Source organism: Pseudomonas synxantha (genome assembly GCF_900105675.1).
Taxonomy (GTDB): Bacteria; Pseudomonadota; Gammaproteobacteria; order Pseudomonadales; family Pseudomonadaceae; genus Aquipseudomonas; species Aquipseudomonas synxantha.
Genome location: NZ_LT629786.1, coordinates 3,530,826 through 3,643,697 on the forward strand (window position 1 = coordinate 3,530,826; position 112,872 = coordinate 3,643,697).

Genomic DNA, 112,872 nt, shown 5'->3' on the forward strand with positions numbered 1-112,872 from the left:
AGCATGTCGAGCACACGCTTGGTCAGCGCCGACTTCATGGAATCGATGATCGGGTCTTTCTGCAGGATTTCCCGCGACACGTTCAACGACAAGTCGTTGGAGTCGACCACACCTTTGATAAAGCGCAGGTACAGCGGCAGGAAGGATTCGGCCTGGTCCATCACGAACACGCGCTGCACATACAGCTTCAAGCCTTTAGGTGCTTCACGCTGGTACAGGTCGAACGGAGCACGAGCCGGCACGTAGAGCAACGAGCTGTATTCCAGCTTGCCTTCGACCTTGTTGTGGCTCCAGCTCAGCGGGTTTTCGTAGTCGTGACCAATGTGCTTGTAGAACTCCTGGTATTCCTCGTCCTTGATTTCGGTACGCGGACGGGTCCACAGGGCGCTGGCACGGTTAACGGTTTCCCATTCCTCGGCCGGCTTCTCTTCGCCTTCGGCAGCGGTTTGCTCCTTGGGCAATTCGATCGGCAATGCGATATGGTCGGAGTATTTCTTGATGATGTTGCGCAGGCGCCAGCCATCGGCGAATTCGTCTTCGCCGGATTTCAGGTGCAGCACGATGCGGGTACCGCGGTCTGCCTTATCAATGGTGGCGATTTCGAACTCACCCTCACCCTTGGAAGCCCAGTGCACGCCTTCGCTGGCGTCGAGCCCGGCACGGCGGCTGAACACTTCGACCTTGTCGGCAACGATGAAGGCCGAGTAGAAGCCCACGCCGAACTGGCCGATCAGATGCGAATCTTTTTTCTGGTCTCCCGAGAGGTTCTTCATGAAATCCGCAGTGCCGGATTTGGCGATAGTACCCAGATGGGTAACCGCCTCTTCACGGCTCATGCCGATACCGTTGTCTTCGAGGGTGACGGTCTTGGCGTCTTTGTCGTAGCTCACGCGAATTTTCAGTTCCGCGCCACCTTCCAGCAACTCCGGCTTGGACAGAGCTTCGAAACGTAATTTGTCGACAGCGTCAGAGGCGTTCGAGATCAATTCGCGAAGGAAGATTTCCTTGTTGGAATACAGCGAATGGATCATGAGGTGCAGCAGCTGCTTCACCTCGGTCTGGAAGCCCAGGGTTTCCTTTTGAGTTTCCACACTCATGGTCATCAAACTCCAATTGGATGGCAATGGCCGCGCCCTTGAGGGTTGGCGGCGGGTTGTCATCAAAGTTGGGGGCTAAGACCAGGATTTCAAGGGCGGGCCAGATCCTCAATCTTGAAATGTGCACGGGCGGTGGCTATCGGTTCGGCCGGGGTGCTCTGCCAGGCGGTGATCGCCACATTCGCCACACGGCGGCCCTGGCGCCATACCTGGCATTTGGCATAAGTGTCGCGAAACTGGCCGGCGCGCAGGTAATCCAGGGAGAAGTCGATAATCTTCGGCAGGCTCGGAGCGCCGGTAGACACCAGCAGATGCATCGCCGCCGACAGCTCCATAAAGCCGGCGATCACCCCGCCATGCAACGCCGGCAATATCGGGTTACCAATATTGTCTTTGTTGGCCGGCAGGCGAAACAACAGCTCATCCCCCAACCAAGTGCATTCGACACCGATAAGCTTGGCATAGGGCACCAAGTCCAGAAGTGCGTCGTAATTGCCGCGAGCGAGGGCCTGCTCCAGGCGGGTCTTGAACCGATGGGTCATGCCTGCTCTCCCCTGACCGTGCTGCCTAGCCCCTGCGTGCCTTTGAGACGCTTGCCCATGCGCATGAACGTGCCCACGACGTGGGCGATGGGCTGTTGCGGGTCGTCCTGGTAGGCCACCCCCCGGGTAAAGATCACATCAGTGGTGACCCGGTAGCATTGGGCAAAGCCATAGACCGGTTTATGGGGCTGGGCCGGGTGCATGTAGTCGATGCGCAGGTCCAGCGTAGGGCACACTTCGAATTCGGCTAATACGCACAGGGTGGCCATGCCACAGGCCGTATCCATTAAAGAAGTCAGCGCGCCACCATGGATCACCCCGGTCAGGGGATCACCGACGATATGCGGGCCGTAAGGCAGCACGAGGGTCATGCCCTCCTCACTGGCCGCATGCACGGCAACACCCAGCACCTGGCAGTGACGCAGCGCCGAAACAAAGCGAGCGGCACGCTCTAACAAGGGGTTTTCGGTCATTGGTTTTAGACTCTTATTAGTGTGAATCCGGCGGACTAAAAACGCCGAAAAAAGTTTCTGTGCGAAAAGGTATATATATCTGTGGGATAAAAGGAACTAATGCTGGCCCATTAGGCTCGAAAGGCCAGTAGATATCTTCAATAAGGAGAAACACCCCATGCGCAAGACATTAGCTATTTCCATGATGCTGGCCGCTGCCCTCGGCCTGGCTGCCTGCGACAAGAAATCCGAAGACAAAGCCCAAGACGCTGCTGCTCATAAAGAGCAAGCTCAGCAAGACATGACTAAAGCACAGGATAAAGTGAACGACGCTGCGAAAGAAAACGCCGATGCTGCCAAAGCTCAGGCTGAAGCTAACGAAGCTGCCGCAAAAGAAGCTGCACCTGCCGCACCAGCAGAGCCTGCCAAGCCTTAATAGGCTGGTCTGATTCCGCAAAAAAAAGCCCGCTTAGATAGCGTAATGCTGTTCACTTAAGCATTTGAGCTCACGCTGGGCTTCCTAGAAAATCCGATGCCAGACTCCTGGCATCGGATTTTTTATGTCTGTTCAACAAGAACTGCTCGACCTTGGCGATCTTTTTAACTTCTCAGACCTGAGCACCTTCACCCAGAACATCCCCGTCGAGTGGGTCGCATCGGCACTCGGGCTCTCCTCCCAAGCCACCATCCGTAGGCGCCGCTTGCCAGCCGATCAGGTGCTTTGGCTCGTTCTGGGCATGGCGTTGTTTCGTGACGAACCCGTTCATGAAGTGGCTAGACGTTTGAATATTTGTGCTCAGGGGCTTGCTAGCGATCATTTGCTGGCCAGAAGCGGCGTGACTGAAGCTCGCAAACGATTAGGCTCTGATCCAGTCGAATGGCTGTTCCGCAAGACCGGTAGTCAATGGGGCGGCGAGCGTTACAACGGAGATACCTGGCAGGATTTACAAGTGTTTGCAGTAGACGGAGCGCTTCTGCGAACTCCCGATAATCAGGAGCTACGAGATCATTTTGGCTCAGGAAACACCGGCACTGATCGTCAGACACCGTTTCCAATGCTGCGTCTTGTCGCCTTGATGAATGTGCGTTCGCACCTGCTTCTGGATGCTCAGCTGAGTCCCTATCGGCGCAGTGAAATGCGCTTGGCTGACGAGTTTCTTCAACAAATCCCTGACCACTCAGTGACGCTGTTCGACAAGGGTTTCTGGAGCGCGAATTTGTTACTGAGCTTGAGCGGTGCCGGCATCAATCGCCACTGGCTGATCCCGGAGCGCAAAGGGGTGGTAAGCGAAGAGGTTGCTCGTTACGGCAAGCACGACCGATTGTTACGCATGAAAGTGTCCCAACAAGCTAGAAAGCAAAACCCCAATTTACCCCGTCACTGGGAGGTGCGCGCGGTCAGCTATGAAGTCCAAGGGAAGCTCAAAACGGTGATGACTTCACTGCCCGTCGAAACTTATAGCGCCAAGATGATTGCCAAGTTGTATCAGGAGCGATGGGAGATAGAGCTGGGCTTCAGAGACATCAAAAGCTCAATGCAGCAGAACGCAGTGACTCTGCGTAGCAAGAAGATCGACCTGATATACCAAGAAGTATGGGGGCTTTTACTGGCTTACAACGTGATCCGGCGGGAGGCCAGTCTAGCTGCCGTAGCGTTCGGTCGCACACCATCAGATATTCGTTTCAAGCCGGCGTGCCAATACATTGCGGTGCAATTGATTGTGATGGCTGCGGCTAATCCTATTTCGGCGACAGGAAGGCGCTTGTCAGAACTGAGGGCGGGAGTCGGAGGGCTGTTTTTGGATCACCGCCCAAGGCCATCAAGACCAAGGACGGTGAAGATCTCAAAAACCAGGTTTCCAGTAAACCGTAAGGCTGCTCCGCTTAAGTGAACAGCATTACGCTTAGATAGCGGGCTTTTTTTGTCTGCTTATTTTGCGCCGGGCATAGGCGTGATCAGAGCGCGGCCTCTTTGACCGACTCCGGCGCAGACATATCGGTCGGGGTATAGACCATCACTTGCAGCACCGCGGAATGAAACTCTCGGTGATAGAGCACCAGGACCACCCCGCTGCTCATCAACATGAACAGCCAAGGGCTGACAAACCAGGCCAGCATGGTCATGCCGAAATAATAAGAACGCAGCCCAAGGTTGAATTGGTTGGCCGCCATGGAAATCACCCGTGCCGCCCGGGACGCGAACGCCTTGCGCTCCTGTTCCGAGACTTGTCGCTCACCGATCATCGGCGCCGAACCCACCAGCACCGCCGCAAAGTTGTACTGGCGCATACACCAGCTGAAGGTAAAAAACGCATAGACAAATACCAATGCCAGGCAAAGCAATTTGATCTCCGACATCCCGCGGGACGCCTGCTGCACCATGGGAATGTCCGCCAGCAACGACACCGCCCGTTCGGAAGCGCCGAGCACAGTGAGAATACCGGCGAGGATGATCAAGGTGCTGGAGGCAAAGAACGAGGCATTGCGTTCCAGGTTGCCGATCACGCTGGCGTCGGCGATGCGGTTATCGCGCAATAGCATGCGGCGCATCCAGTCTTCGCGGTACAGATGCAGCACGCTGGCCAGACACGCGGTGTCACGGGCTTTCCAGGTGGCGTAACGGGTATAGCCGCCCCAGCAGAGAACAAACCAGAGGGCGGCGAGAAGGTGAGCTTGGTTGGTTTCAACGAACGACATGCAGGTCCTATTACATGAGAGGGTGTGGCGAACGCGGTCAAATGCGAGAGGTGGGGTAAGCCCTCTTTCACTCTTACCGGGTTACAACTTTAGAAATATGTAACCTCATACTCATAAAAAATGCCCCGTATCGATTGATACGGGGCATTTCAATACAGCCTCAAACAACTGTTATGCGATGGCTTCGCTACGCTTGCCGAGCAGGCGGTCAACCAACACTGCCACGACCAGGGTCATCACCGAGGGCACCAGCCAGGCCAGGCCTTGCTCGCTCAGCGGTAAGTGTGTCAGTTGCGCTGGCATCCAATCCGCCAGGCCCGCCCCCTTGAGTGCGTCGATGCAGCCAAAGATAAATGACACCAGCATCACCGGCCCGACGATACGCCCCTGCTCCTGCCAGAAATCCTTACAGAAGCTCAGCGCCACTAGCACGATGCACGGTGGATAAATAGCGGTGAGTACCGGAATCGAGAAGGCGATCAGCTTGGTCAGGCCCAGGTTGGACACGAACAGCGAGAACAACGCCAGGATCACCACCAGGGTCTTATAGGACAGCGGCAGGATCTTGCTGAAGTACTCGGCGCAGGCGCAGGTCAGGCCCACGGCGGTGACCAGGCACGCCAGGGAGATCAATACGGCGAGGAAGCCGCTGCCCAGGGAGCCGAACGTATGTTGCACATAGGCGTGCAGTACCGCTGCGCCGTTGCTGGCGCCAGCTGCCACGGCATGACTGCCCGAGCCCAGGCGGAACAGGCTGACGTACACCAGCGCCAGGCCCACGCCGGCAATCAGCCCGGCAATGATCGCGTAGCGGGTGATCAGCTTGGGCGACTCGACACCCCGGGAGCGGATCGCGTTGACGATCACGATGCCGAACACCAGGGCGCCCAGGGTATCCATGGTCAGGTAGCCATTGATAAACCCTTGGGAGAACGGCGCGGCGACGTATTCCGTAGTGGCAACCCCTACTTCACCGGCCGGCAAGGCAAACGCGGCGATACCGAGGATGGCCAGGGCAACGATCTTCAGCGGTGCGAGGAAACGACCTACGGTGTCCAGCAACCGGCCTGGATACAGCGAGACGAAGAACACCACCAGGAAATACAGCGAGCTGTAGAGAAACAGCGCCAACGGACTTTCACCGGTCAACGGCGCAAGACCCACTTCAAAGGATACCGTCGCCGTACGCGGGGTCGCGAACAGCGGCCCTACCGCCAGGTACGCCGCTGCCGCCAGCAGGCCACCGGCGATCTTGCCGATCGGGCTGCTCAGCGCATCCATGCCACCACCGACCTTGGCCAGGGCAATCACGGTGACCACCGGCAAACCGACCGCAGTGATCAAAAAGCCCAGCGCCGCCATCCAGACATGGGGCCCGGACTGCAAGCCAACGATAGGCGGGAAGATGATGTTGCCGGCGCCCACGAACAGGGCAAAGGTCATAAAGCCCAACGCCAGGATATCCTGGCTTTTCAACACTTTCATTTGAGGAAATACCACACTACTGAATCGGAATTTAGAGAGGGCTTCCCTATGGATGAGGGAAATGCTGCCGGCCCTGATGGGGGCTGACCGTAACCAGCGCGCAGCTTCCTTTTGGGATGCGGACGCATAAAGAGGCGGCTAGGGTACAGAATTAGGCTGACAAACGCACTGTTGCGGGGCGCTCTGTCCGATAAGCGACATTCAAATGTCGCGTTTTCATACTTAACTTGGCAATACAAACAAAAAATGTGGGAGGGGCGGTGCGCCCCTCCCACATTTAATTTTCACCAACCTCCAGAATGCACAAAGGCCACCCGAAGGTGGCCTTTGTGTGGTGAAGCGTCAGCGAAGCGCGAGGCTTACTTGACAGCCCAACCAGTCAGCTCGGCCAGGGCCTTGCCGATGTCTGCCAGCGAACGCACGGTTTTAACACCTGCGTCTTGCAGAGCAGCGAATTTCTCGTCTGCAGTGCCTTTGCCGCCAGAGATGATTGCGCCAGCATGGCCCATGCGCTTGCCCGCAGGGGCAGTCACACCAGCGATGTAGGAAACAACCGGCTTGGTCACGTGTGCCTTGATGTAGGCAGCCGCTTCTTCTTCAGCCGAACCGCCGATCTCACCGATCATCACGATCGCTTCGGTCTTCGGGTCTTCCTGGAACAGCTTCAGGATGTCGATGAAGTTCGAGCCTGGGATCGGGTCACCGCCGATGCCGACGCAAGTCGACTGACCGAAACCGGCGTCAGTGGTCTGCTTCACAGCTTCGTAGGTCAGGGTGCCGGAACGGGAAACGATACCGACTTTACCTGGCAAGTGAATGTGACCGGGCATGATGCCGATCTTGCATTCGCCTGGGGTGATCACACCTGGGCAGTTAGGGCCGATCAGGACTACGCCCAGCTCGTCGCACTTAACTTTAGCGTCCAGCATGTCCAGGGTAGGAATGCCTTCGGTGATGCACACGATCAGCTTGATGCCGCCGAATGCCGCTTCCAGGATCGAGTCTTTGCAGAAAGGAGCTGGAACGTAGATTACGCTGGCGGTGGCGCCAGTGGCTTCTACCGCTTCTTTCACGGTGTTGAACACTGGCAGGCCCAGGTGCTCGGTGCCGCCTTTGCCCGGTGTTACGCCGCCAACCATCTGGGTGGCGTACTCGATGGCTTGCTGGGTGTGGAAACTACCTTGCGAACCGGTAATACCCTGGCAGATAACTTTGGTGTCTTTATTGATCAGGACGCTCATTACTTGCCCTCCGCAGCTTTGACAACTTGTTGAGCAGCGTCGGTCAGGCTGGTAGCCGCGATGATGTTCAAACCGCTTTCTGCCAGTACTTTAGCGCCCAGTTCAGCGTTGTTACCTTCAAGGCGCACAACAACCGGGATTTTGACGCCGACTTCTTTCACTGCACCGATGATGCCTTCAGCAATCATGTCGCAACGAACGATGCCGCCGAAGATGTTGACCAGTACTGCAGCGACGTTGGAGTCGGACAGGATGATCTTGAACGCTTCGGTAACGCGTTCTTTGGTAGCGCCACCACCTACGTCGAGGAAGTTGGCTGGCTTGCCGCCATGCAGGTTGACGATGTCCATGGTACCCATGGCCAGGCCAGCACCGTTGACCATGCAACCGATGTTACCTTCCAGGGCTACGTAGTTCAGTTCGAACTTGGCAGCGTGCGCTTCGCGCGGATCGTCCTGGGACGGATCGTGGAAAGTCTTCAGCTTAGGCTGACGGTACATGGCGTTGGCGTCGATGTTGATCTTGGCGTCGAGGCAGTGCAGATCGCCGTCAGCCTTGATCACCAGCGGGTTCACTTCCAGCAGGGCCAGATCGTGATCCTGGAACAGCTTGGCCAGACCTACGAAGATCTTGGCGAACTGGGCAACTTGCTTTCCTTCCAGACCCAGTTGGAACGCCAGTTCACGACCCTGGAATGGCTGGGCGCCAACCAGTGGATCGATAGTGGCCTTCAGAATTTTTTCTGGGGTTTCGTGAGCGATCTTCTCGATGTCCACGCCACCTTCGGTGGAAGCCATGAATACGATGCGACGGCTCGAACGGTCAACGACAGCGCCCAGGTACAGCTCTTTAGCGATATCAGTGCACGATTCAACCAGGATCTTGGTGACTGGCTGGCCATTGGCATCAGTCTGGTAAGTCACCAGACGCTTGCCCAGCCACTGCTGTGCGAAGGCCTTGGCGTCTTCTTTGCTGCGAACCAGCTTGACGCCGCCCGCTTTACCGCGACCACCGGCGTGGACCTGGGCTTTGACCACCCACTCACTGCCGCCGATTTTGTCGCAAGCTTCTGCTGCTGCTTCCGGGGTGTCTACTGCGTAGCCCTTGGAAACTGGCAGGCCGTATTCAGCGAACAGCTGCTTACCCTGATACTCGTGAAGATTCATGCTTTTTACCGTCTTCGTTAGGTACTGCGCATTCGGCGCTGCGCTCATTATGAGTGCCGCGCCACCTGTGACTGCTGCTTGCGCAACTTGCTGGGCTCAAGGCCCGTAAAGCTGCGCAAGGCTGCGTCCAGCGGATATTCCGCGGTGAGTCTTGCGCGCAAGGCTCACGACGGGCAACTCCGCCGTGGTTTCTTATTATCTCGCTTAGCGCTTCTTCTTGTTGGCGATGTGGATGGCGCCGCCATTCACTGCCAACGCGGCTTCATGCAGCGCTTCGGACAGGGTCGGATGGGAGAAGACCATCATGCCGATGTCCTCGGCACTGGTGCCGAATTCCATGCCGATCGCGCCCTGCTGAACCAGTTCTGCAGCGCTTGGGCCAATCACGTGAACGCCCAATACGCGGTCAGTCTTGGCATCAGCGATGACCTTGACAAAACCACCGGTGTCGTTGGCTGCCATGGCACGGCCAGAAGCAGCGAACGGGAAGGTGCCGACGTTAACTTCAACACCTTCGTTTTTCAACTGCTGTTCGTTCTTGCCGACCCATGCAATTTCCGGGTGGGTGTAGATAACCGATGGGATCAGGTCGTAGTTCATCTGGGTCTTGTGGCCCTTGATGCGCTCGACAACCATGATGCCTTCTTCGGAAGCCTTGTGCGCCAGCATCATGCCGCGAACCACGTCACCGATGGCGTAAACACCTGGAACAGCGGTAGAGCAATGATCATCGACATGGATGAAGCCACGTTCGTCGATCTCTACACCGCTGTCGGAAGCCAGCAGGTCGTTGGTCACCGGACGGCGGCCAACAGCCACGATCAGCTTGTCGAAGGTGATGGTCTGCTCGCCATCCTTGTCGGTGTAGGTCACCACGACTTCTTCGCCGTTGACCTTGGAGCCAGTCACGCGAGCGCCGAGCTTGATGTCCAGACCTTGCTTGGTCAGGGTTTTCAGCGCTTCTTTGGACACGGCGGTGTCGGCAGCCAGCAGGAACGTGTCCAGGGCTTCCAGCACGGTGACCTTGGAACCCAGGCGGGACCAGACCGAACCCAGCTCCAGGCCGATCACGCCGGCGCCGATCACGCCCAGGCGCGCAGGCACGGCTTGGAATTCCAGGGCGCCGGTCGAATCAACGATTACGTTTTGGTCAACCGGAGCCGGTGGAATGTCGATTGGGCGCGAGCCTGGGGCCAGGATCACGTTTTCGGCTTCGATGACTTCAACCGAACCGTCCGGCTTGGTGACTTCGACTTTCTTGCCGGCCAGCAGCTTGCCGTGGCCTTGGATGGACGTCACGCCGTTGGCCTTGAACAAGGTGGCAACGCCGGAAGTCAGGCCCTTGACGATGTTGGCTTTGCGACCAACCATGGCAGGAACGTCCATGCGCAGGGTCTCACGGCTGATCCCTTGGATACCGTGAATGGCCAGGCCGTCTTGGGCTTCGTGGAATTTCCAGGAGCTGTCCAGCAGCGCCTTGGAAGGAATGCAGCCAACGTTCAGGCAGGTACCGCCCAGCGCCAGCTTACCTTCCTTGTCGGTGTATTTTTCGATGCAGGCAGTCGAGAGGCCCAGTTGCGCGGCCTTGATGGCGGCAACATAGCCGCCAGGGCCTGCACCAATCACTACAACGTCAAATTTCTGTGTCATGAGAATAGATCCTCTATTTGCGACAAGCTTTTAGCCACAAGCCGCAAGCCAAGCTGCTTTTTCCTACAGCTTGTAGCTCGCAACTTGCGGCTGCTTCTATCAGATGTCCAGGAGCAGGCGAGCCGGGTCTTCCAGCAGGTTCTTGATGGTCACCAGGAACGTCACGGCTTCTTTACCGTCGATCAGGCGGTGATCGTAAGACAGTGCCAGGTACATCATTGGGCGGATCACGACCTGGCCATTGATGGCCATCGGACGCTGGATAATGTTGTGCATGCCCAGGATCGCGGCTTGCGGTGGGTTGACGATCGGCGTCGACATCATCGAACCGAAGGTACCACCGTTGGTGATGGTGAAGGTACCACCGGTCATCTCGTCGATGGTCAGCTTGCCGTCACGGGCTTTCTTGCCGAAGCCGGCGATGCCGCCTTCGATTTCAGCCAGGCTCATCAGCTCGGCGTTACGCAGTACCGGAACCACCAGGCCACGGTCGCTGGACACGGCAACGCCGATGTCTGCATAGCCGTGGTAGACGATGTCGCTGCCGTCGATGGAGGCGTTGACTGCCGGGAAGCGCTTCAGCGCTTCGGTGGCCGCTTTGACGAAGAACGACATGAAGCCCAGGCGCACGCCGTTGTGAGACTTCTCGAACAGATCCTTGTACTTCGAACGCAGGGCCATGACTTCGGTCATGTCGACTTCGTTGAAAGTGGTCAGCATCGCCATGTTCGACTGGGCTTCAACCAGACGCTTGGCGACGGTGGCACGTACACGGGTCATCGGTACACGCTTCTCGGTGCGGTCGCCGGCAGCGAACACAGGAGCAGCGGCAGCCGGAGCAGCAGCCTTGGCAGGTGCGGCAGCCGGGGCGTTTTTCTTGGCTTCAACGGCAGCAACCACATCTTCCTTGGTCACGCGGCCGTCTTTGCCGGTGCCCTTGATGGAAGCCAGGTTGATGCCGTTTTCATCAGCCAGTTGACGTGCAGCCGGTGCAGCGATTGGATCTTCGCCACCGGTAGCCGGTGCGGCGGCAGGCGCCGAAGCGGCAGGCGCAGCAGCCGGAGCAGCAGCGGCCGGCGCGGCGGCAGCGCCGCCCTCTTCGATCGAGCCCAGCAGTTGGTTGGACAGTACGGTGTCGCCCTCATTGGCACCATCAGCGATTGCGCCCAGCACGCCGTCAGCTTCAGCCAACACTTCGAGTACGACTTTGTCAGTCTCGATGTCAACGATCAGCTCGTCACGCTTGACGGCGTCGCCTGGTTTCTTGTGCCAGGTGGCAACGGTGCCATCGGCAACCGATTCCGGGAATGACGGGGCTTTGATTTCGATAGCCATTATCTGTAGGTCCTTAAAATTCGGTTTCAGTCAGCGCGAAGGCGTTAAACAGTGAAAGCATCTTGCAGCAGTTTTTCCTGCTGCTCGGCGTGCATCGACGCATAACCACAGGCAGGTGCAGCAGACGCATCACGACCGGCGTACTCCAGGCCCAAGGCCTTGTTGTGGTTGCCGATGCTGCGACGCAGATGATGCTGGCTGCTGTACCAGGCGCCCTGGTTCATCGGTTCTTCCTGACACCACACTACGTTCGTGAGGTTGGTGTAAGGCGCGATGATCTCCATGAGGTCATCTTCCGGGAACGGATAAAGCTGCTCGATACGCACGATAGCAATGTCTTCGCGGCCTTCGGCACGGCGTTTTTCCAGCAGATCGTAGTAGACCTTGCCGCTGCACAGGATCAGGCGAGTGACCTTGGCGGCGTCCAGTGTGTCGATCTCTGGAATCACGGTCTGGAACGAACCTTCGGCCAGGTCTTCCAGGGTCGAGACGGCCAGTTTGTGGCGCAACAGCGATTTCGGCGTGAGTACGACCAGCGGCTTGCGCAGCGGGCGGATCACCTGGCGACGCAGCAAATGGTAGATCTGCGCCGGGGTGGTCGGCACACACACCTGGATGTTGTGCTCGGCACACAGCTGCAGGTAACGCTCCAGACGTGCCGAAGAGTGCTCCGGCCCCTGACCTTCATAACCGTGTGGCAGCAGCATGGTCAGACCGCACAGGCGGCCCCACTTGTGCTCGCCGCTGGTGATGAACTGGTCGATCACCACCTGGGCACCGTTGGCGAAGTCGCCGAACTGGGCTTCCCAGATCACCAACGCGTTCGGCGTGGTGGTCGAGTAGCCGTATTCGAACGCCAGTACGGCTTCTTCGGACAGGAACGAATCGTACAGGTCGAAACGTGGCTGGCCTTCGTACAGGTGTTGCAACGGAATGTAGGTGGAAGCGTCTTTCTGGTTGTGCAGAACGGCGTGACGGTGCGAGAACGTACCACGGCCGATGTCCTGGCCGGTCATGCGGATCGGGTGACCTTCGAACGCCAGGGTCGCGTACGCCATGGTTTCAGCGTAACCCCAGTTGATCGGCAGGCCGCCGGCTTGCATCTTCTGACGATCTTCGTAGATCTTCGCCACCTGGCGCTGAACGACGAAACCTTCGGGAATTTCCAGCAGCTTGGCAGACAGCTCCTGCAAGGTCTTCAGGTCGAAGGACGTATCGTGACGCGCAGTCCAGGTGTGGCCCAGGTACGGACGCCAGTCAACGAACAGCTCTTTGTTTGGCTCCTTGACCAGGCTTTTTACTACATGCAGGCCATTGTCCAGGGCGTTGCGGTATTCGTCGACTTTCGCCTGGACACGCTCATCATCTACCACGCCGGCCTTGGTCAGGCTTTCGGCGTACAGCTCACGAGTGGTGCGCTGCTTGGTGATCTGCTGATACATCAATGGCTGAGTGCCGCTTGGCTCGTCCGCTTCGTTGTGACCGCGGCGGCGGTAGCAAACCAGGTCGATCACCACATCACGCTTGAACTGCATGCGGTAGTCGACAGCCAGTTGGGTCACGAACAGCACGGCTTCCGGGTCATCCCCATTCACGTGCAGGATCGGCGCCTGGATCATCTTGGCAACGTCGGTGGCGTACTCAGTGGAGCGCGCATCCAGCGGGTTGCTGATGGTAAAGCCGACCTGGTTGTTAATGACGATGTGAACGGTACCACCGGTCTTGAAGCCGCGAGTCTGCGACATCTGGAACGTTTCCAGGACCACGCCTTGACCGGCGAATGCCGCGTCACCGTGGATGGAAATCGGCAGGACCTTCTCACCGGTGGCGTCGTTACGACGATCCTGGCGAGCACGTACCGAACCCTCGACCACTGGCGAAACGATTTCCAGGTGGGATGGGTTGAACGCCATGGCCAGGTGAACTTCACCGCCGGTGGTCATCACGTTGGACGAGAAGCCCTGGTGGTACTTAACGTCACCGGAACCCAGCTCGACCTTCTTCTTGCCTTCGAACTCGTCGAACAGCTCACGCGGGTTCTTGCCGAAGGTGTTGACCAACACGTTCAGGCGACCACGGTGAGCCATGCCGATCACGACTTCCTTGGTGCCGTAGGAACCGGAACGCTGGATCAGTTCGTCGAGCATCGGAATCAGGCTCTCGCCGCCTTCCAGGCCGAAACGCTTGGTGCCTGGGTATTTGGTGCCCAGGTATTTCTCCAGGCCTTCGGCTGCGGTCACGCGCTCCAGCAAGTGGCTGCGCACATCGGCGGACAATACCGGACGGCCACGCACGCCTTCCAGGCGGTGCTGGAACCAGTGGCGCTGCTCGGAATCGGTGATGTGCGTAAATTCAGCGCCAATGGTGCGGCAATATGTCTGCTGCAACGCTTCGTGAATTTCGCGTAGGCTCGCTTCCTCTTTGCCGATGAACAGGTCGCCGGCACGGAAGGTCGTATCAAGATCGGCATTGGTCAAGCCGTAATGATTGATCGACAGGTCTGCAGGTGCAGGACGCTGCCACAGCCCCAGCGGGTCAAGCTGGGCTGCCTGGTGGCCACGCATACGGTAGGCCTGGATCAGTCGCAGTACTTCAACTTGCTTCTTCTCATGCTCGCTGCTCACGCTGCCGGCGGAAACCGGCTGGGCGCGGCGCTGGTTCTTTGCCAGCAGCACGAACTGATCGCGAATTGTTGCGTGCGATACATCGGTGGCAGCGTTGCCGTCTGAAGACAACGTCTGAAATTTGGTGCGCCATTCTTCTGGCACAGCGTTAGGGTCGTGCAGGTAGAGCTCATAAAGCTCTTCCACATAGGCAGCGTTACCACCTGAAAGATAGCCGCTGTTCCACATGCGCTGCATCACGCTTTCTTGCATGCTTGGTCACCCTCGATTTGGGGACACCACCGGCGAAAACACCGAGTCTGCTTGCAAAAGGCCAAGTGCAGCGACCAAAACAAGCCACCTAGGATCACGCTGATAGTTCGGGTACCAACCCGAATGCCCCTGCTTGTCTCATTTCTTCAAAATAAGAGCCGCGGCTTTGTAAGTCGCTGCTCAAGTTAAAACTACGGCGCCGGTTGAAGCCTGCGCCGCAGCATTTACGGGCACAACGGTCCTGCTATTACTACAACGTCAGTTACACACCGCTCTGCAGCAGCATGTTACGGATGTGACCAATAGCCTTAGTCGGGTTCAGGCCCTTGGGACATACGTTGACGCAGTTCATGATCCCGCGGCAGCGGAATACGCTGAACGGGTCATCCAGCGAAGCCAGGCGCTCGGACGTCTTGGTATCACGGCTGTCTGCCAGGAAGCGGTACGCTTGCAGCAGGGCAGCAGGGCCCAGGAACTTGTCCGGGTTCCACCAGAAGGATGGGCACGAAGTCGAGCAGCAAGCGCACAGGATGCACTCGTACAGGCCATCGAGCTTTTCACGCTCTTCCGGGGACTGCAGACGCTCGATGGCCGGAGCCGGCGTGTCGTTCTGCAGGAACGGCTTAACTTTCTCGTATTGCTTGTAGAAGATGCTCATATCGACGACCAGGTCACGGATAACCGGCAAACCTGGCAGAGGACGAACGATCAGCTTGTTACCTTTGACAACAGCGGACAGCGGCGTGATGCACGCCAGACCGTTCTTGCCATTGATGTTCATGCCGTCGGAGCCGCAGACACCTTCACGGCAAGAGCGACGATAGGAGAAACCCTCGTCCTGCTCCTTGATCAGGGCCAGCACGTCCAGCACCATCAGGTCTTTACCACCGGTATCGACCGAGAATTCCTGCATGAACGGCGCGGCGTCCTGATCAGGGTTGTAGCGATAAACACTGACTTTCAACATGGCAGCCACCCTTAGTAAGTCCGAATCTTCGGTTCAAACGTCGGAACCGTCTTCGGCGAGAAGTTCACGGCACGCTTGGTCACGCGCTTGTCACCCGGGAAGTACAGGGTGTGGCACAACCAGTTTTCGTCATCGCGATCTTCAAAGTCTTCACGGGCGTGAGCACCACGGGATTCTTTACGAACCTCGGCGGCGATCGCCGTCGCTTCAGCCACTTCCAGCAGGTTTTGCAGCTCAAGGGCTTCGATACGAGCGGTATTGAACGCCTGGCTCTTATCGTTGATCTTGACGTTGGCGATACGCTTGCGCAGATCGGCCAGCTGGGCAATGCCCTTCTGCATGTATTCGCCGGTACGGAACACACCGAAGTAGTTCTGCATGCAGTTTTGCAGTTCGCGACGCAGGGTTGCCACGTCTTCGCCATCAGTGCGCTCGTTCAGAGCGTTCAGGCGCGCCAGGGCAGCTTCGATGTTGGCGTCGGTGGCGTCATCGTATTCGATGCCGTCGGTCAGCGCTTTTTCCAGGTGCAGGCCGGCAGCGCGGCCGAATACCACCAGGTCGAGCAGCGAGTTGCCGCCCAGGCGGTTGGCACCGTGAACCGATACGCAGGCCACTTCGCCTACCGCGAACAGACCATGAATGATCTCGTCCTGGCCATCGGCGTTTTGGGTGATCGCCTGGCCATGAATGTTGGTCGGCACGCCGCCCATCATGTAGTGGCAAGTCGGAACAACCGGCACCGGAGCAACCACAGGGTCAACGTGGGCAAAGGTCTTGGACAGCTCGCAGATACCTGGCAGGCGGCTGTGCAGCACTTCCTCACCGAGATGGTCGAGTTTGAGCAGTACGTGGTCGCCATTCGGGCCACAGCCGTTGCCGGCGATGATTTCCTTGACCATCGAACGCGCTACTACGTCACGACCAGCAAGGTCTTTGGCGTTCGGGGCATAACGCTCCATGAAACGCTCGCCATGCTTGTTGATCAGGTAGCCACCTTCACCACGGCAACCTTCGGTCACCAGTACACCGGCGCCGGCGATGCCGGTCGGGTGGAACTGCCACATTTCGATGTCTTGTACCGGTACACCGGCACGCAGTGCCATGCCGACGCCGTCACCGGTGTTGATCAGGGCATTGGTGGTCGAAGCGTAGATACGACCTGCACCGCCGGTCGCCAGAACGGTAGCCTTGGCGCGGATGTAGGTGGTTTCACCGGTTTCGATGCAGATTGCGATCACACCGACGAACTCGCCTTGTGCGTTCTTGACCAGGTCAACCGCGTAGTACTCGTTCAGGAACGTGGTACCGGCTTTCAGGTTGCCCTGGTAAAGCGTGTGCAGCAGCGCGTGACCGGTACGGTCGGACGCGGCGCAGGTACGGGCAGCCTGGCCACCTTTACCGTAGTCCTTCGACTGACCGCCGAATGGACGCTGGTAGATACGACCTTGCTCGGTACGGGAGAACGGCAGGCCCATATGGTCCAGCTCGAACACCGCGGCCGGGCCTTCCTGACACATGTATTCGATAGCGTCCTGGTCACCGATGTAGTCGGAACCCTTGACGGTATCGTACATGTGCCAGCGCCAGTCATCGTTCGGGTCGGCGGACGCGATGGCGCAGGTGATGCCGCCCTGGGCCGATACGGTGTGGGAGCGCGTCGGGAACACCTTGGTGATCACGGCAGTCTTGTGACCACCCTGGGCCAGCTGCAGCGCAGCGCGCATGCCAGCACCGCCGCCACCAATGATGATGGCGTCGAATGAAATAGTTGGAATGTTAGCCATGAATCAGATACCCCAAAGAATCTGCACACCCCAGACGAAGTAAGCGAACATCGCGACGCCGCATACTGCCTGGAAGAGGAAACGTACTGCAGTCGCGGACTTGCCCAGCGCCATCGGCGTCAGGTAGTCAGTCGCGATGGTCCACATGCCAACCCAGGCGTGAGCGCCCAGGGCTACAAGTGCCAGCAGACTGAAGATTCGCATCGCATTATGGGAGAACAGGCCATGCCATTGCTCATAGCCAATGCCCGGGTTTGCGACGAGGTATCCGATCAGGAAAATGAAATAAGCCGCGAGAACGACCGCAGACACACGCTGTGCCATCCAGTCATAGAGGCCCGAACGCGACAGATTCGTAACGCTGGTTACCATATCCAAACTCCTGCCAGAACGATCAGCACCACGGAAATGGCGATGATGATTTTCGAGCCCAGGCGGCCGCCTTCCAGCGTCTCACCGATGCCCATGTCCATGATCAAGTGGCGCACACCGGCTACCAGGTGATAAAGGAGAGAGGACAAGAGGCCCCATGCTACGAACTTGGCCAGCGGGCTGGTCAAGCATGCCTTCACCTCGGCGTATCCTTCCTCGGAACCCAGGGATTTGCTCAATGCATAAAGCATGATGCCCAAGCCCAGGAACAGGATGATGCCGGAAACACGGTGCAGGAACGACGTAACGCCGGTGATGGGGAGTTTGATGGTCCTTAGGTCTAGGTTTACAGGTCGTTGGCTATTCACGGCTTTTTTTCACACTGAAGAGCCCCTAACAATCAGGGCAAAGTTGTTGGGGAGTGCGACTGGTCAGGTAAGCACCACCCAGGGAGTGCGACCCCCAATGAAAGCAAGCCCAAAAGCCCTTGGCGGTCGGTGGCCGAGTATAGACAGTTAGGTTACTAATGACAACGCGCACACCTCACCCTAATAGCTGATTGCGCTGACGGGATAAAAGGCGTAAATGGCAGTCATTTTCGACGAAAAAGTACGGTTAAAGCCTTCTGGCGCAAGACTTTAGGCAAATTGACATCTGGATTTATATCAATATAGTGGTGCGGGCCCTGCGTGGGGGGTCTGTCTGATGATTTGAAGCATAAATAGGAGGCCACATGGCTGACAAAAAAGCGCAGTTGATCATCGAGGGCGCAGCCCCCGTCGAGCTGCCCATTTTAACCGGCACCGTTGGTCCCGATGTTATCGACGTACGGGGCTTGACGGCCACGGGCCGTTTTACTTTCGACCCAGGCTTCATGTCGACCGCGTCCTGCGAGTCGAAGATCACCTATATCGATGGTGACAATGGCATTCTGCTTCATCGCGGTTACCCGATCGAGCAACTGGCTGAACAATCGGACTACCTGGAAACCTGCTACCTGCTGCTAAATGGTGAATTGCCAACAGCCGAGCAGAAAGCCCAGTTCGTCAGCACTGTGAAGAACCACACCATGGTTCACGAGCAGTTGAAGACCTTCTTCAATGGCTTTCGTCGCGACGCCCACCCGATGGCCGTCATGTGCGGTGTGGTCGGCGCCCTGTCGGCCTTCTATCACGACTCCCTGGACATCAATAACCCGCAGCATCGCGAAATTTCCGCGATCCGCCTGGTTGCCAAGATGCCGACCCTGGCCGCCATGGTCTACAAGTACTCCATGGGCCAGCCTATGATGTACCCGCGCAACGACCTGACGTACGCGGAAAACTTCCTGCACATGATGTTCAACACCCCGTGCGAGATCAAACCGATCAGCCCTGTGCTGGCCAAGGCCATGGACCGGATCTTCATCCTCCATGCCGACCACGAGCAAAACGCCTCCACCTCCACCGTACGCCTGGCCGGCTCTTCGGGTGCCAACCCGTTCGCCTGTATCGCCGCCGGCATCGCCGCACTGTGGGGCCCTGCCCACGGCGGTGCGAACGAAGCCGTATTGACCATGCTCGATGAAATCGGCGATGTGTCGAACATCGACAAGTTCATCGCCAAGGCCAAGGACAAGAACGATCCGTTCAAGCTGATGGGCTTCGGTCACCGGGTCTACAAGAACCGCGACCCACGTGCCACCGTGATGAAGCAGACCTGCGACGAAGTGTTGAAGGAACTGGGCATCAAGAACGATCCGCAACTCGAACTGGCCATGCGCCTGGAAGAGATCGCCCTGACCGACCCGTACTTCATCGAACGCTCGCTGTACCCGAACGTCGACTTCTACTCGGGGATCATCCTCAAGGCGATCGGCATTCCAACCAGCATGTTCACCGTGATCTTCGCCCTGGCGCGGACCGTGGGCTGGATCTCCCACTGGAAGGAAATGCTCTCCAGTCCGTACAAGATTGGCCGCCCGCGCCAGTTGTACACCGGCTACGAGTCGCGTGACATTACCAAGCTGGAAGATCGCAAGTAAGCATTCAAACGCTTAGCTGCACTGAAAACGGCCTCCCTTGTGGAGGCCGTTTTTGTTTGTGTTGCCTGACCTGCCGCCATCGGGAGCAAGCCCCCTCTTATCAAACTTCAAGTGAGCTACTGATTTTAAATAGTTAAAATTTAGTCTTAACGCCGGATATTTCGGAGGCGACCCAGGTTGCTGCGCGACGGCGCCACGTCGACGATGTGACCGGGTTGTTGGATTGTTGGGGCGAGTACATATCCGTTGCTTAGGTAACGGCTACTATAGGTTCCGCCCTTATGTATGGACTCGCCTCCACTGTCTACCCGCTTTTCAACACTGCTACCCGGTTGCATCTATGTATAAGGCCTATTCGAGGAAGCCCATCTTTGGCTTCTGGCCAACATTGGTTGAGCTCGCGGTATGCCGATTACGTTCAGGCCTCGAAGGCCGGTAAGGGCGCAGGCATCGATCCGCGACGGTCTGACCTGGGGTCAATGTTTTCTAGCAGGGGCTGGAGCGCTTTACGCCCCGGTGGCAGAACTCTGGTGATCTGTAACTTGTCGCAGCCGGCCGGCCTTAGGCTGGTTGGCTGTGATAAGTCTGGTCATTCTGTAGCAGCACCCAGATGATTCGTAGGTTGCGATTCGCCAGTCGTACCGCCGCTTCCTTACGTCCTAGCCGACTCAGCCAACGTTGCAAGCGACGATCGTCGGGCTGCTCAGAATCAGGACGTAGGTGCCTCAATACGGCGTGAGCACCCTGAACCATCAGGCTGCGTATGTAACCATCGCCTCGTTTGCTCATCTTGCCCAGGCGAACCTTCTGCCCACTGCTGTTCTGATCGGGCACCATGCCAAAGTAGGCGGCGAACTGGCGTGCATCGGCGAAACGTTCGGGTTCGGTCTGCTTGGCTAGCATCGCTGTGGCGATGATCGGACCGACACCGCGTACCGTCATTAACCGTCTGGCGGTTTGATCCTGGTTCGCAGCGATCTCCAGGCGACCGGTCAATACGTTGATCCGCTCGCCTAACTGGCGCCATTCGCCCAGCAACTCGTCGATGAGTTCGCGCAATATGTCTGGCAGTGGTTGGGTGGCATCCTCCAGTATGCGAGGTAGGGTTTGACTGATAGCAACATCGCCTTGTGCCAAGGCAACACCGTGTTCCATCAATAGACCGCGCATCTGGTTACTCGTAGCTGTACGCCGACGCACATAACCCTGCCGGGCACGGTGCAATGCCTGCATGGCCAGTGCTGCAGCACTTTTGATGGGCACCGCTGTGATTTTGGTGTCCCGTCCCGCCCGTAAAATGGCCAGCGCATCGTTACGATCATTTTTTGCGCCGCTGCGGTGGTCGGCCACCAGCTGCGCGGGAAGAACTCGCGCCAGATTACCCTGCGCCTGCAGCTGTCGTGCCCATGCTTGAGCGCCGGGGCCAGTTTCCATCAGTACAACGATGTTTGCCGGTAGCTTGCGCAAGAATGCGTGGAAGGACTCACGCGACTTGATGCGTTCTTCATAAAGCACCTGGCCAAGAGCATCTTCGCCTACGACCTGAAATACCTGCTTGGCTAGATCGACTGCCACTGTCGTACAGGTCGACAGATCGGTTGAAGACAGGGACTGTTTAAGCGTCGTATTCTTTTTCATGGACTCGCCCTCGCTGTCGTTGGCTTCTTAGACTGCCACCGCGGCGCATTGACGCCTCGGCGTGGGCGAGTCCATCTAATTACGGCGGCTCACTTTGCAAAAGCGGCAAAGTAAGCAAAACGCTCTTGCCCCACCACTCGGCACCTCGCCCAGGCTCGGTGTGCCCTCTCTCCGGCTTGAAACCGTGGGCCGCCGTCATGGGCCATCCTTGGCCCAGGACGGCTAACCCGGCGTCCTGCCGGGTTGCCCACGGCTTCAAGCCTGCGTTCGGCCAGCGTGGTTTAACGGGGCGCCTAAAATCAAAAGCAAGATCAAGAGCGACTCGCTGCGCATCGCAGATACGCTGGCGGCGCGTCTGCTTTACTGTAGGAGCGAGCTTGCTCGCGAAAAACCTGAGAACGCCGCGTTCTGTCTGGTTTCCCGCGTCATCGTTAACGACCTTCGCGGGCAAGCCCGCTCCCACAGGGGTACGCGCACGCTTCAACGATCAGGTCGGCTATAAGGCCGCCTCGCTGTGTTTTTGATCTCAGGCGCCCCGTTAAACCACGCTGGCCGGAATTCGACAGGGATTTGGGGGGTAAACCGAGCCTGGGCGAGGTGCCGAGTGGTGGGGAACGGATATGTACCCACGACGAAAACTAACATCCTGCTCGGCTGTCAGGCCGCCACGGGAGCAAGCTCCCTGGTTTGCTGCGCGACAGCGTCACATCGAAGATGTGGTGGGGACTCCCACATTTGACTGTGTTCACAAGTTGAAATCTGCGAACCCAATCCAGTGTGGGAGGGGGCTTGCTCCCGATGAGGCCAACCCACCCAACACAAATCTTCAGGCAAAAAAATACCCCAGCCTTTCGACCGGGGCATTTTTCTATCCAGCTATAACCTTAGTGGTTAACCGCCCCGCTCGCCCCCAGGCCAGTCTGCGAACGCACAAACTGCGGGAAGTACAGCGCACGCTCTTTCTCTGCCGCCGCCGACTTGTCGGTGATGGAGAAGAACCAGATGCCGATGAACGCAATGATCATCGAGAACAGCGCCGGGTACTCGTACGGGAAGATGGCTTTTTCATGGTGCAGGATCGAGACCCAGATGGTCGGGCCGAGGATCATCAGGCCCACAGCACTGATCAAGCCCAGCCAGCCGCCGATCATGGCGCCACGGGTGGTGAGATTTTTCCAGTACATGGAAAGCAGCAGCACCGGGAAGTTACAGCTGGCGGCAATCGAGAACGCCAGGCCGACCATGAACGCAATGTTCTGGCTTTCGAACAGGATACCCAGGCCGATAGCCAGCACCGCCAGGGCGATGGTGGTGATCTTCGACACGCGAATCTCATCCTTCTCGTTAGCCTTGCCCTTCTTGATCACGCTGGCGTACAGGTCATGGGATACCGCCGAGGCACCGGCCAGGGTCAAGCCGGCGACCACCGCGAGGATGGTGGCGAAGGCCACGGCCGAGATAAAGCCCAGGAAGATGCTGCCACCCACCGCGTTGGCCAGGTGCACCGCCGCCATGTTGTTACCGCCGAGCAAGGCGCCTGCCGCATCCTTGAACGCCGGATTGGTGCTGACCAGCAGGATAGCGCCGAAGCCGATGATAAAGGTCAGGATATAGAAGTAGCCGATGAAGCCCGTAGCGTACAGCACGCTCTTACGCGCTTCCTTGGCGTCGCTCACAGTAAAGAAACGCATCAGGATGTGCGGCAGGCCGGCAGTACCGAACATCAGGGCCAGGCCCAGGGAGAATGCCGAGATCGGGTCTTTCACCAGGCCGCCCGGGCTCATGATCGCTTCACCTTTAGGGTGAACCTTGATCGCCTCGGAGAAAAGCATGTTGAAGTCGAAGTTGACATGCTTCATTACCATCAGTGCCATGAACGAGGCACCGGACAGCAACAGCACCGCCTTGATGATCTGCACCCAGGTGGTCGCCAGCATGCCGCCGAACAACACGTACAAGCACATCAGGATGCCGACCAGGATCACCGCCACGTGGTAGTCCAGGCCGAACAGCAGCTGGATCAGCTTGCCCGCGCCGACCATCTGCGCGATCAGGTAGAACGCCACCACCACCAACGAGCCACAGGCCGAGAGGCTGCGGATCTGGGTTTGCCCGAGGCGATAGGACGCCACGTCGGCAAAGGTGTACTTGCCCAGGTTACGCAGACGCTCGGCGATTAGGAACAGAATGATCGGCCAGCCCACCAGGAAGCCGATCGAGTAGATCAGGCCGTCGTAGCCAGAGGTAAATACCAGCGCGGAAATACCCAAAAAGGACGCCGCCGACATGTAGTCGCCGGCAATCGCCAGGCCGTTCTGGAAGCCGGTGATCTTGACGCCTGCCGCATAGTAGTCGGCCGCCGACTTGTTGCGCTTGGACGCCCAGTAGGTGATGCACAACGTCGCGCCGACAAAGGCCACGAACATCAGGATCGCTGCGATATTCAGCGGTTGCTTATGCACTTCACCGGTCAACGCATCTGCCGCCCAAACGGCGGGCGCAAAGACGCAAGCGCCGAATACAGCCAATAGACGACGGATCATTGCGCAGCCTCCTTGAGAATCGCATTGTTCAGGTCGTCGAATTCGCCGTTGGCGCGTCGCACATAGATAGCGGTGAGGATGAAGGCCGAAACAATCAGCCCGACCCCGATAGGGATGCCCCAGGTGATGGATGAACCGGGGCTGAGCTTGGCCCCCAGTACTTGCGGCCCGTAGGCGATCAACAGGATGAAACCGGAGTAAAGCCCTAGCATGATCGCCGAGAGAATCCAGGCGAACCTTTCCCTTTTCCTGACCAGCTCCTTGAAACGCGGGCTGTTTTGAATCGAGAGGTAAATGCTGTCGTTCATTGTTTTTATCCTCGCAGCACAGCTTTTTTATTATTGGAACGTATCCACTGTATGCGGCTGTGGAAAGGGTTCCAGACGACCTTAGTAGTAGATCGAGTGTAGCGAGAGTTTGCGGGGACACAGAAACATTTGAGGGAGGATGAAATCAATGTGGGAGGGGGCTTGCTCCCGATGGCGGCGGGTCAGTCAACAGTGCTCTGACTGAACAATCGCAATCGGGAGCAAGCCCCCTCCCACAGGGTATTGCATCAAAAGTGAGGGTTATTTAGCGGTCCACTCAGCGACGCGCTCAGGGTGCTTGGCCACCCAATCCTTGGCCGCCGCATCAGGCTTGGCGCCTTCCTGGATCGCGAGCATGACTTCGCCAATCTCATCCTTGGAGGCCCACTGGAATTTCTTCAGGAAAGCCGCCACTTCCGGTGCTTTTTTCTCCAGGCCCTTGCTGCCGATGCTGTTGACGGTTTCAGCAGCACCATAAATCCCTTTAGGGTCGTCCAGGAAACGCAGTTTCCACTTGGCAAACATCCAGTGCGGCACCCAACCGGTCACGGCAATGGAGTCCTGCTTGTCTTCGGCACGGGTCAGTTCGGCGATCATCGCCGCGCCCGAGCTGGCTTGCAGCTTGTAGTCCAGGCCATATTGCTTGATAGCTTCGTCGGTCTTGAGCATTACGCCTGAACCGGCGTCGATGCCGACGATCTTGTTCTTGAAGGTGGTATCGGTCTTGAGGTCTTCAATGGATTTGGCCTTGACGTACTCCGGTACGATCAGGCCGATCTTCGCATCCTTGAAGTTGGGGCCGTAGTCGACCACCTTGTCTTTGTTCTTGGCCCAGTATTCGCCGTGGGTCACGGGTAGCCAGGCGGAGAGCATGGCATCGAGTTTGCCGGTGGCGACGCCCTGCCACATGATCCCGGTGGCGACGGCTTGCAGCTTCACGTCGTAGCCAAGTTTTTCCCTGATAACTTCTGCCGCCACATGGGTGGTAGCCACGCTGTCGGACCAACCGTCCACGTAGCCGAGGCTCAGGGTCTTGCTGTCGGCGCTGGCCAGTGTGGAGCCCATCGCAACTACCAACGTGGCAGCTGCGCCCAAGAGTCGTCGCATCTTCATAGTACTTCCCCGAAAGTGCTGCGCCCGACGGATGCCGAGCGACGTCAAACTGTTGTTATAGGGTGCACCGCGCCTCCTTCACGCGCATCGATCCGGTTGCCCAAGACATCAGTGGAGTTCTGACCCTTCGATAATCAACCTGCCGGGTCCATGGACCTGCTCTGCCAGCGACCTCGGCTGAGCAAGAAACGACATCACATAGCCAGCAGGAGACTTCCTACAAATTGACGCCAGAATCCCGCCCGAACTTTGCATGTCAAAATCATGCAGCTCCACTGAAAGGAGTCAATTGCGGGTAAGATGCGCGCCTTTGCTCCCCCAGATAAGCTGACCATGCCCGCGACTGCCCGCTTCCCTGCCCTGCCCTATTTCCTTGCCTTGACCCTCGGCCTGCTTGCTCTTGTCGGCTATTGGTACGGCCTCGGCCGGCCGGTGGTGTTGCCGGACGTCGCCAGCGCCAGCCACAAGATGCAATGTGCCTCCTATACGCCGTTCGACAAGGACCAATCGCCCTTCGACCAGCCGTTCAAGCTGCGCCCCGAGCGTATGGACGCCGACCTGGCGCTGCTTGCCACACGCTTTGAATGCATTCGCACCTACTCAATGACGGGCCTGGAGTCCTTGCCGGACCTGGCGCGCAAGCATGGGTTGAAGGTGATGGCCGGGGCCTGGGTCAGCAGCGATCCAGTGGCGACCGAGAAAGAAATCAACGAGCTGATCGCTGCTGCCAACGCCAATCCTGACATCGTCACCTCAGTGATCGTCGGCAACGAAGCCCTGTTGCGCAAGGAAGTGACCGCCAAGCAATTGGTGGCGCTGATTCAAACAGTCAAAAGCCAGATCAAACAGCCGGTCACCTATGCCGATGTCTGGGAGTTCTGGCTGCAACACCCGGAAATCGCCCCGGCGGTGGATTTCCTCACCATTCACCTGCTGCCGTACTGGGAAGATGACCCGTCCGGCATCGACCAGGCGCTCAAGCACGTGGGCGATGTGCGCCAGACCTTCGGCCACCAGTTCGCGCCCAAGGACATCGTGATCGGCGAAACCGGCTGGCCCAGCGAAGGCCGCCAGCGCGAAACCGCCGTGCCAAGCCGGGTCAATGAGGCCAAGTTCATGCGTGGCTTCGTGGCCATGGCCGAAGCCAATGGCTGGCGCTACAACCTGATCGAAGCCTTTGACCAACCGTGGAAACGTGCGAGTGAAGGTGCCGTCGGCGGTTACTGGGGACTGTTCGATGCAGACCGGCAGGACAAAGCCATCCTCGCCGGCCCCGTGACCAATGTGCCGTACTGGCCGCTGTGGCTGGGCGTCGGCGGGCTCATCCTGCTCGGCACCCTGGTGCTCGGTGGCCGTGTGCGCAGCCCGCGCTCGGCGCTGATGCTGCCCTTGCTGGGCGCCGTTGCAGCCTGCTCCATTGGCACCTGGGCCGAACTGACCCGTGTCACCGCACGCTTCAACGATGAGTGGGTATGGGCCGGTTTGCTGGTGGTATTGAACCTGCTGGTGCTGGCCCACACCGCCCTGGCCCTCAGCGCCCGCGACGGCTGGCGCGCGCGAGCGTTCGACTGGCTGGAGCAACGCGCCGGTTGGCTGGTGGCGATTGCCGGGTTTGCGGGGGCGGTAATGATGCTGGCGCTGGTGTTTGACCCGCGTTACCGCAGCTTCCCGAGCGCGGCGCTGGTGCTGCCGGCCCTGGTGTACCTGGTGCGCCCGGTAACCGGGCCGCGTCGGGAGATTGCGTTGCTGGCCTTCATTATCGGTACCGGCGTTGCGCCGCAGTTGTACCGCGAAGGGCTATTGAATCAGCAGGCCTGGGGTTGGGCAGTGGTCAGCGTGCTGATGGTTGCAGCTTTGTGGCGTTGCTTGCGGGTGCGCAAGGCTTAACACTGGCATCGGGAGCAAGCCCCCTCCCACACTTGACCGTATTCACAAATAGAAATATGTGAACCCAATCAATTGTGGGAGGGGGCCTGCTCCCGATTGGCCACATCAGGCGCCCCGAGGCTTCCTGACCAACCGCAACCCCGCAATCACCACCGCGAACACCGCAAACGTGGTGTTGTACAACGCCAGCGCCGGTAACCCGAACACCATCCCCAGCACCGCCAAAGCCCACCCCGCACGCCCCGGCACGAAAAACGCCAGCACCGACGTGATCAACGCCGCCCAGCCCAGCACCTTGAAGTGAATCATCAACCCCAGGTTGGCACGCACCTGGCACTCCCAGCGGCTGGCCTCATCAGCGCAGATGCCGACCCACTGCCCATCTTCCATAAACCCGTAACGTGCGGCATAACTGGCGCCCAGCCACAACGGCAGGGCAATAAGCAGCAAAATCAACGGCAAGCGGCGGGACATGGGGCACTCCGATAGGCAAAAACGGCGCTCAGCTTAATCCCACCGCGGCCGTTAGCAAGGTGTTCGCGCAGATATCTGTTCAACATAGCCTGGCAAAGTGTATCGTCTGCCAACTATTACCCCCGATTCCGACGCTTTTTCCGACTTTTCGTGCCGCAGGCTGGCACTTCGGTGGCAACGCGGTGGTCATAGCCTGCGAACTTCATTCAGCACGTTTCCTCTTAGGGATTAAGTCATGCTCCGTTCCTTGCGCTGCGCTGCCTTGCTGGGCAGCCTATTTTTGAGTGCGTCAGCACTGGCCGTCGATATCGACCAGGCCAGCTATGGCTACCCTTTGACCAACCCGTTCGAAGCGACCATCGCCACCACGCCTCCCGATCTTCGGCCAACCTTGCCGACCGATGACGAGATCAATCAATCCGACTACACCCTGAATATGCGCCCCGAGCGCGAGTTCAGCCTGCCCGACAACTTCTGGGCGGTGAAGAAACTCACCTACCGCATCGCCAAGCAGGACCGCGCCGCACCGCTGATCTTCCTGATCGCCGGCACCGGTGCGCGGTTTGACAGCAGCATCAACGAATACCTGAAGAAGCTGTATTACCAGGCCGGCTACCATGTGGTGCAGTTGTCATCGCCCACCAGCTTCGACTTCATCAGCGCCGCCTCGCGCTTCGCCACCCCGGGTATCACCCAGGAAGACGCCGAAGACATGTACCGCGTGATGCAAGCCGTGCGCGCGCAGAACGCCTCGCTGCCGGTCACCGACTTCTACCTCACCGGCTATAGCCTGGGCGCGCTGGATGCAGCGTTCGTCAGCAAGCTCGACGAGACACGCCGCACCTTCAACTTCAAGAAAGTGCTGCTGCTCAACCCGCCGGTCAATCTCTACACCTCGATCACCAACCTCGACAAGCTGGTACAGACCGAGGTCAAGGGCATCAACAACACCACCACCTTCTATGAACTGGTGTTAAGCAAGCTGACCCGCTACTTCCAGCAAAAAGGCTACATCGACCTCAACGACGCGCTGCTGTATGACTTCCAACAGTCCAAACAGCACCTGAGCAACGAACAGATGGCCATGTTGATCGGCACCTCGTTCCGCTTCTCGGCGGCCGACATCGCCTTTACCTCGGACCTGATCAACCGCCGCGGCCTGATCATCCCGCCTAAATACCCGATCACCGAAGGCACCAGCCTCACGCCGTTCCTCAAGCGTGCCCTGCAATGCGACTTCGACTGCTACCTCACCGAACAAGTGATCCCGATGTGGCGCGCCCGTTCCGACGGCGGCAGCCTGCTGCAGCTGGTTGACCAAGTCAGCCTGTACGCTCTCAAGGACTACCTGCGCGACAGCCCGAAAATCGCCGTGATGCACAACGCCGACGACGTGATCCTCGGCCCGGGCGACCTGGGTTTCCTGCGTAAAACCTTCGGCGATCGCTTGACCGTCTACCCGCTGGGCGGCCACTGCGGCAACCTCAATTACCGCGTCAACGCCGACGCCATGCTGGAGTTCTTCCGTGGCTAAATATCTTCTGCTGCTTGCCGCACTGATGTGCGCAGGCGTGGCCAATGCCGACAACAGCAAGGCCCATGAACCGGTCAAGGTCGGTGCCGACGGTTTCAAGGAGCCGCTGACCAAACTCAAGTTCAACCCCGGCCTGGACCAGCGCGAGTTCGAACGCTCCTCGCTGACCGCCCTCAACGTGTATGACCCGCTGGAGTCGTGGAACCGCCGCGTGTACCACTTCAACTACCGCTTCGATCAGTGGGTGTTCCTGCCGGTAGTCGACGGTTACCGCTATGTCACGCCAAGCTTCCTGCGCACCGGCGTGAGCAATTTCTTCAACAATCTGGGCGACGTGCCCAACCTGTTGAACAGCCTGCTGCAACTCAAGGGCCACCGCTCCCTGGAAACCACCGGGCGCCTGCTGGTCAACACCACCATCGGCATCGCCGGCCTGTGGGACCCGGCCACCGCCATGGGCCTGCCGCGCCAGAGTGAAGACTTCGGCCAGACCCTGGGCTTCTACGGCGTACCCGGCGGCGCCTACGTGGTCCTGCCGATCTTTGGCCCGTCGAACCTGCGCGACACCACCGGCCTGCTGGTGGATTACAGCGCAGAGTCGCAGATCAACTTCCTCAACGTCTCCGAAGTCAGCTCCAACCACCCGGAAATCTGGGCCCTGCGCGCGGTAGACAAGCGCTACCAGACCAGCTTCCGCTATGGTCAGATGAACTCGCCGTTCGAGTATGAGAAGGTGCGGTATATCTATACGGAGTCGCGTAAGTTGCAGATTGCCGAGTAAACCAAGCGTCATAAAAAAGGCCATTCGATTGAATGGCCTTTTTTGTGTCCGCAAGGTCAAGCCCTGATTGCTTTCCAGCTTTTGCCAACCACACTGACCAACGCCAACACAGCGGCCCCGGCAATAATCCCCGCCACCGCATTCAGCAACGTCGGCATCAACCACGCCAGCGCCCCCGTACTCTGGCTTACCGATTCAATCCAGTGATGCACCGCCGGCACGCCATGGGTCAGGATGCCGCCACCGACCATGAACATCGCCGCCGTGCCGATCACCGACAGGCTTTTCATCATGTACGGCGCGGCGCGCAAAATGGCACCGCCGATACGGCGTGCCACCTGGCCCGGCTTCTGGGTCAACCACAGCCCCAGGTCGTCAAGCTTGACGATACCCGCCACCAGCCCATACACACCCACGGTCATGACGATCGCAATGCCCGACAGCACCACCACCTGCTGCATCAACGGTGCGTCGGCCACGGCGCCCAGGGTGATGGCGATGATTTCTGCAGAGAGGATAAAGTCGGTGCGGATCGCGCCTTTGATCTTGTCCTTTTCAAAGGCCACCAGGTCGGTGGCCGGGTCGGCCACGGCTTCGACCAATTGCGCGTGCTCGGCCTGGTCCTCGGCCTTGCTGTGCAGGAATTTATGCGCCAGTTTCTCGAAGCCTTCGAAACACAGGTAGGCACCACCGAGCATCAACAATGGCGTCACCGCCCAGGGCGCGAAGGCGCTGATCAACAGCGCGGTAGGCACCAGGATCAACTTGTTGATAAACGAGCCCTTGGCCACCGCCCACACCACCGGGATTTCCCGCTCGGCGCGCACCCCGGAGACCTGCTGGGCATTGAGCGCCAGGTCGTCACCCAGCACACCGGCGGTCTTCTTCGCCGCCATTTTTGTCATCAGGGCGACGTCATCGAGTACCGCGGCGATATCGTCGATCAACACCAATAAGCTGCTTCCTGCCATGAATCAAGTATCCGTAAGGGGGAGATCGGGCGAGCATAGCGCGGCGCAAGGCGTTATGGGCAGATTGTTGAGGCCCGCGGATGGCCGGTGCTACCATGCGCAACCGCCTGTCATGGCAAGGAAACCTCTGGTTTATGAGCAGCATTCGCGAGCGCAACAAAGAAAAAATCCTGCGGGCGGCAAGCGAGGAGTTTGCCGACAAGGGCTTCGCCGCGACCAAGACCAGCGACATCGCCGCCAAGGCCGGGCTGCCCAAGCCCAACGTCTATTACTACTTCAAGTCCAAGGACAACCTCTACCGCGAGGTGCTCGAAAGCATTATCGAGCCGATCCTGGCCGCCTCCACGCCGTTCAACCCCGACGGCGAGCCCAAGGAAGTGCTGAGCAACTACATCCGCTCGAAAATCCGCATTTCCCGTGACCTGCCATTTGCCTCCAAGGTGTTTGCCAGCGAAATCATGCACGGCGCCCCGCACTTGAGCACCGAGCAGGTTGAACAGCTCAACGCCCAGGCCAAGCACAATATCGATTGCATTCAGAACTGGGTGGATCGTGGGTTGATTGCGGCTATCGACCCTAATCACCTGATGTTCAGCATCTGGGCGGCGACCCAGACCTATGCGGACTTTGACTGGCAGATCTCGGCCGTGACCGGCAAAGCCAAGTTGGATGAAGCCGATTATGAGGCGGCGGCGCAGACGATTATCCGGTTGGTGCTCAAGGGGTGTGAACCGGACTGATAGACCGCAGTGTCTGTACCAATCGGGGGCAAGCCCCCTTCCACATTTTTTGATGTGAACGCTGTCAAATTGTGGGAGGGGGTTTGCCCCCGATTGGCCCTAACAGTCACACAGGATCAGGCAGACACCCCCGCATCCGCCATTAACCCCAATCCCTCAATCGCCGTGATCGCACACTGCTCATCAATATCCGACGTATCCCCGGTGATTCCAATCGCTCCCAACACCAATCCCGACTGATCCCGTATCAACACCCCACCCGGCGCCGGCACCACGCTGCCCTGCCCCAGGCTGTTCAACGCCGCGATAAATGCCGGGCGCTGCTGCGCGTCCAGCGCCAGCAAACGTGAACCCTTACCCAGAGCTATGGCCCCCCAGGCCTTGCCGATGGCGATTTGCGGGCGCAGCAGGCTAGCGCCGTCTTCGCGTTGCAAGGTGATCAAGTGCCCTCCGCTGTCGAGTACTGCAATGGTCAGCGGCGCTGCAGAAATCGTGCGGCCTGCGGCGATGGCCTGGCCGGCCAATTGGGTGGCGAGTTTCAAGGTTAAAGCGCTCATGGTGCCGTCCTTCTTTTGTTATTGGAAAGCGGTGGAGTTCTGTTTGATCAGATGCTCGATTAAACAAATAGAACACAATGATGTTTATTTTTGTATACAATATTTTCAAACAAAGTCTCCGTACGTCGAAAAAAGCCATTCCGATAGACGCATAGGCCCGTTCATAAAATGCATTGACCTGCGCAGCCCGCCGTGAATACACTTTGTACCGACACCAATTGTATACAATTACAAAACGCAAGAGGCACCAAAATCATGAGCAAAATGAGAGCAATCGAAGCCGCCGTCCTGGTGATGCGCCGTGAAGGTGTGGATACCGCCTTCGGTATCCCAGGCGCTGCGATCAACCCGCTGTATTCGGCCTTGCAGAAGGTGGGCGGCATCGATCACGTCCTTGCTCGCCATGTTGAAGGCGCCTCGCACATGGCCGAGGGCTACACCCGCACCAAGGCCGGTAATATCGGCGTGTGCATCGGCACCTCTGGGCCAGCGGGCACCGACATGGTCACCGGCTTGTACAGCGCCTCGGCCGATTCGATCCCGATCCTGTGCATCACCGGGCAAGCCCCCCGCGCTCGCATGCACAAGGAAGACTTCCAGGCCGTGGACATCACCAGCATCGTCAAGCCGGTGACCAAGTGGGCGACCACCGTGCTGGAACCAGGCCAAGTGCCCTACGCGTTCCAGAAAGCCTTTTATGAAATGCGCTCCGGCCGTCCAGGTCCGGTGCTGATCGACTTGCCATTCGACGTGCAAATGGCCGAGATCGAGTTCGATATCGATGCCTACCAACCGCTGCCCCTGGCCAAGCCGTTGGCCACGCGTATCCAGGTCGAAAAAGCCCTGGCCCTGCTCGACCAGGCTGAGCGCCCATTGCTGGTCAGTGGCGGTGGCGTGATCAACGCCGACGCCAGTGAGTTGCTGGTGGAGTTCGCTGAATTGACTGGCATCCCAGTGATCCCGACCCTGATGGGCTGGGGTACCATTCCCGACGATCACCCGCTGATGGTGGGTATGGTCGGCCTGCAAACTTCCCACCGTTATGGCAACGCGACGATGCTCAAGTCGGACGTGGTGCTGGGTATCGGCAACCGCTGGGCCAACCGCCACACCGGTTCGGTGGAGGTCTACACCGAAGGGCGCAAATTCATCCACGTCGACATCGAGCCGACGCAGATTGGCCGCGTGTTCACCCCGGACCTGGGCATCGTTTCCGATGCCGGCAGCGCACTGACGATGTTTATCGAAGTGGCCCGCGAATGGAAAGCCGCCGGCAAGCTCAAGGACCGCAGCGCCTGGTTGCATGACTGCCAGCAGCGCAAAGCCACCCTGCACCGCAAGACCCACTTCGACAACGTGCCGGTCAAGCCGCAACGGGTGTACGAAGAGATGAACCAGGTGTTCGGCAAAGACACCTGCTACGTCAGCACCATCGGCCTGTCGCAGATTGCCGGCGCGCAATTCCTGCATGTCTACAAGCCACGCCACTGGATCAACTGCGGCCAGGCCGGCCCGTTGGGCTGGACCATTCCCGCGGCGCTGGGCGTGGTCAAGGCCGACCCGAGCCGCAAGGTAGTGGCGTTGTCGGGCGACTATGACTTCCAGTTCATGATCGAAGAACTGGCGGTGGGCGCGCAATTCAAGCTGCCGTACATCCACGTAGTGGTAAACAACTCGTACCTGGGGCTGATCCGCCAGGCCCAGCGCGGATTTGAAATGGACTATTGCGTGCAGCTGTCCTTCGACAACCTCAATGCCCCGGAGCTCAACGGCTATGGCGTCGACCATGTGGCCGTCGCCGAGGGCCTGGGTTGCAAGGCCCTGCGCGTGTTCGAGCCAGGGCAGATCCAGCCGGCCCTGCGCCGCGCCCAGGAAATGATCGAAGAATTCAAGGTGCCGGTGATCGTTGAGATTATTCTGGAACGGGTGACCAATATTTCCATGGGCACCGAAATCAACGCCGTCAATGAATTCGAAGACCTGGCCCTGGTCGGCAACGATGCGCCGACCGCCATTTCCCTGCTCGATTAAGGAGAACCCTATGCCGCGCTTTGCCGCCAACCTGTCCATGCTGTTCACCGAACAGGACTTCCTTGCTCGCTTCAAGGCAGCCGCCGACGCCGGCTTCGAAGGTGTGGAATACCTGTTCCCGTATGAGTTCAGCTCCGCCGAGATCAAGGCGCAGCTCGATGCCAACGGCCTGAGCCAAGTGCTGTTCAACTTGCCGGCCGGCGACTGGGCCAAGGGCGAGCGTGGCCTGGCCTGTCACCCGGACCGGGTCGAGGAGTTCCGTGCCGGGGTCAAGCTGGCTATCGCCTACGCCCAGGTACTGGGTAACACCCAGATCAACTGCCTGGCGGGTATCCGTCCACAGGGCGTGGACGACGAAACCCTGGAAAAGACCTTTGTCGCCAATCTCAAGTACGCCGCCGACAAGCTGCAAGCAGCGGGCATCAAGCTGGTGATGGAGATGATCAACACCCGTGACATCCCGGGCTTCTACCTGAATAACACGGCCCAGGCCCTGTCGATTCGCGAGCAGGTGGGCAGTGACAACCTGTTCCTGCAATACGACATCTATCACATGCAAATCATGGAAGGCGACCTGGCACGGACCATGGCGGCGCACCTGGGGCAGATCAACCATATCCAGCTGGCGGACAACCCGGGGCGCAATGAGCCGGGGACTGGGGAGATCAACTATCGCTTCCTGTTCGAGCATCTGGACCGCATTGGCTACACGGGTTGGGTTGGCTGTGAGTACAAGCCCTTGACCACCACCGAAGCAGGTTTGGGCTGGCTCAAGACCCATAACGCGCTCTAACACACACCGCCTAACCCCTGTGGGAGGGGGCTTGCTCCCGATAGCAATCTTTCATTCAACAGGTGTGTCGACTGATGCACCGCTATCGGGAGCAAGCCCCCTCCCACATTGGACCTGATGTGTCTGGCAGACCTCAACAAGTCTGCCTACCGAATAAAAAAGAGGATTTTGATCATGGCTAAAATCGGATTTATCGGCACCGGCATCATGGGCCAGCCTATGGCCGCCAACCTGCAGAAAGCAGGGCACCAACTGTTTCTCTCCGAGCATCACGGCAAGGCCCCGCAAGCGCTGATCGACGCTGGCGCCATCGCCCTGGCCAACCCGCAGCAAGTCGCGCAAGAAGCCGAATTCATCATCGTCATGGTGCCGGACACCCCACAGGTCGAAGACGTGCTGTTGCGCGCCGACGGCGTGGCCGCCGGCCTGTCGCCGAACAAAGTGGTGATCGACATGAGTTCGATCTCCCCCACCGCCACCAAGGCGTTCGCGGCGAAGATCAACGAGACCGGCGCGCAGTATCTGGACGCACCGGTGTCCGGCGGTGAAGTCGGCGCCAAGGCCGGCACCTTGAGCATCATGATCGGTGGCGAACCGCAGACCTTCGAACGTGCATTGCCGCTGTTCCAGGCCATGGGCAAGAACATCACCCTCGTGGGCGGTAACGGCGATGGCCAGACCGCCAAGGTCGCCAACCAGATCATCGTTGCACTGAACATCCAGGCGGTGGCCGAAGCGCTGCTTTTCGCCTCCAAGAACGGCGCCGACCCGGCCAAGGTGCGGGAAGCGCTGATGGGCGGCTTTGCGTCGTCGAAGATCCTGGAAGTGCATGGCGAACGCATGATCAAGGGGACTTTCGACCCGGGCTTTCGCATCAACCTGCACCAGAAGGACCTGAACCTGGCCTTGGCCGGCGCCAAGGAACTGGGGATCAACCTGCCGAATACCGCCGGCACCCAGCAAGTGTTCAGCACCTGCACGGCCATTGGCGGCGGTAACTGGGACCACTCGGCGCTGATCAAGGGTCTGGAGCATATGGCCAATTTCTCGATTCGCGATAAATAACCCATCTTGGAATGTAATCCAGTGTGGGAGGGGGCTTGCTCCCGATAGCAATCTGTCATTCAACCACTATGTCGACTGATGCACCGCTATCGGGAGCAAGCCCCCTCCCACATTTTGATTGCGTTCCAAGTCCCAATGCTAATAACAAGAATCCGGGAGCCCGCTTATGTCGGTCGATCCGCAACACCTGCTTCGCGAGCTGTTTGCCACAGCCATCGACGCCGCCCATCCCCGGCAAGCCCTTGAACCTTACCTCCCCGCCGACCGCAGTGGCCGGGTAATCGTGATCGGCGCCGGCAAGGCCGCGGCCGCCATGGCCCTGGTCGTGGAAAATTGCTGGCAGGGCGAAGTGTCGGGCCTGGTGGTCACCCGCTACGGCCACGGCGCGCCGTGCCAGAAAATCGAGGTGGTCGAAGCGGCCCACCCGGTCCCCGACGCTGCCGGCCTGGCCGTGGCCCAGCGCGTGCTGGAGTTGATCAGCCACCTGACCGAAGACGACCGCGTGATCTTCCTGCTTTCCGGCGGTGGCTCCGCATTGCTGGCCCTGCCGGCCGAAGGCATCAGCCTGGCCGACAAGCAAGCCATCAATAAAGCCCTGCTCAAATCCGGCGCCACCATCGGCGAGATGAATTGCGTGCGCAAACACCTCTCGGCGATCAAGGGCGGGCGCTTGGCCAAGGCGGCCTGGCCGGCCACCGTATACACCTACGCGATTTCCGATGTGCCGGGCGATCAGGCAACGGTGATCGCCTCCGGCCCTACCGTCGGCGACCCCAGCACCTCGCAGCAGGCCCTGGGGATTCTCAAGCGCTACGGCATCGACGCCCCCGCCTCGGTGCGCATCTGGCTGCAAAACCCCGACTCGGAAACGGTCAAGCCCGGCGACCCGGTACTTGCCCGCAGCCACTTCCAATTGATCGCCCGCCCCCAGCAATCCCTGGAAGCGGTAGCCGTGAAAGTACGTCAGGCCGGGTTCAGCCCGCTGATCCTCGGCGACCTGGAAGGTGAAGCGCGGGAGGTGGCCAAGGTACATGCCGGTATCGCCCGGCAGATCGTCCAGCACGGCCAGCCATTGGCGGCGCCCTGTGTGATCCTGTCCGGCGGCGAGACCACCGTCACCGTGCGCGGCGATGGCCGAGGCGGGCGCAATGCGGAATTCCTGCTCAGCCTCACCGACAGCCTCAAGGGCCTGCCCGGCGTGTACGCCCTGGCCGGCGACACCGATGGCATCGACGGCTCGGAAGACAACGCGGGCGCCATCATGACCCCCAGCAGCTACGCCCGCGCAGAGGCCTTGGGCCTGTCGGCCAGCGACGAGTTGGACAACAACAACGGCTACGGCTATTTCGCCGCCCTGGGCGACTTGATCGTCACCGAGCCGACCCGTACCAACGTCAACGACTTCCGTGCCATCCTGATCCTTGAGACTGCCAAACATGACGCCTGATAAGAAGGTCAAGATCCTCGCCACCCTGGGCCCGGCCACCGACAGTATCGATGACATCCTTGAGCTGGTGCAGGCCGGGGTGAATATCTTCCGTCTCAACTTCAGTCACGGCGAACACGCCGACCATGCCCAGCGCTACCAGTGGATTCGCCAGGTAGAGCGCCAGTTGAACTACCCACTGGGCATCCTCATGGACCTGCAAGGACCAAAGCTGCGGGTCGGGCGTTTTGCCGAGGGCAAGGTGCAGTTGATTCGCGGCCAGGCCCTGCGCCTGGACCTGGACCCGACGCCCGGCGACCAGCGCCGCGTCAACTTGCCCCATCCGGAAATCATCGCAGCCCTTGAACCGGGCATGGACTTGCTGCTCGATGACGGCAAGCTGCGCCTGCGCGTGATTACCAAGCATGCCGACGCCATCGACACCACGGTGCTCAATGGCGGCGAGCTGTCCGACCGCAAAGGCGTAAACGTCCCACAAGCTTTGTTGGAACTCAGCCCGCTCACCGCCAAAGATCGCCGCGACTTGAGCTTCGGCCTGGAACTGGGCGTGGACTGGGTGGCACTGTCGTTTGTACAGCGCCCGGAAGACATCCGCGAGGCCCGCGAGCTGATTGGCGACAAGGCGTTCCTGATGGCCAAGATCGAGAAGCCCTCGGCCGTGCAGCGCCTGCAGGAAATTGCCGAGCTGAGCGATGCGATCATGGTAGCCAGAGGCGACCTGGGCGTGGAAGTACCGGCCGAAAGCGTGCCGCAGATCCAGAAAGACATCATCAGCACGTGTCGTCAATTGGGCAAGCCGGTGGTGGTGGCCACGCAGATGCTTGAGTCCATGCGTTTCTCCCCGGCGCCGACCCGTGCCGAAGTCACCGATGTCGCCAACGCCGTGGCCGAGGGTGCGGACGCGGTGATGCTGTCGGCGGAAACCGCGTCGGGCGATTATCCGCTGGAAGCCGTGCAGATGATGAGCAAGATCATCCGCCAGGTGGAAAACGGCCCGGACTACCAGGCGCAACTGGACGTCAGCCGGCCCAAGGCGGATGCCACGGTGTCGGACGCCATCAGCTGTGCGATCCGGCGCATCAGCAGCATCCTGCCGGTGGCGGTGCTGGTGAACTACAGCGAGTCGGGCAGTTCCAGCTTGCGCGCCGCACGGGAACGGCCGGTGGCACCGATCCTCAACCTCACGCCGAACCTGTCCACGGCGCGGCGCTTGAGCGTGGCGTGGGGCGTGCACTCGGTGGTCAATGACCGTCTGCGCCAGGTGGATGAGGTGTGTTCCACCGCGTTGGAAATCGCCCAGGCTCAGGGTATGGCGCAACGCGGGGATACCTTGGTGATTACCGCGGGGGTGCCGTTTGGGCAGCCGGGGTCGACCAATTCGTTGCGCATCGAGACATTGATTTAGCGTCTGTAAGGGCCCCATCGGGGGCAAGCCCTCTCCCACATTGGACTGCATTTCAACCTGTGGGAGGGGCTTGCCCCCGATGGGCACAACTGAAGTCCCACTGACTCACCGAAAATGCACAACCACACCTGCCCTGACTGGGCCGAAGCTCTGCTCAATGGCTTCAGCCAGATTTTCCTGCAACGCCACCCGCTGTGTGGCCTGCTGTGCCTGCTGGCGATCCTGATCGGCGCCCCGGCCTTGCTCGGCGGTGCGCTGCTGGGCGGGGTCGCGGGGTTGCTTACGGCCCAGCGCCGTGGCTATCCCAAGGCTGAGCGCCAGGCTGGACTGTACAGCTACAACGGCGTACTGCTGGGCTTGTTGATCAGCCAGCACTTTGCCTGGTCGGCGCTGGTGCCACCGTTGATCCTGGCATGCGGGGGCTTGAGCGCGATCCTTACCCGGCAATGGTTGACACACGCGAACCAGCCCCAGGACTTGCCCGCCTATACCGCGCCCTTTGTTGGCCTCGGCTGGTTGCTGCTCGGGTGCGTACCTGGAAGCGCCCTTGCGCTGACCGAGCACGGCACCTTCTCTATTCTCGCCGCTCCATTTATCGGTCTTGGACAAATCATGCTGTTGGAGCAACCCATGGCAGGCATATTGATCGCCGCGGGCTTGCTGCTGGCCGACCGCCGCGCCGCGTTGTGGGCACTGAGCGGTGCCAGCCTCGGCGTGCTGGCCGGCCTTTGGCTGAACGACCCCACTGGCGCCCTGCTCGGCCTGCACAGCTATAACCCAGCGTTGGTCGCCCTGGTCCTGGGCTTGTCATGTCGCCAGCCGTGGTTGCCGCTGCTGGGCATCCTGCTGGCAATCATCCTCACCCCAGGTTTCGCCGCCCTGCACCTGCCTGCGCTGACCGCACCGTTTATCCTCGCCTGCTGGCTGGTGCGCGCCGGCCAGCGAATGCTGCGCAAACCCCACATGGACAGTCCGTTCGAATCCCCCTAGGCTTGCTCGATATTCGCTTCAGGCAGGACTTATGGACAGTAACAACGACTGGCGCCAGCGGCTCTACATCATGGTTTTCCAAAGCGACACCGTCGCCGGGCGGCGCTTTGACGGCATCCTGCTGCTGATCATCCTCGCCAGCCTGGTGATCGTGATGCTCGACAGCATCGATGAAATCCACCAGAACTACGCGGATGTGCTGGCCTATATCGAGTGGGGCTTCACGCTGATCTTCGCCATCGAATACGGCCTGCGCCTGTATTGCTCGCCCAAGCCGCTGCGCTATGCCTTCAGCTTTTACGGCCTGGTGGACTTGCTGGCCATCGTCCCCGGCATCCTCGCCCTGTACTACAGCGATGCGCAGTACCTGCTGATCATCCGCATCATTCGCATGCTGCGCATCTTCCGCGTACTCAAGCTCAGCCCGTACCTCAAGCAGGCCAACTACCTGATGGCGGCGCTGCGCGGCAGCAAGCAGAAGATCGTGGTGTTCCTGGTCAGCGTGTGCACGCTGGTGACGGTGTTCGGCACCCTGATGTACGTGATCGAAGGCCCGGAACATGGGTTCACCAGTATTCCCAAGGGCATCTATTGGGCCATCGTCACCCTGACCACCGTGGGCTTCGGCGATATCGTGCCCAAGACGCCGCTGGGCCAGGTAATTTCGTCGCTGGTGATGATCACCGGTTATTCGATCATCGCGGTGCCGACGGGCATTTTTACTGCAGAGCTGGCCAGTGCCATGCGCGGTGAACAGTTGCAAACCGACTGCCCGGCGTGCAAGAAGAACAGCCATGAGCCCAATGCGGCTTTTTGCTCGCGATGTGGCAGTAACCTTTTTCATAAACTGGAATAACCAAAGGTCGTTTTAATCTTTATAGGTCTATGCAGGCCCGGCTATAGTCGCTGGCAAATTGCCTCCCCTCTTCTCCAACAACAAGGAATGAGCAGTGAAAAAGATCCTCAGCGCCTCTCTTCTGGCCGCCAGCCTGGCCTTGGCGGGCTCCGCCCAGGCCGCGACCACCCTGCTCAACGTCTCCTACGACGTGATGCGCGATTTCTACAAGGACTACAACGCTGCCTTCCAGAAGCATTGGGAAGCCGAGCACCCTGACGACAAGCTGACGTTGCAGATGTCCTTCGGCGGTTCCAGCAAACAGGCACGCTCGGTGATCGACGGCCTGCCGGCTGACGTGATTACCATGAACATGGCCACCGACATCAATGCTCTGGTCGACAATGGCAAATTGGTGCCGGACAACTGGGTGACGCGCCTGCCGAACAACAGTGCACCCTTCACCTCCGCCACCGTGTTCATCGTGCGCAAGGACAACCCCAAGGCGTTGAAAGACTGGCCGGATTTGCTCAAGGACGGCGTGCAGGTGATCGTTCCCAACCCGAAGACCTCGGGTAACGGCCGCTACACCTACCTGTCGGCCTGGGGCTATGTGCTCAAGAACGGCGGCGACGAAGAGAAAGCCAAGACCTTCGTCGGCAAGCTGTTCAAACAAGCGCCGGTGCTGGACACCGGTGGCCGTGCCGCCACCACCACGTTCATGACAAACCAGATCGGCGACGTGCTGGTGACCTTCGAAAACGAAGCAGAAATGATCGCCCGTGAGTTTGGACGGGATCAGTTCGAAGTGGTCTACCCAAGTGTGTCCGCCGAAGCCGAGCCGCCTGTGTCGGTGGTGGATAAAGTGGTCGAGAAGAAAGGCACCCGTACCGCGGCGGAAGACTACCTGAAGTACCTGTGGTCGCCGGAAGGCCAGGAAATTGCGGCCAACAATTACCTGCGCCCACGGGACCCGAAGGTGTTGGCCAAGTACACCGACCGCTTCCCGAAGGTGGACTTCCTGTCGGTGGAGAAGACCTTTGGCGACTGGCGCACGGTGCAGAAGACCCACTTCAATGATGGCGGGGTGTTTGACCAGATCTACAGTGGTCAATAACTGAAGAAATGCGGTAACAAATGTGGGAGGGGGCTTGCTCCCGATGGCGGTGTGTCAGCCAAGACATAGGCTGACTGACACACCGCCATCGGGAGCAAGCCCCCTCCCACATTGGGTTTTGCATTGAGTCATTATTTCGCGGCATGACAGTTATCACGCCAAGCGGCCTACTCACTGCCGGCCCATGTCTTTATTCTCTCACCCCATCGTCCTTCGCCTTATGAGAACACCATGAACCCAACCTCTCACGCTACAGGCACCATGACCCGGGGCATGGTCATGCTGTTTGCGTTTTGCTGCGGTGCCATCGTTGCCAACATCTACTACGCGCAACCAATCATTGAACTGATCGCCCCGGATATCGGCCTGACACCGGCAATGGCCAGCCTGATCGTGTCCCTGACGCAAATCGGCTACGCCCTCGGCCTCTTCTTCCTGGTGCCTTTGGGCGACTTGTTGGAAAACCGCAAGCTGATGATCTTCACCACGGTGGTGGCCATCGCCAGCCTGCTGGGTGCTGCGTTTACCGAGCAACCCAATCTGTTCCTGCTGGTGTCGCTGCTGATCGGTTTCAGCTCGGTGTCCGTGCAAATCCTGATCCCGCTGGCCGCGCACCTGGCCCCGGCCGAATCTCGCGGTCGGGTGGTAGGCAGCATCATGGGTGGCCTGCTGCTGGGCATTCTGCTGGCGCGACCGGTGTCCAGCGTCGTCGCCGACCACTTCGGCTGGCGTGCGATGTTCATGGCTGCCGCTGCGTTGATGGCGCTTATCAGCGTGGTCCTGCTGCTGACCATTCCCAAGCGCCAACCCGATCACCGCGCCAGCTACGGCCAATTGCTGCGCTCCCTGGCTACCTTGCTGCGTGGGCAGCCGCTGCTGCGCCAACGGGCGTTCTACCAGGGCTGCATGTTTGCTGCCTTCAGCCTGTTCTGGACCGCCGCGCCGCTGGAACTGGCGCGTAACCATGGCCTTAGCCAAAGCGAAATCGCGCTGTTCGCCCTGGTCGGCGCACTGGGCGCCATTGCCGCGCCCATCGCCGGTCGCCTGGCCGATGCCGGCCACACCCATCGCGCCTCGTTGCTGGCAATGCTGTTCGGGGCATTGAGCTTCCTGCCGGCGTTTGTGCACCCGCTGTACAGCGTGATCGGCCTTGCGGTCACCGGCGTGGTCCTGGACTTCTGCGTGCAGATGAACATGGTGCTTGGCCAGCGTGCCATCTATGCCCTTGACGCCAATAGCCGCAGCCGTCTCAACGCGTTGTACATGACCAGCATCTTCATTGGCGGCGCGTTCGGCTCGGCGATTGCCAGCAGTGTGTATGAACATGGCGGTTGGCTGGGCGTGATGCTGGTGGGCAGCGCCTTTCCATTGATCGCATTGCTGCGATTCCTGGGGGCGTCCCGTGGGGTCGTGGCGGCCACCGCCTGAGAGCGGTGTGACCAAGATCAGGAAATGTTGGGCACACGTAATCACGTATTCACAGGCACAAAAAAGCAGGACTTGATCATATGAAAAAGTCCTGCCCTGTCTTACTCCAAAGGCGATAGTTGCTAGCTCGCCATTACAGCGTTACAGATAACCAGCATCCCTTATGTTCAACCCGATGACATCTTCCGGGCTGATCATGCGGGTGCTCTTGATCAGGAAGTCCGTCTTGCCGTCACCATCCAAGTCTATCGCCAACAAGTAACGCCCTGTTTGCGGGTTAAACTTGATAATGGTATCGCCGGTCTTCCCGGTGTATTCCTCAACGAAGTTAAATGCAACCTTGCCATCAATGGCCATTTGCGACAGATCAATCTTGTCCTGACCCGTGTTGAAGTCCAACAGCAAATCGGCTTGCGTGCGGGTAGAGTCGGCAAAAGCGTTGAACTTGAACGTGTTCCAACCACCGCCCCCAACCAGATTATCGGCGCCTGCACCACCAATCAGCACGTTATCGGCACTGTTGCCAATGATTCGGTCGTTGCCACTACCACCCACTGCGTTTTCGATCACAGTCGAGGTACCGATCCTGACGTTCTCCCTCAAGCCGCCCACACTGGAAAGCGCACCACTGCGCAGGTCGATGATCTGGTCTTGCTTGAAGCCGGAAAAATCAAAGGTATCGACCCCTTCCTTATCCCAGATATTGAACTGTGGTTTATCCGTAGCAGATGTCAGGGTCGTTTCCGGCCTGCCGGTGTTGGAGTTAAACCCATAGATAGTGTCAACCGGTGCTTCGGGAGCTTTTGGCTTGACATAGGTCGTGTCAACAGACAAATCCGGACCTTTGGGCTTGGCATTGGTTTTGTCGACCGGCAAATCCGGACCTATGGGCCTGAACCCCACTGAGGGACGGGGCTGATCGCCCTGCGGCTTAGCAGGATCACCTTTGGGATTGGTCTCTCCACCAGCGACCTTGGGCTTACCGCCTGTTGGGCTGGTGTCCACTCCGGTTGGCTTGGTCTTGTCCCCTTGTGGTCGGGTTTCCTCACCAGCGGCCTTGGGCTTAGCACCCGTTGGACTGGTGTCCACTCCGGTCGGCTTGGCCTTGTCCCCTTGTGGTCGGGTTTCCTCACCAGCGGCCTTGGGCTTAGCACCCGTTGGACTGGTGTCCACTCCGGTCGGCTTGGTCTTGTCCCCTTGTGGTCGGGTTTCCTCACCAGCGACCTTGGGCTTACCGCCCGTTGGGCTGGTGTCCACTCCGGTCGGCTTGGTCTTGTCCCCTTGTGGTCGGGTTTCCTCACCAGCGACCTTGGGCTTAGCACCCGTTGGGCTGGTGTCCACTCCGGTTGGCTTGGTCTTGTCCTCTTTTGTTTTGGCGTCAAAGCCGACAGGTTTGGGCTTACCACCGGCTGGCTCGCACTGATCGCTTTTTGGCACTGTCTCCTCACAGAATGGCTGAGGCCGATCGCCGGTTGGCCTGGTCTGCTCACTAGCCGGCTTGGGCTGCTCCCCTTTCGGTTTGGTCTCCTCCCCCTTTGGTATAGACAGGCAATTAGCAGTCAGAACGTTGCCATCCACGCCCCCCATATTCAGGAAAAGCCTATTGCTGATTTTTGTTTCACCGGGCTGCAGCAAACCAGATGTGTTCGAATTCATATTCGATCCATATAGCCGTTGCAGACTGGAAAGCCCACCTGCCGAGTGCGCAGAAAGACTCAGCAATCTGGACCCTTTCGAAAGCAGTTGATCATTTCCTTGATGGGTGTTGTTGGAAGTACCCACTGGCTCATTATCGCCATACCCCCCGACGGTGCCGTGGGTGATGGCTTAGGGGCCGTATCCATTGTAGGTACATAGGAGTTCAAACCAGGTAGATTTACATTAACCATACATCACACCTTCTTAGTTAGTTATACAAAACAACAACCCAACGCTCCGCAAGCGCAACACTTACGAACTATTAAATCGCCAACTATCGAGCGAGCGACCGCCTTTCAGCCAGCAACTAAATCAAGACTGATTCAAATAAATCGACAGTACTACCTACACTCACCCAACTAACGAATGCACAAGAATAATAAACTGCCTATAGCCAATGGTGACCGACACATTCCAGCGCTACATTTCAGAATGTACAGAACAACAAACACCTGCCAGAGAGGGCGCCTCATTTAGATATATTCCGCTCTCTGTTACCCGTGAACTGACCCGCCCCATGCACGCGCTGTAAAAGCCCCTTGATCAGACGCGGACACCAATGTTCCTCGACGCTGATCAGCATCGGCCTTGAAGCCATATGCCGGCCTCATGGAAAATGTATTAGCTTGCGACCCCGGTGCGCTGGTAGTACCTATCGAGCATGAGGCTGGCGTCGGCGCACATGAAATAGGTTTCGGATCACACGAGACTGGGCGTGGCTCAGGCTTTGGCTTACATGAGTCTGGACGTGAATTAGGTTTTGGCTTTGGCTTTGGCTTTTCCGGTTCAGGCCGCATATCCGGCTGCGGCTTTTCCGGTTCAGGATCTACCGAGGGGCTGACGCCGTGGTACACATCACCTGCATTCATCCGGCCAATACTCTTTATCAATACATCAGCTTTACCATTTCCGGTCAGGTCCAAAGCCAAACTACCTTCTCCACTGCCCTCGTTGTAGCTCAGCACGGCTTGGCCAGGTTGGCCGCTTAGACGCTCACCGAATAACAGCGCCTTGATATTCGCAGTTTTCAAAAGCGCAGAGACATCCAAGCGGTCCACGCCGCTCTCGAAGTCCAGGATAACGTCAGGGTTATCCGGGGTGGAATCGCTGGTATGGTCATATACAAACGTGTCTGCCCCCCCGCCGCCTTGCAACCTGTCGGCTCCGCCTCCACCGGTCAAGCGATTGGCAACGTGGTTGCCTATCAAGGCGTCGTTCCCGGCGCCCCCCACGGCGTTCTCCAGGGTAACGCCCTTGGCAATGGAGACATTGCCTTTCAATGCCCCCACATCAGAAAACGACTCGGCATTGAGGTTGATCTTCTGATTCTGCGAATACCCGGAGAAATCCAGCGTGTCGTTACCGCCACCGTCCCACACACAAAAGACAGGATTGTCATTGGCCGTTTTCAAGCTCAGGGCGTCACGGTTCGTATTGGAGTTGAACCCATAGGTCGTATCGGTATTACGGGTGTTGGTATTTGCTCCGTACAGTCGCTGGGCCGCAGCAATGTCATCCATCATCGGTGCAGAGGGATGCAACGAATTAAAATCATGACCTGGCTGATTCCTTTCCGAGAAATAGCTCATCACACTGCGGGCTCGAGTGTCCCCGGCGTATTCTGCGTGCGTTGCATAGGTGCCAGACCCATCGTATTTACCCGGATGCTCCAACCCGATCGCATGACCTGTTTCATGAATCAGTACTTGGCGAAAATAACCACCCTGCTTAGGGTGTGTGCCCGCATCTGCCGTGCCGATGTTAGCGAATGTATTTCTCAAGTACTTGTTAGGCAGTGATGCCACGCCGTTATTGGTTCCTGGCATATCACCAATATCAACGTGACCGTCGAGATTCTTGGCATTTTCGGTGAACGTCACGTTGGCGACATCCTGCCAGGATTTCAATGCTTGCCTGGCCAGTTCTGCCTGCTGCGATGTGAACCCCTTGGAAATCCGGAATGACAGGTCAATTTTCTGATCGCCATTACGGTCATGAAATCGGAAGTCACGGCGAGTGATATGTTTACCTGCCTGCTCAGTCGTGAATACCGTTTTCTTATTATTAAGGGTGTAGGGCGGCCTCAACTGCTCAGAACTCATGCCCCCCCGAGCAGAAAACTCCTTTTCTTGCGAGATATTAGTAGCGGGTGGTCCTGATAATTTCATACAACCTAAGTCCTCATGCAATAACCCGAGACATCGCACTCCCACTCCATACGAGCAACAGCACTTATCGGCACCTCCTTAAGTTCGCACAGAGACACGCTGTCCGCCAGACACTAATTAATGCACTCCGACACACTCTAAAATCTCAAAATACTTTGGTGACAAAGGCGCAACGTTCCGAAACAACACTTGCAGCCCATACGCCACTGCAACCACTCCAACCTACTGATTTACATTGAAAAAACAAGATCTCATACACTAGCAATCAAATTCGATTGCAACCCATTACTCACAAACAGATAACACTCCAAAATACTGCTTCGAGTCGGCACTCCAGTCCAAGCTGCCTACCTACACCCCACTGCGACTAATCAAGAGAATACAGAGTAAGAACCGAACGAAAACAGCTACCTCCTCGAACTGATTAAATCCACGCCTTCGCAACACCGTAAATTAATACACTGCTACAACCGATCATTCTGACAAGGCCGACTCCGGGCATATGAACAACTGGCGTAAAGACCTAATCACCAGGCTTGCACGGTTCTGATTCAGGAAATGCAGACCTATATGAAACAGGCGTGCAAGCGCCTGCCGTAGCGCAACAGGGCGACAGAACAGTACTGGGTTTGGGTTGGAGTCAACGCAGAAGACATGACCAAGCCATGGGGACTCGATCGAGGTCAACGATAGAAGCGCATGCACGATGCCGCCAAAGCAGCAGCACACATCAGGTTGACAGGCTTGTACGCGGTATCAAGCGAGTAACCAGCCTGTCATCAAGGTAACGAGACAGTGATTTTATCGGCGTAGCAAGATAGGCCGTGGCATTGCCTGAACCGAACGTTTACAGGCATGAAGTTGACGCAAAGCGTCAACTCACGCTTTTCATCCTGCGAGCGTCCTATTCAAGCCAGGCCCAGGACATCATCAGGGCTGATCGGTCGCGTACTTTTTATAAGAAAGTCACTTCTGCCGTTGCCCGACAGGTCGATCGCCAAAAAATAACGTCCGCTGTACATGTTGTATTTAATGACCGTATCACCGGGTTTGCCCGTAAAGTCGGGAACTAAGTTCAGACTGACCCCCGCAGCGTTAGCCATGGTACATAAATCAATCTTGTCCCAGCCGGTCTTGAAGTCAGTGAGCAGATCAGCTGCTGCGTAGGCAGAGTCCGCTACCGAATTGTATTTGAAAACATTGCGCCCCCCTGCGCCTCTCAGCGTATCCGCGCCTTCGCCCCCAACCAGTACGTTATCGGCTTCGTTGCCAATCATCCGGTCATTGCCGGAACCGCCGATAGCGTTTTCGATAACCGACGCCGGGCTGACGTAAACATTATTGTATTTTCCGCCGACACTTGAGTAAGTACCCGCCCCCAGGTTAATGACTTGGTTATGCCTGAACCCGGAAAAATCTAATGTGTCATTACCTTGCCTGTCGTCAACTTCGAATTGCGGTAGGTCATGGGTGGCTACCAAGGACGTACGGACATTTCCGGTGTTTGAACTAAAGCCGTAAACGGTGTCCATCGGTAAACATTGCGTTGGCTCGGGTTCGGGACAAGGCTCAGGTATCGGGCAGGGTTCCGGACACGGCGCTGGCCTCGGTTGCGGCTGCGGGCAGGGCTCAGGTGTCGGGCACGGTTCCGGGCACGGCGCTGGCCTCGGTTGCGGCTGCGGGCAGGGCTCAGGTGTCGGGCACGGTTCCGGGCACGGCGTTGGCGCTGGCCTTGGCTGGGGCTGTGGCTCTGGCCGTGGCTGCGGCCTTGGCTGGGGCTGCGACTCTGGACGCGGCTCGGGCCTTGGCCGGGGTTGCGGCTCTGGACGCGGCTCGGGCCTTGGCCGGGGTTGCGGCTCTGGTCGCGGCTCGGGCCTTGGCTGTGGATGCGGCTCAGGCCGCGGTTGCGGCGCCGGACGCGGCTCGGGCCTTGGCTCAGGATGCGGCTCAGGCCGCGGTTGCGGCGCCGGCCGCGGCTCGGGCCTTGGCTCAGGATGCGGCTCAGGCCGCGGTTGCGGTGCCGGACGCGGCTCGGGCCTTGGCTCAGGATGCGGCTCAGGCCGCGGTTGCGGTACCGGACGCGGCTCGGGCCTTGGCTCAGGATACGGCTCAGGCCGCGGTTGCGGTGCCGGACGCGGCTCGGGCCTTGGCTCAGGATACGGCTCAGGCCTCGGTTGCGGCGCCGGACGCGGCTCGGGCCTTGGCTCAGGATACGGCTCAGGCCGCGGTTGCGGCGCCGGACGCGGCTCAGGCCTTGGCTGTGGGTACGGCTCAGGCCGCGGTTGCGGTGCCGGACGCGGCTCGGGCCTTGGCTCAGGATACGGCTCAGGCCGCGGTTGCGGCGCCGGACGCGGCTCGGGCCTTGGCTGTGGGTACGGCTCAGGCCTCGGCCACGGCGCCGGACGCGGCTCGGGCCTTGGCTGTGGATAGCGCTCAGGCCTCGGCCACGGCGCCGGACGCGGCTCGGGCCTTGGCTGTGGATAGCGCTCAGGTCTCGGCCACGGCGGTGGACATGGAACGGGGCGCGGCTGCGGACAAGGTTCAGGCCTTGGCGGTGGGCACGGATGAGGTCTGGGCTGTGGTTCCGGACACGGTTCAGGCCACGGCCTCGGAGGTGGACACGGATTGGGGGTGATCCCCCCCCACAACGACTCATTACCTGCCTGGATCCGTTGAAACTTTCCGCCAGCCTGTTGAAGACGCTACTTCGCAATTGAAAGCCGTTGAAAACACTCTTATTAATACTTCTAAAGGGCTGCCTACCTACACGATAGTCCTCATTCTCCAACGGGCTGTAGTACCGATTGTATGCAGGGGTATTACGAAGGACTGGAATATAGGCACTGTGACGGCCACTGTGCATATTAGATTTATTCGTTTCACCCGGTCTGTTCAGAGCCGTGAATTGTTTTGGAACACTGGAAAAGCCATCACTTCGAGACCCCACACTGGAAACATTTACCTGCATTTTTTAACCCGCCTATCCAAGTTGAAATAAATAAAATCAATGTAGTTTGCCGAGGGCGAAATCCGCTGTGGAAATATACGAGCACGCGATCAAAGCGGCGTTAAATTCCCACAACCAAAAACACCAGACAACACCTCATCTATTTCAACTTAAAACGTCACATCATGTACGCCAGGCCGACTTCACGACACCACCAAAATATATTTACGCACAACTAACAAACCTCATGTAACGCGCACAATCCTTAAACTTTGCAACACATAACCTTGAAATGTTCAGAATGACGCAATACGGGTAAACACCCACACGACTCATTGCCCAAAAAAAGTAAAATCGAACACGACTGACTTTTTACTGCACTTGGCGATTACCATTGAATACGGCGAGCTCCGAGGTCACGACCCAGTACCGCAAGCTCCTCATATTGAGTGCCCGTGATCCAGGCAGCACAGCAGGCGGGCGACGGTATGTTCCAATGGGCCGGAGTTATCCAGTACAAACAAGCCCGCGCCATTACCAGCGATCAGCTCGGCAGTGAACCGCGCATTGCGCGCCAGGCGTTCTTCGATGTCCTCCAGGGACTCTCTCCCCCGTGCGATCAAGCGCTGGCGCAATACGGCCTGATCAACCGTCAGCAGCAGCACCAGCAACGTCGGATAACGCTCGCGGGTTTGCGCCAGGTGGGCGCGGGAACCATTGACCAGCACATCGTCGCCGGCTGCCAGCCAGTCGTCGATCTCACGAGGAATTCCATAGGACAAGCCATTGGCCTGCCAGCTCAAGGCAAACGCGCCCTGGGCATCCATCGCCGCAAACTGCTCCGGGCTCACCCCTTGCGCCGCTTCGCCCACTGCCTCCGCCGAGCGCGTGATCACTCGGCGTACCAGGCGGCAGCCGCGTTCGACCAAGCGCGGGCGCGCGGCATCCAGCAGGCTGTCCTTGCCCGAACCCGATGGCCCGATGAGATAGATCAACCTGCCTGCCATCAACACACCCTCTTCGTTAGTCACAGGAAAGTATATCCAGCAATCGTGCAACGGCCAGGCCGGCGGCGGCCACCTTACCCGAGTGCGACCCAACGCGCACCACGTATACGTTACGCAATAAAGGACTTTACCTACGGCCAACCATCCGGAATGCCGCCATTATGCCGAGCGAGCTGTACGCAGGAGGCCGTGCCCCAACCAGGTTTCCATCCCTGGTCGACCGCCTGCGCACAGCTCGCCCTGTTTGACCCACCCCATCAGTGACTGAACCACTGCAATCGGGGCTGGCAGACCGTTTTTTTCAGCCCACGACGATGTAATCCCCTGCGCTTTCAGGATGGCCCCACCCAATCCCGACTTCGCCGCCCGGCTGCTTTATGGCGCACAGATCTACTGTGGGAGGGGGCTTGCTCCCGATGGCGGTGTAATATTCAGCTGATCATTGACTGACCTACGCTATCGGGAGCAAGCCCCCTCCCACATTTGCCCGGCGGTGATTGCCAGAGTGCATTTCAAGGCCATGAAAAAGGCGACCCGAGAGTCGCCTTTTGTCATTGTGCGTACTGCTTGCTCAACCCCGGCGGCACGCCTTGTACGTTGGTTTCTTCCCAGGGCCCGTTGGGGCTGATGGAGCGGCTCCAGCCGTTGCTCCAGCGATAGTAGGTGCGCTGGCGGTAGAAGGTGTCGGTCTGGTCGTCGAGTACGTACACCTGCATCTTGCCGTCCCAGTGGCTGGCGGCGCCCGGTGGTGGAGCGAAGGTGGGCGATTTGGTTGGCAATGGCTTCGGCGGCGGGGTCACCGGGCCAGACGGCTTGGTGCTCGGCTGGGTCGACGGACCCGACGGCGGGATGGTCGGGCCAGTGGGGGACGGCGGTGGGCGGTGGACCGCACAAGCGCTCAAGCCAAGTACCAGGCTAAGCAGGGTGATGCGTGCAAATGCGGTCATGGGCGTTTCCTCGAGTTATTTATCCGGACTGTCGATGGTCAGCTGCTGCGGCGCAGTGGTGCTGCTGGCCAGGGGTTGGCTGCGGCCGATCCATTCGCCAGTGGTCGGAACACCTGCCCGGGATATGCGCGCAACCAGTTGGACTTCGGGGAAGTTGGACAGTTTCAACTGCGGCATCATTGCATCGGCATCGCCCAGTTCAACGGTGATGGGCAGTTCGGCGACGGTGATGCGCTTGGCCGCCAACGGTGCCGGTGGGCCGGAGACGGCGCGGGCGAAGATGAACACGCTGTCGGTCGGCAAGGTTTTGGCTTTCGCCTCGGCGGACAGGTCCACACGCACTGTCATGACCGCCTTGTGCGCGACCGTACCGCCGCTTTCCTTGAGCTTCTCGGCAGCGCGATCGATACCGCCTTGCAGCGCCACACGAGAATTGTCTTGCGCCGGCAGTTGCGCCAGCAGGCGGTTCCAGTAGTCGATCGCCTCCTGGTAACGCTGGCCTTCAAAGGCGGCGATACCCAACAGGCCAAGGCTGGTGACTTCCTTGGGGTCGAGCTTCAACGCCTCGTCGGTCAGCGCCTGCACCTTGGGCGACCACTGTTTGTTGTCGGCGAAGTATTGCGCCTGGGCCCACTGGCCGAGCAATTCCGGCTGGCGCCCGGCCAATGCCACGGTACGCTCGAAGACTTTGGCGGCATCGGCGGAACGGTCCTGGGCCATGTAGGCGCGGCCCAGGAAGTACAGGCCCTCGGCCGAGTCCGGCTGGGCTGCCGCGGCACGCTCCAGGCGCTGGGTCATGTCGGCCATGGATACCGGCGGCTGGGAGAACTCACGGGTCAGTTCAACCTTATCGCTCGCCCCATAATGCAGGTACAGCACAACGCCGAGGACGGGCACCAGAAACGCCGCCAAAAACGGCAAGGGTTTACCCAAGCGCGATTCACGGGGCTTTTCCACGCCTTCGGTATCGGCCAGCAGCTCACGGGCGGCTTCGGCGCGGCCGGTGTCCAGTTGCGCGGCGTTCAATACACCTTCGTCCTGCTGCACTTGCAGCTCGGCGACGCGCTCCTGATACAGCGCAACGTTCAGCGCGGTGCGATCCTCCTCACGCTGGGCACGGCGGCCGCGCAGTACCGGGATGAGCAGAAAACTCAGGGCAATCAGAAGCAGCAAGCCGGCTGCGAGCCAGAAATCAATCATCAGTCTTGGTGTCCAGCAATTGGTCGAGACGTTTGCGCTCTTCAGGGGAAAGCGCATCGGAACCATCGGTCGGCGCGGCGCGGCGACGACGCACGATCACCGCCATCACCACGACGCCGGCCAGCAGCAGGCCGGCAGGGCCGAACCAGAGCAGCGCGGTCTTGCCGGTGAGGGCCGGTTTGTAGCGCACGAAATCACCGTAGCGGTCGACCATGAAATCGATGATCTGCTGGTCGTCCTTGCCCTCACCCAGCATGCGGAAGATCTCTCTGCGCAGGTCGGTGGCGATGGGTGCGTTGGAGTCGGCGATGTCCTGGTTCTGGCACTTGGGGCAGCGCAGTTCCTTGGTCAGGTCGCGGAAACGCTCGCGCTCGGCGTCGTTGGCGAATTCGTAGGTGTCGATGGCAGCGTGGGCCACACCGGCCAGGCCCAAGGCCAAAACAGCGGCGGCTAACAGACGCTTCATGGCTTGGCCTCATCGACCAGGGCCTGGTACTTGGCGGCCAGTTGCTCGCGCCACACTACCTCGTCGATCACGCCGACATACTTGTCGCGGATCACGCCCTTGGCGTCGATAAAGAAGGTCTCCGGCGCGCCGTACACGCCAAGGTTCAAACCGAGGTTGCCGTCTTCATCGCGGATATCCAGCTGGTAGGGGTTATGGAACTCGGCCAGCCATTTAAGGGCCGCCGCATTGTCGTCCTTGTAGTTGATGCCGTAGATCACCACGCCCTTCTCGGCCAGCTTGTTCAGCACCGGATGCTCGACGCGGCAGGAAATGCACCATGTCGCCCACACATTGACCAGCGCCGGCTTGCCCTGCAAGTCGGCCTGGGTCAGGATCTTGTCGCCCTGCACTGTCGGCAGGTTGAATGCCGGGAACGGCTTGCCGATCATCGCCGAAGGCAGCTCGGCCGGGTCCAGGTACAAACCGCGATACAGGAACACCGCCACCAGCAGGAACAACGCCAGTGGCACCACCATCAACCAACGCTTCATACCGCAGCTCCCATACCCAGTGCTTCACGCACCCGGCTCTTGACCTTGACCCGATAACGCCGGTCCAGCGCTGCGAGCAAACCGCCAAAACCGGTGAGCAGACCGCCGAACCAGATCCAGCGCACGAAGGGTTTGACATGCACCCGCACGGCCCAGGCGCCGTCGCCCAGAGGTTCTCCGAGGGCCACATACAGGTCACGGGTGAAACCGGCGTCGATGCCCGCTTCGGTCATCATCGAGCTCTGCACGGTGTACAGGCGTTTTTCCGGGTGCAGCACGGTGATTTCCTTGCCATTGCGCACCACGCGCACCGTGCCTTTGTCTGAGGTGAAGTTCGGCCCTTCGAAGTGCTTGGCACCTTCGAAGATGAATTGGTAACCGGCCAGGTCCATGGATTCGCCCGGCGCCAGGCGCAGGTCGCGCTCGGCGCTGTTCTGGCTGGACAGCACCACACCGAGGGCGCACACCGCGATGCCGATGTGAGCGATCTGCATGCCCCAGTAGCTGCGGGTCAGGGTCGGCAGACCTTTGAGCAAACCTTTGTGACGGGTCTTGTCGACGATGTCACGCACACCGGCCAGTAATACCCAGGCGGCGAGCAGGAAGGTGGCGAGCACTGCCCAGTTGAAGTCGCCGTAGGCAATACCGGCGACCACGGCCAGCGCAACGCTGCCGAGTAGCACCGGAGCGAGCATGCCCACCAGCCATTTCACCGGAGTGTCTTTCCAGCGCACCAGCACGCCCACCGCCATCACCACCATCAACAAGCCCATCAGCGGGATGAACAAGGCATTGAAGTACGGCGGGCCCACGGACAGCTTGGCGCCGCTGAGGGCATCCAGCACCAACGGGTACAGGGTGCCGAGCAGGATCATCGACGCGGCCACCACCAGCACCAGGTTATTGCCCAGCAGCAGGGTTTCCCGCGACCACAGGTTAAAGCCGACCTGGCTCTTGACCACCGGTGCGCGCAGGGCGAACAGGGTCAGCGAGCCGCCGACCACAAACAGCAGGAAGATCAGGATGAACACGCCGCGCTCCGGGTCGGAGGCGAACGCATGCACAGAGGTCAGCACGCCCGAACGCACCAGGAAGGTGCCGAGCAGGCTGAGGGAAAACGCAGCGATGGCGAGCAGCACGGTCCAGCTCTTGAACACGCCGCGTTTTTCGGTGACCGCCAGGGAATGAATCAGCGCCGTGCCCACCAGCCAGGGCATGAACGAGGCGTTTTCCACCGGATCCCAGAACCACCAACCGCCCCAGCCGAGTTCGTAGTAGGCCCACCATGAGCCCAAGGTGATACCAATACCGAGGAAGGCCCAGGCAACGATGGTCCATGGCCGCGACCAACGCGCCCACGCCGCATCCAGGCGCCCGCCGAGCAAGGCGGCGATGGCGAAGGCAAAGGCCACGGAGAAGCCGACGTAGCCCATGTAGAGCATTGGCGGATGCACGATCAGGCCGATGTCCTGCAACAGCGGGTTGAGGTCATGCCCGTCCGCCGGGATCTGCGGCAGCATGCGGCTGAACGGGTTGGAGGTCATGATCAGGAACAGCAAAAAGCCAATGCTGATCATGCCCATCACCGCCAGCACCCGTGCCAGCATGACTTGCGGCAGTTGGCGCGAAAACACCGATACGGCGAAGGTCCAGCCACCGAGGATCAATGCCCACAGCAGCAACGAACCTTCGTGGGCGCCCCACACGGCGCTGAACTTGTAATACCAGGGCAAGGCGCTGTTGGAGTTGTTTGCGACATAGGCGACGGAAAAGTCGTCGGTCATGAAGGCGTAGGTCAGGCAACCGAAGGCGAACAACAGGAAGGCAAACTGGCCCCAGGCGGCCGGCTGCGCCAGGCTCATCCACAGGCGGTCACCGCGCCAGGCGCCGAGCAATGGCACCACGGCCTGGACCACGGCAAAGCACAGGGCGAGAATCATCGCCAACTGGCCCAGCTCCGGAATAAACAGTGCGGACGTCATCGGTTAGCCCTCCTTGGCAGGCTGCGGTTCTGCGCCAGGCGCGGACTGGCCGCTGTCTTTCAAGGCCTTTGTGACCTCCGGCGGCATGTACTTTTCATCGTGCTTGGCCAAAACTTCGTCAGCCACTACCACTCCATCGGCATTGAGCTTGCCCAGGGCAACGATGCCCTGGCCTTCGCGGAACAAGTCGGGGAGGATGCCGCGGTAAGTGATGGTCACGGCCTTGTTGAAATCGGTGACCACGAAGGTCACGTCAAGGGAATCGCCGGAACGCTTCAACGAGCCCTGCTCCACCATGCCACCGGCGCGGATGCGCGTGTCCAGCGGGGCTTCGCCATTGGCGATCTGGGTCGGGGTGTAGAACAGGTTGATGTTCTCCCGCAGGGCGCTCATCGCCAGGCCCACGGCAATACCCACCCCGGCCAGGATGGCAAGGATGATCAACAGACGCTTTCTACGCAGCGGATTCACTTTTCGGTCTCCCGGCGCAGACGTCGCGCCTCTTGTTGCAGGTAACGCTTGCGGGCCAGGATCGGCGCGGCGACGTTGAGGGCCAGCACCGCCAGGCAAATGCCATAGGCCGTCCAGACATACAGGCCATGGTGGCCCATGGCGAGAAAATCACTGAAAGAAGCAAAACTCATCCACGCGCTCCCAGGCTGGTTTGCACTTCGGCTTTTACCCAACTGGTGCGGGCTTCACGCTTGAGCACTTCAAGGCGCATGCGCAGCAGTAATACGGCACCGAAGAAGCAGTAGAACCCCAGCACCATCAGCAGCAGTGGCGCCCACATTTGCACGGGCATCGCCGGTTTTTCGGTGAGGGTGAAGGTGGCGCCCTGGTGCAGGGTGTTCCACCACTCCACCGAGTATTTGATGATCGGGATGTTGATCACGCCGACAATCGCCAGCACCGCGCAGGCCTTGGCGGCGCTGTCGCGGTTGCTGATGGCGTTGCCCAGGGCAATCAGGCCGAAGTACAGGAACAGCAGGATCAGCATCGAGGTCAGGCGTGCGTCCCACACCCACCATGAACCCCAGGTCGGCTTGCCCCAGATTGCACCGGTGACCAGCGCCATGGCGGTCATCCACGCGCCAATCGGCGCGGCGCATTGCAGGGCCACGTCGGCCAGCTTCATCTTCCACACCAGGCCGACGATGCCGCACACCGCCAGCATCACGTAGCAGGACTGGGCCAGCATCGCGGCAGGAACATGGATATAGATGATGCGAAAGCTGTTGCCTTGCTGGTAGTCGGGCGGCGCGAAGGCCAGGCCCCAGACCAGGCCGATGCCGATCAACAACACGGCGGCGACGCTCAACCACGGCAGCAGCTTGCCACTGATGCCATAAAACCATTTGGGCGAGCCGAGCTTGTGAAACCAGGTCCAGTTCATTGCAGTTTCCATCACGGATGCTTTTCGTCGTGGCGAGAAGCTCAGGGTCTTTACTGACTCAACGTCATCAACGCCGGGTCAGACCTCATTATTCACCGACGCTGATTTTCAGGCCGGCAGCTATAGCAAAGGGTGTCAGGGTTACCGCCAGGGCAGTCAGGCTACCGAGCCATAAGAGGTAACCGGTCGCCGGCATGCCCATCAGCGCGGCTTGCAAAGCGCCGCTGCCGAGGATCAATACCGGGATGTACAAAGGCAGAATCAGCAGGGCCAGCAACAGACCACCGCGCTTCAAGCCAACGGTCAGCGCTGCCCCTACGGCTCCCAACAGGCTCAGGGCCGGCGTGCCAAGCAACAAGGATAGAAGCAACACTGGCAGGCACTCGCTGGGCAACCCTAGCATCATCGCCAGCAAGGGTGAGAGCAGCACCAGCGCCAGGCCGGAAAAAGCCCAGTGTGCCAGTACCTTGGCCAGTACCAGAAGTGGCAAGGGGTGCGACGAAAGGACCCACTGCTCCAGGGAACCATCTTCGAAATCACTGCGAAACAGCCCGTCCAGCGAGAGCAGGACCGATAAAAGCGCCGCTACCCACACCAGTCCTGGGGACAAGGTTTGCAACAGTTTAGTCTCCGGGCCGACCGCCAGCGGGAACAGCGCGATCACAATCGCAAAGAACACCAACGGGTTGGCCAGCTCGGCCGGGCGACGACACAGCAGCCGCGCTTCACGCGCGACCAACAGGGCAAACACACTCATGCCGACCACCGCCCGAGGTCCAACTCGCGAAAACCCGCGGGCAGGCGCGTCAGGGTGTGGTGGGTGGTCAGTACCACCAGGCCGCCTTTCTCGCAGTGCTGGGCCAGGTGCTCTTCGAGTTGGGCCACGCCCTGTTTGTCGAGGGCGGTAAAGGGTTCATCGAGAATCCACAGCGGCGGACCGGGCAGGTACAAACGCGCCAGGGCCACGCGGCGCTGCTGGCCGGCGGAGAGGGTGTGGCAGGGAACGTCTTCGAAACCCTTGAGGCCCACCGAGGCCAGGGCCTGCCAGATCGCGTCGCGGGAAGCGGGGTGATGCAGGGCGCTGAGCCAACTGAGATTTTCTTCAGCGGTGAGCACGTCCTTGATACCGGCGGCGTGGCCGATCCAGATCAGGTTGCGCGCCAGTTCGGTACGTTGTTCGTGCAAGGGCTTGCCGTTGAGTCGTATATCACCTGCCGTGGGCTGCATCAAACCGGCCAGCAGGCGCAGCAGGCTGGTCTTGCCGCTGCCATTAGGCCCACTGATTTGCACCATGTCGCCCCCCGCCAGCCGCAGCTCGAGTTGCTCGAACAACAGGCGCAGGTCGCGTTCACAGGCAAGCGCTACGGCTTCAAGAAGAGGGCTGGTCAAGAGATCGCGGGCCTTTACGGTTCAAGTCGGCGGTGCAGCGGCCGTTATAGAGAAATGCACAATAACGGCTTTGGCGACCGATTTTAGAGAGCTGGATCAAATAGTTGTGAGGTTTTACCGCTCTCTATTGCAGACGGGCGGCATTATACATGCGATGCCCTACTCTAAAGAGGGCAATTTCCCCAGAGACGACGTGCACGATGACCGGCGAGATCAACCTACCTCCACTGCCTCCAGCCCCAGCGCCCAAGCCTGCCCCCCTGCCTGCGGCTGGCGAGCTGCTCAGGCTGCTGGAGCCACAGTCCGGCTTGATCGGCCCAGGGAAAACCGTGAACGCCGAGGTCATAGCGCTGAAGCAAGGCAGCGAAGCCTTTCAGTTGTTGCTTAAGTTGACCCTAGAAGGCGGTCGCCAGACTCTGGTCCAGGCCAGCAGCGCCCAGCCCTTGCCGTTGGGCAGCAATGTCGCGGTGAGCCAGACGCCTGCGGGCAACCTGGCCATCACCTTGCAGCAAGCCATGAGCGCCAATGTCGCCGCCCTGACCCGCCTCGATACCTCGCAAATGCCGGTGGGCACGTTGCTGCAAGCCAAAGTGCTGACCACGCAAATGCTGCCCCAGGGCACGGCGCAGCCGGCGATCTATCGCTCGCTGGTGAGCGTGCTCAATAACGCCCTGGCCGGTGCCACCCTGACGCTGGAAAGTCCTCAACCCCTGCGGGTTGGCAGCTTGCTCAGCGCCATGGTGCAGAACGCGCAAACCCTGAGCTTCGTGCCATTGAGCGGCTTGAAGGACCAACTGGCCGTGGCGCAACAGCTTGCCACCCAGCAAAGTCGCCAAGGCTCGCTGGATGCCGTGTTCACCGCCTTGCAAAACCTGCCCCGTGGCGCCAGCACCTCCGCCGACCTGCGAGCCGCTGCCGAGCGTTTATTGGCGGCGTTGCCCGACCTGGCGCAAGTCAGCAACCCCAAGGTGCTGGCGCAGGTGATCCAGAACAGCGGTGCTTTCCTGGAAGCCAAGCTGCTCGCCGGGCAAAACCCGCAAATCCCCCCGCTGGATATGAAAGGCGCGCTGTTGCGCCTGGTCGCGGACCTGCTGCCCACCCTGCCCGCCACCACCAACCTGAATGCCATCCTCGCCGCCAATACCCTGGCCCAGGTGTTGCCACATTTTGTCCGCAGCCCGTTGAACACCCTCGGCCAGGTCGGTGCCCGGCAGATACCGGCAAGCTTCCCGCTGCCCGAGCGGCTCATGGCCAAACTCGAAGGTGAAGGCGACCTGGAGAACCTGCTGCGCCTGGCCGCCGGCGCGATCTCCCGCTTGCAGAGCCATCAGCTGTCGAGCCTGGAACAGACCGGCACTACCGCCGACGGTCGCCTGCAAACCACCTGGCAGCTGGAAATTCCCATGCGTACCTTGCAAGACATCGTGCCGTTGCAGGTCAAGTTTCAGCGCGAGGAGCCGGCGCCGGACAAGGACCAACCTGAGCGCAAGGACAAGAAGGACCCGAAACAGATGCTCTGGCGCGTCGAACTGGCCTTCGACATGGAGCCGCTGGGGCCGCTGCAAGTCCAGGCGCAATTGACCCAGGGCAAACTGTCCAGCCAGTTGTGGGCCAGCCGCCCGTTCACGGCCAGCCTGATCGAAAGCCACTTGGGCAGCCTGCGCGAACGCCTGGTGTCCTCGGGGCTCAACGTCGGCGACCTGGATTGCCACCTGGGCACCCCGCCACGCGGCCCCAAAACCGGACTGGAACAACGCTGGGTGGATGAAACCGCATGAAGAACGCCGCCCCGCCCCGCCAGGCCATTGCCCTCAAGTACGACGGCCAACAGGCCCCCACGCTGACCGCCAAGGGCGATGACGCCCTGGCCGAAGCCATCCTCAAGCTGGCCCGGGAAAACGAAGTACCCATCTATGAAAACGCCGAGCTGGTGAAGCTGCTGGCGCGCATGGAACTGGGGGACAGCATTCCAGAAGAGCTGTACCGCACGATTGCCGAGATCATTGCGTTTGCGTGGACATTGAAGGGCAAGTTCCCGGCTGGATACGACCCGGATGCGGGGCCGGTGGAACGGGATATCACTGAGCGTGGCGACGATTACTGAGGAGCCACAGGCATATACAAATCCAAGTGTGGGAGGGGGCTTGCTCCCGATTGCGGTGTGTCAGTCACATTATTTCAACTGATAGACCGCTATCGGGAGCAAGCCCCCTCCCACATTTGGAGCCGGCCATATTTTTTGATCTGTGGTCAGTTCAGGACTTCGTTCAGGGGGATGAAATTGACTTGGTCACCGATATCCAGCGTCGTGCCTTCCATCACCTCCACAAACCCTTCAGCCCACGCCGCACTGCGCAGCACGCCGGAACTCTGGTTGTGGTAGATGACCGCCTTGCCCTGCTCGATACGCCCACGCAGGTATTCACGACGGTTACCCGGCTTGGGCCAGGCGAACCCTGCCGGTACTTCGAAACGCAGCGGCTGCACCTGCGCCACACCTTGGCGGCGTAGCAGATAGGGGCGCGCCAACAGCGCAAAGGTCACCAGGGTCGAGGCCGGATTGCCCGGCAGGCCGATCACCGGCACGCCACGAAAATGCCCGAAGGTCAGCGGCTTGCCTGGCTTGATCGCCAGCTTCCACAGTGCAAGCTCGCCGTCTTCACGCAGGGCAATACCGAGGAAGTCTGCTTCGCCTACCGACACACCGCCGGTGGACAGGATCAGGTCGACGCCGCCCAGGCCCGCCAGGCGCGTGCGGGTCTGTTCCAGATCATCCGGCAGGATCCCGGCATCGATCACTTCACAGCCCATGCGTGTCAGCCAACTGCACAGGACGCGGCGGTTGCTGTTGTAGATCTGCCCCGGGCCCAGCGGCAACCCCGGCTCGATCAGCTCATCGCCGGTCGACAGTACGGCCACGCGCACGCGGCGCACCACGTCGAGACAATCGCACCCCAGGGACGCGGCCAGGCCCAGCTCGATGGGCCCCAGTCGGGTACCGGCGGTGAGCACGCATTCACCGACCGTGGTTTCCTGGCCTTGGGGGCGGATGTTGTCGCCCACTTGCAGCGGCTCGGTAAAACTGACGCGCTGGTCGGCATGCACCACGGCGTTTTCCTGCATTTGCACGCAGTCCGCGCCCAGGGGTACCGGCGCGCCGGTAAAGATGCGGGCGCAGGTGCCGGGCGCCAACGGCTCGGGCGCATTGCCGGCGAAAATGCGTTGGCTCACCACCAGCGGTTCGCCGGTCCAATCCGCCAGGCGCACGGCGTAGCCGTCCATGGCGCTGTTGGGCCAGGGCGGCAGGTCAAGTGTGGAGATCAGGTCCTGGGCCAAGACCCGGCCGTCGCACTCAGCCAGGGGCAGGGCTTGCTGCTCGCGAATCGGTGCGGCTTCGGCCATGGCCAGCAGACGCTGCAAGGCGTCTTCCACCGGCATCAGTGCGCCGACCTTGCCCGGCTTACCCACGGGATTCACAGGGTTCAGCCTGTTTCAGATGCGGGACGAAGTTGCACGGGCGGTGACGGCTATCCAGTTGCTCGGCGAGGATGCCGTCCCAACCGGTGCGCACGGCGTTGGTGGAACCCGGCAGGCAGCACACCAGGGTGCCATTGGCCAGGCCGGCCAGCGCGCGGGATTGCACGGTGGAAGTGCCGATATCGGCCACGGATATCTGGCGGAACAGCTCGCCAAAGCCGTCGACCTGTTTGTCGAGCAGGCAACTCACGGCTTCGGGGGTGCTGTCGCGGCCGGTAAAACCGGTACCGCCGGTAATCAGCACCACTTGCACAACATCTTCGGCTATCCAGTGGGCAACCTGGGCGCGGATCTTGTAGAGGTCGTCCTTGAGCAGTACGCGCTCGGCCAGGTGGTGGCCGGCGGCAGTCAGGCGGTCGACGAACACCTGGCCGGAGGTGTCGGTGTCCAGGGTGCGGGTGTCGCTGACGGTCAATACAGCAATATTCAGGGGTACGAAGGGCGCATCGGCCTTGGCTTTCATGGCACGGTCCGGTTGTCGAAGGAACAGCCCGATGTTATATCACAGGCCCCCATTTACGTGCCGCTGCGGAACCACCATGTCTGTTGAATCTTCACCCCTGCCCTGTTCGATCCTGCTGTTGGCCGGTGGTCGCGGCCAACGCATGGGCGGCCAGGACAAAGGGCTGCTGCAATGGCTGGGCGAACCCTTGATTGCCCACCTGCAACGGCTGGCCCGGCCGCTCACCGATGACCTGATCATCTCGTGCAATCGCAACCATGAACGCTATGCGCCTTATGCCGATCAATTGGTGAGCGATGAAAACCTGGACTTTCCCGGCCCCCTTGCCGGTATCCGCGCCGGACTGCTCGCGGCACGCCATGAGCATCTGCTGATCCTGCCGTGCGATGTACCGCAGATCGATGAGCGACTGCTCGCCGACTTGCGTGAGATCGCCCAACGCAATCGGCAGCTGCCGGTGATGGTGCGCCAGGGCGAGTTCTGGGAACCCTTGCTGTGCATCATCCCGACCAGCCTGAAAAACCAAGTGGAACAGGCCTGGCAAGCGGGTGAGCGCAGCCCGCGCAAGATCTTGCTGGAACTGGGTGGCGTGGCCCTGCAATGCCCGGCCGATGACCCGCGCCTTGCCAACCTTAATACGCCCGAGCTGTTGCACCCACGGGCTGGCGTGTCAGAATGAGCCTTGCACAAGGAACTTTGCCGACGTCCCATACGTCACAAGGTCAGCAATTTAAAAGTATTCTCTCGGAGACAAACTCATGACTCAACGGACCATCGCCGCTCTCATGCTTGCACTGGGCCTCGCCACCCTCGCCGGTTGCGCTTCGCCAACAGTGATCACCCTGAATGACGGTCGCGAAATCCAGGCCGTCGACACCCCGAAATTTGACGAAGATTCGGGCTTCTACGAATTCCAACAGCTTGACGGCAAGCGCACCCGCATCAACAAAGATCAGGTTCGCACCGTTAAAGACCTGTAAGCCACAACGCTTGCACACAAGGCCCGCCTCGCGCGGGCCTTGTTGTTCCTGGGGTTACCAGTCGAGGATGATCTGGCTGCGGAAACTGCGTTCTTCACCGCTTAACGGATCGATAAAGCGCACGCCTTGGGCCAGCAGTTTCAGGGGGTTGGCGTAGTCATCCTCGGCATCCTTGATCACCTCGGGGTAGAACGGGTCATTGCAGATACTCGCGCCGAGCGCGGTCATGTGCACGCGCAGCTGGTGCTTCTTGCCAGTCACCGGGAACAGGCCGTAGCGCCATAAGTGGCCGTTTTTCTCTCGCACTTGCACAGCCGTTTCGGTGTTACTGGCGCCCAGCCCTTCCTGCATACGAAAGAACGGCTCGCCATCCACCAGCCGGCTTTTGTGCACCAACGGAAAGCTGAGGTTCGGCAAGGCTGGGGCGATGGCTTCGTAGAATTTATCGATACGCCGCGTGGGAAACAGTTGCTGATACGCCGAGCGGCTTTGCGGGTTGGCCGAGAACAGCACCAGCCCCGCCGTATGCCGGTCGATACGGTGCAGGGGCACCAGCGCGGGGTTGTCCAGGCGCCGGATCAGGCGACGCAGCAGCGTCTGCTCAACGTACTCGCCAGCAGGCGTAACCGGCAGGAAATGCGGTTTGTCCGCCACCACCAGGTGTTCATCGGCGTACAGGATGCTCTCCTGTACCGGGATCACTTTCTCGTTGGGCACTTCGCGAAAATAATAGATGCACAGGCCTTCCTTGTAGGCCAGGTCCAGCCTGATCGGGCTGCCATTGATATCCAGTACCCTGCCCCGCGCAATCCGGTCCAGCCATTGCTCGCGGCCGATGGCCGGGAAGTGCTCGCACAGGCAATCGAGCACCGTCGCCCAAGGACCAGGTGGCAGGTACAACGTACTGGCTTGGTGCTGGGAAGGGGAAAAACCGGAAGTGGACATGCAGATGCTCGAAGCCTGGGAAACAGGCGGGCATTATCCCGCATGGCGCGCGATTGCCTAGGGCCTATCTCAGGCCTTGGCCAATTGCGCCCGCAGGACCGGCGACGCGCTCGCGGCCTCGGTGAACTCCTTGAGCCAGCGCAATACGTCCACTGCTTCCCAACGGCCTGGATCATACAGCGCGTAAAGCAAGCCCTGGTAACCCACCACATCCAGCTGCTTGTGATAACCGGCTCGCTGGAACAGTGCCTCGATTTCCGCAAAACAGGTGTTGAAATGCACTTTGTTAAACGGCGTCTTGCCTTCCGTGACCAGGCCATCGAGGCGCAGCTCCTTTACCGCGTCACGCACGACATCGGCAGACATGCGATTGACGCTGCTTTTCAGTTGTTCAACATTCACCACGGGCGTTCCCTCTATTCAATCGCTGTACGAATATACAGTAACGTAATATTGGGAAACCCGCCATCGCATAAATTTCAGCGCAGGAAGGCGACCACTTGGTCAGCGTCGAATGGCCAATCCAGTTCCGCCCCGGTGTCGATCCGCCGCAGTACCGGGATCCTTAGGCCGTAGGCTTCGGTCAGGTCTTCTGGATCGGTGATATCGATCAATTCAACCATCAGACCGTGGTCGACCAACGGCATGAGGACATCTTCCGCAAGTTCACAAAGATGGCAACCCAGGGTGCCGAACAGCTGGCATTCAGGAGGCATGACGAAAGAACCCGGTCAGAAAAACAAGTGATCATTCTAAACCCGCTCGCCCCATGAAATCCCATTGCCGACAAAACACCTGACCCAGGTCACCATGGCCTATAACTGATTCAGCGATTCTCGCGGCTTTTTTGCCCGCTCACCTGCAACGGAGATGCTTGTGTTTGCCAACCTGCTGATCATTCTGGCCTCATCCCTGGTGGTGATTGCGCTGTTTCGCCGGCTGCAACTGCCGCCCGTGCTGGGCTACCTGTGCGTGGGCCTGGCGGTGGGTCCGACTGCTTTGGACTGGGTGAACGACAACGAGGACCTGCCGGATCTGGCCGAGATGGGCGTGGTGTTCCTGCTGTTTTCCCTGGGGCTGGAGTTTTCCCTGTCGAAAATGTTTGCGCTGCGCCGCGTGGTGTTTGGCCTGGGCAGTTTGCAGGTGCTGGGCTGCGGGGCGCTGCTGGGTGGCCTACTGATGGGCTTTGGCCTGGCGCCGGGCATCGCGCTGTTGCTGGGGGCAGGGTTGGCGTTGTCGTCCACGGCCATCGTCAGCAAGGAATTGACCAGCCTCGGTGAGATCTTCAGCAGCCATGGCCAGAATGCGATTGGCGTGCTGCTGTTCCAGGACGTGGTGGCGGTATTGCTGCTGACGCTGGTGCCAGTGTTTGCCGGCAGCAGTGACCAAGCCTGGTACTGGGCGCTGCCGCTGACCCTGGGCAAGACTGTGGTGTTGTTCGTGGGCCTGTTATTCGCCAGCCGCTGGTTGCTGCCGCGGTTGTTTCGTGAAGTCGCGGCGTCCCATTCGGCGGAGTTGTTTGTATTGCTGGCGCTGGTGATTGTGTTGCTCACGGCCTGGCTCACCCATCTGCTCGGCCTGTCCCCTGCCCTTGGGGCTTTCCTGGCCGGCATGTTGCTGGGTGAAAGTCATTATCGTCACCAGATCGAAGCGGATATCCGACCGTTCAGAGACATTCTGCTGGGGCTGTTTTTTGTCAGCATCGGCATGTTGATCGACCTGCAGTTGTTCATCAGCCATAGCCTGTTGATCCTCGGCCTGACCCTCACGCTGATGCTGGTCAAAGGTTGCGTAGTCGCCACACTGGTCAAGCTGCGCGGCAGCGACACTGAGACCGCCTGGCGCAGCGGCCTGGCCCTGGCCCAGGGTGGCGAGTTCTGTTTTGCGTTGATGGCGCAGATGCAACAGAGCCGGCTGATTCCAGATCAATTCAACGGGCTGCTGCTGGCCGCCACGTTCTGTTCGATGCTGTTGACGCCATTGCTGTTGCGCGCCGCGCCGGCCATTGCCCTGCGCCTGCACCGCAAGCCCAACCAGCAGGTGCAACTGGAGCAGATCACCGCGCTCAATGCGCAACTGCACGGGCATGTGGTGATTTGTGGGTATGGTCGGGTGGGCCAATCCATCGCGCGATTTTTGCGCCGCGAACACCAGGCGTTTATCGCCCTGGATGACGACCCCGCACGCGTACACGAAGCCGCCACCGAGGACAGCAGCGTGCATTACGGCGACTGCCGCCGTGGCGCCTTGCTCAGTGCCGTCGGCCTGGAGCGGGCGCGGTTGGTGGTGATCGCCGTAGACAACAGCGATGTCGCCCTGCTGGTGCTCAAGGAAGCGCGGCGGATCAACCCTGAGGTGCCGATCCTGGTGCGCACTCGCGATGACAGCCAGTTGGCTGAGCTCAAGGCCGCCGGTGCCAGTGAGGTGGTGCCTGAGCTGCTGGAATCAAGCCTGATGCTCGCCTCCCACGCGCTGATCCTGCTGGGCCTGCCGGACCAACAGGTACAGGCGCGGGTCGATGAGGTGCGGCACAACCACTATCGCCTGTTGCACGGATTCGATCCGCAGCCCCGCACGGACGAAGAGGCGCCAATCAATCCTGACTGACTGCGCCAATCTTGTGGATCGACAGGTCGGCACCGTAATACTCTTCTTCCTTGCTCAGGCGCAGGCCGTGCATGCGCTTGATCGCGCCGTACACGAGCAAGCCGCCGCCAAAGGCCACCACCACGCCAAGGCCGGTGCCAATCAACTGGCTGATCAGGCTCACGCCGCCCAGCCCACCCAGGGCGGTCTGCCCGAATACGCCGCAGGCGATACCGCCCCACACCCCACATAAGCCGTGCAAGGGCCATACACCCAGCACGTCATCGATCTTCCAACGATCCTGGGCAGCGATAAAACACCACACAAACAACCCTCCGGCAATGGCCCCCGTGACCAGCGCGCCCACCGGGTGCATCAGGTCGGAACCGGCGCAGATCGCCACCAGCCCGGCCAATGGGCCGTTGTGCAGGAAGCCCGGATCGTTACGCCCAATCACCAGCGCGGCAACGGTGCCGCCGACCATGGCCATCAACGAATTGACCGCCACCAGGCCACTGACCCCATCCAGGGTTTGCGCACTCATCACGTTAAAGCCAAACCAACCCACGATCAGGATCCACGACCCCAGCGCCAGGAAGGGGATGCTCGACGGCGCAAACGCCACCAGGCGTCCTTCGCGATAACGCCCGTTGCGCGGGCCCAGCAGCAACACGGCTGCCAGCGCCAGCCAACCGCCCATGGCGTGTACCACCACGGAACCGGCAAAGTCATGGAAGCCAGCACCAAAGGTTACGAGCAGCCAGGCTTGCAGGCCGAAGTTGCCGTTCCACACCATGCCTTCGAAAAAGGGGTAGACAAACGCCACGATCAGCGCGGTGGCGCACAGCTGCGGAGCAAACTTTGCTCGCTCGGCAATGCCGCCGGAAATGATGGCCGGGATGGCCGCAGCGAAGGTCAGCAGGAAGAAAAACTTCACCAGGCCGTAGCCATGATCGGCACTGATCACGGCTGCTGGATGCATGAAGTTCACGCCATAGGAGATCCAATAGCCTATAAAGAAATAGGCCAGGGTTGAGATCGCGAAGTCGCTGAGAATTTTCGACAAGGCATTGACCTGGTTCTTCTGGCGCACCGTGCCGACTTCCAGGAAGGCAAAACCGGCGTGCATGGCCAAGACCATGACCGCACCAATCAGGATGAACAGGGTGTTGGAGCTATGGACAAGGGTGTCCACCGCACTTTGCAAATTTTCCATGGAGGTTGGCAGGCCTTCATCAAGGCAAAAAGCACCAAAGCGGTTCAAGCCAGGGTTTTGCGCACTAAATTGGCACCGGCGACCCCGCCCTTGTTAAGAGGGCGTGAACCGCTTTAGCGCAGCGATCAACACACAGGCCGTTGCCGACAGGGTTTTTCCGCGGGGTTGAGTGATTTAGGGTAAGGTTTTTCAAGGCTTGCGCCACGACCGCCCGGATTCAGCGCAGGCCCCAGGGCCTGCGCACCAAGGCAAAGCAAAAGCTGTACCACACAATTGCACTGAACCTTCGGCGAACCCCGCGACTCGAAACCACACGTACAGATCAGCCACACACGGAGACAACCATGGCCGGTAAAACAGCAAAGACTGCTCAAGAGATACTGATGGCGGATTTTCAAACCCTGGTCAGTGATACCGAAAGGTTGCTGGACGACACCGCTGTGCTGGCCGGTGACCAGGCCGATGAGCTGCGCACCAAGATCCATGAGAGCCTCCTCAAGGCCCGCGAGACCCTGCAGTTGACCGAAGATTCGCTGCGTGAGCGCGGTCAGGCGGCGATCACTGCCACTGAAGACTACGTACAAGCCAACCCATGGCAGTCCGTCGGTATCGCTGCCGGCGTGGGCTTTTTGATCGGTTTGCTGGCTACAAGGCGCTAAATATCATGTCTATCGGCGAATCCAGCTCATCAACGAGCGCACACTCTTCAGGAACCAGTTCCACCTCCCGACGCCTGGGCGCTGCTGTGCTGGGCTTGCTGCACAGCCATGTGGAATTGTTCGGCATCGAATTGCAGGAGCAAAAGGCCCGCACCGTCAGCCTGTTGCTGTTTGCCGGGCTGGCGCTGGTGTTTGCCCTGCTCTTGCTGGTGGGGCTATCGACGCTGGTAATGATCCTTGTATGGGACACCGGCTACCGACTGACCGGGATCATTTGTCTCTGCGTGTTCTACAGCCTGGCCGCCGCGTTCTGCGGGGTGCGTTTGAAAGCGGCGGTGTTCGATGAGTCCACGCCCTTCCACGCCACTCTTGAAGAACTGGCCAATGACCGGGAGCGCCTGCTGCCATGAGCATGACTGAGATCCCGCAAAACACCTCCCGCCGGGAAATGCGCAAGGCGCTGATCCGCCTGCGCATGGAAATGCACCGCCAGGAAATCCGCCATGAGTCCCAGCAACTGATGGCGCCCCTGCAAAAAATGCGCAATATGCGCCACAACTGGCAGGACAGCCTGGGCATCAAGCACGCGCCACTGTGGGGCGTAGCGGCGGTGACGCTGATGGGCTTCTTTACCGGCAAGGGCGCCAAAGGTGGCAGCATCAGCAGCGTGACGCGCCTGATACGGCTAGGTGCCGGGTTGATCCCGCTGATCAAACTGGCCATGCAAGGCGCTTCGCGCAAAAACTGACCTGTGTGAGTCAAAGACCGTAATGACCGGATATGTCCTGGTCATTGCGGTTCTTTGCGCTGCCTGTTAATTGATATCGACACTGCCGACCGTTGGATTCGCTTGCCCCAGCGAGGCCGAACCGGGAAGCTGGACCTGTCATTCACCGTACGGAGAGTACCCGCCTTGGATTGGCCCACCCTGCTGACCCGCGAACGCCTTGGAAAACCCCTGCACAGCCCGGAAGAACTGGGACGCAGCCCCTTTCACAAAGACCATGATCGCATCATCTTTTCCGGTGCATTCCGGCGCCTGGGGCGCAAGACACAAGTGCACCCGGTATCGAGCAACGACCATATCCACACGCGCCTGACTCACTCGCTGGAAGTCAGTTGCGTCGGGCGCTCCCTCGGCATGCGCGTGGGCGAAACCCTGCGCAGCGCCCTGCCCGACTGGTGCGACCCGAGCGACTTGGGCATGGTGGTGCAATCGGCCTGCCTGGCCCATGACATCGGCAACCCGCCGTTCGGACACTCCGGCGAAGACGCCATTCGCCACTGGTTCCAGCAGGCCGCCGGGCGCGGCTGGCTGGATGACATGACCAGCGCCGAACGCAATGACTTCCTCAACTTCGAGGGCAATGCCCAGGGGTTTCGGGTGCTGACCCAGCTTGAATACCATCAGTTCGACGGCGGCACGCGGCTGACCTATGCCACCTTGGGGACTTATCTCAAATACCCCTGGACTGCCCGCCACGCCGACTCACTGGGTTACAAGAAACACAAGTTCGGCTGTTACCAGAGCGAGCTGCCGATTCTTGAACAGATCGCCCACAAGCTCGGCCTGCCCCAACTGGAGGAGCAACGCTGGGCCCGTCACCCCCTCGTTTACCTGATGGAGGCCGCCGACGACATCTGCTACGCGCTGATTGACCTGGAAGACGGCCTGGAAATGGAGCTGCTGCAGTACGCCGAGGTCGAGTCGCTACTGCTGGACCTGGTCGGCGATGACCTGCCACAAACCTATCGGCAGTTGGGCCCGCTTGACTCGCGGCGCCGCAAACTGGCGATCCTGCGTGGCAAGGCCATCGAACACCTGACCAACGCGGCAGCAAGGGCGTTTGTCGAACAGCAGGACGCTCTGCTCGCTGGCACACTGCCTGGCGACCTGGTCGAGCACATGCACGGCCCGGCAAAACGCTGCGTACTGGATGCCAAGGACATGGCGCGCAAGAAAATCTTCCAGGATAAACGCAAGACGCTGCATGAAATCGGCGCCTACACTACCCTGGAAATCCTGCTGAACGCATTCTGCGGTGCGGCCCTGGAACAACATGGCGGACGCACCCCATCGTTCAAGAACAGGCGCATTCTCGATTTACTGGGCAATAGCGCGCCGGACCCGGCCTGGCCATTACATGCCTCGTTCCTGCGGATGATCGATTTCATCGCCGGCATGACCGACAGCTACGCCACAGAGATGGCGCGGGAAATGACCGGGCGCTCCAGCCCTCAGTAACAACTCGACCACGCATCCTGTTCCCTGAAGAGAATCGCCCTACGACGGGAACAGAGCGGCCTGATCGAATTCGTACATACACCCGAAGAATAATCACGCACGCTCTTAACGGACCAGCCGAGCAATTCCTCCCCCCATCGACGCTTGACTCACTGTGTGTTCTCTATGCCCAGATACCCTCTTCGTATTCTTTTGGTGGAGGATCACCCCTTTCAGCTCCTGGCCACCCAATGCCTGCTCAAAAGCTTCGGTTTCGACCAACTGACGCCCGTGGAAAATGCCGAGCAGGCCATACGTTTGATGAGCCAGTCCGAATACCCCTTCGATCTGATGCTATGTGACCAATGCCTGCCTGACTTGCCCGGGCTTGAACTGGTAGAAATCGCCAGCCGCCAGCGCTTTATAACCAGTGCGATTCTGTTGAGCGGGTTACCCCCGGCGGAACTGATTAATCTGAAGAAACAAGCCTTGCAACGAAATCTGCCACTCCTTGGTTACTTATCAAAACCATTGAACAAAGATCAACTTGAACAGTTGATTGCCTCGATTTTCACTTAACGAATGTAGGAAATTAAACATTTCCGCTAGAGAAAACCGACGTGAGGCTAGTCGCAAATACCAAGGCGCCATTACATGACGCAATCATGCCCAAAATACTTACATACACCTCCATCACACCTAGCAACTTGTAGGTGCATGCCTTTTCTAGCGTAGGAACTTTCCTGTTTTGCTTCTACCGCCCTAAGGCTTCATGCTGCAACCTCGCCTTCTGAGCTAATGTGCCCGCTTTATTTGCACCTGCATGGAATGTGATTATGAACTCTGTCTTTATTATCGATGACCACCCGGTTATACGACTCGCCATTCGAATGTTGCTGGAACACGAGGGTTACAAAGTCGTTGGCGAAACAGATAACGGGTGCGATGCCATACAGATGGTGCGTGAATGCCTTCCAGACCTGGTGATTCTCGACATCAGCATTCCCAAGCTTGATGGCCTTGAAGTCCTCTGCCGCTTCAACGCGATGAACACATCGATGAAGACGCTGGTGCTGACGGCCCAGTGCCCTACGCTCTTTGCGACGCGATGCATGCGTTCGGGCGCCGAGGGGTATGTGTGCAAGGAGGGGGACCTGAGCGAGTTGCTCAGCGCCATTCGTGCAGTGCTGTCGGGCTATAACTACTTTCCCAGCCAGGCGCTGAATAGTCCCGGCGCCGAAGGTATGGACGCTCAGGAGCTGGAACTGTTCAAAACAGTCAACGACCGCGAACTGATGGTGCTGCAACTGTTTGCACAAGGCCGTACCAACAAGGAAATAGCCAAGGGTATGTTTCTCAGCAATAAAACTGTCAGTACTTATAAAAAGAGGTTAATGCAGAAACTCAAGGCCAAATCCTTGGTAGAACTCATCGAGATGGCAAAACGAAACGCGCTAGTGTGAGAAAGCGGATGCCCAGCCGTATAAAGGACTATCTGATTATATTGAGTGCCGGTTTGTGCTTCAGCACCACTGTGCTTGCGGAGCACCAAACCAGCCCGGAACACTTCACCCTCCTGAGTCGTGCCGGAGCCATTCAACTAGGCACTCATTTTGACAAGGCTCAGCGCCAGTGGCTGCAGAACAAACGTGAACTGGTGCTGGGTACCTCCGCACCTGACTACCCGCCCTTCGACCTCACGTCCAGCGGTCATGATTACGAAGGCCTCACCGCTGATTACGCCGGATTGCTGGCCAAGGCGCTCTCCTTGCCAATCAAGGTCATGCGCTACCCGTCCCGCAAGGATGCCATTCGAGCCCTGGAGGCCGGGGAAATAGATTTGTTGGGCTCCTCCAACGGCTTTGAGGCCGCGACCCCCAATCTCATCCTGTCTGAACCCTACGCCGTGGACCAGCCTGTACTGGTCACCCGCGAGGGAGAAACCAGAAGTCTGAACGAAGGCCTGGAAGGGCTCCGCTTGAGCCTTGTCTACCATTACCTGCCCCTCAACGAAGTAGAAAAGCTGTACCCCAATGCGGTCATCCGCGCCTATCCGTCTTATCAGAATGCCTTGAATGCAGTGGCGTTCGACCAGGCGGATGTGTTTCTCGGCGACACCATTTCCACCCATTACATGATCAACAAGGGCTATCTCAAAAATATCCGCATGGCCAACTTCGGCAAGCATGAAGCTTATGGTTTCAGCTTTGCTACGCGCCAAGACAATCGGATCCTCCTGAGCATTGTCGACTCAGTCCTGGCAGCCGTGCCCGTCAACGAACGGGATAGCATCGCCAAACGCTGGAGCGCCGGCAGCGATATCCTGCTGACCGATAAGAAACTGCAACTGACCCAGCGTGAAGAGCGCTGGCTCAAAGAGCATCCTGTTGTGAAGGTGATCGTGAACGAAACCTTCGCGCCACTCACCTTCTTTGACGCGGACGGCAATTTTCGCGGGATTACCGCCGACCTCCTGGAGCTGATACGCCTGCGAACCGGCCTGCGCTTCTCGATCGAGCGCGGACGTGACGTCAATGCAATGATCGAGCAAGTCACCAGCCAGAAAGTCGATATGATCGGCGCTATCGTCCCGAGCAACGAAAGAGACTCGCAGCTCAATTTCAGCCGCCCTTACCTGGAAAATTCCTACGTATTGCTGACACGCAAAGAGCCAGGGGCGCCCTCGAATATGGAGCAAATGGCCGGCAAGCGCCTGGCGATAACCCAAGGCAATCCCTTGGCCGCGAGCTTGAGCACGGACTTCCCGCAGATTCACCTGGTGGAAACCAGCGATACGTTCCGTGCGTCGGAATTACTCGCCCAGGGGCAAGTGGACGGTGCCGTGAACACTCTGGTCATCGCCAACTACTTCCTGTCTTCCCAGGTTTTCCAGGACAGGCTGCAAATCAGCGCCAGCATCGGCACGGTCCCCGCCACATTCACCCTGGCCACATCGCGCCAAGCCACGGAATTGAGTTCAATCCTCGACAAGGCGCTGCTCAGCATCGCCCCGGATGAAATGGGCGTGATCAACAGCCGCTGGCGTGGCTACACCGCCGCATCCGACAGCTACTGGCGCAACTACCACCAACTGATAGCGCGGATCATCATCGGCACCGGGCTTCTGCTGTTGATCTCCTTGACCTGGAACGCCTACATGCGCCGCCAGATCAAGCACCGCAAAATGGCCGAGCGCGCACTCAATGATCAGTTCGAATTCATGCGCGCACTGGTCAATGAGACGCCACACCCGATCTACGTGCGCGACCGCAATGGCCTGCTGCAGACCTGCAACGACAGCTACCTGCAGGTGTTCGATGTCAAGCGCGAAGACGTGATCGGCAAAAGCGTGACCCAGATGAGCATGGCCCTGGAGTCGGAGGCGGCCCAATACCATGCGGACTATCAGCGCGTGGTGGCCGAGGGGAACCCGCTGATCCTGGACCGCAGCCTGCATATCCATCAGAAGAAACTGACCATCTACCACTGGATCCTGCCCTACCGGGACTCCACCGGCGAGGTCCAGGGCATCATCGGCGGCTGGATCGATATCAGTGACCGGCGCCAGTTATTCGATGAGCTACGCGCCGCCAAGGAACGCGCCGACGAGGCCAATCGCGCCAAAAGTACGTTCCTTGCCACCATGAGCCACGAGATCCGCACGCCAATGAATGCGGTGATCGGCATGCTCGAACTGACACTCAAGCGCGCCGACCAAGGGCACCTTGATCGCCCGGCGATTGAAGTGGCATACAACTCGGCCAAGGACCTGCTGGAATTGATCGGCGATATCCTCGATATCGCGCGTATTGAGTCCGGCCGTCTCAGCCTGGCCCCGGAACGCGTCAACCTGCGAGAGGTGATCGAGTCGGTCGTGCGCGTCTTCGACGGCCTTGCGCGTCAGAAAACCCTGAGCCTGTTGCTGGAGTTCAAGCCCGACCTCAATGACATCGAGGTGCTGATAGACCCCCTGCGCTTCAAGCAAGTGCTCTCGAACCTCGTGAGCAACGCGATCAAGTTCACCGAACACGGGCAGGTGAAAATCAAAGTAGAGATACAGCCTACCCAGGCGCCGGAGCAGATCGAGTTGAAGCTCGTCGTGGAGGACACCGGCATCGGCATCAACAGGGAAGACCAGTTGCGCCTGTTCGAACCCTTTGCCCAAGCCGACAACTCTGGGCACCTGGCCAGGAGCGGTGCGGGGTTGGGATTGGTCATCTGCCGCAGCCTGTGCGAAATGATGGGCGGTCAATTAAGCCTCAGTAGCGTGCCCCTGGTAGGCACCCAAGTGCACGTCAACCTCAGGATGCCGCGCCTGAGCCCGGTCCAGGCGCTGGGAGAGCACACGCCTGAGACGCCGGCCCGCACACCCGTGCTGAACGTGCTGGTGGTCGACGACCATCCGGCGAACCGCCTGCTGATGTGCCAGCAACTGGGCTACCTGGGCCATCAATTCACCGCCGCCGAGCACGGCGCAGCCGGATTTCAGGCCTGGCGCCAGGAACGTTTCGACCTGGTGATCGCCGACTGCAACATGCCCATCATGAATGGCTACGAGCTGAGCCGTTCAATCCGCGAATACGAGCAACGGGAACAATTACCTGCCTGTGTGGTGCTGGGCTTTACTGCCAATGCCCAGCCGGAGGAAAGGCTACGGTGCGTGCAGGCCGGCATGGATGACTGCCTGTTCAAACCCATCAGCCTGACCGTGCTGGAGCGGCAGTTGGCGCAGATCGCCCCTCAACCGGCAAGCACACGACTGGACCTGGGGTGCCTGGAGGCCCTGACCGGCGGCGACCCGCAACTGAGTCGACGCTTGCTGGAAGAGCTGTTGAGCAGCAGCCGTCAAGACCGCCAGGCACTCATGGACCTGCTGAGCGGTAAAGCCTCGCTGGCGGACATCATTGAGCAGGCCCACAAAATCAAGGGAGCTGCTCGTATCGTTCAAGCCACTTCGCTGGCCGGGCAATGCGAAGCACTGGAACAAGCCTGCTCGCGCAATGAGCATTGGGCCGCGATCGAAACCGGTATCAAGGCCCTGGAAAAACTCATGCTGGAACTGGAGAGGAACCTGCAAATTCAACTGGATGACCTGGATAGTCTGTAAGCGCCTGAACGCTGTAGGAGCGAGCAAACTCTCGCGCCTACAGAAGACGGCATCAGCTCGCTTGTCTCAGCAATCGGTCAACCGCAGGAAGATGGCTGCCAGTTGTTCAATCCCCACTTGGTCCTGAGGTGTAAAACGGCCCAGCAACGGGCTGTCGAGGTCGAGGACGCCGACCAGTTGACCGTCCTTGACCAACGGCACCACCAATTCGCTGTTGGAAGCGCTGTCACAGGCGATATGCCCCGGGAAAGCATGCACATCCTCCACGCGCTGGGTTTGCCGTGATGCCGCCGCCGCGCCACACACCCCGCGTCCGAAGGGAATCCGCACACAGGCGATCTGCCCCTGGAATGGCCCAAGCACCAGTTCGTCATTGCGATTGAGGTAGAAGCCTGCCCAATTCAAGTCATCCAACTGATTGAACAGAAACGCGGAAAACTGCGCACTGTTGGCGATAAAGTCCCGCTCATCGGCGAGCAACGACTCAAGCTGCGCGCACAGCATGGCATAACCATCAAGGCCGGTACCGGCCTGTTGTAAATCGATCATGGTTGACGCTCCAGCAATTTAAGACCCACCCAGTAACGGGCGAACTGATAGGCACAGCGGCCATTGCGGTTGCCGCGGCCGGTAGCCCAGCGCACCGCCAGCACATCGAGTTGTTCGTCGCGCTGCCACTGCAAGCCAGCCTTGCCGGCCAACTCGCCGATCCAATGTTCCACCACATCCAGGAAGTGCTCCTGGGTGAAGGGGTAGAACGATAGCCACAAGCCAAAACGGTCCGACAAGGCAATCTTGTCTTCTACCGCCTCACTCGGGTGCAGCTCGCCATCCACGCGTTTCCAATTGTCATTGTCGCTCTGGTTTTCCGGCACCAGGTGGCGACGGTTGGACGTGGCGTACAGCAGCACGTTTTCCGGCGCCTGTTCGAGGGAGCCGTCCAACACGCTCTTGAGCACACGGTAGTCGCCTTCACCGGCTTCGAACGACAGGTCATCGCAAAACAAAATGAAGCGCTGTGGTAGTTTGACCAGTTGCTCGACCACCCGTGGCAGGTCGGCCAGGTGGTCGCGCTCGATTTCGATCAAACGCAAGCCCGCCTTGGCATGCTGGGCGAGCAAGGCGCGGACCATGGAGGATTTTCCGGTGCCGCGCGACCCCCACAGCAGCGCATGATTGGCAGGCAAGCCATCGAGGAACTGCTGGGTATTACGCGCCAGTTGTTCACGTTGCTTGTCGACGCCGATCAGGTCCGACAGGCGCATGTCCAGGCTCACTTGCAGCGGCAACAGAAAGCCACTGCGCCCTTCGCGCTGCCAACGGGCGGCCAGGCACTGGTCCCAGTCGATGGCCTCGCGCAGGGCGGGCAACAAGGGTTCCAGGCGCGCGAGTACCGCATCGGCCCGCTCAAGGAAGGCATTCAATCGAGAATCCATGACTATTCCTCTGGCAAGTTCTTGTAAAAGATGGCGTATTAGCAACCCTGCGACACACCGCATGAGGCTGCATCAAAACAACGATTCATGCCGGGCGAGCCAGAGCTTGTGGATGTTCAGCTATGCTTGCCGGGCGAAGGGAAACGTGAAGTGGTTCAACACTCGATGGATATCAAGTTCGCCCACCGCTTGTCTTATAAACAAGCCAGATTGACTGTGCTGGTCGGTTTCGTCTTGGGAACCTTGCTCAGCCTGATCCAAATCGGCATTGATTATGCCAGTGAAGACGCATCCATCAACCGTGAAATACGCTCACTGATCGAAATCAGTCATAACCCCGCCTCCCGCATCGCCTACAACATCGATGCCGAACTCGCCCAGGAACTGGCCCTGGGCCTGCTGCACTCCCCTGCCATCACTCGGGCGCAGTTGATCGACAATAATGGCGTGGTCCTGGCCGACGTCGATCGTCCGCGCAAGGAAAGCAACTACCGGCCCCTCAGTGATTTTTTGTTCAGCGCCAACCGTCAATTCGAGGACCGACTGTACCTCGGCCATATGCCGGACGAATCACTTGGCGTGCTGCGCCTTGACGTCGACACCTACGCCTTCGGCAGCCGTTTCCTGCACCGTGCCGAGATTACCCTGCTTAACGGATTTGTCCGCAGCCTGCTGCTGACCGGGATTCTGCTGGGCTTGTTCTACGTGATGCTGACCCAGCCGCTGGTGCGCATCATCCGAGAGCTGAGTACACGCAAACAGGCGCGCCTGGATTGCCCACCGGGGCACGAGCATGACGAGATCGGTGTGCTGGTCAATGTCGCCAACCTGCAATTCGAAAACATGGAGACCGAAATCCAGCAACGGCGCCACGCCGAGGACCGCCTGACGGAATACCTGGGCCAGCTGGAAAATATTGTTTCTGCGCGCACCCTTGAACTCAAGGCCAGCAACCAACGCTTGAGCCGATCCAACGATGAACTGGAAGCGGCGAAGACAACTGCACTGGCCATGGCCCAGGCAAGGGCGGCGTTCCTGGCCAATATGAGCCATGAAATCCGCACACCGCTCAACGGACTGCTGGGGATGATTGCGTTGTCACTGGATAGCCCGCTGAACGCCGAACAACGACAGCAACTGTCCATCGCCCATGATTCAGGCAAAGTACTGGTCGAATTACTCAACGATATCCTCGACCTGTCCAAATTCGATGCCGGCCAGCTGGAACTGGAGCATATCCCGTTCGACCTGGGCTCGCTGGTGGAAGACACCGCCAACCTGCTGTCCCAAAACGCGGCGCCGAGCGTGGAGCTGACCTGCCTGATCGATCCACAGTTTCCCGCCCAGGTCATCGGCGACCCGACCCGGGTGCGGCAAATCGTCAGTAACCTGCTGTCCAATGCCCTGAAGTTCACCCGCTTCGGACGCGTCGATGTACGCCTGCGTGCCGTGGAGGGCCGGGTCAACATTGAAGTGTGTGACACCGGCATCGGCATCGCCCAGGATGCCCAGGCGAAGATCTTCCAGCCGTTCACCCAGGCCGGTGCCGGCATCACTCGCCAATTTGGCGGCACAGGGTTGGGGCTGGCGTTGACCCGTAACCTGTGCGAAGCCATGCAAGGACGCTTGAGCATCAGCTCGGAGGTGGGCTTTGGCAGCCAGTTCTGCGCCGATCTTCCGCTGCCCACGCATTTGCCTGCTACCCGCTACACCCCACTCACAGGTGACGTGATTGCCATCACGCACGCCGGCGGCGGCTTGACGGAGTTGCTCACCACCCTGCTGCCTTCCTGGGGGCTGACGCCACGCTGTTATTCCCAGGACGATGACTTGAGCGCACTGGCCCCCGACCTGTTGATCACCGATTGTCCGGAGTGCCTGTTTCGCTTGCGCCCAGGGATCCGCGCCCCGATTTTGCTGGTCACTGCCTACGGCAACTTCATGCCTGGCGAAGAGGTAGCGGCCCTGGCACCGCTGCAGCAACAAGCACGCCCATTGAGCCGCAACGCGCTTTACCAGATCCTGCAACGCAACCTGCGCAGCGACGTAGAACTGATCCTCGACCCGGTCCAGATGGAATCCGCACCGCTTGCTCACCGGGCACGTATCCTGTTGGTGGAGGACAACCCGGTCAATCAACTGGTGGCCAAGGGCATGCTCAGCAAGTTGGGATGTGAGGTCATCGTGGCCGCCCATGGGGGCGAAGCCCTGACGATGCTTGAGGACCAACACTTCGACATGGTGCTGATGGACTGCAACATGCCGGTGATGGATGGCTACGAGGCCAGCCGGCAGATTCGCCGCAGCGGGCGCTGGCCGGACCTGCCCATCGTCGCCTTGACCGCCAACGCCCTGTCCGAAGAGCGCGAGCGCTGCCGGGCGGCGGGCATGAACGACTACCTGGCCAAGCCGTTTCGCCGCGAAGAACTCCATGCTCTGCTGGAGCTATGGGTACCGACGATCACAAGTCTCTGATCAGCCCCCGCGCTGCATCTCACTTGAGCAGGGCTTCGATCGCCTGGGTCAAGTCATGGGGCTTGGTCGTTGGCGCAAAACGCTTGACCTGCTTGCCATCACGGCCGATGAGAAACTTGGTGAAGTTCCACTTGATGTTCTTGGAACCCAGCAGCCCCGGGGCCTGTTTTTTCAACTGCACGAACAGAGGGTGGGCATCGCTGCCATTGACATCGATCTTCTTGAACAGCGGAAAACTGACACCGAAGTTCAGCTCACAGAACTCGGATATCGCGTCTTCGTTGCCCGGTTCCTGCTTGCCAAACTGATTGCAGGGAAAGCCGAGCACCACCAGGCCTTGATCCTTATAGTGCTGCCAGAGTTGCTCCAGGCCCTTGTATTGTGGCGTGAAGCCGCATTTGCTGGCGGTGTTGACCACCAGAATGGCCTTGCCGGCAAAATCGGCCAAGGTCTTTTGCTCGCCCTTGATGGTGGTGCAAGGGATGCTCAGCAGGGATTCGCTCATGGCAGAGCCTCAAGTCAGGGGAAGAAGTTGTAGGAGCGAGCTTGTTCGCTCCTACAGTGATCCGTGTAGGCCTGTTTACAGCTTCAAGCCTGGCGCGGCACCAGGTCCAGGCACACCGAGTTGATGCAATAGCGCAGCCCGGTCGGCGGCGGGCCGTCCGGGAACACATGCCCCAGGTGCGCGTCGCACTTGGCGCAGGTGACCTCGGTACGGATCATGCCGTGGCTGACGTCGCGGATCTCAATCATCGCGCTGTCGGCAATCGGCTCGTAGAAGCTGGGCCAGCCGCAGCCGGAGTCAAACTTGGCCCTGGAATCGAACAGCGGCTCGTTGCAACAGATGCAGTGGTAAACGCCATCGGTCTTGGTGGCGTTGTACTTGCCACTGAACGGTCGCTCGGTGCCCTTGAGGCGGCACACGTTGTACTGTTCGGGATCAAGCATGGCTTTCCATTCATCAACGGTTTTCTGCAACTTTTCCATTGGTACACCTCGGCAACTGAAAAACCCTGATCTGTGTCTTTTCCAGGGATCAGGCGGCACGTATGATTGCGCCTCTTCAAAACGCCAGTCTGGCACCCGTGCCTGCGGCATTCAAACGTATTTATGGGTGCGAACCGCGCAGGATTCACCCCAGGGTGGTGCCCGCGCCGTCTGGATCGTTCATTTTCAGGATCACATCGCCATGCAGGTCAGCAAATCGAACAAGCTCGCCAACGTCTGCTACGACATTCGCGGCCCGGTGCTCAAGCACGCCAAGCGCCTGGAAGAGGAAGGTCATCGCATCCTCAAGCTGAACATTGGCAACCCGGCGCCGTTTGGTTTCGAAGCGCCGGACGAAATCCTCCAGGATGTGATTCGCAACCTGCCGACTGCCCAGGGCTACAGTGATTCCAAGGGCCTGTTCAGTGCGCGCAAGGCGGTGATGCAGTACTACCAGCAAAAGCAGGTTGAAGGTGTCGGTATCGAGGACATCTACCTGGGCAATGGCGTGTCCGAGCTGATCGTGATGTCGATGCAGGCGCTGCTCAACAATGGCGACGAAGTCCTGGTGCCGGCACCGGATTACCCACTGTGGACCGCCGCCGTGACCCTGGCTGGCGGCCACCCGGTGCACTACCTGTGTGACGAGGGTGCCGACTGGTTTCCGGACCTGGCCGACATCAAGGCCAAGATCACCCCGAACACCAAGGCCCTGGTGATCATCAACCCGAACAACCCAACCGGCGCGGTGTACTCCAGGGAAGTGCTGCTGGGCATGCTCGAACTCGCACGCCAGCACAACCTGGTGGTGTTCTCAGACGAGATCTACGACAAGATCCTCTACGATGACGCCGTACATATATGCACCGCGTCCCTGGCCCCGGACCTGTTGTGCCTGACCTTCAATGGCCTGTCCAAGTCCTACCGCGTGGCGGGTTTCCGCTCCGGCTGGATCGCCATCTCCGGCCCCAAGCACAACGCCCAGAGCTATATCGAAGGCATAGACATGCTGGCCAACATGCGTCTGTGCGCCAACGTACCGAGCCAACACGCCATCCAGACCGCCCTCGGTGGCTACCAGAGCATCAACGACCTGATCCTGCCCCAGGGGCGCCTGCTGGAGCAGCGCAATCGCACCTGGGAGCTGCTCAACGCAATCCCGGGCGTCAGCTGCGTAAAGCCCATGGGCGCGTTGTATGCGTTTCCGCGGATCGACCCGAAAGTGTGCCCGATCCTCAACGACGAAAAGTTCGTGCTCGACCTGCTGCTGTCGGAAAAGCTGCTGGTGGTCCAGGGCACCGCGTTCAACTGGCCGTGGCCGGATCACTTCCGCGTAGTGACGTTGCCTCGAGTGGATGACCTGGAGATGGCGATTGGTCGCATCGGCAACTTCCTGAAGTCCTATCGCCAGTAAGGGAATTGACGCTGTGCGGCCCGCTTCGGGTCGTACAGCGATTATCTGCAACACTTCTTTGTCGCTTACGTGTTGTGGTATTTCACTTGCCCCCCGCCCAAGGCGTACCCCCTATAATCACGGGGCGGCAAGGCAAACTAGTGTCGGCCATGGCTGACAATACAGGTCGGAAAATCCCTTCAAGCCTCTACATTCAAGCTGTAGGACACAGTTTGAAATAGTCGCTCGGTTGAATCACCCCATGCCGCACCTTATATACCCCGCAGTACGCGACATATTAAGCATGAGGAGAACCCTACAACCATGATGCGCATCCTGCTGTTCTTGGCCACTAACCTGGCGGTCGTGCTGATTGCCAGCATCACCCTGAGCCTTTTCGGCTTCAACGGGTTCATGGCGGCCAACGGGGTTGACCTGAACCTCAATCAGCTGCTGGTCTTCTGTGCGGTCTTTGGTTTCGCCGGCTCACTGTTTTCGCTGTTCATCTCCAAATGGATGGCGAAGATGAGTACCAGCACCCAGGTCATCACCCAGCCACGCACCCGGCATGAGCAATGGTTGCTGCAGACCGTCGAGCAGCTATCCCGCGAAGCGGGTATCAAGATGCCCGAGGTCGGGATCTTCCCGGCCTATGAAGCCAACGCCTTTGCCACTGGCTGGAACAAGAACGACGCGCTCGTTGCCGTCAGCCAGGGCATGCTCGAACGCTTCTCGTATGACGAGGTGAAAGCCGTACTGGCCCACGAGATCGGCCACGTGGCCAACGGCGACATGGTGACACTGGCACTGGTTCAAGGCGTGGTGAACACCTTCGTGATGTTCTTCGCGCGCATCATCGGCAACTTTGTCGACAAGGTAATTTTCAAGAACGAAGAAGGCCGTGGCATCGCCTACTTCGTGGCGACTATCTTCGCTGAACTGGTACTGGGCTTCCTGGCCAGCGCAATCACCATGTGGTTCTCGCGCAAACGCGAGTTCCGCGCAGACGAAGCTGGTGCCCGCCTGGCCGGCACCGGGGCGATGATCGCAGCGCTGCAACACTTGCGCTCCGAACAGGGGCTACCGGTGCACATGCCGGACAGCCTGACCGCCTTTGGCATCAACGGTGGTATCAAGCAGGGCATGGCTCGCCTGTTCATGAGCCACCCGCCGCTGGAAGAGCGGATCGACGCACTGCGTCGTCGGGGCTGATAACCCGGTGATACGAAAAGGGGCGATTGATCGCCCCTTTTTCGTGGCCGCGATTTACCTCTTGGTCAGCCGATAAACGCGCTCCTCAAGACGGGTGACGCCGTCCGCCATGAATTTGCGGCTCTCACCCAGTATGTCCCGCTCTTGCAGCGTGACCACACTCCAGTGCGAGCCCAGCAGCGACCGCACTTCCTCGTCCGGGACAGAAAAAGGCGGACCAGCTCTTTGTGCTTGGTCGTAGTCGACCGCGATCAGCAGGCCCTCACAGCCACGGGTCAGCAGGGTGTTGAGATGCTCGGTGTATTGCGGCCGCATCTGCTGTGGCAAGGCAATCAGTGCCGCGCGATCATACAGCGCCTTGCAGTCGGCCACGGCCTCTGCGTCAAGGGCAAAATAATCGCCACACCACACTTCGATCAGGCCCTTGTGATAGACCTTGAACACGCCTCTTTGATCGATCTGCGGCGTGAGTGCCTGTTCGCTGAAAAACGCCTCAACCGCCTGCTCCGACACCTCCACACCCATCACACGATGCCCACGCCCCGCCAGCCACATCATGTCCAGGCTTTTGCCGCACAATGGCACGAAGACTTTCGAGCCCCCGGCCAAGGCCAACGTTGACCAATGCTGCTGCAAGCAGGGATTAACCTCCACCTGATGAAAACCGATCTGATTGGTGGCCCAGCGCTCCTGCCAAAATTTTGCGTCCATGCACCCTCCTGATAAATCGATCAAAAGACACTAAAACTTATATTAGATCTAGATAAACATTCTGATTAAAGATAGCTCGATATTAACCTCCAGGACGCTTCCTATGCTCCCCAGCCTGTTCATCTCCCACGGCTCACCCATGCTGGCGCTGCAACCCGGTGCCAGCGGCCCTGCATTGCAGCGCCTGGCGGCCGAGCTGCCACGACCGCAGGCGATCGTGGTGGTATCGGCGCATTGGGAAAGCCAGGAACTGCTGGTCAGTGGCGGCGCCGCGCCCGAAACCTGGCATGACTTTGGCGGCTTTCCTCGCGAACTGTTTGCCGTGCAATACCCCGCGCCGGGTGACCCACGATTGGCGAGCGACATTGTCGAGCTGCTGCAAGCAGACGGCCTGGACGCACGCATCGATAACCAACGCCCCTTCGACCACGGCACCTGGGTGCCCCTGTCGCTGATGTATCCAGCGGCCGACATTCCGGTGGTGCAAGTCTCGTTGCCCAGCCGTATGGGCCCTGCCCTGCAAACCCGGGTCGGACGCGCTCTTTGCAGCTTGCGCGAGCAAGGGGTGCTGTTGATCGGTTCCGGCAGCATCACCCATAACCTCGGTGAGCTGGACTGGCGCGCCGGGCCGGAGACGATCACACCGTGGGCGCGAGAGTTTCGCGATTGGGTAGTGGACAAACTTACGGCCGATGACGAAGCCGCCCTGCATGACTATCGGCGCCAGGCGCCCCATGCCGTGCGCAGCCATCCCAGCGATGAGCATTTATTGCCGCTGTATTTTGCCCGAGCGGCAGGCGGGGAGTTTGGTTTGGCGCATCAGGGGTTCACGATGGGGGCATTAGGCATGGACATCTATCGCTTCGGCTGAATGAGACCGGTAATTCAAGGCAAAAAAAATCCCCGAACCAGTCGGGGATTTTTTATTTGCGATCAATCAGCCAAAGGGCGGATCAATCTTCGCGGTAGCGACGCAGCTTGAGCTGCTTACCGGCAACGCGAGTGTCTTTCAACTTGGTCAGCAATTTTTCCAGGCCGTCTTCCGGCAGCTCCACCAGGGAGAAGCTGTCACGCACCTGGATGCGACCAATGGCTTCACGCGCCAGGCCACCCTCATTGAGGATAGCGCCCAGCAGGTTTTTGGCAGCGATACCATCACGCGCACCCAGCGCGGTACGGCAACGTGCACGGCCTTCAGCCAATGGCACCGGAGCACGACGCTCACGATCACCACGGTCCGGACGGTCGCCGGAACGCTCTGGACGATCACCGCGTGGCGCGCTGTTCGGCACCAGTGGGCGCTCTTTCTCGATGGCGGCCAGGGTCAGGGCTTGACCGTTGGTGGCTTTGCGCAGCAGGGCTGCAGCCAGGGCACGCGGGGTGCAACCGATATCGGCGGTCAGGCGGTCCAGCAGGTCGCCGTGGGTCGATTCAGCGTCAGCCACCAGAGGTGCCAGGCTGTTGGTCAGTTTCTTGATGCGGGCATCGAGAACGGCCTGGGCATCCGGCAGGCGGACCTCGGCAACTTTCTGACCGGTTACACGCTCGATCACTTGCAGCATGCGGCGCTCACGTGGAGTCACCAGCAACAGAGCACGACCTTCGCGACCCGCACGGCCGGTACGGCCGATACGGTGAACGTAGGACTCTGGATCGTACGGCATGTCAACGTTGAACACGTGGGTGATACGTGGAACGTCGAGGCCACGGGCAGCAACGTCGGTCGCCACAACGATGTCCAGGCGGCCATCCTTGAGAGAGTCGATCACACGCTCACGCTGGTTCTGGGCAATGTCACCGTTCAGCGCAGCGGCCTTGTAGCCTTTGGCTTCCAGGGCACTGGCCAGGTCCAGGGTCGCTTGCTTGGTGCGCACGAACATGATCAGGGCGTCGAAGTCTTCGACTTCCAGCAGGCTCAATACAGCCGAGGTCTTCTGGTCAGCGTGAACCAACAGGTGAGCCTGTTCGATCGCGGTAACGGTCTGGGTCTTGGTCTGGATCTTCACGTGTTGCGGATCGCGCAGATGGCGCTCGGCAATGGCACGGATCGACTGCGGCAGGGTGGCCGAGAACAGTACGGTCTGACGGGTTGGAGGCAGCGCCTTGAAGATGACTTCCAGGTCATCCATGAAGCCCAGCTTCAACATTTCGTCGGCTTCGTCCAGAACCAGGTGGTTCACGGTCGACAGCACTTTCTCGTCACGACGCAGGTGGTCGCACAGGCGACCAGGGGTGGCGACAACGATCTGTGCGCCATTGCGGATGGCTTTCAGTTGTGGGCCCATAGGCGCGCCGCCGTAAACGGCCACAACGGTAACGCCCGGCATTTGCTTGGCGTAGGTTTCGAAAGCGGTTGCTACTTGCAGCGCCAACTCACGGGTTGGCGCCAGGATCAGGGCTTGCGGCTCGCGCTTGGCAGGATCGATGCAGTGCAGGATAGGCAGGGCGAACGCGGCGGTTTTACCGGTACCGGTTTGCGCCTGGCCAATCATGTCTTGGCCGGCCATGATGATCGGGATCGATTGCTGCTGAATAGCCGAAGGTTCTTCGTAGCCAGTCGCGATGACGGCAGCAAGAATGTTCGGGTTAAGATTAAAAGCGGCGAAGCCGCCGGTTTCCTGGGTCATGGGTCTGCCTCTAAGTGCATCCGCAAAGACCCATGCTCCAAAGCTGCGCATGCCGTGTTGAGACTCAAGAGTCGCCCTGGCTGCTTTGTCGGCGGGGATTTGCGAAAACGAATGAATGAAAAAGATTCGTCAAGGAAGAGTCCGCTGTGCGGACGTGCAGCCGAAGCTGACTTCGGGGAATTGCGCTACCTAAACGCGGCCCGGTTAAAGGCCGGCGCGCACTATACCGGAAATACCTGAAAAAGGGAGCTTTTTTTATCGCCAGGCACCGATAAACCGCGCTGCGTCACGGTTTTTGCAGATATCGGTGCCAGGGTCTATTTTTCAAAAGCCCGGCCCTGTTGGTGATGACGCTTAAACGGTTCACCTTCCATTGGTCTGAAACCTTTCCCCGCCCGAGGGCAAACCCGATGAATCAAGCCAGCAGCAGCCGTGTCAGCCGTGAACTGCAGGGCCACGTCCTGCTTTTAGGCTTGGACCGAGTCGCCAAGCGCAATGCCTTTGACCTGGACTTGCTCAATGAACTGAGCCTGGCTTATGGCGAATTTGATCGACATAACGAAGCACGGGTCGCCGTAGTATTTGCCCACGGCGACCATTTCACCGCCGGCCTGGATCTGGCCAACGTCAGCGGCGTGATGGCAGGAGGCTGGCAACCGCCGCTGGGAGGTTGCGATCCGTGGGGCGTTTTTGCAGGCCCCAGGGTCAGTAAACCAGTGATCGTCGCCGCCCAGGGCTACTGCCTGACCATCGGTATCGAGTTGATGCTCGCTGCGGATATCAATCTGTGCGCGAGTAATACCCGCTTTGCGCAGATGGAAGTGCAACGTGGGATTTTTCCGTTTGGCGGCGCGACATTGCGCTTTCATCAGATCGCCGGCTGGGGCAATGCAATGCGCTGGCTGCTCACTGGCGACGAGTTCGACGCCCATGAAGCCTTGCGCCTGGGTTTGGTGCAGGAAGTGATGGCCAGCGAGGACCTGCTGCCCCGCGCCATCGAGCTGGCCAACCGAATCGCCCGCCAGGCGCCGCTCGGCGTGCAAGCGACATTGATGTCGGCCCGCCAGGCACGCATGGAGGGCGAAGCCGCCGCCGCCGCCGCGTTGCCGCCGATGGTGGATAAACTGCTTAACAGCGAAGACGCCCGGGAAGGTGTGCGGGCAATGGTGGAGAAGCGGCCGGGGGTGTTCAAGGGCATTTGAGTTGGCAATACCAACGCCATCGGGGGCAAGTCGAATCGCCGCACCGCCCCTCCCACACTTGGAATGCGGTCGAATGTGGGAGGGGGCTTGCTCCCGATGGCGGCCTGACAGCCAACCAGGATGCTGGATCAGACCGAGTACATATCCGTTGCTGCGGTAACGGCCACTTAGGGTTACGCCCTTACGGCGTGTCACTTTTGTAAAGGCACAAAAGTAACCAAAAGGCCTTCGCCCCAACACTCGGCACCTCGCTTAGGCTCGGTGTGCCCGAACGCAGGCTTGAATCCGTGGGCCGCCGCCACGCGCCATCCATGGCGCGGGGCGGCTAACCCGGCGTCCTGCCGGGTTACCCACGGATTCAAGCCTGCGTTCGGCCAGCGTGTTTGACGGGGCGCCTGAGATCAAGATCAAAAACCAGAGCAACAGCAACAGCGCAAGAGCAAGCAGTTGTGTAGATACCCATGCCCCGATGGCGCCAGAGCAGACAACTAGGTTGCCGGCCGAATAACCTTGATCAATGGCTGCAACGAGTAACCCAACCGCGGCGCCAAGGCTTCGGCACGAGCCGAAAGCGCCTCCAGGTTCAACTCCTGATCCAACTCCGAAGGCACCAACAGAATCACATTGCCCTCCTTCACGGGCAGCTCCCAATAGTGCCGGTGATACAACCCACGCAGCAACGCCGCGCCCAACGGCTTGCCATCATCGGTGGCCCACTGGTTGATCACCAACCAGCCGCCGGGGTTGAGTTTCTTCTGGCAGTTTTCCAGGAAGGTCCAGGCCAAGTGGCCCACACCCGGACCGACATCGGTATACAGGTCGACGAAAATCAGGTCGGCCGGCTCGGCGGTGTCGAGCAACTGCAGCGCGTCACCGATGCGAATGTACAGGCGCGGGTCGTCGTCCAGCCCCAGATATTCAATCGCCAGGCGCGGTACGTCAGGACGCAGCTCAATGGCCTCGACATCTTCCAATGCCAGGAACTTGAGGCACGCCTGGGTCAGCGTGCCGGCCCCCAGGCCAAGGAACAACGCGCTCTCAGGTTGCTCATGGCCCAACGCACCGATCAACATGGCGCGGGTGTAGTCGTACTCCAGCCAGCTCGGGTCGGCAGTGAACACGCAGCTTTGCTCGATGGCGTCGCCAAATTCGAGAAACCGGTAATCGGCCACTTCAAGCACACGGATCATGCCGAAATCATCATGGACTTCGGCCAGCACGCGCTCGACACGCTCCTCGGTCATCACTACTCCTAAAGGGTTTACCGCACGGCAAAGGCGCGATTGTCGGCCAGCGGCCGCAGCAGGTCACGCACTAATTGCTGCTAACATTGGCGCCCGAACATCCACCCACCACACGAGTTCACGATGAGCCAACCCTGGAGCCCCGACAGCTGGCGTGCCTTGCCGATCCAGCAACAACCCCAGTACCCGGACGCTGCGCACTTGCTGCAAGTGGAGCAGAGCCTGGCCAGCTATCCGCCGCTGGTATTCGCCGGGGAGGCCCGTGAGCTGCGGCGTCAGTTTGCCGAGGTGACCCAGGGGCGCGCATTCCTGCTGCAAGGCGGCGATTGCGCCGAAAGCTTTGCCGAGTTTTCCGCCGCGAAAATCCGCGACACCTTCAAGGTGCTGCTGCAGATGGCCATTGTCATGACCTTCGCCGCCGGCTGCCCGGTGGTGAAAGTCGGACGCATGGCCGGCCAATTCGCCAAGCCACGCTCGGCCAACGATGAAACCATTGACGGTATCACCCTGCCCGCCTACCGCGGCGACATCGTCAACGGCATCGGTTTCGACGAAAAAAGCCGCGTGCCGGACCCGGACCGCCTGTTGCAGTCCTACCACCAGTCCACCGCCACCCTCAACCTGCTGCGCGCGTTTGCCCAGGGCGGTTTTGCCGACCTGCACCAGGTGCACAAGTGGAACCTGGACTTTATCGCCAACTCCGCCCTGGCCGAGAAGTACAGCCAACTGGCCGACCGCATCGACGAGACCCTGGCCTTCATGCGCGCCTGTGGCATGGACAGCTCGCCGCAATTGCGCGAAACCAGCTTCTTCACTGCCCACGAAGCATTGCTGCTCAACTTTGAACAAGCCTTCGTGCGCCGCGACAGCCTGACCAACGACTACTACGATTGCTCGGCCCATATGCTCTGGATCGGCGACCGCACTCGCCAACTGGACGGCGCCCATGTCGAGTTCCTGCGTGGTGTGAACAACCCGATCGGCGTGAAGGTCGGGCCGAGCATGAACCCGGATGACCTGATCCGCCTGATTGACATCCTGAACCCGGACAACGACCCTGGCCGCCTCAACCTGATCGCCCGCATGGGCGCAGGCAAGGTCGGCGACCACTTGCCAAACCTGATCCGCGCCGTGCAGCGCGAGGGCAAGCAGGTGCTGTGGAGCTCCGACCCGATGCATGGCAACACCATCAAGGCCAGCAGCGGCTACAAGACTCGCGACTTTGCGCAGATTCTCGGCGAGGTGAAAGAGTTCTTCCAGGTGCACCAGGCCGAAGGCAGCTATGCCGGCGGGATTCATATCGAGATGACCGGACAGAACGTCACCGAATGCATCGGCGGCGCACGGCCGATCACCGAAGACGGCCTGTCGGACCGTTATCACACCCATTGCGACCCGCGGATGAACGCCGATCAGTCGCTGGAGCTGGCGTTCCTGATTGCCGAGACCTTGAAGCAGGTCAAAAGGTAGGAGCAAGCTTGCTCGCGAAGGCCGTTAACGATGACGCGAAACGTCGGATTAACGAGGCGCCCTTGAGTTTTTCGCGAGCCAGCTCGCTCCTACACTAGTGCCGCCCTTAACCGGGCGGCACTGGGGCGCTGGCAATTGAGCCGGACCTGCTCCAGCCCCAGCCAATTGGCCATTTGGCGCAGGTTCAAGGCCAGCGCCGACATGCCTTCGTCATCCAGACCCGTCTCCTCCTCATGCACCGCATGCACCGCCAGGCGCCCATGGGCACGCTCGGCCCGCAGGTCAACGCGGGCGGCGATCCGCTCATTGTGCAAAAACGGCAGTACGTAGTAACCGTACACCCGCTTGTCTTGCGGGGTGTAGATCTCCAGTCGATAGCGGAAATTGAACAAACGCTCCGTGCGGCTGCGCTCCCAGATCAACGAATCGAAAGGTGACAGCAAGGCGCTGGCCGCGACTTTGCGTGGCACCTTCGGCACCGGCAGGCAGTACGCCGGTTGTTTCCAGCCCTGCACCTGGCACGCCAGCAGCCGCCCATCCTCGACCAACTCGGCCACGCGCTTGCGGCTGTCGGCAGGGTCGAGGCGGAAGTAATCGCGCAGGTCCTTCTCGGTGGCGACGCCCAACGCCGTTGCGCTATGCAACAGTAATCCGCGCTGAGCATCGGCCTCGGTGATGACGGTTTGGAGAATCTCGCCGGGGATAACACGCTCCGGCAAGTCATACAGTCGCTCAAACCCCCGCCGCCCTGCGACGGTGACCAAACCGGCGGCGAACAACCATTCCAGCGCGTGCTTTTCATCACTCCAATCCCACCAGGGCCCGGCGCGCTCCTCGCGGGTCGACAAACTGCCCGCGCCCAGGGCCCCCTGCTGCTCGACAGTGTTCAGCACGCGCTGGATAGTCGCCTGCTGTTCACGGCCGAAACGCGCCATCTGCGCATAGATCCCCTGCCCCTGCCTGGCCCGCTCCATGCGCCAGCGCATCAGCGGGTAGAGCGACATGGGCAGCAGCGAGGCCTCATGCCCCCAATACTCGAACAGCGAACGCCGCCTGCCCAGGCTCCAGGCCGCTTGCTCAAGGATCAACGGGGAATAATGGCCCAGGCGGGAAAACAATGGCAGGTAATGGGAACGCACCAGCGCGTTGACCGAGTCGATCTGCACGACACCCAGACGGTCGATGAGTCGATTGAGGTGCGCGGCTTTTATCTGGCCAGGCGCCTGGCGCCCGGAAAAACCCTGGGCGACCAGCGCCATGCGTCGAGCTTGCTTGAGTGAAAAAGACAGGTCGGCGGGCATGGGGCTCTCCATGGAAACTCGCCCTCTACCCTACTGCATCCTGGCTTATTTGCGCAGCGGGTCTTCCCAGAAATGCCGATGGGTTTCCTGCACTACGTCGGCACGGTTGAGCCCAATGTCCTTGAGCGCGTCATCGCTCAAGGTCGCCAGCATCTGGCGCTCCTGATGCAACAGCTGCCAACGTGCGACCGTATGAAACAGGCCGGCAAACGGCCCTTTTTGCAACAACACAAAACCTCTTTGACCTTTCATCTTCTCGCCCTCCAGTGGGGATGACGAAAGTGTGGACCTGGCGCTATGATCAATCCAACGAATGTTTCTTATGCAATACATCTCGGAGATTGATCAATTGGCTGGCTACCCGAGCATCGACACAGAAGTGCTGCGCACCTTCGTGGCCATCGCCGACCAAGGTGGTTTTACCCGCGCCGGCGAGCTGGTCAATCGCACCCAATCGGCGGTGAGCATGCAGATGAAGCGCCTGGAGGAAGATGTACTGCAGCGCAAGCTGTTCGAGCGCGATGGAAGGCAGGTACGGCTTACGCCCGAAGGCCAGGTGCTGCTGGGATATGCGCGGCGCATCCTGAAACTGCACAGCGAAGTGTTCAACACCCTGCGCGAGCCCCATATGGTGGGGCTCGTACGCATCGGTACGCCAGATGACTATGTGATGCGTTTCCTGCCGGGGATCCTGAAGCCGTTTTCCAAAGCCTACCCACTGATTCAGATTGAGATGCACTGTGAAGCGTCGTCCGTGCTGATGCAGCGGCGAGACCTGGCGCTGACCGTGATCAGCCGCGAGCCTGGTAATGATATTGGCGAGTTACTGCGCACTGAACGCATGGTCTGGGCAGCATCACCCTGCTTCTGCGTGGATGAGCATGACGCGCTGCCCCTGGCGATTTCCGGCGATGACTGCCTGTACACTCATTGGGCGCGTGCCGCACTGGACGCAGCTGGACGCGATTACCGCCTGGCCTACCACAGCTCCAACGGAGCGGCGATCCAGGCGGTGGTCAGTGCTGGCCTGGCGGCGATGGTCAGCATGGAAAGCCTGATCACCGACGACCTGCGGGTGCTGGGCAGCGACGAAGGCTTTCCACCGTTGCCATCAATGAACCTGCGCTTGCTGCGCAATCCACAGATGACGTCACCGATCACCGAATGCCTGGCCGAGTACATCGTCGAAGGCTTCAAACTTTAAACGTCAGCATCACCGCACACACCACCAGGAAGCCACAAAACAGCCCGCGCAACAGCCGCTCCGGCAATGCATGGGCCACTTTCACGCCCCAGCTGATACTGAGCAGGCCCCCCACCGCCAGCGGCAGGCCGATCATCCAGTTCACCTCGTGGTGCCAGGCGTAGGTGACCAGAGTCACGCCGGTGCTGGGCAGCGCCAAGGCCAGCGACAAACCTTGGGCCACCACCTGAGTGGTGCCGAACACACTGGTGAGCACTGGCGTGGCGACTACCGCGCCCCCTACCCCAAATAATCCGCCCATGGACCCGGACGCTGCACCCAACACACCCAGCCAGGGCCAGGAGTATCGCATCTGCGCAGTTGGCGGCGCGTTGCGGGTAAACATGCGCAGCAGGTTGTAGGCCGACAACGCCACCAGGAAAACAATAAAGCCGATGCGCATTGCCCCGGCATCCAGCCCCACCGCCCAGATCGATCCCAGCCAGGCAAAGCAAAAGCCCATCACGCCAAGCGGCAAGGCGTGGCGCAGCTCGATGCGATTACGCTGGTGATAACGCCACAGGGCGAGCATCACATTGGGTACCACCATGACCAACGCGGTGCCCTGGGCTATTTGCTGGTCCAGGCCGAACAACACGCCGAGCACCGGAATGGCTATCAGCCCGCCACCAATGCCAAACAGCCCACCCACGGTGCCCAAAGCCGCACCCAATACCAGGTACATCACTAAATCCAACACCGCTCGCTACTCCGCAATCCCAAGGCTGACATGCTACGCAGTCGGCCCTGGCGCGGAAACGCACAGCAACGCACAATGGCTATGCCGAACCCGCACAAGCGCTCGCCTATGAACCCTAATACGCTTACCGATCAACTGAGCCTGTTTCTGGATGTGATGGAAACCGGTAGCTTTTCCGCTGCCGCACGGCGTCATCCACTGACGCCCTCCGCAGTCGCCCGTCGAATCGACAGCCTGGAAAGTTCAGTGGGTAGCCGCCTGTTCCAGCGCAGCACCCACGCAGTGGTGCCTACACCTGCCGGCCTGGCCTTTGCCGAACGCGCGCGGCGGATTGTCAGTGAATTGCAATTGGCGCGGGCCGAAGCGGTGTCTCTGAGCCATGCGCCGGAAGGCTTGATCCGGCTGGATGCACCGGCAGCGTTTGGTCGCCGCCACCTGGCGCCGGTGATCGCGGACTTCTTGAACGTGTATCCAGGGCTGGATGTGCACCTGCACTTGATCGACAGTTTTGTCGATATGCAAGGCGCACACCTTGGCAAGGTCGACCTGGTGCTGCGCGCCGGGCATATCGTTGACACTCGCCGGATCGCTACACCCCTGGCGAGCATCGTGCGCATTGCCTGCGCCAGCCCGGCCTACCTGAAAAACCGCGGCACACCCACCCATCCTCGGGAACTGAACGAGCATGACGGCCTCGATTGGGATGGCCTGGCGCCGATGTTCGCCTGGCGTTTTGAACTGGACGGGCGCCGCACGACCTATCGCCCCCGGCGCATCCGCATGAGCGCCAATAACGCCGAGGCGCTGCTTTCGGGCGCACTGGCCGGGCTGGGCATCGCGCACCTGCCGACCTGGCTGGCCAGTGAATACCTGGTGCGTGGCGAGCTGTTGCCGCTGTTTTGTGAAAACGGCTTGCCCAGCCCGGAAACCGCCGGCATTTACGCGCTGCGCCTCGAACAACAGCCCAACGCACGTAGCCGGTTATTGCTCGAATACCTCAAATCCCGTTTCAGCCCGGTGCCGCCCTGGGATCTGGCGTTGCAAAGCGGGCTAGTCTGACCATCCGGGCAGAATTACCTGGCGCATTAAAGATTCGCCCGCTAGATTCAAGTGCAGACATGCTTTTTCGAGGCACCACCATGAGCAAAAACCCAGCCCCCTGCGAATCGCTGCTGCTGGATAACCAGCTGTGCTTCGCCCTGCACTCCACTTCGCTGTTGATGACCAAGGTCTACAAGCCCCTGCTCCAAGCCCTCGGCCTGACCTACCCGCAATACCTGGCCATGATGGTGCTGTGGGAAGAGGACGGATTGACTGTCGGCGAAATCAGCAGCCGCCTGCTGACGGATCCTGGCTCACTGACGCCTCTGCTCAAGCGCCTGGAAGCCGAAGGCCTGCTCAGCCGCACCCGCAGCCGGGAAGATGAGCGGGTGGTAGTGGTAGAGCTGACTGACGCCGGCCGCGTCTTGCAGGGCAAGGCCAAGGATGTGCCCCAATGCATCCTGGGCGCGAGCGGGATGCAGCTTGCGCAATTGCGCAAGCTGCAGGCCGACTTGATCGCGCTGCGCGGCAACCTGCAGAGCGCGATCTAAAGTGGGAGGGGCGGTGCGACGATTCGACTTGCCCCCGATAGCGGTGGGTCAGCCAACATCAATGTTTGCTGAGCCGACGTCTTCGCGGCCAAGCCCCCTCCCACATTTGATCTTCGCCGCTTTGAGCATTTCGTTCGCTTAACCGGCTTGCCTCCTCTCACATTGTTTCTCGCCAGCCTCGAAAACATTTATAAATTTATATTGCGCGCTAAACATTAGCGCTATACATTGGCTTCACCAACTAATTAGCGCGCAAACATTTAGCACGACAACCCAAGAGGAACGCCCCATGCAAACGCTCTATACCGCAGTAGCCACCGCCACTGGCGGCCGTGATGGTCGCGCTGTTTCCAGCGACAACATCCTCGACGTCAAACTCTCTACCCCCAAGGAATTGGGCGGTGCCGGTGGTCAGGCCACCAACCCGGAGCAACTGTTCGCGGCCGGCTACTCCGCCTGCTTTATCGGCGCGCTGAAATTTGTTGCCAGCCAGACAAAACGTAAGATCCCCGACGATGCCTCGATCACCGCTCATGTGGGCATCGGCCAGATCCCCGGCGGTTTTGGCCTGGACATCGACCTGCACGTCAGCCTGCCGGGCCTGGCCCAGGATGACGCACAGAGCCTGGTCGACGCCGCCCACCAAGTCTGCCCGTATTCCAACGCCACTCGTGGCAATGTGGATGTGCGCCTGCATGTAACGGTCTGATAAACCGGCGGCCAAAAAAAAGCCCGACTCAAGGTCGGGCTTTTTTTCGTATCGGTGGGGCCAGGATTACTTCTTGGCGCGACCTTTGTACGAACCACCTTCACGGGTGTCGATCTCGATCAGGTCGTCGATTTCGATGAAATCGGCTACTTGCAGTTCGGTACCGTTGCTCAGCTTGGCAGGCTTCATCACTTTGCCCGAAGTGTCGCCGCGAGCGGAACCTTCAGTGTAGGCAACCTTACGCACGATAGTGGTCGGCAGCTCCACGGAAACCAGACGCTCTTCGAAGAAAATAGCTTCGCAGACGTCTTCCATGCCTTCTTCGATGAACGGCAGAACGGCTTCGATATCTTCAGCGTTCAGCTCGTACATGGTGTAGTCAGTGGTGTCCATGAACGTGTAGGTGTCGCCGCTGATGAAGGACAGGGTCGCTTCCTTGCGGTCGAGGATCACGTCGTCCAGTTTGTCATCGGCGCTGTAGACGATCTCGGTCTTGTAACCGGTCAGCAGGTTCTTCAGCTTGGTCTTCATGATTGCGCTGTTACGACCAGACTTGGTGAACTCAGCTTTCTGAACCAGCCAAGGGTCGTTTTCGAGACGGATCACTGTACCGGGTTTCAGTTCTTTACCAGTTTTCATTGCATATATCCGAAATTTGGATGGGATTTACAAAAATCAAGGTGGCGTATCATATCCAACTTTCATAAAACTGTACCAGCGCCGTCGCAAGATCGGCCTGCAAGCCTTGTTCCAGACACCACTTCTGAGCGTGCTCGTTCACCTCGGTCCAGTGTTCCAGGAGCATTTTCCAGGCCTGCGCCATATCGCCGTCGGTGTTCCAGGCTTGCCAAAGCGCGATGACAGCCGCTTTGGCGGCCGGCGACAGTGCGATGGTGTACAGTTCCAGAAAGGCATCGAGCTTGTCGAGGTGGATGTCTTCGTCCTGGCGATAGATATGCCATAGCAACGGCCTCCCCGCCCACTGAGCGCGCACAAAGGAGTCCTCGCCGCGCACCGCGTTGAACGCGCAACACCAGAGCAACCGGTCGTATTGCTCCTGCCGTACGAAGGCAATGATCTGCACCGTCAGCGCGCCGCGCACCTGGATGTCACCCGCCGACAAGCTGCTCACTCCCAGCCAGCGTTGCACATCCCCCAGGATGCGCCCTTCCGGCACCAGCAAATGAGTCGCGCGCCCGTCTGCCGCCAGCACATCCAGCCAGCCGGCCAGCCCGGGGTTTTCATAAGCGAACAGCGACATCAGTCGTGCATCGACCGCCGGAGCTACCCCTAGGGTTTGCAGGAATTGTCGCTGCGCGACGTCATCTAGCTGAAAAGCCTGGCGCCGCTCCAATAACCCGGCTTCACGCAACAGGCCACCGGTACCCGGGCGAAAGCCGGGAAAGAAAAAGTACTTCTGCACGCCCTTGAACTTCACCGAGGGTAAACGGTGACAGCCCACTACCCAGTCTTCAGCGCTGAGATAATCCAGGTTCATCCACAACGGCGGTTGCTCACGCTCGGCCATGCGCTCCATGTACTCCGCCGGCAGCTGGCAGGCGAACGCGGCAATCACCACATCGGCTGATTGCGCACCTGGCCATTGCGCCGGCCAGTGGCGCACTTCGACACCTTCCTGCCACTGCTGGCTCACCTGCACATCAATCTGCGGACACATGCGCTCGAAAGCCCGCAGGTCATCGACCCACAAGCGCACTTCACAGCCATGTTCCACTACCAACTGCCGGGCCAGGCGCCAGGTCACGCCGATGTCGCCGTAGTTGTCGACGACGCTGCAAAAAATATCCCAGCGGGCTTTCATTCCGGGCTCCATCGATCAAAGACTCAATTGTCCGCATAAATGCACTGATGCAGAAGGCTTGTTCGCGATTTTCTGCATAGCGCCTGTGCGACAATCGCCATCACGCCGTTACCCCTCGCCAAGAGGCCATCATGTCTGCCCGTCCGTTTTCGCTGTTCAAGCTCTGTCTCGCCATTGCTGCAGGCCTGTGGCTGGGGTTTATCGCCATTGCGCTGTCCACTTGGCTGGCCTCTCGCTACCTGTTCCCCCAAAGCCTGGCACCCGTGGCCCAGGCGGTTGAGCAGTTGGGCAAGCCGGCCGCCGCTGTGCCGGAGCCGCCGAACCGCATGTTCGAGCAATACCAGCAGAACCTGCAAAAGCAGGAGCAGCAGCAGGCCCTGGACCAGGCCCGGAACAATGCACGCAACCTGTCCAACCCCAAATGCCAGTTCTGGCTGCAACAGGACCAGAACGCCCCTAATGAAAAGTCTCGGGCCAATGTCCTGCAATTCTGCGATTGAAGATCATGAATAAACACGCCGTCCTCCAGCTGATCCTGGAAAAACTCGCCGTCGACCTCGATATCGCCCGACGTGCCGCGCAGACTGCCTACGAAACCGCGACTCACGAAGAAAACATCGCCGAAAACAAATACGACACCCTGGGGCTGGAGGCGTCTTACCTGGCGGCCGGGCAGGCCAAGCGGGTCGAGGAAATCAAGCATTCGCTGGCGCTGTGCCAGAACCTGCAGCTACGTGCTTTCGATGATCAGCGAGGTATAGAGATTGGCACACTGCTGGGCCTGGAAGACGAGGATGGTCGCCAGCAATGGCTGTTCCTGGCGCCGGACGCCGCAGGCTTGAAAGTCGCTGTGGTCGGGCAACCGGTGACCGTCATCACCCCGCGCTCGCCCCTGGGTAAAAGCCTGCTGGGCAAGTTTGAAGGGGATGAGGTAGAGATTCTGGTGGCAGGCGCCCGGCAACTTTTTACGGTTACCGAGGCCCGGTAAGCCACTCAGTGAACGGGTAATTCAACGCCGTCAAACAGCTCTTCCAACTCTTGCTTGTTGTGGCACTGGATCGCCTTGGCCATGACTTCGCGGGTCAGGTGGGGTGCGAATTTCTCGATGAAATCGCACATGAATCCGCGCAGGAAGGTGCCACGGCGGAAACCGATCTTGGTCACGCTGGACTCGAACAGTTCGCTGGCATCCAGCACCACCAGGTCTTTGTCGAGGTTGGTGTCGACCGCCATCTTGGCGACGATGCCCACACCCAGGCCCAGGCGTACATAGGTCTTGATCACGTCGGCATCGGCGGCAGTGAACACAACCTTTGGCGTAAGGCCACGGTGACTGAAGGCTTCATCAAGCTTGGAACGGCCGGTAAAGCCGAACACATAGGTCACGATCGGGTATTCAGCCAGGGCTTCCAGGGTCAGCTTCGGCAGCTTCGCCAAAGGGTGACCTTGAGGCACGACCACGCACCGATTCCAGCGGTAGCACGGCATCATTACCAGGTCGCCGAACAGTTCCAGGGCTTCGGTGGCGATGGCGAAATCGACAGTGCCGTCGGCGGCCATCTCGGCGATCTGCATCGGCGACCCCTGGTGCATGTGCAGGGCGACATCAGGGTATTGCTTGATGAAATCACGGATTACCGGCGGCAATGCATAGCGCGCCTGGGTGTGGGTGGTGGCGATCGACAGGGTGCCCTTCTTCTCGTTGGAGAATTCCTGGGCAATCTGCTTGATGCTCTCGACTTTACGCAGGATTTCGCCGGCGGTAGTGATGATGCGCTCGCCAGCCGGGGTGACGCGGGTCAGGTGCTTGCCGCTGCGGGCGAACACTTCGACGCCCAGCTCGTCTTCGAGCAGGCGGATCTGCTTGCTGATACCGGGTTGCGAGGTGTAGAGGCTTTGAGCGGTAGCGGAAACGTTGAGGTCGTGGTGCGCCACTTCCCAGATGTAGCGCAGTTGTTGAAGCTTCATATGAATCCCTCAAAGCAAATAGACGCCACGGGTATCAGCGACGGTATATAACTATATTAAAGGTTAGACGGATAAATCTAGAACTTTTTATCCTTCTCTACCGATCAACGCTCCTCACTGCGCCGATGTTGCAGCGACGGCACCAGATAGACCGGTACCGGGGACAGCTGCAATACCCGTGCAGCGGTGCGCCCAAGGGGCACGGTCACCCTGGTTGCCTGGCTGTGACTACCTACGATCAGCAAGTCGACGGAAAGTTTTCGCATCTGGTCGAGAATCACCTCGCAGGGGTCCCCCTGGATCACCCTGACCGAGCGAATCAATTGCAAGTCCTGCTCGCCCTCCCCCAACTCCTCGCGAAAGCTGTCCAGCACACGTTGTTCAATCGTCGCCATGACCGTGCTCAACCCCTGGTTCTGCCATTCACTCAGGGCCTTCTCATCAAGGTAGCTCTGTAGCACCGATTCGGCGAACAGCCCGATGGGCTCGACCACGTGGATCACGTAGAGGTCGGCCTTGAACGTCCGCGCCAGCGCCAGGGCATGTTGCATTACATACGGTGCATACAGACCCAGGTCCGTGGCGTACAGCATCGAACGAATCATAGAACCTCCTGGACTGCCAGGATGGCGGCGATTGAATGAGCTTAGCAGCTAGCTCTCGGTCTGGATTTTCAACTCATTACTGATGCCATGGGGCACATGCCCGGTGGCGACCACCTCCCTGGCTTTCTCACAATGTCCGGCCTGGTCATCGAAAAATACATCGGCGGCGAAGGCTTCCAGGAACGCGGATTTTTCCAGGCCACCGAGGAACAGCGACTCGTCCAGGCGAATATCCCATTCGCGCAACGTACGAATCACCCGTTCATGGGACGGTGCCGAACGGGCGGTGACCAGCGCCGTGCGGATCGGACAAGCGTCATCGGCAAACTCACGCTGCAACAAGTTAAGCGCTGCCAGGAAGCCCTTGAACGGGCCACCGTGCAAAGGCTGGCGCGCCGACTCGCGCTCACTGGCCTGAAAAGCGACCAACCCACCGGCCTGATAAACGCGTTCGGACTCGTCGGAAAACAACACCGCATCGCCGTCGAATGCGATGCGCAGTTCTTCACTCGATGCCCGACGTGCACCGCCCGACAGAATCGTTGCCGCCGCGAAGCCGGCGTCGAGGGCGCTGCGCACATCTTCAGCATGGGTCGAAAGAAACAGATGACAACCAAAGGCGGCCAGGTACGGATAGGGACTACGCCCTCCTACGAAGGCGGCGCGGGAAATATCCAGGTCGTAATGCTGGATCGAGTTGAACACCCGCAGACCGGTATCGGCACTGTTGCGCGACACCAGCACCACCTCGACCCGGGCACGCCCCAGGCTGGCATTAAGGCTCAGCAGTTTCTTGACCAAGGGGAAGGCGTCACCCGGCTCAAGGGTTTCTTCCTCGTGCTCGATCTGGTACTTGCGATAAGCCTCCACCCCTTCGGCCAGGTACACCTTGTGGCTGTCGCTCAGGTCGAACAGCGCCCGCGAAGAAATCGCCAGCACCAGCTTGTCACCCAATCCCTTTGCCATGGTGTCTCCCCAATCAGCGGTTGTGCCGATCCATAAAACTCAAGGCCTGGTACAGCGCCTGCATACGCGGCAGTTCGCAACCGGCCGCCCTGGCAGCGGCCAAGGGGCGAGCATAGATAGCCGCCAACTCCAACGGGCGCTTGTGCATATAGTCGTGGTACATGCTGGGCAGATAATCGTCCATGGTCTCGGTCATGGCGAACATCTGCCCCGCGTAGCTAGCGGGAATCTCATGGCCGCAGGCACGGGCGCCCTGCACCACTTCGGCCATCAGCGCCTGGATCAATTCACGGCTGGACTCGTCAGCCATCATGGCCGTGGTGCCCGTGCCCAGCAAGACCGAGAGGCCGTTATACGGCACGTTCCACACCAGTTTATGCCAGCGCGCCTGATGCACATTGGCCATGGCCTGCGACTCGATCCCGGCGTGGTGGAACAGCCCGGCACCGGCTTCGACAATTGCCTTTTGCTGCGCCTCATCATTGGCGGCCATACCGCTGTGATAACCCAGGTTGACCCGGCCCAGCGCCTGATGCTCGACCACTCCGGGTGCAGAGCGGTGTACACCGATGTAGCACAGGCCGCCCAGCAAGTGCAGCGACAAAGGCAGGTGCTCACGCAGGCTGTCCTCCACATCGAGGCCGTTTTGCAGCAGCACCACCTTGGCATCCGGTGCCGCGACCTGGACGATGGTCGGGGCCAAGTCAACGTTGCCGGTGGATTTGGTACCGACCAACAACCAGTCGCACGGTGGCATGTCGGCGGCGCGGGCATAGGCTTGTACCGGGTGCAGATGCAGGTGGCCGTGTACCGTGCTGTTGAGGTGCAGGCCATGTTCACTGACCGCTGCATATTCGCTGCGCAACAGGAAATGCACATCGAACCCGGCGCGCGCCAGCATCAATCCGTAGTAACCACCAATGGCACCGGTGCCGATGATGCCAATACGTGGCGACGGGGATGCAACTGCTGTCATGGCAAATCCTCTGGTAGGCGGGTAAGCGCTTGGGTTACGCATTCGACGAGGTCGGATGCCGTAAGACGTGTCTGTAATTGCCCAAGGAATTGACCCTCGCACACCAGGAACAACGCCGGCAAATGAAAGATCTGGTAGCGTTCGACCGCACCGCCGTTGTGCCCGGCATCGACCCAGCACACACGGTCCACCGGCAGGCGCCAGCCCGGCAACTGCTGGCGTGCCCAGCGGCAACTGGAACAACCAACACTGGTGAACACTAACAGCGAAATACCTGGCAATCCCAGCAATTGCTGGTCAATATCCAGGTCGGTCAATTCCAGTTCCTTCACTATACTGCTGCCACTGCCGTCAATTGGACGGCGCTCGGAGTCCGTGTACATGGGTCGTTTTTTACCTCACCCTGATGATGTCGCTGTCGAGTTGATCCAACGTCCCTCTCCTGCCCTGCCCCGCCAACGCCTGCACACTATCGGCCGCGGCGGCGTCGCCTGCAATTGGCCGCGGGCCTGGCGCCCGGGCACGGCAGTTGACCTGCATATCCCCTCCCTGGGGCCCAGCGCCCGTTATCCAGGCTACGTGGCCTGGTGCCGCAAAGTCGAAGACGGTTATCGCATCGGCATTTGCTTTGCCGATGAACACGCCTTATTCGGCGCGCGAATGGGTGAGCAAGTGTGCCAGATCGAACGTCATTGCCGCCTGCACGAAGACGCCGAACCCACGCCACAGCAACTTGAAGCCATGGCCCGCGATTGGGTGTCGCGCCACGCCAGCGAGTTCTCCCATGAGACGGTTATGCAGCCAGCACTGGATTAAACCGGGTTTTGCCCATTGTCGCGGGCCCGTGTAACGCGCTAAGGTTCCTCCCCCCTGCATTCAAATCATGCTGTGCCCGCCGCACGGGGATGGCTGGCGGCCGGCACCCGTGACCCTGGCGAGTAACACGATGGCTGATTTACCGATCAATGACCTTAACGTCGAATCCAATGAGACCCTGATCACACCTGATCAGCTCAAGCGCGAAATCCCCCTGAGCGACGCTGCCCTGCAGACCGTCACCAAGGGCCGCGAGGTCATCCGTGACATTCTCGACGGCACCGACCACCGCCTTTTCGTCGTGATCGGGCCCTGCTCGATCCACGACCTCAAGGCCGCCCACGAATACGCCGAGCGCCTCAAGGTGCTGGCGGCGGAAGTGTCCGACACCCTATACCTGGTGATGCGCGTTTACTTCGAAAAGCCGCGTACCACCGTCGGCTGGAAAGGCTTGATCAACGACCCCTACCTGGACGACTCGTTCAAGATCCAGGACGGTTTGCATATCGGTCGTAAATTGCTGCTGGACCTGGCCGAAATGGGCCTGCCCACTGCCACCGAAGCCCTCGACCCGATCTCCCCGCAGTACCTGCAGGACCTGATCAGCTGGTCGGCCATCGGCGCACGCACCACCGAATCCCAGACCCACCGCGAAATGGCGTCCGGGCTGTCCTCGGCCGTAGGCTTCAAGAACGGCACCGATGGCGGCCTGACCGTGGCGATCAATGCCCTGCAATCGGTCTCCAGCCCTCACCGCTTCCTGGGTATCAACCAGGAAGGTGGCGTCTCCATCGTCACCACCAAAGGTAATGCCTATGGTCATGTGGTGTTACGTGGCGGCAATGGCAAGCCCAACTATGATTCGGTCAGCGTCGCCCTGTGCGAGCAGGCGTTGAACAAGGCCAGGATCAAGCCGAACATCATGGTCGACTGCAGCCACGCCAACTCCAACAAAGATCCGGCGTTGCAGCCGCTGGTGATGGAAAACGTCGCCAACCAGATCCTCGAAGGCAACCAGTCGATCATCGGCTTGATGGTCGAGAGCCATTTGAACTGGGGTTGTCAGGCAATTCCAAAGGATCTGGCCGACTTGCAATACGGCGTGTCGATCACCGATGCCTGCATCGACTGGGCTGCAACAGAAACCACCCTGCGCAGCATGCACGCCAAACTCAAGGACGTACTGCCCAAGCGCAAACGCAGCTGAACCACGCACTTTTCCTGAATCAGGCATACACAAAAACGCCGGGCTAAGCCCGGCGTTTTTTTGGCAACGGATCAGCTACAGCTTCGCGGCATGGCGCTGGTGACGCTCCATATACCGTTCGACATAGGAGCACGACGGGATCACCGTGTAGCCGGCCTCTTCGGCAAACCTCAGGGCTTCCTCGGTCAACGCCGCCGCAATGCCTCGCCCTCGCAGCGCGTTGGGCACGAAGGTGCGATAGATATCCAGGGTCTGCTTCCCGAGGTCCATATAGGTCAGATAGGCACGATGACCGTCCACATTGGTCTCGAACTGATGACCAGCCTGGTCATGGTGGATGGACAACGCCTCGCTCATCACTACTCCTCGCGGGTCTAAGATTGCGACCCCTACCTTACCGATGTTTTTCCGGCGAAGGAACATCTACGCCACCCCGTGCCGGTTTCGACAACGAGAAAACCGTGAGCGCTCACAACCAGCACGTAGGGAATAGTAGGCACCAAACCCGCAATTGCTCAAGGCGCACTCATCATTCCCTGCCCTGGATGGTTATAGAAAGGGCCTCGATCAACCGGTGATCGATAGCCTGAACATTGCCGGCAGTTGAACCTTGAGACGAACTGCCGCTCTTAAAGTCACCTCTAGATGGGTAAAAGATGCCAGCCGCAGTAAAGCCACACAGAACGGAAGTGCCCGCTTCGTTATATAAAATTTCATCTATTTACAAGGCTTCACACATGCGGGCCGGCCCTTTCAGCCTGGATTCAGTGCCTGTCGAGAAGGAAAAAATTGGACAGTTTTTATACAGACCTCCAAAAGATTAGCCAAAATAGATTCAGCGCAGGAATTTTTTTTGCTTCTTGCGCTACGTCAGTTTACTTACTACAAGTAATGGGTAGTATGTACGCCGGCTATTATCTCACCCTGAGACAGTAGCCATCTAATTGAAAGTCCTTGAAGGGGAACACGATGAACAACGTTCTGAAATTCTCTGCTCTGGCTCTGGCCGCAGTTCTGGCTACCGGTTGCAGCAGCGTCTCCAAAGAAACCGAAGCTCGTCTGACTGCAACGGAAGACGCAGCAGCTCGCTCTCAGGCTCGTGCAGACGAAGCCTACCGTAAAGCTGATGAAGCTCTGGCTGCTGCCCAAAAAGCACAACAGACTGCTGACGAAGCTAACGAGCGCGCCCTGCGCATGCTTGAAAAAGCAAGCCGCAAGTAATAATCCTTCGGGATTGTTATCAAGCCGATCCATGTTTGGATCGGCTTTTTTATTGCCTCGAAATGTGGGATGTTCGCTCAGGCTTATTGTTGAAGGTCAACCGGAGCGCTGGCGGCTACCGATGCTGCGCCGGGTACGCCGATTTCAGTCGGCAAACCATCCTCCGCCGCAACCACGTCACGCACCTGGTCCCAGTTCACCCGCAGGTTATTGGCCAGGTCCTCACGCTTGAGCAAGGCGTTGATGACTGCCGTGTGCTTGTCGACCACGGAAGGGGTGCCGTCATCGTTCAACGGTGTATGGGCCTCAAGGTAGACCTTGCCGCCACTGCTGCCGAACTTGTAGGCATCGTTGATGATGCGCACCGACGTGCCCACCGGCACCATGCCGGCCATCTCCAATACATTGTTATTGAACATGCGGAAGCAACCGTGACTGGTGCGCGTGCCGATGCCAAACTTCATGTTGGAGCCGTGGATCAGATAACCCGGCGTGCCGAGGGTGAACTTGAACGGCCCCAGCGGGTTATCCGGGCCGGCAGGCACCACGTTGGGCAACGGGTCACCATTGGCCGCGTGCTCGGCCTTGATCGAGGCCGGTGGCGTCCAGGTCGGGTTTGGCGTCTTGGCGATGATACTGGTATGGGCGATCGGCGAGCCCCAGCCTTCCCGGCCAATGCCCAGCGGGAAGGTGTAGACGACGTCCTGGCCCTTTGGGTAGTAGTAGAGTCGGTATTCCGCCAGGTTGATCACGATGCCTTCCCGTGGCCCGGGCGGCAGGATAAAGCGTGTCGGCAGCACAATCTCGGTCCCCGCGCCCGGCAACCAGGCATCGACGCCCGGGTTGGCCGCGACCATTTCCGAATAGCCCAGGTCATAGGTGGTGCCCAGGTCGGCGAAGGTGTCTTCGTACTTGGCCTTGATCACCTGGACCTGGCCGACAATGTCCTCGCCTGGAGGCGGCAAAGGCAACTGCAAGGCTGCCGCCGAACCGGCCGCACAGAGCGCAGCGAGAGACAGGCAGCAGGTGACGACGGAAAGGCGCGACAACATCCGAAAAATCCTTCGCAAGACGACGGGTAGGTAAAAAATGATTGTATACGGCTTCGCGGCAGCAAGCTTCAAGCTGTTTTTATAGCTCGAAACGCAGCTCCGGCCAGATCGGCGGCGTACCACGCTTTTGCGATTCGAGGATCGCCCGGCACAAGGGGCACAGGCGTTGGTCCTGGAAAATCGAGCGATTCACCGAGGACCAGCGTGGTTGCGCCGGCAGTAAAGTGCCGCAAAGCGTGCGATCGATCGAACCGCCCAACTCCAATTGACGCGCCACCAGATGCACCCGCACTTCCTGGCAGGCGAACAGATCCAGCTGCTCGTCCGGCTCGATCAGTTGGTAGTTAAACAGGGACCAGGCAGGGCGCGACATCGAGGGCTCCAGATCAGGGGGGCGCCACCTTAGCCGAAAGCCTGCCGGTAGAAAAGCGTCATAGCAGCGGTTTTAGCGTCGGCCAGACATTTTCCAGTAGCTTGTCCTGGGCGGCGACTGCCGGGTGCAGTTGATCCGCCTGCATCAGTTCCGGATGGCCACCCACGCCTTCGAGGAAAAACGGTACCAGTGGAATGTTTTTTTCCTTGGCCAGCGCACCATAGACTTCGGCAAATGCGGTGGTGTATCGCGGCCCGTAATTGGGTGGTAACTGCATGCCCAACAGCAGCACCTTGGCGCCGCCGGCCTTGGACTGATCAATCATCGACGCAAGATTTTGTTTCAATTGCGCTGGCGGTTGCCCACGCAAGCCGTCATTCCCCCCAAGCTCGATAACCACCACGTCGGGCTTATGCTCTGCAAGCGCCGCGGGCAGCCGCGCCAGGCCTCCTGCACTGGTGTCGCCGCTGATGGACGCATTGACGACCTTATCGTCGAAACCCTCCTTCTTGAGGCGTTGCTCCAGCAGTGCAACCCACCCTTTGCGGGTATCCAGGCCGAAACCGGCACTGATACTATCGCCAACGATCAGGACTGTACCCGCCGCTGCGTTCTGGGCCATGCACATCAAGGCCAGGCCAGCACTCAAAAACCACATTCGCATCGGATTCTCCATGGGCGCAAGCATTCTCACCGCGCGGAACCTTAGCAAAGTGGTTCCCAGCGCGGAAGGTGAACTGACTATCCTGCACGAACTGAGCCTGGAACTGAACAAGGGCGATAGCCTGGCTATCGTCGGCAGCTCCGGTTCCGGTAAATCCACCCTGCTGGGCCTGCTGGCCGGCCTCGACCTGCCCAGCAGCGGCGAAGTCACCCTGGCCGGGCAAGCCCTGAGCACCCTCGACGAAGACCAGCGTGCGCGCATCCGTGCCGAGCATGTGGGGTTCGTATTCCAATCCTTCCAATTGCTCGACAGCCTCAACGCGCTGGAAAACGTGATGCTGCCGCTGGAACTCGACGGGCGCAAGGACGCCCGCGAGCGTGCCAGGCACCTGCTGGAGCGCGTGGGCCTGGGCCAGCGCCTGACCCACTCGCCACGCCAACTGTCCGGTGGCGAGCAGCAACGGGTCGCCATTGCCCGCGCGTTTGCCGCCGAACCGGACGTGCTGTTTGCCGACGAACCCACCGGCAACCTCGACAGCCATACCGGCGAGCGCATCAGCGACCTGCTGTTCGAACTCAATAAAGAGAGCGGCACGACCCTGGTACTCGTCACCCATGACGAGCGCCTGGCCCACCGTTGCCGACGCCTGATCCGTCTTGAAGCCGGCCAGATGGTCGCGCCCCTGGAGCCTTGATGGCACGCTTGCCGCTGTTGCGCCTGTTCAGCCTTGCCATGCGCCAATTACTGCGCGATGCCCGCGCAGGCGAACTGCGCGTGTTGTTCTTTGCCCTGCTGGTGGCCGTGGCTGCCAGCACCGCCATCGGCTATTTCGGCGCTCGTCTCAACGGCGCCATGCTGCTGCGCGCCACCGAGTTTCTCGGCGCCGACCTGGTACTCGAAGGCAGCTCGCCGGCCCGCCCCGAGCAAATCAGGTCCGGGACCGAATTGGGCCTGGATCACGCCCGCATCGTCGAGTTCTCCAGTGTTATCGCCACGGACAACGGCATCCAGCTCTCCAGCATCAAGGCGGTCAACGAGCAGTACCCATTGCGCGGGGAGCTGAAAAGCAGCGCCGAGCCCTTTGGCACTGAAAGCCCTGGCGGCGGCCCCAAGCCTGGCGAAGCCTGGGTGGAGGCAAGGCTGTTGACGGCGCTGGACCTCAAGATCGGCGACAGCATCGATGTCGGCATGAAGACCCTACGCCTGGCACGCATCCTGACCTATGAACCCGACCGTGCCGGCAACTTCTACAGCCTCACGCCCAGGGTGATGATCAACCTGGCAGACCTGGACGCCACCGGCGTGGTCCAGCCGGGCAGCCGCGTGAGCTACCGCGAACTGTGGCGCGCCCCACAAGGCAGCGCCGCACTGCAAACCTATCGCGACCTGGTCAAGCCGGGCCTCGCTGCCAACCAGCGCCTGCAGGACTCCCGTGACGGCAACCAGCAGATCGGCGGCGCCTTGGGCAAGGCCGAGCGCTACCTGAACATGGCCAGCCTGGTGGCGGTGCTGCTGGCCGGTGTGGCCGTGGCGCTGTCGGCCAACCGTTTCGCCAGTCGACGTTTCGATGCCAGTGCGTTGTTGCGCTGCCTGGGGTTATCGCGACGAGAAGCCATGGTGCTGTTCAGCCTGCAGCTGAGCGTACTGGGCCTGCTGGCGAGCCTGGTCGGCGCCCTGCTTGGCTGGCTGGCGCAATTCGGCCTGTTCTATTTCCTCCATGACCTGCTGCCAGCCGACGTGCCACCAGGTGGGTTGCTGCCAGCCGTCGCCGGGATCGGCACCGGGCTGGTCGCCCTCGCCGGCTTCGCCCTCCCCCCCTTGGCCGCACTGGGTCGCGTACCGCCGCTGCGGGTATTGCGTCGCGATCTGCTGCCGATCCCCTCGAGCACCTGGATGGTCTACGGCGCGGCACTGTTCGCGCTGGGCCTGATCATGTGGCGCCTGAGCCTGGACCTGGTATTGACCTTCGCCCTGCTGGGCGGCGGTGTAGTGGCTGCATTGATCCTGGGCGGCTTGCTGCTGTTGCTGCTCAAAAGCCTGCGACGGTTGTTGGCCCGCGCCTCCTTGCCTTGGCGCCTGGGCCTGGGCCAATTGCTGCGTCACCCGCTGGCGGCGGCAGGCCAGTCCCTGGCGTTTGGCCTGATCCTGTTGTCCATGGGGTTGATCGCACTGTTGCGCGGCGAGCTGCTCGACACCTGGCAAAACCAGCTGCCCAAGGATGCGCCCAACTACTTCGCACTGAATATCCTGCCCGCCGACAAGGAGGCCTTTGGTGCTCGCCTGCTGGACGTACAGGCACAAGCGGCGCCACTGTATCCGGTGGTACCAGGGCGCTTGATCAGCATCAACGGCGAACCTGTGCAGGAGATTGTCAGCAAGGACTCCAGCGGCGACCGTGCCATTCAGCGCGACCTGAGCCTGACCTGGGCTGCCGACTTACCGCCGGGCAATGCCCTGACGGCAGGCGCCTGGTGGTCGGCGCAACCGAGCGATGAGATTCCAGGCGTGTCGGTGGAAGCCAAGGTAGCCGAGAGCCTGAAACTCAAGCTCAACGACCATCTGTTGTTCACCATCGGCGGGGAAAATCGCGAGGCACGGGTCACCAGCCTGAGAACCATCAACTGGGATAACTTCCAGCCTAACTTCTTCATGATCTTCCAACCGGGCACCTTGAAGGATTTACCCGCGACCTACCTGACCAGCTTCTACTTGGCGCCCGGCCATGACCAACAGATCGTCGATCTGTCACGGGCTTTCCCGGCCGTGACCATCCTGCAGGTAGAGGCCCTGCTGGAGCAGTTACGCAGTATCCTGGCCCAAGTGACCCTGGCAGTGGAATACGTGCTGCTGTTTGTGCTGGCGGCAGGCATGGCGGTGTTGTTCTCCGGCCTGCAGGCCACCCTGGACGAACGCATCCGCCAAGGCGCACTGCTACGAGCACTGGGTGCCGAGCGTAAGTTGCTGGTCAAGGCCCGGCGTATTGAATTCGGCCTGCTGGGCGCCGTCAGCGGCCTGCTGGCAGCACTGGGGACGGAACTGGTGACCTGGGTGCTGTACCGCTACGCCTTTGACCTGGCCTGGCATCCCCACCCGTGGTTGTTACTGCTCCCCGTGATCGGGGCGGCGCTGATTGGCGCTGCCGGGGTATTCGGGACACGCAGGGCCCTGAATGCCAGCCCGCTGACGGTATTGCGCGAAGGTTGAGGCATGAGGGCTCGTACTCTGCCCGGAGCGCGGGCCTTCATGCTGGCTTCACGTACTCAATCTTGGTGATCCACCAACACACCTCGCCGCCGGGTGTCTGTACGATTGCCTCGTCGTCGACTTCCTTGCGCAACAGGGCCCGCGCCATGGGTGAATCAATGGAGATGTAATCCATCCGCTCGTAAATTTCGTCATAACCGACGATGCGAAAGCGCTTGGTCTCACCCTGGTCGTTTTCGATTTCGACCCAGGCGCCGAAAAACACCTTTCCCTCCTGCTCGGGCATGTACTCCACTACGCGCATATCTTCCAGGCGTTTACGCAGGTAGCGCACCCGTCGATCGATCTCACGCAGCAGTTTCTTGTTGTACTGGTAATCCGCGTTTTCGCTGCGATCTCCCAGGGAAGCCGCCCACGTCACTTTGCGAGTGGTGTCCGGACGCTTTTCACGCCATAGGTAATCCAACTCTTTTTTAAGCGCTTCATGACCTTCTTTGGTAATCAGCTTGGTACTCAAACGCTTGCATCCCCAAACAGTGTCCACTGGTGCCGACACGCCAGGACCTCATGACCTGGCGCCGGCTGGCTGGGCGTGATGATAAATGAACCCTGGAAAGTATCCAGGCCGACGGGCTCATTGGTTCACCCCTGCCCCTCCAGGACCTGGTCCAGTTCAAGCAGCGTACCCTGCATCCGCTGGCGCATGCCCGAAAGCTGCAACATCATCATCGCCAGTTTTTCGGCCTTCTTGCTGACCTCAAGCCCTTGGTCCTGCAGCTGTGTATGGCGCAGCTCCAACTCACGGCTCTTTTCGTCCAATTGGCTTTGCTGCTGCTGAAGACGTGCCTGCCACTGTTCGAGCATCGCTTCCTTCTCGAGGACTGCACATTTTTTTTGCGTCA

110 protein-coding genes and 2 pseudogenes (2 of these 112 running past the window's edge) are annotated in these 112,872 nt (G+C 59.7%); 45 read left to right on the plus strand and 67 right to left on the minus strand.

The genetic code is table 11. From position 1 onward, the window contains the following. From htpG to BLU48_RS16355, 3 genes are all read right to left on the minus strand, one after another. Window positions 1-1,097: the 5' portion of a molecular chaperone HtpG gene (htpG, locus tag BLU48_RS16345; protein WP_057014125.1), read on the minus strand. It extends 808 nt beyond the left edge of the window; only the first 1,097 of its 1,905 coding nucleotides appear in the window; the start codon lies at window positions 1,095-1,097; its stop codon lies off the left edge, out of view. Window positions 1,098-1,186: 89 nt separating this feature from the next. Then, on the minus strand, window positions 1,187-1,639 hold the full coding sequence (locus BLU48_RS16350) for a PaaI family thioesterase (protein WP_057025733.1): 453 nt from the start codon (window positions 1,637-1,639) through the stop codon (window positions 1,187-1,189). After that, window positions 1,636-2,112, minus strand: coding sequence for a PaaI family thioesterase (locus BLU48_RS16355; RefSeq protein WP_057014096.1), 477 nt, complete (start codon window positions 2,110-2,112; stop codon window positions 1,636-1,638). The genes BLU48_RS16350 and BLU48_RS16355 overlap by 4 nt, the downstream gene beginning before the upstream one ends. A gap of 157 nt (window positions 2,113-2,269) precedes the next feature. On the opposite strand from BLU48_RS16355, the gene BLU48_RS16360 reads away from it, so the two are divergent. Both BLU48_RS16360 and BLU48_RS16365 read left to right on the plus strand, forming a co-directional pair. After that, complete coding sequence (locus BLU48_RS16360) at window positions 2,270-2,527, plus strand: hypothetical protein (protein WP_057025734.1); 258 nt, start codon at window positions 2,270-2,272, stop codon at window positions 2,525-2,527. 124 nt (window positions 2,528-2,651) lie between these two features. Further along, window positions 2,652-3,983, plus strand: a complete 1,332-nt coding sequence (locus tag BLU48_RS16365; protein ID WP_082636749.1) for an IS4 family transposase — start codon at window positions 2,652-2,654, stop codon at window positions 3,981-3,983. 64 nt (window positions 3,984-4,047) lie between these two features. On the opposite strand, the gene BLU48_RS16370 is transcribed toward BLU48_RS16365, so the two are convergent. The 11 genes from BLU48_RS16370 to sdhC all read right to left on the minus strand — a co-directional run bounded on the left by BLU48_RS16370 (window position 4,048) and on the right by sdhC (window position 18,032). Further along, window positions 4,048-4,788, minus strand: a complete 741-nt coding sequence (locus BLU48_RS16370; RefSeq protein ID WP_057022231.1) for a DUF599 domain-containing protein — start codon at window positions 4,786-4,788, stop codon at window positions 4,048-4,050. Between the two features lie 171 nt (window positions 4,789-4,959). Further along, on the minus strand, window positions 4,960-6,273 hold the full coding sequence (gene brnQ, locus BLU48_RS16375; RefSeq protein WP_057022230.1) for a branched-chain amino acid transport system II carrier protein: 1,314 nt from the start codon (window positions 6,271-6,273) through the stop codon (window positions 4,960-4,962). Window positions 6,274-6,632: 359 nt separating this feature from the next. Next, window positions 6,633-7,514: a succinate--CoA ligase subunit alpha gene (sucD, locus tag BLU48_RS16380; protein ID WP_057022229.1), complete on the minus strand. Its 882-nt coding sequence runs from the start codon at window positions 7,512-7,514 to the stop codon at window positions 6,633-6,635. Next, window positions 7,514-8,680 carry an ADP-forming succinate--CoA ligase subunit beta gene (gene sucC / locus BLU48_RS16385; protein ID WP_003190011.1) on the minus strand — a complete coding sequence of 389 codons (1,167 nt, stop codon included), beginning with the start codon at window positions 8,678-8,680 and terminating at the stop codon, window positions 7,514-7,516. The genes sucD and sucC overlap by 1 nt, the downstream gene beginning before the upstream one ends. Window positions 8,681-8,884: 204 nt before the next feature. Continuing rightward, window positions 8,885-10,330, minus strand: a complete 1,446-nt coding sequence (gene lpdA / locus BLU48_RS16390) for a dihydrolipoyl dehydrogenase (protein ID WP_043051007.1) — start codon at window positions 10,328-10,330, stop codon at window positions 8,885-8,887. 99 nt (window positions 10,331-10,429) lie between these two features. Then, window positions 10,430-11,665, minus strand: coding sequence for a 2-oxoglutarate dehydrogenase complex dihydrolipoyllysine-residue succinyltransferase (gene odhB, locus BLU48_RS16395; protein WP_057022228.1), 1,236 nt, complete (start codon window positions 11,663-11,665; stop codon window positions 10,430-10,432). Window positions 11,666-11,709: 44 nt separating this feature from the next. Then, entirely contained in the window at window positions 11,710-14,541 is a 2,832-nt protein-coding gene (locus tag BLU48_RS16400) for a 2-oxoglutarate dehydrogenase E1 component (RefSeq protein ID WP_043051005.1), read from the minus strand. Between the two features lie 262 nt (window positions 14,542-14,803). Further along, window positions 14,804-15,508, minus strand: coding sequence for a succinate dehydrogenase iron-sulfur subunit (locus tag BLU48_RS16405; RefSeq protein ID WP_034118919.1), 705 nt, complete (start codon window positions 15,506-15,508; stop codon window positions 14,804-14,806). A gap of 11 nt (window positions 15,509-15,519) precedes the next feature. Continuing rightward, entirely contained in the window at window positions 15,520-17,292 is a 1,773-nt protein-coding gene (gene sdhA / locus BLU48_RS16410) for a succinate dehydrogenase flavoprotein subunit (protein ID WP_003190007.1), read from the minus strand. A 3-nt stretch (window positions 17,293-17,295) separates the two neighbouring features. Continuing rightward, window positions 17,296-17,664, minus strand: coding sequence for a succinate dehydrogenase, hydrophobic membrane anchor protein (sdhD, locus tag BLU48_RS16415; protein WP_003172805.1), 369 nt, complete (start codon window positions 17,662-17,664; stop codon window positions 17,296-17,298). Further along, window positions 17,658-18,032, minus strand: a complete 375-nt coding sequence (gene sdhC, locus BLU48_RS16420; RefSeq protein WP_003190005.1) for a succinate dehydrogenase, cytochrome b556 subunit — start codon at window positions 18,030-18,032, stop codon at window positions 17,658-17,660. Before sdhC ends, sdhD begins: the two co-directional genes overlap by 7 nt. A gap of 365 nt (window positions 18,033-18,397) precedes the next feature. Here sdhC and gltA point away from each other — a divergent pair, with 365 nt between their 5' ends. Continuing rightward, window positions 18,398-19,687 carry a citrate synthase gene (gene gltA / locus BLU48_RS16425; protein ID WP_012723087.1) on the plus strand — a complete coding sequence of 430 codons (1,290 nt, stop codon included), beginning with the start codon at window positions 18,398-18,400 and terminating at the stop codon, window positions 19,685-19,687. Between the two features lie 561 nt (window positions 19,688-20,248). Here the strand turns inward: gltA and BLU48_RS16430 are convergent. The 5 genes and pseudogenes from BLU48_RS16430 to BLU48_RS16450 all read right to left on the minus strand — a co-directional run bounded on the left by BLU48_RS16430 (window position 20,249) and on the right by BLU48_RS16450 (window position 25,289). Next, window positions 20,249-21,280 carry an IS110 family RNA-guided transposase gene (locus tag BLU48_RS16430; RefSeq protein ID WP_124356368.1) on the minus strand — a complete coding sequence of 344 codons (1,032 nt, stop codon included), beginning with the start codon at window positions 21,278-21,280 and terminating at the stop codon, window positions 20,249-20,251. A 406-nt stretch (window positions 21,281-21,686) separates the two neighbouring features. Next, a pseudogene (locus BLU48_RS32325) lies at window positions 21,687-21,809 on the minus strand (outer membrane lipoprotein carrier protein LolA); the annotation flags it as partial. 400 nt (window positions 21,810-22,209) lie between these two features. Continuing rightward, on the minus strand, window positions 22,210-23,868 hold the full coding sequence (locus BLU48_RS16440; RefSeq protein ID WP_057022225.1) for a cation acetate symporter: 1,659 nt from the start codon (window positions 23,866-23,868) through the stop codon (window positions 22,210-22,212). Beyond that, entirely contained in the window at window positions 23,865-24,176 is a 312-nt protein-coding gene (locus tag BLU48_RS16445; protein ID WP_057022224.1) for a DUF485 domain-containing protein, read from the minus strand. The genes BLU48_RS16440 and BLU48_RS16445 overlap by 4 nt, the downstream gene beginning before the upstream one ends. Window positions 24,177-24,437: 261 nt before the next feature. Further along, window positions 24,438-25,289: a glycine betaine ABC transporter substrate-binding protein gene (locus BLU48_RS16450; protein ID WP_046069092.1), complete on the minus strand. Its 852-nt coding sequence runs from the start codon at window positions 25,287-25,289 to the stop codon at window positions 24,438-24,440. 333 nt (window positions 25,290-25,622) lie between these two features. Here BLU48_RS16450 and BLU48_RS16455 point away from each other — a divergent pair, with 333 nt between their 5' ends. Then, a complete protein-coding gene (locus BLU48_RS16455) occupies window positions 25,623-27,176 on the plus strand; it encodes a glycoside hydrolase family 17 protein (RefSeq protein WP_057022247.1) in 1,554 nt (517 codons plus the stop codon). Window positions 27,177-27,281: 105 nt separating this feature from the next. Here BLU48_RS16455 and BLU48_RS16460 read toward each other — a convergent pair whose 3' ends face one another. Then, window positions 27,282-27,650, minus strand: a complete 369-nt coding sequence (locus tag BLU48_RS16460; RefSeq protein ID WP_057022223.1) for a hypothetical protein — start codon at window positions 27,648-27,650, stop codon at window positions 27,282-27,284. A 235-nt stretch (window positions 27,651-27,885) separates the two neighbouring features. On the opposite strand from BLU48_RS16460, the gene BLU48_RS16465 reads away from it, so the two are divergent. Together BLU48_RS16465 and BLU48_RS16470 are read left to right on the plus strand one after the other, a co-directional pair. Beyond that, complete coding sequence (locus BLU48_RS16465) at window positions 27,886-29,184, plus strand: serine/threonine protein kinase (protein WP_057014107.1); 1,299 nt, start codon at window positions 27,886-27,888, stop codon at window positions 29,182-29,184. Then, a complete protein-coding gene (locus tag BLU48_RS16470) occupies window positions 29,177-29,965 on the plus strand; it encodes an MlaA family lipoprotein (protein ID WP_057022222.1) in 789 nt (262 codons plus the stop codon). The genes BLU48_RS16465 and BLU48_RS16470 overlap by 8 nt, the downstream gene beginning before the upstream one ends. 56 nt (window positions 29,966-30,021) lie before the next feature. Here the strand turns inward: BLU48_RS16470 and BLU48_RS16475 are convergent, their stop codons facing one another. After that, the gene (locus BLU48_RS16475) at window positions 30,022-30,936 is read right to left on the minus strand and encodes a DUF808 domain-containing protein (protein WP_057022221.1); all 915 of its coding nucleotides are present in this window, start codon (window positions 30,934-30,936) and stop codon (window positions 30,022-30,024) included. A 134-nt stretch (window positions 30,937-31,070) separates the two neighbouring features. On the opposite strand from BLU48_RS16475, the gene BLU48_RS16480 reads away from it, so the two are divergent. Then, window positions 31,071-31,676 carry a TetR/AcrR family transcriptional regulator gene (locus tag BLU48_RS16480; protein WP_057014127.1) on the plus strand — a complete coding sequence of 202 codons (606 nt, stop codon included), beginning with the start codon at window positions 31,071-31,073 and terminating at the stop codon, window positions 31,674-31,676. Between the two features lie 116 nt (window positions 31,677-31,792). On the opposite strand, the gene BLU48_RS16485 is transcribed toward BLU48_RS16480, so the two are convergent. Beyond that, window positions 31,793-32,233, minus strand: coding sequence for a GlcG/HbpS family heme-binding protein (locus BLU48_RS16485; protein ID WP_057022220.1), 441 nt, complete (start codon window positions 32,231-32,233; stop codon window positions 31,793-31,795). Between the two features lie 255 nt (window positions 32,234-32,488). Here BLU48_RS16485 and gcl point away from each other — a divergent pair, with 255 nt between their 5' ends. From gcl to BLU48_RS16530, 9 genes are all read left to right on the plus strand, one after another. Further along, entirely contained in the window at window positions 32,489-34,264 is a 1,776-nt protein-coding gene (gene gcl, locus BLU48_RS16490) for a glyoxylate carboligase (protein ID WP_034118907.1), read from the plus strand. 10 nt (window positions 34,265-34,274) lie between these two features. Continuing rightward, complete coding sequence (hyi, locus tag BLU48_RS16495) at window positions 34,275-35,057, plus strand: hydroxypyruvate isomerase (RefSeq protein WP_057022219.1); 783 nt, start codon at window positions 34,275-34,277, stop codon at window positions 35,055-35,057. 174 nt (window positions 35,058-35,231) lie between these two features. Then, window positions 35,232-36,122: a 2-hydroxy-3-oxopropionate reductase gene (locus BLU48_RS16500; RefSeq protein WP_057014114.1), complete on the plus strand. Its 891-nt coding sequence runs from the start codon at window positions 35,232-35,234 to the stop codon at window positions 36,120-36,122. A 166-nt stretch (window positions 36,123-36,288) separates the two neighbouring features. After that, complete coding sequence (locus tag BLU48_RS16505; RefSeq protein ID WP_057022218.1) at window positions 36,289-37,569, plus strand: glycerate kinase type-2 family protein; 1,281 nt, start codon at window positions 36,289-36,291, stop codon at window positions 37,567-37,569. Continuing rightward, on the plus strand, window positions 37,559-38,974 hold the full coding sequence (pyk, locus tag BLU48_RS16510) for a pyruvate kinase (RefSeq protein ID WP_057022217.1): 1,416 nt from the start codon (window positions 37,559-37,561) through the stop codon (window positions 38,972-38,974). The genes BLU48_RS16505 and pyk overlap by 11 nt, the downstream gene beginning before the upstream one ends. A 114-nt stretch (window positions 38,975-39,088) precedes the next feature. Next, window positions 39,089-39,964, plus strand: coding sequence for an urea transporter (locus BLU48_RS16515; RefSeq protein ID WP_057022216.1), 876 nt, complete (start codon window positions 39,089-39,091; stop codon window positions 39,962-39,964). Window positions 39,965-39,995: 31 nt separating this feature from the next. After that, window positions 39,996-40,820: an ion transporter gene (locus BLU48_RS16520; RefSeq protein WP_046069102.1), complete on the plus strand. Its 825-nt coding sequence runs from the start codon at window positions 39,996-39,998 to the stop codon at window positions 40,818-40,820. 94 nt (window positions 40,821-40,914) lie between these two features. Continuing rightward, window positions 40,915-41,916, plus strand: coding sequence for a sulfate ABC transporter substrate-binding protein (locus BLU48_RS16525; protein ID WP_057022215.1), 1,002 nt, complete (start codon window positions 40,915-40,917; stop codon window positions 41,914-41,916). A 231-nt stretch (window positions 41,917-42,147) separates the two neighbouring features. After that, complete coding sequence (locus BLU48_RS16530) at window positions 42,148-43,344, plus strand: MFS transporter (protein ID WP_057022214.1); 1,197 nt, start codon at window positions 42,148-42,150, stop codon at window positions 43,342-43,344. A gap of 141 nt (window positions 43,345-43,485) precedes the next feature. Here BLU48_RS16530 and BLU48_RS16535 read toward each other — a convergent pair whose 3' ends face one another. The 16 genes and pseudogenes from BLU48_RS16535 to ccmA all read right to left on the minus strand — a co-directional run bounded on the left by BLU48_RS16535 (window position 43,486) and on the right by ccmA (window position 59,077). Then, the gene (locus BLU48_RS16535) at window positions 43,486-45,000 is read right to left on the minus strand and encodes a M10 family metallopeptidase C-terminal domain-containing protein (RefSeq protein ID WP_083348201.1); all 1,515 of its coding nucleotides are present in this window, start codon (window positions 44,998-45,000) and stop codon (window positions 43,486-43,488) included. 536 nt (window positions 45,001-45,536) lie between these two features. Next, the gene (locus BLU48_RS16540) at window positions 45,537-47,210 is read right to left on the minus strand and encodes a M10 family metallopeptidase C-terminal domain-containing protein (RefSeq protein ID WP_082636622.1); all 1,674 of its coding nucleotides are present in this window, start codon (window positions 47,208-47,210) and stop codon (window positions 45,537-45,539) included. Window positions 47,211-48,118: 908 nt separating this feature from the next. Further along, window positions 48,119-48,742 carry a M10 family metallopeptidase C-terminal domain-containing protein gene (locus BLU48_RS16545; protein WP_057022212.1) on the minus strand — a complete coding sequence of 208 codons (624 nt, stop codon included), beginning with the start codon at window positions 48,740-48,742 and terminating at the stop codon, window positions 48,119-48,121. Next, window positions 48,685-49,866, minus strand: coding sequence for a serine-rich family protein (locus BLU48_RS31750; RefSeq protein ID WP_156786504.1), 1,182 nt, complete (start codon window positions 49,864-49,866; stop codon window positions 48,685-48,687). The genes BLU48_RS16545 and BLU48_RS31750 overlap by 58 nt, the downstream gene beginning before the upstream one ends. Window positions 49,867-50,597: 731 nt before the next feature. Continuing rightward, on the minus strand, window positions 50,598-51,164 hold the full coding sequence (gene phnN, locus BLU48_RS16555) for a phosphonate metabolism protein/1,5-bisphosphokinase (PRPP-forming) PhnN (protein WP_057022246.1): 567 nt from the start codon (window positions 51,162-51,164) through the stop codon (window positions 50,598-50,600). A 19-nt stretch (window positions 51,165-51,183) separates the two neighbouring features. Then, window positions 51,184-51,267: pseudogene (locus BLU48_RS32710) on the minus strand (hypothetical protein); the annotation flags it as partial. A gap of 448 nt (window positions 51,268-51,715) precedes the next feature. Then, complete coding sequence (locus BLU48_RS16560; protein ID WP_057022210.1) at window positions 51,716-52,111, minus strand: hypothetical protein; 396 nt, start codon at window positions 52,109-52,111, stop codon at window positions 51,716-51,718. A gap of 15 nt (window positions 52,112-52,126) precedes the next feature. Further along, window positions 52,127-53,311: a c-type cytochrome biogenesis protein CcmI gene (ccmI, locus tag BLU48_RS16565; RefSeq protein WP_057022209.1), complete on the minus strand. Its 1,185-nt coding sequence runs from the start codon at window positions 53,309-53,311 to the stop codon at window positions 52,127-52,129. Continuing rightward, window positions 53,304-53,777: a cytochrome c-type biogenesis protein gene (locus BLU48_RS16570; RefSeq protein WP_043050428.1), complete on the minus strand. Its 474-nt coding sequence runs from the start codon at window positions 53,775-53,777 to the stop codon at window positions 53,304-53,306. Before BLU48_RS16570 ends, ccmI begins: the two co-directional genes overlap by 8 nt. Then, window positions 53,774-54,310 carry a DsbE family thiol:disulfide interchange protein gene (locus BLU48_RS16575; protein ID WP_057022208.1) on the minus strand — a complete coding sequence of 179 codons (537 nt, stop codon included), beginning with the start codon at window positions 54,308-54,310 and terminating at the stop codon, window positions 53,774-53,776. The genes BLU48_RS16570 and BLU48_RS16575 overlap by 4 nt, the downstream gene beginning before the upstream one ends. Beyond that, window positions 54,307-56,292 carry a heme lyase CcmF/NrfE family subunit gene (locus BLU48_RS16580; RefSeq protein WP_057022207.1) on the minus strand — a complete coding sequence of 662 codons (1,986 nt, stop codon included), beginning with the start codon at window positions 56,290-56,292 and terminating at the stop codon, window positions 54,307-54,309. Before BLU48_RS16580 ends, BLU48_RS16575 begins: the two co-directional genes overlap by 4 nt. 3 nt (window positions 56,293-56,295) lie before the next feature. Next, complete coding sequence (ccmE, locus tag BLU48_RS16585; protein ID WP_057022206.1) at window positions 56,296-56,763, minus strand: cytochrome c maturation protein CcmE; 468 nt, start codon at window positions 56,761-56,763, stop codon at window positions 56,296-56,298. After that, entirely contained in the window at window positions 56,760-56,936 is a 177-nt protein-coding gene (ccmD, locus tag BLU48_RS16590; protein WP_003172771.1) for a heme exporter protein CcmD, read from the minus strand. Before ccmD ends, ccmE begins: the two co-directional genes overlap by 4 nt. Beyond that, window positions 56,933-57,688 (minus strand): heme ABC transporter permease, encoded by a 756-nt coding sequence (locus BLU48_RS16595; protein ID WP_057022205.1) that lies wholly within the window; start codon window positions 57,686-57,688, stop codon window positions 56,933-56,935. Before BLU48_RS16595 ends, ccmD begins: the two co-directional genes overlap by 4 nt. Before the next feature lie 88 nt (window positions 57,689-57,776). After that, window positions 57,777-58,445, minus strand: a complete 669-nt coding sequence (ccmB, locus tag BLU48_RS16600; protein ID WP_057014556.1) for a heme exporter protein CcmB — start codon at window positions 58,443-58,445, stop codon at window positions 57,777-57,779. Continuing rightward, window positions 58,442-59,077 (minus strand): cytochrome c biogenesis heme-transporting ATPase CcmA, encoded by a 636-nt coding sequence (gene ccmA, locus BLU48_RS16605; protein ID WP_057014557.1) that lies wholly within the window; start codon window positions 59,075-59,077, stop codon window positions 58,442-58,444. The genes ccmB and ccmA overlap by 4 nt, the downstream gene beginning before the upstream one ends. 200 nt (window positions 59,078-59,277) lie before the next feature. On the opposite strand from ccmA, the gene fliK reads away from it, so the two are divergent. Next, on the plus strand, window positions 59,278-60,855 hold the full coding sequence (gene fliK / locus BLU48_RS16610; RefSeq protein ID WP_057022204.1) for a flagellar hook-length control protein FliK: 1,578 nt from the start codon (window positions 59,278-59,280) through the stop codon (window positions 60,853-60,855). Further along, entirely contained in the window at window positions 60,852-61,181 is a 330-nt protein-coding gene (locus BLU48_RS16615) for an EscU/YscU/HrcU family type III secretion system export apparatus switch protein (protein WP_057022203.1), read from the plus strand. The genes fliK and BLU48_RS16615 overlap by 4 nt, the downstream gene beginning before the upstream one ends. 146 nt (window positions 61,182-61,327) lie before the next feature. On the opposite strand, the gene BLU48_RS16620 is transcribed toward BLU48_RS16615, so the two are convergent. Then, window positions 61,328-62,554: a molybdopterin molybdotransferase MoeA gene (locus BLU48_RS16620; protein ID WP_057022202.1), complete on the minus strand. Its 1,227-nt coding sequence runs from the start codon at window positions 62,552-62,554 to the stop codon at window positions 61,328-61,330. Continuing rightward, window positions 62,538-63,077: a molybdenum cofactor biosynthesis protein B gene (moaB, locus tag BLU48_RS16625; protein ID WP_043050439.1), complete on the minus strand. Its 540-nt coding sequence runs from the start codon at window positions 63,075-63,077 to the stop codon at window positions 62,538-62,540. The genes BLU48_RS16620 and moaB overlap by 17 nt, the downstream gene beginning before the upstream one ends. A gap of 76 nt (window positions 63,078-63,153) precedes the next feature. On the opposite strand from moaB, the gene mobA reads away from it, so the two are divergent. Both mobA and BLU48_RS16635 read left to right on the plus strand, forming a co-directional pair. Then, window positions 63,154-63,756: a molybdenum cofactor guanylyltransferase MobA gene (gene mobA / locus BLU48_RS16630; RefSeq protein WP_057022201.1), complete on the plus strand. Its 603-nt coding sequence runs from the start codon at window positions 63,154-63,156 to the stop codon at window positions 63,754-63,756. 79 nt (window positions 63,757-63,835) lie between these two features. Continuing rightward, window positions 63,836-64,057: a YgdI/YgdR family lipoprotein gene (locus BLU48_RS16635; RefSeq protein ID WP_005786486.1), complete on the plus strand. Its 222-nt coding sequence runs from the start codon at window positions 63,836-63,838 to the stop codon at window positions 64,055-64,057. 54 nt (window positions 64,058-64,111) lie between these two features. Here the strand turns inward: BLU48_RS16635 and BLU48_RS16640 are convergent, their stop codons facing one another. From BLU48_RS16640 to BLU48_RS16650, 3 genes are all read right to left on the minus strand, one after another. Beyond that, a complete protein-coding gene (locus tag BLU48_RS16640; protein ID WP_057022200.1) occupies window positions 64,112-65,002 on the minus strand; it encodes a pseudouridine synthase in 891 nt (296 codons plus the stop codon). Window positions 65,003-65,071: 69 nt separating this feature from the next. Beyond that, entirely contained in the window at window positions 65,072-65,407 is a 336-nt protein-coding gene (locus BLU48_RS16645; RefSeq protein WP_057014562.1) for a hypothetical protein, read from the minus strand. Between the two features lie 74 nt (window positions 65,408-65,481). Beyond that, window positions 65,482-65,718 (minus strand): glutaredoxin family protein, encoded by a 237-nt coding sequence (locus BLU48_RS16650; protein WP_057022199.1) that lies wholly within the window; start codon window positions 65,716-65,718, stop codon window positions 65,482-65,484. Between the two features lie 154 nt (window positions 65,719-65,872). On the opposite strand from BLU48_RS16650, the gene BLU48_RS16655 reads away from it, so the two are divergent. Beyond that, a complete protein-coding gene (locus tag BLU48_RS16655; RefSeq protein WP_057022198.1) occupies window positions 65,873-67,609 on the plus strand; it encodes a cation:proton antiporter in 1,737 nt (578 codons plus the stop codon). On the opposite strand, the gene BLU48_RS16660 is transcribed toward BLU48_RS16655, so the two are convergent. Further along, a complete protein-coding gene (locus BLU48_RS16660) occupies window positions 67,596-68,804 on the minus strand; it encodes an ammonium transporter (protein ID WP_057022197.1) in 1,209 nt (402 codons plus the stop codon). The two genes, BLU48_RS16655 and BLU48_RS16660, sit on opposite strands and share 14 nt — an antisense overlap. A 344-nt stretch (window positions 68,805-69,148) precedes the next feature. On the opposite strand from BLU48_RS16660, the gene BLU48_RS16665 reads away from it, so the two are divergent. The 7 genes from BLU48_RS16665 (at window position 69,149) to BLU48_RS16695 (ending at window position 76,794) form a co-directional block, all read left to right on the plus strand. Further along, a complete protein-coding gene (locus tag BLU48_RS16665) occupies window positions 69,149-69,463 on the plus strand; it encodes an ElaB/YgaM/YqjD family protein (RefSeq protein WP_005786475.1) in 315 nt (104 codons plus the stop codon). A gap of 5 nt (window positions 69,464-69,468) precedes the next feature. After that, the gene (locus BLU48_RS16670) at window positions 69,469-69,873 is read left to right on the plus strand and encodes a phage holin family protein (protein WP_043050447.1); all 405 of its coding nucleotides are present in this window, start codon (window positions 69,469-69,471) and stop codon (window positions 69,871-69,873) included. After that, the gene (locus BLU48_RS16675) at window positions 69,870-70,211 is read left to right on the plus strand and encodes a hypothetical protein (protein ID WP_057022196.1); all 342 of its coding nucleotides are present in this window, start codon (window positions 69,870-69,872) and stop codon (window positions 70,209-70,211) included. The genes BLU48_RS16670 and BLU48_RS16675 overlap by 4 nt, the downstream gene beginning before the upstream one ends. A gap of 165 nt (window positions 70,212-70,376) precedes the next feature. Further along, window positions 70,377-71,708: a deoxyguanosinetriphosphate triphosphohydrolase gene (locus tag BLU48_RS16680; RefSeq protein WP_046071610.1), complete on the plus strand. Its 1,332-nt coding sequence runs from the start codon at window positions 70,377-70,379 to the stop codon at window positions 71,706-71,708. A 165-nt stretch (window positions 71,709-71,873) separates the two neighbouring features. Further along, window positions 71,874-72,266 carry a response regulator gene (locus BLU48_RS16685; RefSeq protein ID WP_057022245.1) on the plus strand — a complete coding sequence of 131 codons (393 nt, stop codon included), beginning with the start codon at window positions 71,874-71,876 and terminating at the stop codon, window positions 72,264-72,266. A gap of 257 nt (window positions 72,267-72,523) precedes the next feature. After that, window positions 72,524-73,150 carry a response regulator transcription factor gene (locus tag BLU48_RS16690; RefSeq protein WP_057022195.1) on the plus strand — a complete coding sequence of 209 codons (627 nt, stop codon included), beginning with the start codon at window positions 72,524-72,526 and terminating at the stop codon, window positions 73,148-73,150. 8 nt (window positions 73,151-73,158) lie between these two features. After that, entirely contained in the window at window positions 73,159-76,794 is a 3,636-nt protein-coding gene (locus BLU48_RS16695) for a transporter substrate-binding domain-containing protein (protein ID WP_057022194.1), read from the plus strand. A gap of 66 nt (window positions 76,795-76,860) precedes the next feature. On the opposite strand, the gene BLU48_RS16700 is transcribed toward BLU48_RS16695, so the two are convergent. After that, on the minus strand, window positions 76,861-77,343 hold the full coding sequence (locus BLU48_RS16700) for a GAF domain-containing protein (RefSeq protein WP_046071607.1): 483 nt from the start codon (window positions 77,341-77,343) through the stop codon (window positions 76,861-76,863). Beyond that, window positions 77,340-78,230 (minus strand): ATP-binding protein, encoded by an 891-nt coding sequence (locus tag BLU48_RS16705; protein WP_043050454.1) that lies wholly within the window; start codon window positions 78,228-78,230, stop codon window positions 77,340-77,342. The genes BLU48_RS16700 and BLU48_RS16705 overlap by 4 nt, the downstream gene beginning before the upstream one ends. Window positions 78,231-78,395: 165 nt before the next feature. On the opposite strand from BLU48_RS16705, the gene BLU48_RS16710 reads away from it, so the two are divergent. Beyond that, window positions 78,396-80,705 (plus strand): hybrid sensor histidine kinase/response regulator, encoded by a 2,310-nt coding sequence (locus tag BLU48_RS16710; protein ID WP_057022244.1) that lies wholly within the window; start codon window positions 78,396-78,398, stop codon window positions 80,703-80,705. A 19-nt stretch (window positions 80,706-80,724) separates the two neighbouring features. On the opposite strand, the gene BLU48_RS16715 is transcribed toward BLU48_RS16710, so the two are convergent. Together BLU48_RS16715 and msrB are read right to left on the minus strand one after the other, a co-directional pair. Continuing rightward, complete coding sequence (locus BLU48_RS16715) at window positions 80,725-81,210, minus strand: glutathione peroxidase (protein WP_057022193.1); 486 nt, start codon at window positions 81,208-81,210, stop codon at window positions 80,725-80,727. Between the two features lie 83 nt (window positions 81,211-81,293). Beyond that, entirely contained in the window at window positions 81,294-81,692 is a 399-nt protein-coding gene (gene msrB / locus BLU48_RS16720) for a peptide-methionine (R)-S-oxide reductase MsrB (protein WP_043050456.1), read from the minus strand. 202 nt (window positions 81,693-81,894) lie between these two features. On the opposite strand from msrB, the gene BLU48_RS16725 reads away from it, so the two are divergent. Then, complete coding sequence (locus BLU48_RS16725; RefSeq protein ID WP_044273990.1) at window positions 81,895-83,106, plus strand: pyridoxal phosphate-dependent aminotransferase; 1,212 nt, start codon at window positions 81,895-81,897, stop codon at window positions 83,104-83,106. Between the two features lie 303 nt (window positions 83,107-83,409). Beyond that, window positions 83,410-84,297, plus strand: a complete 888-nt coding sequence (gene htpX / locus BLU48_RS16730) for a protease HtpX (RefSeq protein ID WP_043050458.1) — start codon at window positions 83,410-83,412, stop codon at window positions 84,295-84,297. A gap of 54 nt (window positions 84,298-84,351) precedes the next feature. Here htpX and BLU48_RS16735 read toward each other — a convergent pair whose 3' ends face one another. Then, window positions 84,352-85,008: a thiopurine S-methyltransferase gene (locus tag BLU48_RS16735; RefSeq protein WP_057022192.1), complete on the minus strand. Its 657-nt coding sequence runs from the start codon at window positions 85,006-85,008 to the stop codon at window positions 84,352-84,354. Between the two features lie 103 nt (window positions 85,009-85,111). Between BLU48_RS16735 and BLU48_RS16740 the strand changes: the two genes are divergently transcribed. Then, complete coding sequence (locus tag BLU48_RS16740; RefSeq protein WP_057022191.1) at window positions 85,112-85,879, plus strand: DODA-type extradiol aromatic ring-opening family dioxygenase; 768 nt, start codon at window positions 85,112-85,114, stop codon at window positions 85,877-85,879. Window positions 85,880-85,961: 82 nt separating this feature from the next. Here BLU48_RS16740 and BLU48_RS16745 read toward each other — a convergent pair whose 3' ends face one another. Further along, complete coding sequence (locus BLU48_RS16745) at window positions 85,962-87,635, minus strand: DEAD/DEAH box helicase (RefSeq protein ID WP_024074233.1); 1,674 nt, start codon at window positions 87,633-87,635, stop codon at window positions 85,962-85,964. A 410-nt stretch (window positions 87,636-88,045) separates the two neighbouring features. Between BLU48_RS16745 and BLU48_RS16755 the strand changes: the two genes are divergently transcribed. After that, entirely contained in the window at window positions 88,046-88,837 is a 792-nt protein-coding gene (locus BLU48_RS16755; protein WP_057022190.1) for a crotonase/enoyl-CoA hydratase family protein, read from the plus strand. A gap of 488 nt (window positions 88,838-89,325) precedes the next feature. On the opposite strand, the gene BLU48_RS16760 is transcribed toward BLU48_RS16755, so the two are convergent. Then, a complete protein-coding gene (locus tag BLU48_RS16760) occupies window positions 89,326-90,081 on the minus strand; it encodes a spermidine synthase (protein ID WP_057022189.1) in 756 nt (251 codons plus the stop codon). 123 nt (window positions 90,082-90,204) lie between these two features. On the opposite strand from BLU48_RS16760, the gene BLU48_RS16765 reads away from it, so the two are divergent. After that, a complete protein-coding gene (locus BLU48_RS16765) occupies window positions 90,205-91,551 on the plus strand; it encodes a class II 3-deoxy-7-phosphoheptulonate synthase (RefSeq protein ID WP_057022188.1) in 1,347 nt (448 codons plus the stop codon). A gap of 89 nt (window positions 91,552-91,640) precedes the next feature. Here BLU48_RS16765 and BLU48_RS16770 read toward each other — a convergent pair whose 3' ends face one another. Together BLU48_RS16770 and BLU48_RS16775 are read right to left on the minus strand one after the other, a co-directional pair. Beyond that, the gene (locus BLU48_RS16770) at window positions 91,641-92,852 is read right to left on the minus strand and encodes a winged helix-turn-helix domain-containing protein (RefSeq protein WP_057022187.1); all 1,212 of its coding nucleotides are present in this window, start codon (window positions 92,850-92,852) and stop codon (window positions 91,641-91,643) included. A gap of 45 nt (window positions 92,853-92,897) precedes the next feature. Beyond that, a complete protein-coding gene (locus tag BLU48_RS16775) occupies window positions 92,898-93,104 on the minus strand; it encodes a DUF1127 domain-containing protein (RefSeq protein ID WP_057022186.1) in 207 nt (68 codons plus the stop codon). A gap of 70 nt (window positions 93,105-93,174) precedes the next feature. On the opposite strand from BLU48_RS16775, the gene BLU48_RS16780 reads away from it, so the two are divergent. Beyond that, window positions 93,175-94,056 (plus strand): LysR family transcriptional regulator, encoded by an 882-nt coding sequence (locus BLU48_RS16780; RefSeq protein WP_057022185.1) that lies wholly within the window; start codon window positions 93,175-93,177, stop codon window positions 94,054-94,056. Here BLU48_RS16780 and BLU48_RS16785 read toward each other — a convergent pair. Continuing rightward, window positions 94,046-94,795: a sulfite exporter TauE/SafE family protein gene (locus BLU48_RS16785; RefSeq protein ID WP_057022184.1), complete on the minus strand. Its 750-nt coding sequence runs from the start codon at window positions 94,793-94,795 to the stop codon at window positions 94,046-94,048. The two genes, BLU48_RS16780 and BLU48_RS16785, sit on opposite strands and share 11 nt — an antisense overlap. Before the next feature lie 108 nt (window positions 94,796-94,903). On the opposite strand from BLU48_RS16785, the gene BLU48_RS16790 reads away from it, so the two are divergent. The 3 genes from BLU48_RS16790 (at window position 94,904) to BLU48_RS16800 (ending at window position 97,096) form a co-directional block, all read left to right on the plus strand. Further along, the gene (locus BLU48_RS16790; protein WP_056846759.1) at window positions 94,904-95,854 is read left to right on the plus strand and encodes a LysR family transcriptional regulator; all 951 of its coding nucleotides are present in this window, start codon (window positions 94,904-94,906) and stop codon (window positions 95,852-95,854) included. Between the two features lie 80 nt (window positions 95,855-95,934). Further along, entirely contained in the window at window positions 95,935-96,387 is a 453-nt protein-coding gene (locus BLU48_RS16795; protein WP_046071594.1) for a MarR family winged helix-turn-helix transcriptional regulator, read from the plus strand. 289 nt (window positions 96,388-96,676) lie between these two features. Further along, on the plus strand, window positions 96,677-97,096 hold the full coding sequence (locus tag BLU48_RS16800; protein WP_034126737.1) for an organic hydroperoxide resistance protein: 420 nt from the start codon (window positions 96,677-96,679) through the stop codon (window positions 97,094-97,096). A gap of 66 nt (window positions 97,097-97,162) precedes the next feature. Here the strand turns inward: BLU48_RS16800 and BLU48_RS16805 are convergent, their stop codons facing one another. Then, window positions 97,163-97,735, minus strand: a complete 573-nt coding sequence (locus BLU48_RS16805; RefSeq protein WP_003172723.1) for an elongation factor P — start codon at window positions 97,733-97,735, stop codon at window positions 97,163-97,165. Between the two features lie 49 nt (window positions 97,736-97,784). Then, complete coding sequence (gene earP, locus BLU48_RS16810) at window positions 97,785-98,918, minus strand: elongation factor P maturation arginine rhamnosyltransferase EarP (RefSeq protein WP_057022183.1); 1,134 nt, start codon at window positions 98,916-98,918, stop codon at window positions 97,785-97,787. A 131-nt stretch (window positions 98,919-99,049) separates the two neighbouring features. Here earP and BLU48_RS16815 point away from each other — a divergent pair, with 131 nt between their 5' ends. Then, window positions 99,050-99,418: a hypothetical protein gene (locus tag BLU48_RS16815; RefSeq protein WP_057022182.1), complete on the plus strand. Its 369-nt coding sequence runs from the start codon at window positions 99,050-99,052 to the stop codon at window positions 99,416-99,418. Between the two features lie 5 nt (window positions 99,419-99,423). Continuing rightward, entirely contained in the window at window positions 99,424-99,906 is a 483-nt protein-coding gene (locus BLU48_RS16820; RefSeq protein ID WP_057022243.1) for a GreA/GreB family elongation factor, read from the plus strand. Window positions 99,907-99,911: 5 nt separating this feature from the next. Here BLU48_RS16820 and cysB read toward each other — a convergent pair whose 3' ends face one another. From cysB to BLU48_RS16845, 5 genes are all read right to left on the minus strand, one after another. Further along, the gene (cysB, locus tag BLU48_RS16825; RefSeq protein ID WP_003189876.1) at window positions 99,912-100,886 is read right to left on the minus strand and encodes an HTH-type transcriptional regulator CysB; all 975 of its coding nucleotides are present in this window, start codon (window positions 100,884-100,886) and stop codon (window positions 99,912-99,914) included. 104 nt (window positions 100,887-100,990) lie between these two features. After that, window positions 100,991-101,491 (minus strand): universal stress protein, encoded by a 501-nt coding sequence (locus BLU48_RS16830; protein WP_057022181.1) that lies wholly within the window; start codon window positions 101,489-101,491, stop codon window positions 100,991-100,993. Window positions 101,492-101,539: 48 nt separating this feature from the next. Further along, window positions 101,540-102,457 (minus strand): 5'-nucleotidase, encoded by a 918-nt coding sequence (locus BLU48_RS16835; protein ID WP_057022180.1) that lies wholly within the window; start codon window positions 102,455-102,457, stop codon window positions 101,540-101,542. Window positions 102,458-102,470: 13 nt separating this feature from the next. Next, window positions 102,471-103,433 carry a putative 2-dehydropantoate 2-reductase gene (locus tag BLU48_RS16840; RefSeq protein ID WP_057022179.1) on the minus strand — a complete coding sequence of 321 codons (963 nt, stop codon included), beginning with the start codon at window positions 103,431-103,433 and terminating at the stop codon, window positions 102,471-102,473. Beyond that, window positions 103,430-103,816 carry a YbbN family protein gene (locus BLU48_RS16845; RefSeq protein ID WP_057022178.1) on the minus strand — a complete coding sequence of 129 codons (387 nt, stop codon included), beginning with the start codon at window positions 103,814-103,816 and terminating at the stop codon, window positions 103,430-103,432. The genes BLU48_RS16840 and BLU48_RS16845 overlap by 4 nt, the downstream gene beginning before the upstream one ends. Between BLU48_RS16845 and BLU48_RS16850 the strand changes: the two genes are divergently transcribed. Together BLU48_RS16850 and BLU48_RS16855 are read left to right on the plus strand one after the other, a co-directional pair. After that, entirely contained in the window at window positions 103,815-104,249 is a 435-nt protein-coding gene (locus BLU48_RS16850; RefSeq protein ID WP_057022177.1) for a PilZ domain-containing protein, read from the plus strand. The genes BLU48_RS16845 and BLU48_RS16850 overlap by 2 nt on opposite strands. 130 nt (window positions 104,250-104,379) lie before the next feature. Then, window positions 104,380-105,456, plus strand: coding sequence for a 3-deoxy-7-phosphoheptulonate synthase (locus tag BLU48_RS16855; protein ID WP_046071584.1), 1,077 nt, complete (start codon window positions 104,380-104,382; stop codon window positions 105,454-105,456). Between the two features lie 75 nt (window positions 105,457-105,531). Here the strand turns inward: BLU48_RS16855 and BLU48_RS16860 are convergent, their stop codons facing one another. Continuing rightward, window positions 105,532-105,813 carry a GNAT family N-acetyltransferase gene (locus BLU48_RS16860; protein ID WP_057022176.1) on the minus strand — a complete coding sequence of 94 codons (282 nt, stop codon included), beginning with the start codon at window positions 105,811-105,813 and terminating at the stop codon, window positions 105,532-105,534. Window positions 105,814-106,425: 612 nt separating this feature from the next. On the opposite strand from BLU48_RS16860, the gene oprI reads away from it, so the two are divergent. After that, window positions 106,426-106,677 carry an outer membrane lipoprotei OprI gene (gene oprI / locus BLU48_RS16865; RefSeq protein ID WP_003172710.1) on the plus strand — a complete coding sequence of 84 codons (252 nt, stop codon included), beginning with the start codon at window positions 106,426-106,428 and terminating at the stop codon, window positions 106,675-106,677. Window positions 106,678-106,760: 83 nt separating this feature from the next. Here oprI and BLU48_RS16870 read toward each other — a convergent pair whose 3' ends face one another. The 3 genes from BLU48_RS16870 to BLU48_RS16880 form a co-directional block, all read right to left on the minus strand. After that, window positions 106,761-107,729 (minus strand): L,D-transpeptidase family protein, encoded by a 969-nt coding sequence (locus BLU48_RS16870; RefSeq protein ID WP_057022175.1) that lies wholly within the window; start codon window positions 107,727-107,729, stop codon window positions 106,761-106,763. Window positions 107,730-107,808: 79 nt separating this feature from the next. Beyond that, entirely contained in the window at window positions 107,809-108,102 is a 294-nt protein-coding gene (locus tag BLU48_RS16875; protein ID WP_003189866.1) for a hypothetical protein, read from the minus strand. 58 nt (window positions 108,103-108,160) lie between these two features. After that, window positions 108,161-108,766 (minus strand): arylesterase, encoded by a 606-nt coding sequence (locus BLU48_RS16880; protein WP_046071581.1) that lies wholly within the window; start codon window positions 108,764-108,766, stop codon window positions 108,161-108,163. A gap of 10 nt (window positions 108,767-108,776) precedes the next feature. Here BLU48_RS16880 and BLU48_RS16885 point away from each other — a divergent pair, with 10 nt between their 5' ends. Continuing rightward, entirely contained in the window at window positions 108,777-109,460 is a 684-nt protein-coding gene (locus BLU48_RS16885) for an ABC transporter ATP-binding protein (RefSeq protein WP_057022174.1), read from the plus strand. Then, complete coding sequence (locus BLU48_RS16890) at window positions 109,460-111,970, plus strand: ABC transporter permease (protein ID WP_057022173.1); 2,511 nt, start codon at window positions 109,460-109,462, stop codon at window positions 111,968-111,970. Before BLU48_RS16885 ends, BLU48_RS16890 begins: the two co-directional genes overlap by 1 nt. A 37-nt stretch (window positions 111,971-112,007) precedes the next feature. Here BLU48_RS16890 and greB read toward each other — a convergent pair whose 3' ends face one another. Then, window positions 112,008-112,487 carry a transcription elongation factor GreB gene (gene greB / locus BLU48_RS16895; protein WP_043050793.1) on the minus strand — a complete coding sequence of 160 codons (480 nt, stop codon included), beginning with the start codon at window positions 112,485-112,487 and terminating at the stop codon, window positions 112,008-112,010. Between the two features lie 125 nt (window positions 112,488-112,612). Then, window positions 112,613-112,872, minus strand: partial view of a hypothetical protein gene (locus BLU48_RS16900; RefSeq protein WP_057022242.1) — the end only. The gene runs 820 nt beyond the window's last position; 260 of the gene's 1,080 nt are visible here — the last part of the coding sequence; the start codon falls outside the window, past its right edge — the gene reads right to left on this strand; it ends in the stop codon at window positions 112,613-112,615.

What these genes read in the sequence shown, in the direction of transcription:
- gltA (WP_012723087.1), top strand. Translation starts at nt 18,398, where the DNA reads ATGGCTGACAAAAAAGCGCAGTTGATCATCGAGGGCGCAGCCCCCGTC.
- BLU48_RS16740 (WP_057022191.1), top strand. Translation starts at nt 85,112, where the DNA reads ATGCTCCCCAGCCTGTTCATCTCCCACGGCTCACCCATGCTGGCGCTG.
- BLU48_RS16790 (WP_056846759.1), top strand. Translation starts at nt 94,904, where the DNA reads ATGAACCCTAATACGCTTACCGATCAACTGAGCCTGTTTCTGGATGTG.
- BLU48_RS16445 (WP_057022224.1), bottom strand. Translation starts at nt 24,176, where the DNA reads ATGAACGACAGCATTTACCTCTCGATTCAAAACAGCCCGCGTTTCAAG.
- earP (WP_057022183.1), bottom strand. Translation starts at nt 98,918, where the DNA reads ATGAAAGCCCGCTGGGATATTTTTTGCAGCGTCGTCGACAACTACGGC.
- BLU48_RS16850 (WP_057022177.1), top strand. Translation starts at nt 103,815, where the DNA reads ATGGGTCGTTTTTTACCTCACCCTGATGATGTCGCTGTCGAGTTGATC.
- BLU48_RS16695 (WP_057022194.1), top strand. Translation starts at nt 73,159, where the DNA reads ATGCCCAGCCGTATAAAGGACTATCTGATTATATTGAGTGCCGGTTTG.
- msrB (WP_043050456.1), bottom strand. Translation starts at nt 81,692, where the DNA reads ATGGAAAAGTTGCAGAAAACCGTTGATGAATGGAAAGCCATGCTTGAT.
- lpdA (WP_043051007.1), bottom strand. Translation starts at nt 10,330, where the DNA reads ATGACACAGAAATTTGACGTTGTAGTGATTGGTGCAGGCCCTGGCGGC.
- BLU48_RS16795 (WP_046071594.1), top strand. Translation starts at nt 95,935, where the DNA reads ATGAGCAAAAACCCAGCCCCCTGCGAATCGCTGCTGCTGGATAACCAG.
- BLU48_RS16560 (WP_057022210.1), bottom strand. Translation starts at nt 52,111, where the DNA reads ATGACCGCATTTGCACGCATCACCCTGCTTAGCCTGGTACTTGGCTTG.
- cysB (WP_003189876.1), bottom strand. Translation starts at nt 100,886, where the DNA reads ATGAAGCTTCAACAACTGCGCTACATCTGGGAAGTGGCGCACCACGAC.
- BLU48_RS16520 (WP_046069102.1), top strand. Translation starts at nt 39,996, where the DNA reads ATGGACAGTAACAACGACTGGCGCCAGCGGCTCTACATCATGGTTTTC.
- BLU48_RS16820 (WP_057022243.1), top strand. Translation starts at nt 99,424, where the DNA reads ATGAATAAACACGCCGTCCTCCAGCTGATCCTGGAAAAACTCGCCGTC.
- BLU48_RS16640 (WP_057022200.1), bottom strand. Translation starts at nt 65,002, where the DNA reads ATGTCCACTTCCGGTTTTTCCCCTTCCCAGCACCAAGCCAGTACGTTG.
- BLU48_RS16765 (WP_057022188.1), top strand. Translation starts at nt 90,205, where the DNA reads ATGAGCCAACCCTGGAGCCCCGACAGCTGGCGTGCCTTGCCGATCCAG.
- mobA (WP_057022201.1), top strand. Translation starts at nt 63,154, where the DNA reads ATGTCTGTTGAATCTTCACCCCTGCCCTGTTCGATCCTGCTGTTGGCC.
- gcl (WP_034118907.1), top strand. Translation starts at nt 32,489, where the DNA reads ATGAGCAAAATGAGAGCAATCGAAGCCGCCGTCCTGGTGATGCGCCGT.
- ccmI (WP_057022209.1), bottom strand. Translation starts at nt 53,311, where the DNA reads ATGATTGATTTCTGGCTCGCAGCCGGCTTGCTGCTTCTGATTGCCCTG.
- BLU48_RS16845 (WP_057022178.1), bottom strand. Translation starts at nt 103,816, where the DNA reads ATGTACACGGACTCCGAGCGCCGTCCAATTGACGGCAGTGGCAGCAGT.
- BLU48_RS16450 (WP_046069092.1), bottom strand. Translation starts at nt 25,289, where the DNA reads ATGAAGATGCGACGACTCTTGGGCGCAGCTGCCACGTTGGTAGTTGCG.
- BLU48_RS16780 (WP_057022185.1), top strand. Translation starts at nt 93,175, where the DNA reads ATGCAATACATCTCGGAGATTGATCAATTGGCTGGCTACCCGAGCATC.
- BLU48_RS16500 (WP_057014114.1), top strand. Translation starts at nt 35,232, where the DNA reads ATGGCTAAAATCGGATTTATCGGCACCGGCATCATGGGCCAGCCTATG.
- BLU48_RS16770 (WP_057022187.1), bottom strand. Translation starts at nt 92,852, where the DNA reads ATGCCCGCCGACCTGTCTTTTTCACTCAAGCAAGCTCGACGCATGGCG.
- BLU48_RS16855 (WP_046071584.1), top strand. Translation starts at nt 104,380, where the DNA reads ATGGCTGATTTACCGATCAATGACCTTAACGTCGAATCCAATGAGACC.
- BLU48_RS16465 (WP_057014107.1), top strand. Translation starts at nt 27,886, where the DNA reads ATGCTCCGTTCCTTGCGCTGCGCTGCCTTGCTGGGCAGCCTATTTTTG.
- BLU48_RS16880 (WP_046071581.1), bottom strand. Translation starts at nt 108,766, where the DNA reads ATGCGAATGTGGTTTTTGAGTGCTGGCCTGGCCTTGATGTGCATGGCC.
- BLU48_RS16815 (WP_057022182.1), top strand. Translation starts at nt 99,050, where the DNA reads ATGTCTGCCCGTCCGTTTTCGCTGTTCAAGCTCTGTCTCGCCATTGCT.
- BLU48_RS16830 (WP_057022181.1), bottom strand. Translation starts at nt 101,491, where the DNA reads ATGATTCGTTCGATGCTGTACGCCACGGACCTGGGTCTGTATGCACCG.
- BLU48_RS16570 (WP_043050428.1), bottom strand. Translation starts at nt 53,777, where the DNA reads ATGAAGCGTCTGTTAGCCGCCGCTGTTTTGGCCTTGGGCCTGGCCGGT.
- htpX (WP_043050458.1), top strand. Translation starts at nt 83,410, where the DNA reads ATGATGCGCATCCTGCTGTTCTTGGCCACTAACCTGGCGGTCGTGCTG.
- BLU48_RS16805 (WP_003172723.1), bottom strand. Translation starts at nt 97,735, where the DNA reads ATGAAAACTGGTAAAGAACTGAAACCCGGTACAGTGATCCGTCTCGAA.
- BLU48_RS16540 (WP_082636622.1), bottom strand. Translation starts at nt 47,210, where the DNA reads ATGAAATTATCAGGACCACCCGCTACTAATATCTCGCAAGAAAAGGAG.
- BLU48_RS16440 (WP_057022225.1), bottom strand. Translation starts at nt 23,868, where the DNA reads ATGATCCGTCGTCTATTGGCTGTATTCGGCGCTTGCGTCTTTGCGCCC.
- hyi (WP_057022219.1), top strand. Translation starts at nt 34,275, where the DNA reads ATGCCGCGCTTTGCCGCCAACCTGTCCATGCTGTTCACCGAACAGGAC.
- BLU48_RS16515 (WP_057022216.1), top strand. Translation starts at nt 39,089, where the DNA reads ATGCACAACCACACCTGCCCTGACTGGGCCGAAGCTCTGCTCAATGGC.
- BLU48_RS16675 (WP_057022196.1), top strand. Translation starts at nt 69,870, where the DNA reads ATGAGCATGACTGAGATCCCGCAAAACACCTCCCGCCGGGAAATGCGC.
- BLU48_RS16800 (WP_034126737.1), top strand. Translation starts at nt 96,677, where the DNA reads ATGCAAACGCTCTATACCGCAGTAGCCACCGCCACTGGCGGCCGTGAT.
- BLU48_RS16655 (WP_057022198.1), top strand. Translation starts at nt 65,873, where the DNA reads ATGCTTGTGTTTGCCAACCTGCTGATCATTCTGGCCTCATCCCTGGTG.
- BLU48_RS16595 (WP_057022205.1), bottom strand. Translation starts at nt 57,688, where the DNA reads ATGAACTGGACCTGGTTTCACAAGCTCGGCTCGCCCAAATGGTTTTAT.
- ccmB (WP_057014556.1), bottom strand. Translation starts at nt 58,445, where the DNA reads ATGAGTGTGTTTGCCCTGTTGGTCGCGCGTGAAGCGCGGCTGCTGTGT.
- BLU48_RS16475 (WP_057022221.1), bottom strand. Translation starts at nt 30,936, where the DNA reads ATGGCAGGAAGCAGCTTATTGGTGTTGATCGACGATATCGCCGCGGTA.
- BLU48_RS16760 (WP_057022189.1), bottom strand. Translation starts at nt 90,081, where the DNA reads ATGACCGAGGAGCGTGTCGAGCGCGTGCTGGCCGAAGTCCATGATGAT.
- pyk (WP_057022217.1), top strand. Translation starts at nt 37,559, where the DNA reads ATGACGCCTGATAAGAAGGTCAAGATCCTCGCCACCCTGGGCCCGGCC.
- BLU48_RS16710 (WP_057022244.1), top strand. Translation starts at nt 78,396, where the DNA reads ATGGATATCAAGTTCGCCCACCGCTTGTCTTATAAACAAGCCAGATTG.
- BLU48_RS16400 (WP_043051005.1), bottom strand. Translation starts at nt 14,541, where the DNA reads ATGCAAGAAAGCGTGATGCAGCGCATGTGGAACAGCGGCTATCTTTCA.
- BLU48_RS16745 (WP_024074233.1), bottom strand. Translation starts at nt 87,635, where the DNA reads ATGACCCAGGAAACCGGCGGCTTCGCCGCTTTTAATCTTAACCCGAAC.
- BLU48_RS16870 (WP_057022175.1), bottom strand. Translation starts at nt 107,729, where the DNA reads ATGTTGTCGCGCCTTTCCGTCGTCACCTGCTGCCTGTCTCTCGCTGCG.
- BLU48_RS16775 (WP_057022186.1), bottom strand. Translation starts at nt 93,104, where the DNA reads ATGAAAGGTCAAAGAGGTTTTGTGTTGTTGCAAAAAGGGCCGTTTGCC.
- BLU48_RS16530 (WP_057022214.1), top strand. Translation starts at nt 42,148, where the DNA reads ATGAACCCAACCTCTCACGCTACAGGCACCATGACCCGGGGCATGGTC.
- BLU48_RS16735 (WP_057022192.1), bottom strand. Translation starts at nt 85,008, where the DNA reads ATGGACGCAAAATTTTGGCAGGAGCGCTGGGCCACCAATCAGATCGGT.
- BLU48_RS16365 (WP_082636749.1), top strand. Translation starts at nt 2,652, where the DNA reads ATGTCTGTTCAACAAGAACTGCTCGACCTTGGCGATCTTTTTAACTTC.
- BLU48_RS16885 (WP_057022174.1), top strand. Translation starts at nt 108,777, where the DNA reads ATGGGCGCAAGCATTCTCACCGCGCGGAACCTTAGCAAAGTGGTTCCC.
- BLU48_RS31750 (WP_156786504.1), bottom strand. Translation starts at nt 49,866, where the DNA reads ATGAGTCGTTGTGGGGGGGGATCACCCCCAATCCGTGTCCACCTCCGA.
- BLU48_RS16715 (WP_057022193.1), bottom strand. Translation starts at nt 81,210, where the DNA reads ATGAGCGAATCCCTGCTGAGCATCCCTTGCACCACCATCAAGGGCGAG.
- BLU48_RS16860 (WP_057022176.1), bottom strand. Translation starts at nt 105,813, where the DNA reads ATGAGCGAGGCGTTGTCCATCCACCATGACCAGGCTGGTCATCAGTTC.
- BLU48_RS16615 (WP_057022203.1), top strand. Translation starts at nt 60,852, where the DNA reads ATGAAGAACGCCGCCCCGCCCCGCCAGGCCATTGCCCTCAAGTACGAC.
- phnN (WP_057022246.1), bottom strand. Translation starts at nt 51,164, where the DNA reads ATGGCAGGCAGGTTGATCTATCTCATCGGGCCATCGGGTTCGGGCAAG.
- BLU48_RS16660 (WP_057022197.1), bottom strand. Translation starts at nt 68,804, where the DNA reads ATGGAAAATTTGCAAAGTGCGGTGGACACCCTTGTCCATAGCTCCAAC.
- BLU48_RS16835 (WP_057022180.1), bottom strand. Translation starts at nt 102,457, where the DNA reads ATGGCAAAGGGATTGGGTGACAAGCTGGTGCTGGCGATTTCTTCGCGG.
- BLU48_RS16405 (WP_034118919.1), bottom strand. Translation starts at nt 15,508, where the DNA reads ATGTTGAAAGTCAGTGTTTATCGCTACAACCCTGATCAGGACGCCGCG.
- BLU48_RS16505 (WP_057022218.1), top strand. Translation starts at nt 36,289, where the DNA reads ATGTCGGTCGATCCGCAACACCTGCTTCGCGAGCTGTTTGCCACAGCC.
- BLU48_RS16485 (WP_057022220.1), bottom strand. Translation starts at nt 32,233, where the DNA reads ATGAGCGCTTTAACCTTGAAACTCGCCACCCAATTGGCCGGCCAGGCC.
- BLU48_RS16890 (WP_057022173.1), top strand. Translation starts at nt 109,460, where the DNA reads ATGGCACGCTTGCCGCTGTTGCGCCTGTTCAGCCTTGCCATGCGCCAA.
- sucC (WP_003190011.1), bottom strand. Translation starts at nt 8,680, where the DNA reads ATGAATCTTCACGAGTATCAGGGTAAGCAGCTGTTCGCTGAATACGGC.
- BLU48_RS16705 (WP_043050454.1), bottom strand. Translation starts at nt 78,230, where the DNA reads ATGGATTCTCGATTGAATGCCTTCCTTGAGCGGGCCGATGCGGTACTC.
- sucD (WP_057022229.1), bottom strand. Translation starts at nt 7,514, where the DNA reads ATGAGCGTCCTGATCAATAAAGACACCAAAGTTATCTGCCAGGGTATT.
- BLU48_RS16690 (WP_057022195.1), top strand. Translation starts at nt 72,524, where the DNA reads ATGAACTCTGTCTTTATTATCGATGACCACCCGGTTATACGACTCGCC.
- sdhA (WP_003190007.1), bottom strand. Translation starts at nt 17,292, where the DNA reads ATGGCTAACATTCCAACTATTTCATTCGACGCCATCATCATTGGTGGC.
- BLU48_RS16460 (WP_057022223.1), bottom strand. Translation starts at nt 27,650, where the DNA reads ATGTCCCGCCGCTTGCCGTTGATTTTGCTGCTTATTGCCCTGCCGTTG.
- fliK (WP_057022204.1), top strand. Translation starts at nt 59,278, where the DNA reads ATGACCGGCGAGATCAACCTACCTCCACTGCCTCCAGCCCCAGCGCCC.
- BLU48_RS16665 (WP_005786475.1), top strand. Translation starts at nt 69,149, where the DNA reads ATGGCCGGTAAAACAGCAAAGACTGCTCAAGAGATACTGATGGCGGAT.
- BLU48_RS16480 (WP_057014127.1), top strand. Translation starts at nt 31,071, where the DNA reads ATGAGCAGCATTCGCGAGCGCAACAAAGAAAAAATCCTGCGGGCGGCA.
- BLU48_RS16455 (WP_057022247.1), top strand. Translation starts at nt 25,623, where the DNA reads ATGCCCGCGACTGCCCGCTTCCCTGCCCTGCCCTATTTCCTTGCCTTG.
- odhB (WP_057022228.1), bottom strand. Translation starts at nt 11,665, where the DNA reads ATGGCTATCGAAATCAAAGCCCCGTCATTCCCGGAATCGGTTGCCGAT.
- BLU48_RS16670 (WP_043050447.1), top strand. Translation starts at nt 69,469, where the DNA reads ATGTCTATCGGCGAATCCAGCTCATCAACGAGCGCACACTCTTCAGGA.
- BLU48_RS16840 (WP_057022179.1), bottom strand. Translation starts at nt 103,433, where the DNA reads ATGACAGCAGTTGCATCCCCGTCGCCACGTATTGGCATCATCGGCACC.
- sdhD (WP_003172805.1), bottom strand. Translation starts at nt 17,664, where the DNA reads ATGGTAACCAGCGTTACGAATCTGTCGCGTTCGGGCCTCTATGACTGG.
- BLU48_RS16635 (WP_005786486.1), top strand. Translation starts at nt 63,836, where the DNA reads ATGACTCAACGGACCATCGCCGCTCTCATGCTTGCACTGGGCCTCGCC.
- BLU48_RS16545 (WP_057022212.1), bottom strand. Translation starts at nt 48,742, where the DNA reads ATGGACACCGTTTACGGCTTTAGTTCAAACACCGGAAATGTCCGTACG.
- BLU48_RS16650 (WP_057022199.1), bottom strand. Translation starts at nt 65,718, where the DNA reads ATGCCTCCTGAATGCCAGCTGTTCGGCACCCTGGGTTGCCATCTTTGT.
- BLU48_RS16580 (WP_057022207.1), bottom strand. Translation starts at nt 56,292, where the DNA reads ATGACGTCCGCACTGTTTATTCCGGAGCTGGGCCAGTTGGCGATGATT.
- BLU48_RS16355 (WP_057014096.1), bottom strand. Translation starts at nt 2,112, where the DNA reads ATGACCGAAAACCCCTTGTTAGAGCGTGCCGCTCGCTTTGTTTCGGCG.
- moaB (WP_043050439.1), bottom strand. Translation starts at nt 63,077, where the DNA reads ATGAAAGCCAAGGCCGATGCGCCCTTCGTACCCCTGAATATTGCTGTA.
- BLU48_RS16370 (WP_057022231.1), bottom strand. Translation starts at nt 4,788, where the DNA reads ATGTCGTTCGTTGAAACCAACCAAGCTCACCTTCTCGCCGCCCTCTGG.
- ccmD (WP_003172771.1), bottom strand. Translation starts at nt 56,936, where the DNA reads ATGAGTTTTGCTTCTTTCAGTGATTTTCTCGCCATGGGCCACCATGGC.
- oprI (WP_003172710.1), top strand. Translation starts at nt 106,426, where the DNA reads ATGAACAACGTTCTGAAATTCTCTGCTCTGGCTCTGGCCGCAGTTCTG.
- BLU48_RS16755 (WP_057022190.1), top strand. Translation starts at nt 88,046, where the DNA reads ATGAATCAAGCCAGCAGCAGCCGTGTCAGCCGTGAACTGCAGGGCCAC.
- BLU48_RS16875 (WP_003189866.1), bottom strand. Translation starts at nt 108,102, where the DNA reads ATGTCGCGCCCTGCCTGGTCCCTGTTTAACTACCAACTGATCGAGCCG.
- BLU48_RS16575 (WP_057022208.1), bottom strand. Translation starts at nt 54,310, where the DNA reads ATGAAGCGTTGGTTGATGGTGGTGCCACTGGCGTTGTTCCTGCTGGTG.
- BLU48_RS16350 (WP_057025733.1), bottom strand. Translation starts at nt 1,639, where the DNA reads ATGACCCATCGGTTCAAGACCCGCCTGGAGCAGGCCCTCGCTCGCGGC.
- BLU48_RS16685 (WP_057022245.1), top strand. Translation starts at nt 71,874, where the DNA reads ATGCCCAGATACCCTCTTCGTATTCTTTTGGTGGAGGATCACCCCTTT.
- BLU48_RS16700 (WP_046071607.1), bottom strand. Translation starts at nt 77,343, where the DNA reads ATGATCGATTTACAACAGGCCGGTACCGGCCTTGATGGTTATGCCATG.
- BLU48_RS16725 (WP_044273990.1), top strand. Translation starts at nt 81,895, where the DNA reads ATGCAGGTCAGCAAATCGAACAAGCTCGCCAACGTCTGCTACGACATT.
- brnQ (WP_057022230.1), bottom strand. Translation starts at nt 6,273, where the DNA reads ATGAAAGTGTTGAAAAGCCAGGATATCCTGGCGTTGGGCTTTATGACC.
- BLU48_RS16360 (WP_057025734.1), top strand. Translation starts at nt 2,270, where the DNA reads ATGCGCAAGACATTAGCTATTTCCATGATGCTGGCCGCTGCCCTCGGC.
- BLU48_RS16535 (WP_083348201.1), bottom strand. Translation starts at nt 45,000, where the DNA reads ATGAATTCGAACACATCTGGTTTGCTGCAGCCCGGTGAAACAAAAATC.